Raw genomic sequence first — 115,343 nt, forward strand, 5'->3', positions numbered from 1 at the left:
TAACTGTAGTTGCCGTAAACCACACTTAGGCATGGTTAAAGAATACTTGCAATCAGGTCGTATTGATCACGCAAATTCTTATGTTATTGGTGATCGCCAAACAGATATTGGTTTAGCTGAAAACATGGGTATTACTGGTATTCTTTACAATAAAGAAACACTCGGTTGGAAACAAATCGTTAAGCAATTAACCACTAAAGGCCGTACGGCTTCTGTTACTCGTACCACTAAAGAAACCGACATCAATGTGTTTGTTGATTTAGATACAACGGGTGAAAATAAAATTGAGACGGGCATGGGTTTCTTTGACCACATGTTAGATCAAATCGCAACTCATGGCGGTTTCCAAATGAACGTTAACGTCAAAGGCGATCTACATATTGATGACCACCACAGCGTTGAAGATACTGCATTAGCACTAGGCGAAGCTTTAGATAAAGCACTAGGTGACAAACGCGGAATTGGTCGTTTTGGTTTTGTATTACCAATGGATGAAACAAAAGCAAGTTGTACCTTAGATTTATCGGGCCGCCCTTACCTTAAATTTAAAGCAGATTTTCCACGTGAATTAGTCGGCACCATGTCAACAGAAATGGTTGAGCACTTCTTTTACTCATTAGCACAAGCGATGCGTGCAACCATTCATTTAGAAGTTGAAAATGGTAATGCTCACCACATGGTTGAAGGTTTGTTTAAAACATTTGGTCGTACATTACGCCAAAGCATTCAAATCATCGGTACAGACTTACCATCAAGTAAAGGTGTTTTATGATCGTAATAATTGATACTGGTTGCGCTAATTTATCATCAGTTCGATTTTCTATTGAGCGTTTAGGTTATGACGTAGTGGTTAGTAAAGATCCTGCTATTTTACATCAAGCAGATAAATTGTTTCTACCAGGTGTAGGTACAGCTAAAGAAGCGATGGCAAATCTGATTGAGCGCAATCTGGTTGAAGAGATTAAAAAACTAACACAACCTGTTCTTGGCATCTGTTTAGGCATGCAAATGTTAGCAGAAGGCAGTGAAGAAGGTTTTGCCGAACAAACAACCATTAACACACTTGGTTTAGTTGATGGTTTTGTTGAAAAAATGGATGTTGCACCGTTACGCTCGCCACACATGGGATGGAACCAAATAACTCCTAAGTTAGATGAAGCGTTATTCAAAGACATCCCTTCAGGCAGTTACTTTTACTTTGTTCATAGTTACGCATTACCAGTAAATGACAACACAATAGCAAGTTGCGAATACGGCACACCATTTACAGCAGCAGTGAACAAAGACAATTTTTATGGGGTGCAATTTCACCCAGAGCGTTCAGGCAAAGCAGGCGCGCAATTAATTAAAAACTTTTTGGAGCTTTAATATGATTATCCCAGCACTTGATCTGATTGATGGTAAAGTTGTTCGTTTATACCAAGGCGATTACGCTCAAAAAACCGTTTATAGCGATGACCCACAAAGCTTATACACTATCTACAACCAACAAGGCGCAGACTGGTTACACCTTGTTGATTTAGATGGTGCAAAAGATATTACTAAACGTCAACTAGGTGTGATCGAAGGTCTTATCAAAAACACCCCTGCTAAAGTTCAAGTCGGTGGCGGCGTGCGTACAGAAGCAGACGTTAAAGGTTTGTTAGATACAGGAGCTCATCGTGTTGTTATCGGTTCAACAGCCGTTAAAGAGCCTGAAATGGTTGCAGGTTGGATGGAAAAATACGGCCCTGAGCATATCGTTTTAGCACTAGATATTAATATCGACGCAGATGGTAACAAGATTGTAGCTGTATCAGGTTGGCAAGAAGATAGCGGCCAAACCATTGAATCGTTATTAGAAATCTACATGAAAGTTGGTTTAAAACATGTGTTATGTACTGATATTTCTAAAGACGGCACATTAACAGGCTCAAACGTTGATCTATACAAGGAGATGGTTGAAACTTTCCCAAGTGTTGCTTGGCAAGCATCAGGTGGTATCGGCTCTCTAGACGATATCGCAGATGTTGCACGCTCAGGCGCACAAGGCATGATCGTTGGACGCGCTTTGTTAGAAGGCAAGTTCACCGTTGAACAAGCAATTAGCTGTTGGAATAACGCTAAAGCTTAATCAAATTATTGGGGCGCAGGATTGATCCTGCCTTTCTTTAATGTGGCTTAAAAGCCTCGCCCCAATTTATTTTATTAGCACTTCCTATATGGCATAAAATATAAATTTATAAATGTGTCAGTTCTTTAATTAACTGACTCTTGATAATAAAAAAGCACATCAGATAAAGCTAATCTTTACCCATCACTTGATCCATCAACAACATAGTTTCTTCAAAATAAGGGTTATAAGTTAACCTTGCATGTATACGAGCATCCTTTTCAAATCCCCATGCTGAAAACCAAACTTCTTCGCCCGCTTCGCAGGCTTGTTTAGATGCTGACGGTTGGCCGTTATCGCAAATAAGTTGACTACCCTTTTCACCGTAATGGCTGTTCTCTGGCGAAAATAGAATCCCCATGTGTGAGCTATTAGAGATACGTTTTTCTGGCAAATCCATAGAAAACATACTTACATTATTCACTTTTGGAAGAACTTCACCAAGCCAGACTAAGTGGTTATTTGGGTGCTTCATTCTTGTATTAAAAACTGCAAGCGCATAATCAGTATCAATCACTTGATCACCTTCACCCATCATCATAAACACAGGTTTGTTATAAGTTTTTCCTTTTAAGTCCTCTTGAACGTTTTTTACAGTTTGATAATAAACATTAGCGGCATTCATTGGTAATGAACTGTAACGTAATGGGTTGTCTTCAGGATCGCGATCAGCCCATGTTACAAAATGTCTTGCTAAACCAGCCCAACGTGCCGCAGAAGATCGAGGCTGAAACGCAGGTGAAAACAGTAACACGCCTTCTATTTGATCATCCTGTAAGGCTTTGCTCATCACTAAATTTGCGCCAGTTGAATAACCACCTAACCAAATGTGCTTACTTTGTTGTTTAAGTAAATCAATATGGTGATCAATCACGCCTTGCCAATCAGCCAAAGAGGGTAATATTAAATCACCTACTTTACTGGCGTGGCCGGGTAATAAAATAGTGCGGACTAAATATCCCTGCTCTGCAAGATGAGAAGCAACATCCGTGAAAGTGTAAGGTGTATCACCTAAACCATGAACTAATAACACCGCTTTTCCATTCGCTTTAACTGGCTGATATTCTTTAGGTAAAACTAATGACAATTCTTGTTCGTGGTTTTCTGTCATGAAATAACGGTATTTAACTAACCACGCTTTAGTCTGCTGTTGATACTCTGAAAATGTTGGCTGATTAAAGCGAGGTAACGATTCAGCATGCTGGTAACTCGGTTCTAATTCTCGTTGGCTGCAACCAGTATTAAAAAAGGCAAACAGCAACAATAAAAACAAAACAACAAGTGAAGATTGTCGAAAAAAAGAAAGCATAATAATAGAGCCTTAATCGTTGCTAACACGTAATGTTTTTTTTAATGTAGAAATGTAAAAAACCTATATCAACAGTAAAAGATATAGGTTTCTATTAATCAACGGAAGGACTATGCTCCCAACTGTCAAACTATTTTCTAGCCACTAAATGTACTGCACTGGTAGAGCGTTCTAAAAATGCGCCTTCACAATAAGCGAAGTAGTATAACCATAAACGTTTAAACTCTTCGTCATAACCAAATTGTGTTAATTCCGTCCAAGATGCTAAGAAGTTGCTGCGCCAATCCGCTAATGTTTTAGCATAATCTAAGCCGATGTCGTCCAAGCTTTCCATCACCAGTTGTGTATCTTCTTTTAAGTGTTTAGACAACACATTAACAGAAGGTAGGAACCCTCCGGGGAAAATATAACGCTGGATAAAATCGACATTATTTTTATAGTGGTCAAAACGTTGATCAGCAATGGTAATTGATTGAATTAATAATTTTCCACCCACTTTTAAACGGTCGTTACATTGTTTAAAGAAGCTTGGTAAAAAGTCAAAACCAACGGCTTCAATCATTTCTATTGAAACGACTTTATCAAAGGTGCCGGTTAAATCTCGATAATCTTCTTTTAATAAAGTGATCTGGTCTTCAAGCCCTAATGATTTCACGCGCTCTTGTGTATAAGCAAACTGAGCATCAGAAATGGTAGTTGTTGTCACTTTACAGCCATAACGCTGGGCAGCAAAAATTGCTAAACCGCCCCAACCCGTGCCGATTTCTAATAAATGGTCATCTTTAGAAAGTGATAACCTTTCACAAATAGTTTGTAATTTATAAAGCTGTGCATACTCTAAGGTTGTTGTCTCTGATGGGTAAATAGCTGAAGAATATTGCATCTGAGGGTCTAGAAAACGTGTGTATAATTCATTGCCTAAATCATAATGGGCTAAGATATTTCGCTTAGACCCTGATTGTGTATTTTTATTCTGCCAGTGGTTAAATGCATTTTTGATTTTATTTAATAATGATTTATTTGCATCCAAGGTATCTGTTTGTTGCTGTGCTTTTGCAAAAATACGAATAACATTGGTTAAGTTAGGGCTACTCCATTTACCAGCAATAAATGCTTCAGCAACACCAATACTGCCACCTTTTACAAAATCACGGTAAACACTCATATCATGGATATGAATCTTGCCTTTGATATCAGTATCATTTGTCTGCATGGGAAAAACAATATGCTCTGAGCCTTCAACTACTTCTAGTTGACCATAACTAAGTTTTAAAAATACAGAGTGAACTAAGGCGCGGCAACGTTTATCAAACCAATTGACTGAAGTCGATGCAGAGCTATTTTGTATTTCTTCCATTGAATACTCCTAAAATATTAAAAATGTCACTAACTTGCTTTTTGATACCCAATAAAAGGCACTTTTTTAATAAACAGTTTTAATGCTTGCCAATAAATACAAATCACAATTTTACCCGTCATAATGGGGATTTGAGCCCAAATACGGAATAGATTACGTTTGCTAAATGCCTGTTTCTTTAAAATCAAACTGGCTTCAAATAGTTTTTTTACCTCGCCTGAATATTGATCAGTACGCATGTTTTCTATTTTCACCAGCAATTTTTCGCTGTTATCTTGTGGCGGTTTAACATGCCAGTGATAACTCATATCTAAATTCATAAATGGCGATACTTGAAATACTTTTTTACTGATTTTTGCTTGTTCACTTTCTAACAAATCAACTAAATAATAATGTCGTTCATTCCAAGGCGTATTGCTCACTTCTGCTAGCATCTGTGTGCATTGATTATCTTTGTTATAACAAAAATAAAAATTAACTGGACTAAAATAGATCCCAAAACATCGTACTTGAGCCAACATAATAATTCGTTGTATATCAGTAGAGCCTTTTAAAGCACCGACTTTATCTTTAATACGTTGAGACAATAAATTAGGTTCACTTTTTATGAGATCTTTTTCAATTAAACTATTTTTTCGTAAATAATCTTGTTCAACAAACCGCAATGGGTGATACCAAGCAAAACCAAATACACCATGATGTGATTTCGCTTGTTCAACTTCTGTGACATCTAACGCCAACATAAATAACGTGGAGTTAAAGCTGTGTTTTTTCGGATAAAAACGTTTATGCACCACGCTACCGACATAAATAGCACTATCACTGAATGGCATGCTCACTCCTTTATCTATTTTGCAAAAGCATCAAGGTAACAGTCGAAACGCTCAGCTACTTCGACTGCACTTCTTACTCCATCTTCATGAAAACCATTGTGCCAATAAGCACCTGCAAAGTGGGTATGATTCAAACCACAAATAAGGTGTCGTTTCTTTTGTGCTTTAATCGAATCAGAAGAGAAAATAGGATGGTGATAAGTGAATTCTCTTAATATTTTTTCTGCGGCGATGGCCTCTTTTTGATTTAGGGTGACACAAAATGTATGTTCCGTTGTTAACCCCTGTAAGATATTCATATTGTAAGTAACACTGGCGGCTTTTGATCTATCTGAACTAAGTTGATAATTCCAACTTGCCCATGCGCTTTTACGATCAGGTAATAGACTGGTATCCGTATGCAATACCACTGAGTTTTCACTGTATGGCATAGCCGATAAAACAGCCCTCTCATCTTGAGTGGCGTCACTAAGCAATGAGAGAGCTTGATCTGAATGACTTGCGATCACAACTTCATCAAATATTTGATCATCTTTGTCTTCAAAGCTTAACGTCACTTTCCCGTGCGCCCGCGCAATACTTTTCAATTTTGTATTCAAATGAATACGTTCTTTAAATGGTCCACATAAAGGAGTTAAATAACTTCGTGACCCCTTTGGGATAACATACCATTGCGGTCGATCTGCAATATTTAATAAACCATGGTTATGGAAGAACTGCACAAAGAATCTAAACTCAAAACCTTCCATTTGTGTTAATGAACTTGACCAAATAGCAGCGCCCATTGGTAGAATGTAGTGCTCTGCAAAAAAAGCATTAAAGTTATTTTCACTGAGAAAATCACCCAAGGTTAAACTATCTTTATAATTACCTTGTTCAAATATTGATTTACATAATTTATTAAAACGTAAAATCTCTTTTACTAACATCCAAAAGCGAGGTTTAAATAAGTTACTTCTTTGTGCAAATAACGTATTCAGGTTATGACCGTTATACTCCAACCCTGTTTGGCAATTATGTACAGCAAAACTCATTTCAGTAGCTTGTTTACCAATGCCAATTTCGTTTAACAAAGCTAAATAATTTGGGTAGGTTTTATCATTAAAAACAATAAAACCAGTATCAATTGCAAAAGATTCTCCAGCTTTTTCAATATCAACAGTAGCCGTGTGACCGCCGATATAATCATTTTTTTCGAAGACGGTAACTTTATGTTTTTTGGACAACAAGTACGCAGCAGTTAATCCAGAAACACCTGAGCCTATGATTGCAATATTTTTCATTATTTATTGTCCTTTAAAATAATTTTTTGCCACCAAGCATTTGGCAGAAGTGATAATAATTTAAGTAGGTAAGTTAATCGTTTAGGGAAATGCGCATAAGCTTTTCGTTGTTTTATGGCAGAGATAATACGTGTTGCAGCTTCTTGGCTTGATAGTAAAAATGGCATATCAAAATCATTTTTGTCAGTCAGTGGGGTTTTAATAAAACCAGGATGGATCAAAGTGACAGCAATATTTTCTTTTACTAGATCTAATCGCAAGCTATTAGCTAAATAGTCCATGCCCGCTTTAGAGGCCCCATAAGCTTCACTTCTTGTAAAAGGAATAATCGTTGCACTTGAACTCACGAACACAACTTGTCCGCCAGATTTCACTTTAGGAAGTAAATATTGTAATAACCAACCTAATGAAACTAAATTAGTTTGGATAACATCTGCGAATAGTGCGCCATCAAAGTGTTTGGCATTATCAATGTAACGACAATTTCCTGCGTTTAAGACCAATATATCTAATGATGTTAGCGGTTCTGTAGCTGCTTCTATTTGCGCTTTATCTGTCATATCAAACAAACAGGTTTTAAACGCTATATCAGCAAAGGCATCGAGCTGTTTTTTATTGCGACCACAGGCAATAACCTGATCGCCAGCTTTAGTATATTGCTCAAACAATGCATGTCCGATACCCGATGTCGCACCAGTAATTAAGATCGTTTTAGCCATTATTTAACCGCCCTATTTTTAACCCACTTAATTAATTGACCTAATAGTGGGATTTGTTCATAAAGCATTGAACCTAAATCTAGAAAATCTCGATGATAAATTACTTTGTCATCTTGCTCTAGCAGACGAGAGTTACCATAAACCGTGACCACTTTTCCCTTATTTAATTTCGGGTGCTGATAAGTCATTTGCCAATAGATTGCCGCGCTATTACCTTGTTCGATAACATGTTCAATCACAAAATCACAGCTGGTTAGGTTCTGATATAAACCTTCAAAGTAACAATGTAAGGCAATTAATCCTTTTACTTCATGCATTGGGTCAGCGAATACAACATCTTGATGATAGATAACATTCAATAAGTGCAAGTTATCCGTTGAAAGTTGTTGATAGATTGAGACAAACTCACTTAACCACTTACTATTTGTGTCATTCAAAGGATGTGAATTGTTATTGTCTAATTCAATATTCATCGTCTCTACCATCGTATTTATTAAGAATAATATTATTTGTAAAACGCTAAAGCATTTAACCTGGCTTGTTTGTGATCAACAATGGCTGACCAATAGATGGATAATCGATTTTCCTTAATGTATTTATGAGGAAAATGAATTTGCTTATCCGGTATTCTTTTTAGCTCTGGTATATATTTACGTATGAAGTCGCCATTTGGATCAAATCTTTCACTCTGTCTAATAGGATTAAATATTCTAAAGTAAGGTTGTGCGTCACAACCTGTGCTTGAAGCCCACTGCCAACCACCATTGTTAGAAGCTAAATCTCCATCAATTAAATGCTGCATGAAATACCTTTCTCCTAAACGCCAATCAATTAATAAATGTTTGGTTAAAAAGCTAGCAACAACCATTCTTAAACGATTATGCATCCAACCTGTTTGATTTAATTGTCGCATTGCCGCATCAACGATTGGATAACCTGTCTTGCCTTCACACCAGGCTGTAAACAATTGATGATCATAAGGCCATGAAACCTCATGATATTTGTCGTTAAAACATTGATGTTTACATAAACGTGGTTGGTCAAACATTAGGTGACGATAAAATTCACGCCAAATAACCTCATTTAGCCAACAAAATTCATCACTATCACTGGCGATTAAAATATCGGGAAAACGATTTAACAATGATTGAAATATATAACGAGGACTTAAAACACCTGCCGCTAAATAAGGAGAGACCCCACTGGTTCCTTTTATTGAAGGAATATCACGTTGCCCTTGGTATTGAGTTATTTTTTGACGATAAAAAAGAGGTAATGCTTTGGCTTTGTATTGTGTGACTAACGGCCATTTAGCGGAAAGTGAATTAGTTTGCTTCGAACGTTCAAGGATATTTCCCTGCTGTTGTTCAATATCACTTAAATACTCAAATCCATGCTCTCGAACGTAAGTGAGCCAAGCTTTTTTAAAAGGAGTGAATACTTTATACATTGCACCTGTTTTAGTAACGATCTTACCTTTAGGTACAATCACATCGGCTTCAAATAAGGTTAATGGAATACCGTTTTCACGACAGGCGTTATCTCTATCACACTCATTCACTTCCAATTCGCTATTCGCAATGACTTGCTTAACATCATGCTCAGTACAATAGTTTTTTAAATAATGAATTTGATCTGAAAAATGTGATGCAACAACAAGCGACAATTGCACGTTTGATAAGGCCAGTTCTTGCACTAATGCATTTGCATGGCGTTTTATAAAATCGATTTTAATCGCTGACCAATCATGTTTTAACCATTGTGCTTCAGAAATAAAGAAAATGGCTTGACGTTTTGTTTCAGGAGAAGTTTGTTTTAGAAAATAATGTAACGCAGGATTATCATTGGTTCTTAGATCGTTACGGAACCACAATAAATGTTGATGGTTTGACAAAATAACTCCTTAAAAAGTAATGAATAGCTAAAGAGAATTAAAACTGTGCATTGCTTAATGAGCTTAACCATTTGGAGATATAATTTATAAAGATTAAGCTCAGTAAAATTAGTAGGCATACCTCAATCTTAAACTATCAGGATAAGGAGAGAGATAAGACTGACCTTTCAAATAGTCTTTTGGATACTGTAATAAATAATGATTTATCAAGGTTAAAGGCGCAATTAAAGGTAATAACCCTAAACGATAGCCGTCAATTTGTTCACACAACTCTTTACGTTGTGCAGCCGCTAAGTGCTTAGAAAAATACCCTTGAATATGCGTCAGCGTATTCACATGGTTTTTACGCGTAGCAGGAATTTTCAGTGCCGCCATTAAACCAGAAATGTATTGCGATGCTTTTTCTTCTAATGGTAAATCCACATCTGCGAGCAGTTTCCCCAGCTTTTTATAAGCCACTAAATTATGACTCATCACAGTATATTTATAATGACTATGAAAGGTCGTTAATTTATGTTTTGTTAAACCTGATTCACTTACCATTTGCCAATGTTTGTAAGCATAAATTCGCGCGACAAAGTTCTCTCTGATATGCATATCATTTAAACGCCCATTTTCTTCACAAGGTAATAATGGATTACCAGCCATAATTTCCTCAGCAAAAGCACCGATACCATTTGATTCGAGTGAATGCCCTTCCGGTGTGTACACTTTTAATCGTTCCATGCCACAGCTTGGACTTTTAGCACAAAAAACATAGCCACTTAAATGCTTGGTCATTTCAGATACTTTTTTACCATAAGCATGCAAGGCTTCTGTAACATCGCCGCTACCATCCGGTCTTGCAACCTGGATAACATCATCTTTTTTTATTTGACGTATAGTTGGTCTCGGGATCGGCAAACCAATTGCAACTTCAGGACAAAATGTTTCGTATTGAACATGCTCACCTAACTCTTCGATACAAAATTTAGAGGGTTTATTACTTGCGTCGAAACGGACTTTTTGACCAACTAAACATGCACTAATGCCAATTTGAATATCTTCTTTCTTCACTGAATAAATCATTTTGATACCCACTAATAAATAAAGTTGCCAATAGGATTAAGTAACTTGTTAATACCTTGCGTAAAATGTAAAGCATCGTTAGCGACTGTGTAACATAAACAGCCTTTTTCTGAGATAGGTTGATGTGTAAATGTACCATCTAACATGATGAAGTCACCTTTGGTGTATTCACCTTTATGGTCTGTGAATGAACCGTCTAATAACACAGTTAACTCAAAGCCTTTATGTGTATGCTCTGGCACCCCACCACCTGGGTTAAAATGTAATAAGTTGGTATGAATTTCTTCTTCATCTAATTGCAATCTTGCTCTTGAAAGCTTGCCAATATTAGCTGTTTTACCCACACTGACATTGTTTAATGCTTTAGGTAATGGATAGGCTTTATTTTTAAAGTTAATCGTTTTATTGATTTCTACAGATACATCATCAATATCATCAGACTCTGTGATATCTGAGATTATGGATTCAAAATCAAATATATCATTATCATTAACAGCGAAACTATTTTCGCTCTCAAACGCGTTATCTGCTACTTGCTCGGTTAACTGAGCTATTTGTTTTTGGCACTGAGAGCACATTTCTGCATGAAGTTTAATACCGATAGATAATGAAGCAGGTAAATCGCCATTAACAAAAGACTGGATTAACTCAAATGTAGGATGATGCTTAATCATGGTCTTCTCCTAGTTGCACTTTTAATTTAGATAACGCCAAGCGTAATCTAGATTTTATAGTGCCTAACGGTAAGTTGAGGTGTGTAGCAAGTTGTTCTTGCGACATTTCCATTAAATAGAAACCTTTAACAACTTGTTGTTGCGCCTCAGGTAATGATTCGATGCCATGTAAAAGTTTTTTGTTTTCTAAGTGATCTTCATAAATATCATCATCAGAAACAGTACTTTCTGCAATCGGCCAAATGTCATCACTTAAGTTATCTTCTCTATTACTTTTCATCTTACGTAACAGATCAAAAATAACATTTCGCATAACTGTATAGACCCAAGTAGTGGCAGCTCCTTTATCAGCATCAAATAAGTGAGCTTTGCGCCATACATTACTCATGGTTTCTTGCACAGCCTCATGAGCCTGAGCTTCATTTGTAAACTTACTACGAGCAATTCGTTGTATTTTAGGTGCAAAAAACTTAAACAAATGTGTAAATGCAATTTTACATCGCGAGTTTGCTACCGCTTTCAGCCATCCATTTAATTCTTGTACTTCAGTATTATTTATCATGCGTTTAGATTTAGCATGACCAATACTGATTGGCAATTCCGTTTGTACAACTATCATATTCACGTCTCAAATTTGGCACTGTATTTAGTTATACGTAGGGTAAGAAAATAAGATCACTAATTTTTAAAAATAATTAATTTAATGAATATCTTTAAAAATAATGGAGTTCACCAATGTTTTGGCCTCATGATAATTATGCTTAAATATAAATGATTTTTTAATTTCAAAGGGAATGGGTAATAACTCTAGCCAACGGGCAACAACCCAATGTGAATTATTAACTACTTTATTATTATATAAATGTTGTAATAAAAGTTGACCGTTAAATAAAGTTTGTAATGATCTTAATAATTGATTTGCAGATTCCGTAGGATTATCTTGAGCCCAGTGAGTGATAGCTTTAACATTTACAAACTGTAAAGGTGCTTGATTTGAGTTTATTTGTTGATGCTGGCTATCATCTATATCAATTATTTCAACTAAAGATCGGCATTTTACATCTATTTCTAAAATACCATCTTTGCCTTGATCAAAATTGATAATATCAACCCAGCTACCCCATTTTTTTTCTCTTATTGCATTACCATCATTATGACTACTAGCATTATTTGAGGTAATAATAAAACCACTTGTTATTGCTAGACTGACCAACTTTAAATAACGGGCTTCAAAAATTCTTAAACGAGTGACTCCATCAGGCAATAAGAATATATCTAGGGGAAATAGAGGAAGCTTGATTATGCTTTTATTCATTATTTTTCCTCTTTATTTACTTGGCAGTATTGAATTGGTAACTGTTTATCAAAGAACAAAGTGACATTAGCGACATTAATGCCAAATTTAGAGATAACGGTTTTATTCATTACTCGATATTGATCAAGTTGATACATCCAATCATTCATATTAACTTCATAAGTTGTATCATCAACCGGTAACAACAAAGTGTACTGTAATTGAAAAGCAAAACCTTTGTGTTTACCAATAGCGCTACCAATAACATCTTCAGCAGTACCTATATAGGTTCCATCTTTATTTTTTGTAAGCAGCCATGTTCTATAGCTTATTTCACCGTCATCAAAATAAAACTTTTCAGCTAATACACCTTTGTTATCTGTCCATACCCCTGTTAACTCAACACAAAATCGACGAGTCACTTTATCACTACTATCCTGAATCGTTCCCCAAGCAATGACATCACCATTAAAATATTCTTTTAAATCAAAATTATTAGTTTGATCCTGGTATTTACTTAACTGAGTTGAACAACTTGTTACTAAAAAACATGCTGCAACAGCCAGTACAAATGTTCGACACAAAATTTTATATTTTAAATTAGCCATTTTTATTTATTCCTAATAACTCTTCACGTAGCTTGGGTTCGCTGGTGTTTTCAGATAACCAAATATCTAGAAATAATGGCCCAAACTCTGGTTTATCAATCACACCAACCATGTCACTGTTGTAATAAAAAGCACTACTGGATTTATTCATAACTAAGGTTAACCGGTCGCCTGCTTTAATATTTGGCCAAATGGAAGCTAACCTTGGTAAATAATGTTCATATTCACTTCTGTTAATATCTAAGTGTTGCCATTGTTTAACGGTATGGTTAACTAAATCTTTTGATGAAACGTCTTTTAAATATTCAATTTCATAAAGTAACTTTGCATCTTCTGACTGCATTGGATAAGCACCAGATGTGGTTAATAATTTACTATTGTATAAGTCCCAAATAAAAATAGAGTAAGTCGTGCTTCCTACGTTTTTAAAATTAGTTTCTTGTTCAAAATTTAATTGTTTATGCCATTCTGCATGAGCAGTTGAAGCAACAGAAATAATGGTGATAAATAATATTAAAGGTAGATATAACATTCGTTTACGCATACTTAGTCTCCTCTATAATCAAAATAGATTTTAAATAAAAAAAGAACAGAAATAAGCAAGTCCAAATTAAACCAAGCAGGATATACGTAGAGATAAATGGATATCCAAATACCACCGCATTCAATCTTTCACCCGCAAAATAACTAAGTGGCGCCATTATGCTTCCAGCAGTAATTTGTAAAAATTTAAAACGAGCGAGGAAAGCTAAACTATGACAAATAGTGGCCGCGAAACATGCCCAAAGGGTCATTAACCAAAATGGAATATGGGTGGAATGAGGGAAAATAAAAATTCTATTAAACTGTAATAATGAGTCAACAATAATGCCCACACTCATGATGCTAATAATTAAAAACAATTCATTATTAACGTCAGAGATACAAAAAAGATGTATAGCCAGCATAACAAGGGCAATAGGGATAAAAATATTTCCCCAATAAATTAACCCAAACCAAACAAAATTAAATCCAACTATATTAACCAACATATAAACCTCCGTATAACTAATGGTTTAATACGTTTGGGTGCAGTATTTAGATCTCTTAATTTAATAAAATATATCTAGCTTGGTGAATCCGCAGTTAATAGCTCCTCTAAAGAAAGAATAAAAGAACTTTATTAACTGACAATGTAAATCGTAGAAACAATAAAAAAGCTTTTTATAGGATTAAACTCTACAAACCGAGGCTGAATAAATATATAATGCCTGAATATTTAATCAATATTATTTACAGTAACTTATGCTTTATTAATAGAGCATAAATCAACCATTTTAAGGCCTTCAAAAGATGCTTAAAAATTCAATATTTCATTCGAGTGAGGCTTTATGTTAGCAAAACGTATTATTCCTTGTTTAGATGTTAAAGATGGACAAGTTGTTAAAGGTGTTCAATTCCGTAATCATGAAATTGTTGGTGATATTGTACCGCTAGCGAAGCGTTATGCAGAAGAAGGTGCTGACGAATTAGTCTTTTATGATATTACAGCCAGTTCAGATGCACGTGTTGTCGATAAAAGCTGGGTTAGTCGTGTTGCTGAAGTAATTGATATTCCATTTTGTGTAGCAGGCGGAATTAAAACCGAAGAAGATGCTCGACGCATTCTTGAATTTGGCGCAGATAAAGTGTCAATCAACAGCCCTGCTTTAGCTGACCCAAGCTTAATCAACCGTTTAGCTGAAAAATTTGGCACACAATGTATTGTAATCGGTATTGATTCATACTTTGATGAAGCAACGGGTGAATACCAAGTAAAACAATTTACAGGCAATGAAAAAGCAACGGTTACCACTAAATGGAATACCTTTGATTGGATAAAAGAAGTTCAATCTCGTGGCGCTGGTGAAATTGTATTAAATGTAATGAATCAAGATGGTGTCCGTTGCGGTTATGACATTGACCAACTAAGCCAAGCACGTGCAATCTGTCATGTTCCATTAATTGCTTCTGGTGGTGCCGGTGAAATGATTCATTTTGCTGATGTATTTAATAAAGCAGATGTAGATGGTGCATTAGCAGCAAGTGTATTCCACAAACAAATAATTAATATTGGTGAGTTAAAATCTTACCTTAAAACAGAAAAGGTAGAGATCCGCTTATGAGCTTAATGAAACAAGAACAATTACAATCACTAGATTGGGCAAAAGTAGATAACTTAATGCCAGTTGTTGTACAAAACCGCACTTCAGGCAAAGTTTTAATGCTAGGTTATGTAAACCAAGAATCTCTAGCAGCAACTCTTGAGTCAGGAAAAATGACTTTCTTTAGCCGCACTAAACAACGACTTTGGTGTAAAGGTGAAGAATCAGGTAACTTCTTAAACGTAGTTGAAATCAGTTCTGATTGTGATAATGACACTTTATTAGCCATTGTTGAACCTGTTGGTCCAACTTGTCACCTTGGTACTGAAACATGTTTTAAAGGTGAGCAACAACCTGCATTATCTTTCATTGCTGATTTAGAGCAAGTGATTAAAAGCCGTAAAGGTGCAGATCCTGAAAGCAGCTATACAGCAAGTTTATATGCACGTGGCACAAAACGTATTTCACAGAAAGTTGGTGAAGAAGGCGTTGAAGTTGCTTTAGCAGCAATGGCTCAAGATATGGATGAGCTGACTTGTGAGAGTGCAGATTTGTTATATCATTTAACGGTTTTATTACAGAATGAAGGGTTAACCTTAGCTGATATTGCCGCTAAATTAAAAGAGCGTCATACTAAATAATCAATCATACAAATTATTCAGTTAAAAAAATGCCACTTTATTAGTATTAATAAAGTGGCATTTTTATATCTGGGACTAGGTTAACTAACTTTCGTTAATGTATTCTCATCACTATGATCAAATGTACGACCATAAATATCTAGCAACATATTTTGCTTATATGACAAAGTATCTCCAGAAATGATCATTTGCTGTGTGTAGGTTTTCATTTTTGCTTTCTTTTGTAAAAAAGCAGTTTGAGCAATTGGCCAGTCCTGGCTATCAACGTCAGCAACAACATCTAATACGGTATCAACCGATTGACTTGCTTTACCGCCCGCTAAAACACAAATACCTCGAGGAATAGTCATTGAATGAATCACATTATCTGTTCCCTGCTCCCACATCCAATATCCCGTTTCTTGGTGAATAACTTTATCATTAGTGATGCGCTGTACTTTTTGAATGTAATGTAATGCACTAATATTTTCTTCTTCTGCATTAGCAACATCATGAGCTTCAGTAAAAATGATAGTTTCGTAATAATCATTATATTCAGTACCATCTGGTTCAGGAGCAAGATCTTTGCCTTTATTACCTGTCCAAGTACCTATCAATCCAGTCAATGGACCATAATCGATTAAATTGTTATCTTGCATTTTAAAACCCTTTATTGATCATTATTAATAAGATGATTGTTCATCTTTTAAATTCTTTAGCTTTTAAGCAAAGTTTAAATATAACTGCTTTAAATTTATTAAGACTGTTTAAGTGCTCTTTTTACAAAGGCTCTTGTTCTGTGGTGCTCTGGCTGTTCAAATATTTGCTGCGGAGTCCCCTCTTCAACAATATATCCGTCTTCCATAAAAATAACACGGTCAGCGACTTCTTTGGCAAATTGCATTTCATGAGTAACAACAATCATAGTTTGTCTTTCAACAGCTAATTGTTTCATTACAGCTAATACTTCATCAACCCATTCTGGGTCTAATGCAGATGTTGGTTCATCAAATAAAATGACTTCCCCTTTAGCGGCCATTGCTCGAGCAATACCTATTCGTTGTTGCTGACCGCCAGAAAGTTGTGAAGGATAAGCATGTAATTTATCCGTTAAGCCTACTTTAATTAAAATAGATTCAGCTGTAGCCAGTGCTTCGCTTTTAGGTGTTTTCCAAACAGTAATTAAACTTTCTGCAACATTTTGTAATGCGGTTTTATTTGCAAACAGAGAATAGTTTTGAAAAACGAAGCTACTTTGTTTACGTAAAGCAGTCACTTCTTTTGCTTTATGCGAAACAGCATCAATGGTGACATCACCAATATGAATTTGCCCTGTTGTAGGTGTTTCTAGGTAATTTAAGCACCGTAATAATGTTGATTTACCAGTACCTGAAGGACCAATAATAACAACAATATCCCCTTTATCTACAACAAAGTTAATGTCTTTTAACACTGCTAGATCAGCAAACTTTTTACTTAAGTTGGATACTTTGATCATAATTAATAAGCCTTATTAAGTCTGTTTTCTAGTAGGTATTGAATACGTGTGAAGAACAATACAACAACCCAATAAATTAATGCAACAGCAAAGAAACTTTCGAAAAACTTGAAGCTAGATGACGCTTCCATTTGCGCCTTAGCCATGATTTCTGCAACACCTAAGGTAAATGCAAGAGATGTACTTTTAATCATATCGATAAAGTAATTCATCAATGATGGTGTCGCTACACGTGAAGCTTGCGGTAAAATGACTCGTTTCATCGCTTGTAAACGTGTCATTCCTAAACTTAAACATGCTTCCATTTGAGATTTATCGATACCGATAATAGAAGCTCGAATACTTTCCGCCATATAAGCAGAAAAATGTAATGAGAGACCAACAACGGCAGCTGTAAATGCATCCATACCAATGAATATTGGCATAAACTGTGGGAGTCCGTAGTACAATAAAAATAGCTGAACAAGTAACGGCGTGCCACGGAAAAAGGAGATATATAATGAGGCAATGTATTGTACAAAAGGAATTTTAAAAACTCGCACCAAAGCTAAACCTAGTGCGAGTATTAATGCAAACAAAAATCCCCAAAGCGCCATTTCCATTGTCACCCCAAGATATTTAAATAAAATGGGCATTAATTCAATTATATATTGAAGGTCAAATGAACTTTGCATAAAAACGACTCTTTAAGGATTAATATTTATTCTGTGATGTTTGAATCAAACCACTTATCAGAAATTTTCGCTAATGTACCATCAGCACGCATTTCAGCAAGGGCTTTGTTTACTTGGTCACGAATAGCAATTTGTGAAGGTTTGTTTAAAAATGGCATTGCATTCTCAATTTTCTCAAAAGGTTGGCCAGCTAATTGTAGTGGTAGTCCTGCTTTTTTGATTAATTGAACAGATGATACACGATCCATGATAAAAGCATCAGCACGGCCTAATGCAACATCTTGCTCTAAACCTGAATCATAAGTAATAATATTGATTTCATTTTTAGTATCGTATTTACGTAAAACTTGCTCAAAGTTACTACCTAAATTAACAGCAACTTTTTTGCCTTTTAAGTCTTCGATTGTTTTAATATCGTCACGACCTTTACGAACTGTAATTTGTACACCATCAACAACATACGGGTCACTCATTGCGTATTTTGCTTTACGCTCATCAGTGATAGTGATTTGGTTAGCGATTGTATCAATGTGTCCTGCTTCTAACATGCCAAATAGGCCAGAAAATGTTGATGTAACATATTCAACTTTGTAATCAGAACGTTTTGCGATTTCATTCCACACATCAACTTCAAAGCCTTGCAATACATCTTTCTGTGAAAAAGTGAATGGAAAATAACGGCCAGACATACCAACTTTTACAGTTTGTTGAGCAAAAGCAGGCACGGTTAATAAACTACTAACTGCAACTAATGCAATTAATGTTCTTTTAAAAAAAGTGTTCATAATATTCCTTTAATGAAGTGTTAAGTATGACGTTACAAGATAACTCGAGCAGTATATATCATGCTTGGCCGCTCGTTTTAGTTGTTTAAGATAATTAGATATTTTTAATGCTACCATTAGAACTATGATCTTAAACTGATTAAAATATTAGATGTTATTACTTTTTAATATAAAGCTAGCATTATTGCTTAATAATACCCCACAAAAACCACTAAGTGACACCATAAACCTCTAATTAATATGCTTGTTTTAAATTTATTTTTCAGCAAAATTTAGATCACATACTTAATGTCATTGGTACAAAATTTTTTTGTGACTTAATATTAGCAATCCAATTTAATATGTATGGATACTCATTTAAGTTAAAACCACCTTCATCGGCAACATGTGTATAGGCAAATAAACAAATATCAGCGATGCTTATTGAATCCCCTAACAAATAGTTTGTTTTTTGCAATTGAGTTTCGATAATAGATAGCGCTTTATTACCCCCCTCTTGTTTTGCATTAAATTCAGCTAATCTACTTTCAGGTTTGCCTAAGTATTTATTAATAAAACGTGCCACGGCAATATAAGGTTCATGACTATATTGCTCGAAGAACATCCACTGTAGGCATAATGTCTGTTGGTATACTTGTGCAGGGAAAAAGGCACTTTGTTGCGACAAATAAAATAATATGGCATTAGATTCAGAAACAACTTGTTGATCTTCCGTTACTAATACTGGAATTTTAGCATTAGGGTTCAATGCTAAAAATTCACTGGTCTGTGTTTCTCCAGCTAAAATATCAATGTCTATCCATTCATAGTCTATTTGTAAAAGTGAACATAATAATTTCACTTTATAACAATTACCCGACAAACTATCTCCATAAATCGTGATCGACATACCTCTCTCCTTAAGGTACGGCTAAAACCGCACAATTACACAAATCATCACTTTCAAAACTAGTCACATCACCAGCTTGTAAACCAGGAACAGGAAAAACTCTAACAGTTAATGGTTTATTCAGTCTAAATGCCATGGTGCCAGTATCGCGCATTAATGCAGTGATTTTATTAATAGGCGTATCTCCAGGAATAGGCACTGTATCTAAACCAATACCGCATACAGAGCTATAGGTTAATAAAGCTCTTATATCAAACTGTTCCAATTGAGTTCCTTTGGCAAGCCCCCTATCTTCTGTTAAAGCCAACATTAATCCAGAAAAACCTACTAATGGCATACCAGTTACGGATTTAAAAACTTTAGTTAATAACGAAGAGGCTTCAACGGTTCCCGCAGCACCAAAGTACTCTACACCTAATAATTCATAGACATCGGTCATGCTAGAGCAGTTTTTTGATGGCGCAGCTGAACTATCTAACCCCGCAAAATGAAAACCTTTATTTAAATGTTGAGAATCAATAATATTTTTTAATTGATCAACATGAAACTGCAACTGATTTTTTAATGACTGATAATAACCATCAAGTGCCTGTTGATGGTCTAATATAGGATTGGTTTTATGAAATGCTTGTAGCGTTGCAACCAACAAGTCTGGAGTTTCCAAACCAATCACAAATGAATTCGCTGTTGAATGATCAAAATAACTGGCAGGGAAATAAGGAATAAGCGGCTTACAATTAAAGTTAACAGTAAAGTTAAAGTTACCTTCTCCACGAGGTGTGATTTGGCTAATTCGATTAACCGCTTTAGTCGCCTCTTCTAATAATTGATTATCTAATACACCATTTTCATCCATTGCGATGTTAACGCAGACATTACATAAATCACCAAACTCTTGGATTAACTCTGGTACTAAACTTAATTGATGCGCCGTAGAGGCTTCACCAATTGCAAACCGAAGTCTTAACCCTGACTGCTGACCATTATTCAATAGGGTCTTTAAAGTTCTCATGTCATTTTGTGCAGTTTGTAAATTGCTTGTGTCAATATATTCAGCAAAAGGATTGGTCACAAGTCGAACGGATTGTACCGTATAACCGTGTTGTTTAAGGTCTTGAGCCAGAGATTGACAAAAGTCATTCGCTTTACGTATCAATTTAGGCCATTGGCTTTGATCAAAATCTAAACGTAAGAAAGTAGTAATCGTTCTCACTTTACACAGATCTTTTTCCGCTAAAATGTCTGGTAACTGCATATAAACACCTATCAAAGTAAACAAGTGATCAACATAACATAGCAATAATCTGTTTACATCGAGTTTTTATCAATCCATATAAAGCATTTTTTATAAATCGTTTCATCAAACATGTGAGCTATCTAGCAAGCAAGCTAATACAAAATAGTAAAAACGAAAATTTGACCAATACTCAAATGATCAACTAATAAAGGAAGTCTATAGTGCGTTTGATAACAGTCAGTCTCAGTCGACCGGTGACATTAATCTGGTTGTTCTTATATTGTTTAACCTTAGTTTTCAGTGCTCATTGGTTATGGTTATTCAGCTATCAGCAATTGCAAACCTCCAATCAACAACAACTTGACCGCTTTGGTTATCACTTAGATAGTCAGCTTGGGCAGTTTTCCTATATTCCTCAATTATTATCCGGACAAAGTATCATCATAAAAGCACTTTTAACACCACATAATAGTGCTCAACTTGATTTAACAAACCGCCATTTAGAAACGATAAATCAAATTATCGGAGCTTCTGATACTTATCTATTAGATAACATTGGCACAACAATAGCGGCAAGTAATTGGTCTAAAAAAAGTACTTTTATTGGTAATAATTTTGCTTTTCGTCCTTATTTTCAAACCGCTAAAGCAGGATCTAGCGGTCGCCATTTTGCACTTGGTTCAACATCAGGAAAACGAGGATATTATTTTTCATTTCCTATTAAATACGCAGCAGAAGTTATTGGTGTTATTGTGGTAAAAATGGATTTATCCTTGATAGAAAAAGATTGGGCAGCCAAAAAACAACGCTTTTTAGTCACAGATCCTAATAACATCATCTTTATTAGTTCTGATCCGGATTGGCTTTTTAAAAGCCTTTCTCCTTTGACTTCACAGACCCACCAGCAAGTATTAAATAGTCGTCGTTATCTTGATCTCGACATAAAATCCTTAGCAATCACTGGTGATATAAATAAAGCATCCACACTATTAAAAGTGGCGAATAAATATTATTTATCACTGATAAAGACAGGCAATGACAAACAATGGAAAATCCGAGTGTTTGTGCCTATCACTTCAATTCTTTTTAATATTTCAATGCTCATATTATTCATTACATTATTCTATATGTTGCTGTATTTAGTTGCGGTTATCGTTAAACAACATAAGCACAGGCGAGAAGAGCAAATATTAGCAACAGCTAAAGCAAAACAGCAGCTTGAATTCACCGTAATGCAGAGGACATCCGCATTACAAGCAGAAATATTAGAAAGAGAAAAAGCAGAGTCAGCACTTCGAGCAACACAAAAGGAATTGATTCAATCAGCGAAACTCGCTGTATTAGGGCAACTTTCCGCAAGCATTAGCCATGAGTTAAATAACCCATTATCCGCTATTCGTAGTTATGCTGAAAATGCAGTGTTATTTTTAAACAAAAATAAATTGAATGACGTTGAAAATAACCTGATAAGAATTACTTCTTTAACGGTGCGAATGGCAAAAATTAGCGCTCAACTTAAATCATTTGCTCGTAAATCAGATGGTGAATTACAGATAGTATCATTACAACCTATTATCTTAGCGGCACATGAATTACTTAAACCACAATTAAAAGCAAACCAGACAGATTTACTATTACACCTCCCAAACAAGCCAATCAAAGTAAAAGCAGATGCGATACAGTTAGAGCAAATCATCGTCAACTTACTCTCAAACGCTCTACAATCAATGCAAAACAGTCAACATAAGTTAATAGAAATAAAACTAAGCATCGAATCGAAACATGCATTTATAAAAGTATTAGATAGCGGAACAGGCATTCAAGAAAAGTATTTAAGTATGCTATTTGAACCTTTCTTTACTACCAAAGAAACGGGATTAGGTTTAGGTCTTTCTATCTCACAACAAATAATACAAAACATGCAAGGCACACTATCAGCAACTAATCGACAAAGTGGAGGAGCAGAGTTCACTATTAGCCTTCCATTACTTCCTATCACGGACAACGAGAATAATAGAGGCAATCAATGAGTACAGTATTTTTTATTGATGATGAAATAGACATGTGCATCGCTAATCAGCAAACCTTTGCATTAGCAGATATTGACGCGCAGTTTTTTACCGATGCTGAATCTGCTTTAATCGCAATGAAGGATGATCTCCCCCTTGTTATTATTTCTGATATTAGATTACCCGGCATCTCAGGTGAACAATTATTAAACTCATTACAAAAGCAAGATGCAGATTTACCTGTAATACTGATCACTGGACACGGTGATATTTCAATGGCAGTACAAGCAATTAGAAATGGTGCCTATGATTTTATAGAAAAGCCCTTTTCTTCCGAACGACTGATTGAAATTACGCGTAAAGCACTTGAAAAACATAAACTCACTCTAGAAAACCGAGCGCTTAAAAAAGCATTACAAAGCAAAGAGATACTCGGGCCACGAATTATAGGTAATACTCCGAGTATAGTGATGTTAAAGCAGATGATTAGTCGTGTTGCAGATAGCCATGCAGATATTTTGTTATTCGGAGAAACTGGCACAGGTAAGGAGCTTGTAGCAAGATCATTACATGAACAAAGCCAACGCAGGTCAAATAATTTTGTCGCTGTGAATTGTGGTGCTGTACCAGAAAACTTAATCGAAAGTGAGTTATATGGTCATGAAAAAGGTGCATTTACTGGTGCTGATTCACAACGCATAGGTAAGTTTGAATATGCACAAGGAGGCACTTTATTTCTTGATGAAATTGAGTCCATGCCAATGCAGGCTCAAGTACGCTTATTAAGAGTATTACAAGAGCGTAATTTAGAACGTGTTGGTTCAAACAAAGTCATTAATTTAGATATACGGATTATCGCTGCAACTAAAATTGATTTAAAAGAAGCGCCTAATTTTAGACAAGATTTATACTACCGATTAAACATGCTCACATTAGACTTACCTCCTTTGCGACAACGTAAAGAAGATATTGCTTTGTTATTCCACCATTTTTTACTGGTGACCGCATCTCGTTATGGGAAAGCAGCACCAGCATTACCGGCAACTTCATTACAAGCCTTATTAACACATGACTGGCCTGGTAATGTCCGAGAACTGAGAAATGCTGCAGAGCGTTTTATTTTGTTAGGGTCATTATCCGATCTTAATGATGTAAACCAAGAACGTAATATGGGATTAAGCTTATCGCAGCAAGTTGAAGCATTTGAAAAAACCTTAATAGAGCAAGCATTAACAACAAATAGCGGATGCATTAAAGATACAATGCAAGCCCTTAATTTACCGCGTAAAACGCTATACGATAAAATGCAAAAATATGGCATAGATAAACAAAACTTTAAAATAGATGAAAGCTAATACTCAGAAACAAAAATGCCGACTTTTACATCGGCATTGTATTTTCAGTGAACATTTATTTTGTAATCATTTCAGGCCCCATCATGAGCGTTGGTAACCAAGTTGATACCCAAGGTACATAAGTAACAATAATCAAAAATAGGAACATCACCCCTACTAAAGGTAATGATGCTTTCACCACTTTCATCATGGATAACTTAGCAACACCAGCAGTAACAAATAAGTTTAATCCAACGGGCGGAGTGATCATGCCTATTTCCATGTTCACCACCATCATGATACCAAGATGAATGGGATCAATACCTAATGCAATAGCAATCGGGAAAACTAATGGCGCAACAATAATCAACAGACCGGAAGGTTCCATAAACTGCCCCCCGATAAGAAGCAACACATTAACAATAATAAGGAACTCTATTGGACCTAGACCAGCAGACAACATCGATTCTGTGATCATTTGTGGAATACGTTCTTCCGTCAATACATGTTTTAGAATTAATGCATTAGCAACAATAAACATTAACATGATAGTTAACTTACCCGCTTCAAACAGCGTTTTACGTGTATCTTCATGGCAAAACACATGCATGGCTTTATACCAATAAGCTTTAGCTTTTTTCTCTGCAGGCTCTTTATCTGCAAGTGGTCCCATATCTTTATAAACAAAATTTGATATAACAAAAGCATAAACCGCCGCAACAGCTGCTGCTTCCGTTGGCGTAAACACACCACCGTAAATACCACCAAGAATGATCACAATAAGCAATAATCCCCAACCTGCATCTTTAGCTGAATTAAATACCTCCCCCCAACCAACAAAAGGTTGTGCAGGAATATTTTTGTAACGTGCATAAATATAAATAGCAATCATCAGCATTAAACCAGCTAACAACCCTGGTATGACACCACCTAAAAACATGCGCCCTACTGATACATCGGTTGCAGCAGCATACACAACCATAACAATTGAAGGTGGAATAAGAATGCCTAATGTACCTGCGTTACAAATAACACCAGCAGCAAATTCTTTGGTATAACCATTTTTAACCATACCGGCAATCACGATACCACCTATGGCAACCACAGTAGCGGGCGATGATCCGGATAATGCAGCAAACATCATACAAGCAACAACCGACGCCATTGCTAAACCACCACGTAATGAACCAACCAGCGCAATAGCAAAACGTATGATTCGTTTAGCCACTCCACCTGTTGCCATAAAACTAGAGGCTAATATAAAGAATGGGATCGCTAATAAGGTATAGTGACCCGTGAAAGAATTAAGTAATGTCTGTGCAATAGACGCTAAGGAAGCATCAGAATGCATTAATAGGAATGCAATACTTGATACACCTAGTGAAACTGCAATTGGAACACCGATTGTCATCAGAGCCACAACCATTACAAACAGCAATAACATAGCCATTAGTTAGTCTCCTTTTTTACGCTTGATAGCTGCTCACTTTGTTTATCTATTTGCTCTTTAGCAGAATCCTCAACATCGTGTAATTCATCTAACTGTTCTTCAGCTTCATGACTAGCAATCATACGGTCTAACTTATTGGTCGCAATTAACCAAGCTATCTGAATAAACCTCAATGTTAATAAAGCCATACCTAAAGGAAGTGCAAAATAAGGGATAAAACGAGGAAGCCTTTCGTATCGTTCACCTTCATTAAACCAAGTTGAAAGAAACTGTAATATATCTGGCATAGGGATATCTTCTGTTTCATACCAAGCACGATCAGTAATAAAAGGAAGCCAATAATTCCAAGAGCCAATTAATAAAGAGATAGAAAAAAATAAACAGCAAGCAACAGCCAACAATGCAAAGGTTTTTTTAAGACCAACAGGCGCAATGTTAATGACCACATCTACACCGATATGGAAATGTTTTTTTACACCATAGGATGCACCAACCAATACCATCCACGCAAACATAAACACAGTTAACTCAACGGCCCATAATATATTGTCGTTAAAAACATAACGAACGATTACGTTACCAAAAGTCAGTAATGTCATTAGCCCTAAAAAAGCGGCGATGAGTGTTTCTTCAGCATAATCAGTAAATTTACCTATACGCGTAAAAGACCTTGCTATCATTCCTTTTTCCATCAGCTTTGTGCTCCTATATATAACGTAAAGATAAAGAACCACTGCATAACACAGTGGTTCATAACTGAAATCTATGGATTATTAGCAGCTTGAGCTGCTTCAATTAGATCACTACCTATATCTTTTTCAAACTTTTTCCAAACAGGTTTAAGTGCAGTAACCCAAGCTTGGCGCTGCTCTGGCGTTAACGTGCGCACTATACCGCCTGCTTTGATGATATTTTGTTTGTTCTCTTCATTCACTTTAGTTGATTCGGCATTTCGTGTTTCAGTGACTTCTTTTAAAATGCCAGCTAATTGAGTACGCACATCATCAGGCAACCCTTTCCACCATTCACCTGACGTCACCACTAAATAATCCAAAATACCGTGATTGGTTTCTGTTACACCATCCTGTACTTCAAAGAATTTCTTACCGTAAGTATTTGACCAAGTGTTTTCTTGACCATCGATAACTTTAGTTTGTAGTCCGCCATATACTTCTTTAAATGACATTTTTTGAGGATTTGCACCAAGTTGTTCAAACTGAGCAACTAATACATCAGATGCTTGCACACGGAATTTCAAACCTTTTGCATCAGTTGGTAATAACAAAGGTTTATTCGCAGACATCTGTTTCATACCGTTATGCCAAAATTCTAATCCTTGTAATCCTCGACGATTCATCGCATTTTTTAGCTTGTCACCCGATTCAGAGTTTTGGAATCGATCCACTGCTGCAACATCATTGAATAAAAATGGCAGATCAAAAATACGGTATTTTTTGGTTATTTTTTCAAACTTCGATAATGAAGGAGCCGCTAGTTGAACATCCCCATTTAATAATGCTTCTAACACTTGGTTATCATCGTATAGTGTTGAATTAGGGAAAACTTGCATACAGGCTTTACCGTTCATTTCCGTATTAACTCGTTGCTCTAATAATGAAGCTGCAATACCTTTGGGATGCTTATCAGCATTGGTTACATGACTAAATTTGATCACTATTTCACCAGGATCACAGTTAGCATAAGCATTAACACTAGTAAAAGCAGCGGCTGTACATAAAGAAAGAAAAGTTAGTTTTTTTAACATTTTAAGCTCCTATATCCATATTGGTACGCAAGATATGCGCATATTTAACTTTGTTTTTTTTCATTAACCACAACAGTAAATTTCGCAGTCGACGCTTTATTATTGCAAGCGCTGAGCCAACAAATACAAAGCATTTAAAATCAAGTAGTTAAATAAAAATAGTGCAAGCAAAGGGAGTTAATAATGAGGTTGTGGGGGGAAATCCCCCCAAAGAAAATGAATCAATGAGTCAATAATGACCATTATATGTAAGAAGATAATAAGCAATAAATGAATACCAACAACGACAGAGAAGCAATAATATATTTCTACTGTGAATACAAACGTTTAGCTTTCAATAATGCACCAAATACGATGGAGCTGAAGGCATCTGCTACATCAATTTTTATCATAGGGTAGCGATCTTTAAGTGCTTTTTGTACTAATGGAGATAAACCCATCCCCCCCGTTAAATAAATAACCTCAGGCATACGCTTAGCTTGTGTAGTCGCTTCATCAATCATAACAAACATTTTATCAAGCCAATTTGCCATGGTTTCGGCTACTTGCTTACGCTGAATATCCAGACTTAATGTGTTTTCAATAAATGGCATCGCTAATTGGGTCTGTAATTGATCACTTAAGTTGATCTTTGCCAGTTCAATCGCATGCATTAATTGATGTGTTAATCTTTGCTTCTGAACTCGTTGTAAGCGCATCAAAGCTAACGGATCTTCACTTTCAAAAATATACTCAGTTATTGCTTTATGACGAGCAGGAGAATAAAAATCACTCATTAGTGGAATATTATCAATATCATAAACCCCGGAAAACAACATATTAGGGATAGCACGACCTTTTTCCGTACGTCCTCCTCGTCCAAACAAAGGTGATACAAGTGCACTTGCTAATAATTTGTCACACACTATTCCACCTTGCCTAATACCTTTTGTTGCATAAATATCAGACGTACGTTCTAACTTTTCAGCATTTTCTTGGCTTAATGAACAAAAAGTAACATCTGATGTGCCGCCACCTAAATCCACCACCATGGCATCTGTTGCTTTTTCAATACCTTGTTCAAAGTGATACGCGGCAGCAAGAGGTTCATGGATAAACTCAACCTCGGTAAAACCAACTTTATGAGCAGCACGTAACATCAATGCTTCTGCTTGCTTATTACCTAGCTCACCCATAGTCGAATGGTAATTAACTGGACGAGCGATAACAGCTTTAGTAATAGTGACTTGTAATTGCTTCTCAGCACATTGTTTAAGATAAGATAAAAACCTCACCACTAGAATTTCAAAACTATCTAACAAGCGTTTAGGTATTTTTGCACCTAAAAAGTTTTTCGGACTATTAACATAGCGTCCTTCATGGGGTGTTAACAGAAAAGCATTAAACCCTTTTTCTCCAAATAAGATTTCTCCTGCAGCGAGCATCTCATTTAATGTTTGTTCATTTGCAGTTGCATCATGACTATCAGCACCTGATTCATCGTGGGCTAAATAGATAGCTGAACGAATTTTATAAGGGTTGTCACTATTTTCATCTACAACAATTAAGGTGGGTTGGTTATTCACTAATGCAGCAACAGCACAATTACTTGTACCAAAATCAATACCAATAAAATCAGTCGGCATGAAACGTCCTAGTCAGGCAAAAAATAAAGGACGGCATCCTACCTTATATCAGCAGTAAATTATAGCTTGAATAACACTTAGCCAAACACAGAGGATCAATCAAAAATACTTTAATAATAAATATTTATTTACAGCCCCCTTTAAAGATGTAAAATAAATGCATCTTTTAAATTAATGGTGTTGATATGCATATTACTCGTTACACAGATTACTCGTTACGTATTCTGATTTATTTAGCAATTAATAAACAGCAACTCACTACGATCAACGACATTGCAGTCAGTTACAACATATCAAAAAACCATTTAATGAAAATTGTGCAGCAACTAAATCAACAAGGTTACATTATTGCAACACGTGGTAAGAATGGTGGCATCAGATTAAACCACCCTACTAATGAAATAAATATTGGTGAGTTAGTCAGACAAGTAGAAGATAAAAACAAACTGGTTGAATGTTTTGGTGAAGATAATCAATGTGTGATCACCCCAAGTTGTCAGCTAAAAAATATATTTGCACAAGCCCAAGAAAGTTTCTTTAAAACTTTAGATTCATACACACTACAAGACCTATTAGGTCAAGAACAACAAAATACATTAACTGACTTACTTGCAATTAAAGTCTTATAAAAATAGAGAAATGGTGAAACATGCTTAATATTTCAGATCCAAATCAAAGCACGACAGAGAAAAAGCCACTGGCATTTTTAGACTTCGCTTTCCGCCCTTTCTTTTTATTTGCTGCAATATTCAGTATTTTCAGCTTATTAATTTGGGATGGCATTTTAACAGGTAATGTCACTATGAATTTATATGGTGGCAGTATGTGGTGGCATATTCACGAAATGCTATTTGCTTTTGCAGCGACTATCATTGTTGGATTTTTACTCACTGCCGTACAAAACTGGAGTGGTATCCGCAGCTTACATGGCGCAGGCTTAGGCGCTTTAGTTATAATATGGTTACTCGCTCGTATTGCTTTTTTCTTCCCTGAGCAATTACCACGCACATTAATTGCTGCATTAGATATCTCTTTTTTGCCATTAGCAGCTATTGCATTAGCTATCCCTATTATCAAAGCAAAATTATGGCGTAATTTAATGTTCCTTCCCATTCTATTAATAATGGCGATTACAAATGCAGTTATGCATTGTAGTGCTGCAACTTATAACATGTTGTTAATGTTACAAGGTGCGACCTTTATGGTGTTATTAATTACACTTGTTATGTGCATTATGGGTGGACGTGTATTCCCAATGTTTACAGCGAATGGAACAAAAACCCCTCGAGTGGTTGCCAACCCATTATTAGAAAAATTATCATTGATCAGCATTATTCTTGCTGTCATTGCTGGCGCAAAATTTGTAGAAATCCCATCAGCTGTTACAGCAACTTTATTTATAACAGCAAGTATTATTCATGCTATTAGAGTTTTCCGTTGGAAGTTTTCTGTCACGCTAAAAACACCACTAGTTTGGTCTTTACATATTAGTTACTGGTGTATTGCGGTTGGTTTATTAATGTTTGGATTATCTGAAATTACCAATGTAGTTAGCCAATCACAAGCTATTCACAGTCTAACTGTTGGTGCGATGGGAACCATGATCCTAAGTATGATTGCTCGTGTTTCTTTAGGGCATACAGGACGAATGATTGTAGTTGGCAAAACCATGACAATTGCTTTTGCAGCAATAATCTTAGCCTTTGTTGTACGTGTATTTGGTATCTATTTTATTGATACATATAGCTATGTGTTAACAACTTCCGTTGTGCTTTGGATCATTGGCTTTGCTAGCTTTATTATTATTTATGTACCTATTTTGTTTAAACCTAGAATCAATTAAAAACAATCTAAAATTATAAAGGTTAAAAATACACCTTAAGTGTTTTACTTACTTAATATTAACTAAATTTGGAGAAGTATATGAGTTGTTGTGGTGGATGTGGCGGTACTGGTCACGATGAAGAGAAAAAGAAAGTAGACGAAGAACAGAAAAAGAATAAATAAACTTTTTGTTTAAATCAAAAACCAGTCCTTATTGAAGTGACTGGTTTTTTATATATTTAACAAAGACATTGATTAATGCCCTTCTGCAGTGCAACTTGCTTATTATTATCCTGACTTGGTGCAATATTTTTACCTTAACTTTATTAATGCATGACAACAAATTACATAAGCCACTGATTTAAATGAAATTTTAAAAGTTGGCATCGCTTGTGCTATAACATTGATGAATAATGGATTAAGTTAAGGCTCAAAGGAATGACAATTAGCGTGAGATCATCAAATAAAAAAATAGAAATGCATAACACATTGTCTATCTTGCTTATTGAAGATCAGCAACTAAATAACTCAATATTAAAATCAGCTTTAATCACTGAGCATCATCATATTCTCAATGATAATGATAGTTCATTAACATTAGCTGAAAAATGCATGCAATATCATCCTGACATCTTAATCATTAACACAAATATTCCTACTCAAGATACATTAAAAGAACTGGCAATCATTGATCAACTCGCACCTTTGCCAGTGCTTATTTATGCAAAACAAGAAACACAATCATTAATTAAATTATCAATTAAAGCGGGAGTCAGTGCTTATATTGTGAATAAGGATCACAGCGAACGATTAGTAAATTTAATCACACTTGCTTGTGAAAGATTTAAACAACGACAATCACTTCGTGATGAACTTAATCAAACAAAAACACAATTGGCAAATAGAAAGATCGTTGAACGAGCTAAAGGTTACATCATGCAACATAAAAGCTTAAGCGAACAAGAAGCATTCAACCTACTAAGGCAAGCTGCAATGAATAAGGGTCAGACATTAGCGATTGTTTCTAAAAATATTGCTGATACTTATGATTTATTAAATTGATGAGTAAAAAGTTTATTACCAAGTACCACTAACCCAAATAGAACATTATCTTTCATCAACGGCGATGCAAAGATAACACTAAAATTCAAGCAACGACGCTTGATATTTTAATAGAGCAACGACGCTCATTACGCTTCTTATTTAAAGAAACGTAATGAGCGTTTTTTTTTGAAAAATTTTTATCTCGTTATTTTTAATACTAAAAAGGAACCTAGTAATGAATTGGATCACCCCCTTCAAAACAGCAACAAAAAATGTTGCCATTAGTATCGCAATATCAGCAAGCATGCTCTCTTTTACACAGGCCGAAAAGCTAGGAGAACCAGAAAAAGAAGAATTAAAATTTGGATTTATTAAATTAACCGATATGGCTCCCATTGCCATTGCCTACGAGAATGGCTATTTCGAAGATGAAGGCTTATATGTCACAGTTGAAGCGCAAGCAAACTGGAAAGTTCTACTTGATGGTCTAATTGATGGACGTTTAGACGGTGCACATATGTTAGCGGGTCAACCCATTGCAGCAACCATGGGTTTTGGTACAAAAGCACATATCATTACGCCTTTTTCCATGGACTTAAATGGTAATGCAATAACCGTTTCTAATGAAATTTGGAAACAAATGAAACCAAATATCCCTAAACAAGCTGATGGCTGGCCTGTACATCCAATTAAAGCAGATGCACTAAAACCGGTTGTTGAATCTTACAAAAAACAGGGAAAACCATTTAATATGGGAATGGTATTCCCTGTATCAACACATAACTATGAATTAAGATATTGGTTAGCTGCTGGTGGTATCCACCCAGGATTTTATGCACCTCATAAAGGAGATACTAGTGGTCACCTTGATGCCGATGCAATTTTATCTGTAACACCTCCTCCACAAATGCCTTCAACATTAGAAGCAGGTACTATTTATGGTTACAGCGTAGGTGAACCATGGAATCAACAAGCAGTATTTAAAGGCATTGGTGTACCTGTTGTAACCGATTATGAGATTTGGAAAAATAACCCAGAGAAAGTATTTGGTTTAACTGCTGAGTTTGCAGAAAAATATCCAAATACAACAATTCGTTTAACACGTGCATTGATCCGAGCAGCAATGTGGTTAGATGAAAACGATAATAAAAACCGTCCTGCCGCAGTAAAAATTCTATCCCAATCAAACTATGTAGGTGCTGATTACGAAGTAATTGCAAATAGTATGACCGGGACTTTTGAATATGAAAAAGGTGATAAACGTTCTGTTCCTGATTTCAATGTGTTTTTCCGATACAACGCAACCTACCCGTACTACTCAGATGCAATTTGGTATTTAACACAAATGCGTCGTTGGGGACAAATTTCAGAAGAAAAATCAGATGATTGGTACAAAGACTTAGCTAAAAAAGTATATCGTCCTGATATCTACCAACAAGCAGCACAATCTTTGATCGATGAGAAGCTAGCCGATGCCAAAGACTTCCCTGACTTTGCAACCGAAAAAGGTTTTAGAGCCCCACAAACACACTTTATCGATGACTTAGTCTATGACGGTAATACACCTAATGCTTATATCAACTCCTTCAAAATTGGTCTTAAAAAAGATGAAAAACTGTAAATATAAAGTAATCAATTATAGTAACCCGGCAGTTTAACGTTAAACCACCTAGTGCCTAATGATATTAGTTAGGCACTAAAAAAATAGTGTTCAACAAGGATCAGTTCTAATGACAATATCTACATTAACGAATAAATTCACACTATCAGAAACTTCATTTTCTAGTGTTTTAGAAATGCTAAAAAGTCTCATAAAATCAGCATGTAAGGTACTCGTATTACCTTTTCTCGGTATTATGTTGTTTTTATTACTTTGGAATATTGCAGCTAAAAACATACAAACCTCATTAGGAGAATTCCCTGGGCCAAGTGCCGTTTATGAACAATTTGAAACACTTTATGATGAGCATATTGTTGAAAGAGAAAAAGCAGAAAAATTTTATCAAAGACAAGAAGTCAGAAACGCTAAGCGCTTAGCACAAGATCCTACTTATGATGCAAAAATTAGAGATTACACTGGTAAAGCAACTTTCTTTGATCAAATTTTAACCAGTTTAATCACAGTGACTTGTGGTTTTTTATTAGCTGCTATCATCGCCATTCCATTAGGCATTGCAATGGGATTAAGTAAAAACTTAAATTCGGCTATCAATCCTATCATACAAATCTTCAAACCGGTTTCTCCGCTTGCCTGGTTACCCTTAGTTACCATAGTCGTTAGTGCATTATATGTTTCTGATGATCCATTGGTCTCAAAATCATTTATCAACTCATTACTGACGGTGACTTTATGTAGTTTATGGCCAATGGTGATCAATACATCAATTGGTGTGTCATCACTAGAGCAAGACTTAAAAAATGTAAGCCGCGTTTTACGCTTACCCGTTCACAAACACATTCAAAAAATTGTTTTACCTGCTTCTGTACCGATGATCTTTACTGGCATGCGCTTATCATTTGGTGTCGCATGGATGGTATTAATTGCAGCTGAAATGCTTGCACAAAACCCTGGTCTTGGAAAATTTGTTTGGGATGAATTTCAAAACGGAAGTTCAGACTCTTTAGCACGCATTATGGCAGCCGTTTTAGTTATTGGTTTTATTGGTTTCTTACTTGATAGAGGCATGTTGCAACTACAGCGCATTGCATCTTGGGATAAGTCAGCAACAACGGTTTAAGCATTATAAATTTAATAAAATTGAGGATACTAACATGAGCACATTACTTGATATTAGCCATATTGATATGGTTTTCCCAACCCCTTCTGGTGATTTCACCGCATTAAAAGGTGTTGATTTACAAATTAAAAAAGGTGAATTTGTATCATTAATCGGACATTCTGGTTGTGGTAAATCAACTGTATTAAATGTTGTTGCTGGTCTTTATAAAGCAAGTCGAGGAGGCGTTATTTTAAGCGGTAAAGAAGTCTCTGAACCAGGCCCTGAACGTGCAGTTGTTTTTCAAAATCATTCATTACTTCCTTGGTTAACTGCTTATCAGAATGTAGAACTCGCTGTTGAACAAGTCTTTGGTAAAAAAATGAGTAAAGCAGAAAAAAAAGACTGGATAGAACATAACTTAAAATTAGTACATATGGATCATGCAATGCATAAACGTCCAAATGAAATTTCAGGCGGAATGAAACAGCGTGTAGGTATTGCACGAGCATTAGCAATGCAACCAGAAGTGCTATTAATGGATGAACCTTTTGGGGCATTAGATGCATTAACACGAGCACATATGCAAGATTCATTAATGGAAATTCAAAACGAACTAAACAATACCGTTATTATGATCACACATGATGTAGATGAAGCTGTATTGTTATCAGATAGAATTGTCATGATGACAAATGGTCCTAGTGCAACCATAGGTGAAATATTAGAAGTTAATTTAGAACGTCCTCGTGATCGATTAAGTTTATCAAAAGACGCAAACTACAATCGTTTGCGTTCTGATGTATTAACATTTTTATATGAGAAACAAAGAAAAGTGGAAAACATTGCTAATAAAACAGTGGCAAAAGAGTCAAATGTTAAAACAGCTTAAACAATCAAAAAAGTACAGTGGCACCACGACATCTCGCATCAAGATGCCTATTATTGGGGGCTTTTGCTCCCAATAACGAATTTAACGAACATAAAATGCAATTGAAATAAAGTGACTTAATGACCCCATTAAAACAAACAAATGCCATATACCATGAGCATGTTTTAACTTATTAAAATCATCTAGAATATAAAAAATGATCCCTACCGTATAAGCAATACCACCAATCGTTAACCAAGTAATACCAGCACCAGGAATAGCAATTTGCAATGCAGAATATTTAAAAATACATATCCAGCCCATGGCTAAATAGATAATAATTTGCAACCATTCAATACGTTTAGTGACCAGTACGTCGATAATCAGGCCAATAACAGCTAACCCCCATACCAAGGCTAACATCATCATGCCGCCGTTATCTTTTAAAGAGAGCAGCATATAAGGTGTATAAGTACCTGCTATTAAGAGGTAAATAGACACATGATCTAATTCTTGGAATACTTTTTTCAAATGAGGTAATTGAAAACTATGGTAAAGCACAGACATGGTGTACAAGGTAATTAAGGTTATTCCAAACACACTAAAACCAACAATAATGCGCCAATGATATTCTTGAAAAGCAATAGTTAATAACACACCAAATCCAATGAGTGCCAACACTGCTCCAACTAAATGCGTGATGCTGTTAAATTTCTCACCATAATACATAATATTTCTTAAATTTTTACTAAGGTACATACAGAGTAAGGTTATACATGGCACACTACAACTTATTAAAATAAAAACAGTTGAGGGCAAGCATGCAAAAAAATACATTTTATCCAATCGGATTATTTGGTGTTCCGTGGCAAGAAGCTGAAAAACAGCAATGGTTAGATGGCGCTGTTAAAGCACGTTATTATCAAGATGATGTTGTCACTCAATTAAAAGATCTTGCTGAACGTTTTGATCTTATTCAATATGGTGCACTCACCATTGACCCTAGTAGTTATCCTTTATACGCATTAAAAAGTAAATCATGGGACATTAACAAACCCATCGTTTTAATCACAGGTGGTGTACATGGCTATGAAACAAGTGGAGTACATGGTGCACTGCAATTTATGCATGAAGTAGCAGAAGATTATACAAATCATTTTAATATTGTTGCACTACCTTGCGTAAGCCCTTGGGGTTATGAACATATCGTTCGTTGGAACCCTTATGCTGTTGATCCTAATCGCTCATTTGTAGAAGCAAGTCCAAGTCAAGAAGCAGCTAATGCGATGTGTTTTGTTGCTGAACTTGAAGGAGAAGTGATCTTACATATCGACTTGCACGAAACAACCGACTCTGATGAAAGCGAATTTAGACCCGCATTAGCTGCTCGTAATGGTGAAGACTTCATTGCAGATAGTATTCCAGATGGGTTCTATCTAGTAGGAGATTCTGAGAATAAACAAGCCGCTTTTCAAGCTTCTATAATTGATTCCGTTAAACAGGTGACTCATATCGCCCCAGCAGATAACAATGGCGACATTATAGGCTCTAAAGTGGAAGGTGAAGGAATTATATATTACCCAGTAAAAGAGCTAGGTTTATGTGCAGGCATGACCAACGCAGCATACACCACTACAACAGAGGTTTACCCAGATAGTAAGCAAGTTAATGATCAAGATTGTAATCGTGCGCAGGTCGCAGCAATTAAAGCAGCAATCGACTTTATATTGTTACAAAGCAATGATTAAAGTTCATTTATAAAAGCTATTGATTTCCAGTGGCGTTAGATAACGCCACTTTCCAGCTGCAACATCTAATTTAACATCACCAATTTGTTCTCTATGTAATTTTACAACACGGTTTCCAACAGCGGAAAACATACGTTTAACTTGATGAAACTTCCCTTCGGTTAATGTTAGCAACACTTCTTTTGAATTAATAACCTCGATAAAAGCCGGCAAGGTTAAATTCGCTTCACCTTGTAATTGAATGCCTTCAGCAAAGCGTTTAACAATATCCTGCGTAATAACTTTTGATAAATTAACACGATATATTTTCGAACAATTATTTGTTGGCAACGTAATGTTAAATGTCCATCTACCATCATCGGTGATTAAAATTAATCCTGTTGTATCAACATCCAAGCGACCTGCTATATGTAATTCAGAAACATGTTCTATATCATTATTAAGCTTTAAAAGGTTGAGTGCTGAAGGATAAACTTCATCAATATTAGAACAAATGGTGTGTGCAGGTTTATGCATTAACAAATATCGAAATGGTCTTGTCTTCAACAAACGTCCTTCTAAAGTCACATGGTTATTCTCATGAACTTGAAAGGCACAATCAGTGATCAATATGTTATTGACTAAGATTTTTTCTGCTTGAATAACAACAATTACTTGTTGCTTGTTTAGCGTTGTACTTTTAGCAATAAATTTATCTAAACGCATCGGCTTTTACACAACCTATAAACCTGTAACATTTAACTTGCCTTGTAAATAAAACACAGCAAAACCAGAAACTAATATTCGCTCCCCTAATACCTCACAATATAACTTTCCGGCACGTTTTGATGCTTGCAAAGCGATTAGTTTTTCTTTACCTAGAATACTTGCCCAATAAGGTGTTAACCCCGCATGAATAGAGCCTGTAACGGGATCTTCCCCACCACCATTTGTAGGCCAAAAGTAACGAGAAACAAAATCATGCAAACCATCACCACCTCTTGCTGTCACCACTAAGTCATATGGAGCTAGCTGTTTAAGTTTTGCACTGTCATATTCGATGGCTAATACTTCATCTTGCGATTCTAATACAGCAAAATAAGCTTGCCGATTTTTTAATATTTGTTGTGGTTTAATGGATAATCCGTCAATCAGGGCTTGCGGACATTGCTCAATTAATTCAGGCTGTTGATTTGGAAAACTCATTTGAATACGACCATCAGATAACTGCACAGCACTTACATTCCCAACGGCTAAAGTAACAAATTCAATTTCATTTTTAACATCAAAATAGTTAAATAAAACAAATGAACTGGCTAAGGTTGCATGACCACAAAAGTCAATTTCAGTTAACGGTGAAAACCATCTTATTTCATATTTATTATCACTACGTGGTTTAATAAAAGCCGTTTCAGATAGGTTATTCTCAGCCGCAATATGTTGCATTAATTGATCAGGGATCCATTCTTTTAAAGGGATCACAGCAGCAGAGTTACCTTTAAATTGTGATTCAGTAAAAGCATCAACAACAAATATAGTTAATTCCACAACGTGCCCCTCTATTTAAATGGTTAATTAATTAGTTAACAACTGAGCGTATTAACCACGATAATAACTTTGCGCAACAAAAGGCATTTTTTCTACTGTCATGGCTAGTTTTTTACCACGTACTTCAGCAAATATCTCAGTACCAATAACGGCATTAACAGTAGTAACATAAGCCATTGCAACAGGAATACCAATTGATGGTCCAAAAGTCCCACTTGTTACAATACCAACTTCATTATCATTAGCATCAAACAATTTAACCCCTTGTCGAACAGGTGCTTTAGTTTTACCAATTAAACCAACTCGTTTACGAGAAATGTTTTTTGTCGCTATTTGCTCAAGAATTAAATTACTTCCCGGAAATCCACCAGCACGTACTCCATCTGCACGACGAGCTTTACTAATGCCCCATAATAAACTGGCTTCAACGGGTGTTGTTGTTTCGTCTAAGTCATGCCCATATAAACATAAACCACACTCTAAACGTAAAGAGTCACGCGCGCCTAGTCCAATCCACTCAACTTCATCGGCAGACAATAGTTCACGTGCTAATTGCTCTGCTTGTGCTGCAGGTACGGAAATTTCAAAACCATCTTCACCCGTATAACCAGAACGGCTCACATAACATTCAACACCTACCAGTTGCATTTTTTCTGCATCCATAAAGACCATATTATTAACACTTGGATTAAGTGCCGCTAATACAGAAACAGCTTTAGGGCCTTGTATTGCTAATAAAGCTCTGTCTTCAATAAGTTCTAATTCAATATCTGCAGGTAAATTTGCAGTTAAATGTGCAATATCTTGTGCTTTACAAGCAGCATTCACGACAACAAATAAATGATCACCAAAATTAGTCACCATCAGGTCATCACTAATACCACCTTGTTCATTGGTAAAAAATGCATAACGTTGCTTACCATTAGGCAAGTCCAGAATATCAACAGGCACTAACGCTTCTAATGCTTGGGCTGCATTTTCTCCTTTTAAGCGTAATTGCCCCATATGAGAAACATCAAACAATCCTGCTGACTGACGACAATGTAAATGTTCCTTTTTTACACCCAATGCATATTGCACAGGCATATCATATCCAGCAAAAGGTACCATTTTCCCACCCATTTCAATATGTAATGCATGTAGTGGTGTAACATGTAATTGTTCTGACATCTGTGTTTACTCCATAAACTAAGTGACAAACGCATTGCTACGTTTATTAAAATTTTTAAAAATGGTTATGATGCTGTTACCCATATAATGGTTGCATCTTGTTCACTAACGGAAACTAACATGTGTCCCATGTTCGCATCGTAATATACTGAGTCGCCTTCTTGTAAATTCACAGGCTCATAATATTCAGAGAAAAATGTTATTTCACCACTAAGGACTAATAAAAACTCTTCCCCGTCATGACGGATCCAGTCTGCATAAGCATCAAAATCACGCGCACGAATTGTTGATTTAAATGGCATCATCTTTTTATTAACTAGTTGTGTTGCTAATAATTCATGTTCATAAGTAGAGGTGGGATGCACTTTACCCATTTCATTGCGCGTAATATCTCGGCGCCCTGTTGTATTCACTTGTTTAGGAGCTGCAAATAACTGTGGTATATCTATCTGTAGTCCATTTGTTAGTTTTTGCATTGCCTGAAACGTAGGTGATATCTGCTCATTTTCAATTTTTGATAACGTTGAGCGTGCAAGCCCTGTTTTTTGACTCGCTTCTTCTAACGTTAATCCAAGCGTTTTTCGGATCTCTTTTAAACGCTCACCTAATTTAATTGGCTCTATTTTTTGTGCATGCTGATCTGTTGAAATCGTCATTGAAGGGTAAATATCTTGTTGATGCTGATCAGTCATTGCTGCTCTCCTATTAATAATGACTATATTAACCTGCCAAAATAAAAGCGCACATTAAAATAACGATCTAGATCACACTGCGAAAATAAAGTTTCCTTTTGGAAACTTTTGTTCACTTTTGGGTAAAGAACTCCTTATAATGTGAAAACTTGTTATTGATTTAGAGATTATTAACTGCTTTCATCTAACAAACGAGTACAAGCATGTGAGTTATGCAATTTTTCAATAGTAAAAATCTATTATTGGAAACATAACTCATGAAATAGTAAATAATAGAATAAATAAGTATTAAGCCATCTTGGGTTATTACTAACATCGTCAGCATTGATTAGTTAAGGAATTATTATGGAAAGCGCATTAAAGTTCACAGAGACACATGAATGGGTATTAGATAATGGTGACGGTACCATCACTATGGGAATCTCAAACCAAGCACAACAGTTATTAGGTGACGTAGTTTTTGTTGATTTACCAGATGTGGGTGATGAAACTGAAGCAGGAGAAGCATTCTCTTTAGTTGAATCTGTAAAAGCAGCATCAGATTTGTATGCGCCAGTTACAGGTGAAGTGGTTGAAATTAATGATGAATTAGAAGGTAGCCCAGAGCTAATCAACGAATCACCTTACTCTGCTGGCTGGATTGTTAAAATTAAACTAACCGATGCTAGTGAGTTAGATAATTTAACATCAAGTGAAGATTATCACGCGGCAAATGAAGAATAAGCGTTCATTTAGTGATGTTTAAACTAACAAAGAATACTTAAGGCGATTTCATAGGAACTCGCCTTTCTTTTATCAACTGTAGAATAGCTGTTTATTAAAAGAAACATGATGCAAACACAATTGATTTAATTACCTTTTTGTAACCTGTTACTGTTTAGGAAAAATATGACAACTCATACATTGCTCGATTTATTAAGTGACCAACAAGAATTTGCAACACGTCACAATGGTCCCAACCAAGCTCAACAACAAATCATGTTAGACACAATTGGGGTCACTAGTTTAGATCAACTGATCAATCAAACAGTCCCAGCTGCTATTCGTCTCCCTCACAAAATGACACTCGCTGAGCCACAAAGTGAATCTGATATGTTGGCTTCATTAAAAGAGATTGCAGAAAAAAATGTGGTGAACCGTAGTTTTATTGGTCAAGGTTATTACAACACACTTACCCCTAACGTAGTGTTACGAAACGTGTTAGAAAATCCAGGTTGGTACACTGCTTACACTCCATATCAACCAGAGATCTCACAAGGTCGTTTAGAATCATTATTAAACTACCAACAAATGATCATGGATTTAACGGCTATGGAATTAGCAAATGCTTCTTTATTAGATGAAGCAACCGCAGCCGCAGAATCAATGACATTATGTAAGCGCGCGAGTAAAAGCAAAAGTAATGCCTTTTTTGTTAGCGACCAATTACACCCACAAACCATTGACGTTATACGCACACGTGCTGAATACATTGGTTATGACATTATCACTGGTAATATTGACGAGTTAGATCAGCACGATGTGTTTGCTGCCATTTTACAATACCCAAGTACAACAGGTCATGTTGAAGACTTAACAGAAATAATTGCACAAGCTCACGCTAAAAAAACACTAGTAACAGTCGCATGTGATTTATTAGCATTAACTGTCTTAAAAGCACCAGGTGAAATGGGCGCTGATGTTGTAATCGGTAGTGCACAACGTTTTGGTGTTCCAATGGGATTTGGTGGACCACATGCAGGTTTCATGGCAACACGTGATAAATTTAAACGTACTATGCCTGGTCGTGTTATCGGCGTTTCGAAAGACAGTAAAGGTAAACAAGCTTTACGTATGGCTATGCAAACTCGCGAGCAACATATTCGTCGTGAAAAAGCGACATCTAACATTTGTACCGCACAAGCATTGTTAGCGAATATGTCAGCATTTTATGCCTTATATCACGGACCAGAAGGATTACGTAAAATTGGTCGTCGTGTACATCATTTTACAGCCATCCTAGCTGCCGGTTTACAAAGTGAAGGTATTGAATTAGATAACAGCGCTTTCTTTGATACGTTAACGCTTAACACAAACGAACACAGCAAAGCGATTTACCATCGTGCATTAGCTGAAGGTATGAATCTCCGCAAGTTCCCAACTGCTGACAATATTCCAGTTCAGCTAGGTGTTAGTTTAGATGAAACAACCACAGCTAAAGATGTGGAAGATCTATTATTAGCGATCACAGGTAAAGCTTTAACTGTTGCTGAACTTAGTGAGCAAATTGCTAAAGATGAATTTGCAGCCATTCCTGAAACTTGTCGTCGTACTTCTAGCTATTTAACTCATCCAGTATTTAATGAACATCATAGTGAAACGCAGATGATGCGTTACATGAAAAAACTAGAAAACAAAGATTATTCATTAACCCACGGTATGATCCCACTAGGTAGTTGTACTATGAAGTTAAATGCGGCCGCTGAAATGTTACCAGTGACCTGGCCTGAATTTGGTCAAATGCACCCTTTTGCACCTACTGAGCAAAGTTTTGGTTACCAAGAATTAGCTGAAAAACTAACCAGTATGTTATGTGAAATCACTGGATATGATGGGTTTTCATTGCAACCTAATTCTGGTGCGCAAGGTGAATATGCAGGTTTAATCGCCATTCAGCGTTATCATCAACATAATGGAGAAGGACATCGGAATGTATGTTTGATCCCAAGCTCTGCACACGGAACCAACCCAGCATCAGCTTCGATGGTTTCTATGAAAGTCGTCGTCGTGGGTTGTGATGCTTTAGGTAATATCGATCATGCAGATCTAAAAGAAAAAATCGAAAAACATAGAGAGAACCTGTCTTGTATCATGATCACTTACCCTTCTACACACGGGGTATATGAAGAAGCAATCCAAGAAGTATGTCAATGGGTACATGAAGCTGGTGGTCAAGTATATCTAGATGGCGCTAACATGAATGCACAAGTAGGATTAACTAGCCCAGGGTTTATTGGCTCCGATGTTTCACACCTTAACTTACATAAAACCTTCTGTATTCCACATGGTGGTGGCGGTCCGGGTATGGGGCCAATTGGTGTTAAATCACACCTGATCCCATTCTTACCAGGACATATTGAAGTGACTGAATCAGCAGATAATAAACATTATGCTGTTTCAGCAGCCGAGCTAGGATCAGCTTCTATCTTACCTATTTCATATGCTTACATTGCAATGATGGGTGAGCAAGGTTTAACTGAAGCAACTAAATTAGCTATTTTAAACGCTAACTATGTAATGGAACGTTTACGACCTCACTATCCTGTTTTATATATTGGGAAAGAGGGTCGTGTAGCTCATGAATGTATTATTGATATTCGTCCACTTGAAGCAACCTCAGGTATCTCTGGTGAAGATATTGCGAAGCGTTTAATGGACTATGGTTTCCATGCGCCAACAATGTCATTTCCTGTGGCAGGTACATTAATGATTGAACCGACTGAGTCTGAAGATATTGGTGAATTAGATCGTTTCTGTGATGCGATGATTGCAATTCGTCATGAAGTTAAAAAAGTTGAATCGGGCGAATGGACATTACAAGATAACCCATTGGTCAATGCTCCACATACGCAAGTAGACTTAATGGAAACAGAATGGACACATGCTTATTCTCGTGAACTAGCCTGCTTCCCTACTGAATTCAGTAAAGGTGCTAAATACTGGCCAACTGTGAATCGTGTAGATAACGTATTTGGGGATCGTAATTTAGTTTGTTCATGCCCAAGTATTGAAAACTATATAGAAGATTAAATAAAAGATTAATGTATAAAAAACAAAAGAGACAAACCTTGGTTTGTCTCTTTTTTATTAAATAGATTTTAGTCTTTAGCAATCATACATTAAGAGTAGTTTTTGAAGCAAAGTAAGCTCGCCAACCACCGAAATGGGTGATATCAGTAGCAGAGTCAATTGCGTAACCTTCACAAATAAAACTAGTTACCCAACTACTATCATCTAATTCTACTTTACCAAGCCCTAATGGTTGCCCTATTCCCTGTAAAAAACTCCCTACAGTACTAACCGGTATACGCCACACTTCAACTTCAATTGCGGCTCCATCTTCAGCGACTCGAATTAAACCCGGGCGGAAAGGAGGGCCACCTGCTAATGCGTAAAAACGATAATCTGCAGAGGTATTACAGCTTTTCACTAAATAACCACCTCGTTCTGTTAATTGGTGATTAAGTGGAAAACCAGTTAAATGTGCACCACAAACAGCGATATCAATTTGCTCATCACTTGCTTTATCACTTACATCATTTAAAGCTTGCTCAGTCGCCCCTAAGGTAAAATTATTAAGCTGTTGTATTTTAGCGCCAGCGCTCAACAGTAAACGGTCGCTAAACGCAGGACCAAATAAAGTAATACCATACGGTAAGCCTGATGCTAAAAAGCCAGCAGGCACTGCAATCGCAGCATAATCCAATAAATTCATAAAGTTGGTGTAATAACCTAAGTTAGAATTTAATTGAATAGGATCAGCTTCAACATCAGCAATCGTGTAAGTAGTACCCGTTGTTGGTGTTACGACACAATCTAATGTTTCAAGAATGGCATCACATTTCACTTTAAATGCCTGTAGCTTATACATTGCTTTAAAAGCACTCACTGCAGAATGGCTAGTTGCGCCACCAATGATGGTTTCAATGACAGGTAAACATTGCTTAGAGTCGTTAACAAAAAACTCTTCAATGGCTGCATAACGCTCTGCAACCCAAGGACCTTCATATAACAGTTTCGCAGCATCTAAAAACGGTTGAAAGTTAATCGTAACCACTTCTGCACCAGCTTGTTTTAATTGTTCAACACTATTAGCAAATAAGGCTTGTGCACTTTCATCACCAAAAAAAGCAAGTTGCTCTTGTTCTGGTACACCAATTTTTAATGATCTAAGACCAGACTCAGGTTGATAAACATCATCAGCGCCTAGATTGAGTCGAGAGTAGCAGTCATTCATATCTTGTTTTGCAGCAATAGTTAATAGTTCATTTAACTCATCAACCGTATTAGCAAAAAAGGTAACGCAATCTAAACTTTTACAAGCGGGTACCACACCCGTACAACTCAACAAACCTTTTGTCGCTTTTAAACCCACAATGTTATTAAGCGCTGCTGGTACACGGCCTGAGCCTGCAGTATCTGTACCGAGTGAAAAACTTACGTTCCCATTAGCAACGGCAACGGCACTGCCCGAGCTTGAACCACCTGAAATATATTCAGGGTTAAAGCTGTTTTTAACACCGCCCCACGGGCTTCGAACACCAACAAGCCCAGTAGCAAACTGGTCTAAATTAGTTTTACCTAATGGAATAGCACCCGCTGCCATTAACAATTGCACAACTTGCGCAGATTGCTCAGGCTGATAACGATACGCTTCACAGCCCGCAGTAGTCGGCAAAATGTTTAAATCAATATTATCTTTAATTGCAAAAGGTACACCGTATAAAGGTAAATCCTCGATCGACTTTTCGCTCAATGCTGCCAACATTTCAGTTAACTGCTGATCTGAAACAGTCGCTAACCAAACATTATTTTGATCATCTTTAGCTTGTTGTAACTTTGCAGCCAAAAAACTTGCAACGTTTAATTCACCACTGCGGTAAGCATCTTGTAAAGCGCTAATGGTCATATTTTGTGTTGTTATGCTTTTAATATCTGTCATTAGCTTTTCTCCAAAATCAATAAACGTTGCCCTGCGTGTACCTGTGCACCTTCTTTTTGTACTAAGGTTTCAACAGTACCTGCAGCAGGTGCCACCACTTCAATTTCCATTTTCATGGCTTCTAAAATTAATAGCGGTTGACCTGCCGTCACTTGCTCACCCGGTTTGACTAATATTTTCCAAATATTACCCGCTACATGACTATCAACAGCACGTTGTTCAGCAGTTAAGCTTACTACATCGGTTTCTACTTGCGTCATTTCATCGGCAACAAAATTAGCCTGCCCTGTTTCCTGCCAGCGTTGACGTTCTGCTTCAAATGCTTTTTGTTGTTTATCTTTAAAGGAAACAATCGACTCTTGAGCATCAACCAAAGTTTGTTGGTATTCAGCTAAGCTAAAGGTTGTTTCTTCAATTTTTAATGGGTAATCACCACGAGGGAAATCATGACGAATTTGTGTTAATTCTTCACTGCTTACAGGGTAAAATTTAATTTGATCGAAGAAACGTAATAACCACGGTTTTTGAAATTCTGCTGTTTTACGGTAACGATTCCACATTTGTAAAGTACGACCAACAAACTGATAACCTCCAGGTCCTTCCATACCGTAAACACATAAATAAGCACCACCAATACCCACTGCATTTTCAGGTGTCCATGTACGTGCAGGGTTGTATTTAGTGGTAACTAAACGATGACGAGGATCAAGCGGTGTTGCCACTGGCGCACCTAAATAAACATCACCTAGTCCCATCACTAAGTAGCTAGCGTTGAAAACAATTTTTTTTACTTCTTCAACCGAATCTAAACCATTAATGCGACGGATAAATTCAATATTATCAGGGCACCAAGGTGCGTCTTTACGCACTAATTCATCGTATTTTTTAATCGCTAATCGGGTTGCATAATCATCCCAAGATAAAGGAATATGCACGATACGTGATGGTACTGTTAATTGGCTTACATCCCCTAATTCCTGCTCGGCTTTAGCTAATAAGTCGAGTAACGTAGCTTGTGATAGTAATAAATTATCATAATGTATTTGTAGAGAACGAATACCCGGCGTTAATTCTTCTATGCCAGCAATTTTCATATCCTGTAGTTGTAACATCAAGGCATGTACACGGAAACGTAAAGCAACATCCAATACTTGTTGACCATATTCAACTAACAAGTAATCTTCACCACTAGCACGGTAAACCACTTGTTCGTTTAACTCTGATTTATCAATTGTTTTGATAATCGCACTTTCAGGTAGTTCTGTTGGTGCTTTTTGTTCAATAAACCGAGCTGATTGTAGTTGTTCAATTTGCTGTGTTTCTAACTGTTGGGCATCAAGAATAGACACAGGTTGAAAACGAATGCTCGCACCCGCTTTTAATTGGCCTACTTTCCATAAATCTGCCTTTATAATGGTAACCGGACATACAAAACCACCTAAACTTGGACCATCAGGTCCTAAGATAACTGGCATATCACCAGTGAAATCAATGGTACCAACAGCATATGCATTGTCATGAATATTTGATGGATGTAAACCTGCTTCACCACCGTCATTACGTGCCCATTTTGGTTTTGGTCCCATTAAACGCACACCAGTACGGCTTGAGTTAAAGTGTACTTTCCATGTTGCATCAAAGAAGGCATCAATATCTTCAGGACAGAAGAAGTCCGGTGCTCCATGTGGACCGTAGATAACACGAATAGTCCATTCATCAGTAATTTCAGGCAATAATGCAGATGCTTCAGGTTCAGTCTCTGCAAATGTGCTACCAACTAATTCTGCAATGCTTAATACATCACCGGTACGTAATGCACGTCCCGCATGACCACCAAATTGACCTAGCGTAAAAGTTGATTTACTACCTAAATAATCAGGGCATTGAATCCCCCCCTGCACTGCCAAATATGCACGTGAGCCAGCACCTTTAATGTTACCCAGTGTTAAGGTTTGCCCTGCTTCTACATTAATTACAACGCCATTACTTACAGCAATACTACCTAATTCAGCGTTAATTGTTGCACCGGCTAAAACGATACGAGTTGCACTGTTAAAACGTAATGTTGGACCGCTTACAGTGATCTCTAAACCTGCAGCATCATCTGAATTACCTAATAAAGTATTAGCTAAACGGAAACTAACACTATCCATTGGACCTGAAGGTGGTACACCTATATCCCAGTAACCTTTACGGCCAGGGTAATCTTGAATAGTGGTTTGTGTTCCACCTGTTAATACATCAATTGAACAAGGCGTGTAAACAAAGCTATTTAATGTTTGTGTTAACAACTCTGCATCTTCTACCACTTTACTACTTAATAACTGATGTAAATAATCTTTGTTAGTTTCTATACCGTAAATTTCACTACTAATAAGAGCCTGTTTTAAACCTGTTAATGCTTTTTCTCGACTATCACTATGACAAATCACTTTTGCTAACATAGGATCAAAAAATGGTGAGATCTCAGTGCCACTTTCTAACCAGTGATCAATACGTAATGTACCTTGGTCAATTTCTGTTGCCCATTTAACATGACTGATTAAACCTGCACTTGGTTGGAATGATTTGTTAGCATCTTCTGCATACATACGAACTTGAATTGCATGACCTTTTGCTACTAAGTTTTTTTCAAGCTCTGCTAATGGAGCTAGCTCTTTAGCGCCTAAACTAACCATCCAGTTAACTAGGTCAACGTTATACACTAACTCGGTCACACCGTGTTCAACTTGCAAACGTGTGTTTACTTCTAAGAAATAGAATTTTTGATCTTTTTGGTCAAAAACAAACTCTACAGTACCTGCATTACGGTAATTTACTGAAGCCGCTAAACGTGTCGCAGTACTGTGTAGCTGTTGACGAACATCATCTGCTAAATTAGGTGCAGGACACTCTTCGATGACTTTTTGGTTACGGCGTTGTGCTGAACAATCACGTTCACCTAGTGCAATAGCATGGCCTTCACCATCACCAAAAATTTGCACTTCAATATGACGCGCTTGTACGATAAATTTTTCTAAAAATAATGCGCTGTTGCTAAAGTTATTTTCACTTAATCTTTTTACTGAATCATAAGCTTGGCTTAATTCTTCGGCGCTATTACAACGCTGCATACCGATACCGCCGCCACCAGCCGTACTTTTAAGCATGACAGGGTAACCAATTTTATCAGCACAAGTTAATGCCTCATTTAAATCTTCAAGTAGATCACTACCAGGTAACAAAGGTACGTTAGCTTGTTCTGCAATTTCACGCGCTCTATGTTTAAGCCCAAATTCCAGCATTTGTTCTGGCGTTGGTCCTAAAAAGACTAAATCATTTTCTTCACATGCTCTAACAAATTCAACGTTTTCACTTAGGAATCCATAACCCGGGTGAATAGCTTGTGCACCGCATTTTTTAGCGATAGCGATAACTTTGTCGATATCAAGGTAAGTTTGTTTAGCGCCGCCTTCACCTAAAGAATAAGCTTCGTCAGCTTGAGAAACATGCAGGCTATCTGCATCGGCGAGGCTATAAATGGAAACACTTTGAATATCCATATTTGATAAGGTGCGAATAATGCGACAAGCAATGGCACCACGATTGGCAATTAATACTTTGGTAAACATAATAATGACCTTCTAAAAGGTCGGGTCGTCCCGAAAATAGTCTTGAGCACTTGATAACAAGGTCGTCCTTGTTAGCTCGTAATGGCTGTTAAATAGCTTATTTAAAGCAAATTATCTATTGATTAATCCCAAACCAACATTTCTACAGCAGTTGGGTTGTAAGCATTACAAGGGTTATTCAACTGAGGACAATTTGATAATAAAACAATTACATCCATTGCAGCTGTCATTTCTACATATTTACCCGCACCACTGATACCATCAGCAAAACTTAATCCACCATCACTACTTACTGGTACATTCATGAAGAAGTTAATGTTATGAGTAATATCGCGTTTGCTTAAACCATATTGTGGATTTTCAGCTACCGCTAATAACCAACTATCACGACAGGCATGCATACATTTTTTTTCAATTGCGTAACGCACGGTATTACTTTCAGTTGCACAAGCTCCACCTAATGTATCGTGACGACCACAAGTATCGGCAGTAATTTCTAACATCACATTGCCATCATTAGACAATAACTTAGTGCCAGTTGTTAAGTACACATTACCTTGCTCGCGAATAGTATCCATAGCGCTATAACGTTCACTTGGATCGTTAGCGTTATAAAATAAAGTATCGGCTGCTTGGTTACCTTCTAGATCTAAAATACGTAATGTTTGTCCAGCTTTCACAACTTGCATGTAATAATCACCTGCAAGTACTGTGTCACGGCGAGTCGCTTGTTCTGCTTTAAATTGACTTGAAGTGATCATGATTATGCTCCTTGGTTTTCAGTGTGATGTGCATGTGAACAGCGATGGTGCAAATTACGTTGTAAATTATAACGACGATTATTTTCAAAACCACGGCCATTTTCATCACTTGAATTTAAACATTTATCATCACTTGTCATTTTAGGCGCATCGCTTAATGCAATACTCACTGAGCGATTAGGGTATTCACTTGCTGGATTCATTGGATGTGGACAGGTAGAAAATACAACTAGCGTTTCCATTTCAAAACGTAATTCAACGGTATCACCGGCTTTACTATGAGCAGTAACAAACTCTAAGTTACCTTCATCATCGGTTTTAACTTTGCTAAAAATATTAATGTTTGCCGCTAAGTCTCGCTTGCCTAAACCATATTTAGCCACTTCAACTAACAAACTGTCGTGTCCATTTTGCAACCAAGCATTACGGTCGCTTTGATAGTTTCTAATGCCCCATTTATCCGCTACTTTTTGTTTATTCGCCACGCCGCCTACACTATCAATCCAGTTTGTATCATCACGAACAATAGAGCAGAAAATACGGCCCATATCTGAATACAGACAATGGCCATCTGTTAACTTAAAGGTATGCTGACATTTTAAAGTGTCAGGTGCGTTGTAACGCTCTAACAAGTTACGTGGGTTATAAAATAACATTGAAACATTGGCACCACCTTCAATATCGGTAACTGCTAAAATTTTTCCTGCTGGAATAACCATCGACCAATGGCTTGCACCAGGGATAGTATCTTGATAAATCACATCTTGTGATAGTTGGTCATTACTCATGAGTATTCTCCTGAACAGTATTTTTAACTGCTGCTTCTTTTTCTATTAAAGTCTGTATGGATGATGGGATAATTTGTGTCGAATTAAGGGCTATATCGTAAACAACTTGTGCTCCATAGCGTTCCGGTTGTTGTGGATCAATTCTAGGTTTATCTAATACCCAAACGCGAGATCCTAGGCTGAATCCTTCTGACAAATCATGGGTTATCATGAAAATAGTTAAACCACGCTTTTGCCATAATTCACGCACCAGCTTGTGCATGTCTTTGCGAATACCAGGATCAAGTGCGCCAAAAGGTTCATCAAGTAATAAAATACGAGGTTCTTTTATCAACGCTTGAGCAATCGCTAAACGTTGTTGCATACCGCCTGATAGTTCACTTGGGTAACGCTTTGCGGCATGCCCTAACCCCACTGCGGTTAACATATCTAACGCTTTTTCTTTGATTGCTTTACGTTGTTGACCAAATACTTTGCCCAACAAAGGCGCTTTGGCAAACTCAGCACCTAACATCACGTTTTCTAATGCATTAAGGTGAGGAAAAGCTGAATATTTTTGAAAAACAATACCACGTGTTGCATTTGGCTCTGTTGGCATAGGTTTACCATCAAGTAATATTTCACCTCGGCTATGTGCTTCAGTGCCTAATAGCATATTTAGCAAAGTTGTTTTACCACAACCAGAAGCACCAACGATGCTAATAAACTCACCTGCTTGTACATTTAAGTTCAGTTTTTCTAATACAATATGATCACCGTATTCTTTCCAAACTTTTTTAATCTCAATAATTGGTTTGACTGCATTTTTAATAATCGACTCTGTCATTACTCTTCCCCTCTTTTACCGTGGAACCAAGGAAAAGCACGTTTAGAAATAAGTCGTAAAATGGTATCCATTAAAAATGCCAATATAGTAATCCAAACTACATAAGGTAAAATCACATCCATCGCTAAGTAACGACGAATTAAAAAGATGCGATATCCTAAACCTTCTGTTGCAGCAATCGCTTCACCGGCAATCAAGAATAACCATGCACTACCTAAGGTTAAACGTACGGCATTTAATAATGCAGGCAATACTTGTGGTAACACAACTCTGATCATTATTTGCCATGTATTCGCGCCTAACGTCTGCGCTTTTAATAATTGTTCAACTGGCAAGGATTGTGTACGTAACTGTAAATCACGAATTAAAATGGGACAGATACCAATAATAATCAGCATCACTTTAGATAATTCACCTAAACCAAATACAATAAACAGTATCGGTAATATCGCCATTGGCGGAATTAAAGAAATAGCCGTAACAAGTGGAGATAAAGTCGCACGATATAAAGGTAATAAACCATTTACAACACCAATAACTAAACCAATTAAGGCGCTAATACCAACCCCAAGTAACAGGCGCTGTAAACTAGCAGCAGTATCTACCCATAATAAGTATTCACCTGTTCGTCGACTAGGTTCAAATGCCATACGCTGTATTGCATCAGAAAAACTTGACCATGCAGGTAATAATTTATCACTTGGGTTATCTAATAAACGAGCATCAGATGCTAGTGTATAGATAACCACTAAAATGATAAAAGGTAACAAGCCTAAAACAATTCGCATAGAACGGCTTGGCTTACTATTCATCAGGCGCATAAGCTTAACCTTATAGTTTGTTGTCGACAGCCATTTGCATATATAAAGGACTAAAACGAAGTTTTATATTTTGCTTATTACCGTAAATGCCACTTGGTGTTTCAACACCAATAAACTTGGCATCACTTGCGCCTTCACCTAAAAGACCATGTTCAAATGAGAATTCTGCTACTTTACCCATGGTATTCTTTAGCTCTGCACTATTATTGAAAGCAACAGCATCTTGTGGCTTGAAAAACATTTTTGTAGAAGCAAGCTGAGCATCGTAACCAGCTAAATCAGTACCAGAAGCTTCAGCCATCATAGTACGAGCATCAATCGCTTTTTTATCATTGCCTTGCATGGTTTCCATAATTTCATACCAAGCGCCTGTTAAAGCTTTTGCAAGTTTAGGGTTATCGTTTAATGTTTCAGTGTTAATGACTAATAGGTCAATAATTTCACCGGGGATCATAGAAGAGTCAAAAACTTTGCTCGTATTTGGCATAGCCGTTATTTCACTTAATAGTGGATTCCATGTTGTTACAGAAGTCACATCATTTGTTGTGAAGGCACCAACAAGATCGGCATCAGAAGTATTTACAACACGTACATCACGTTCAGTTAATGACACACTTTCTAGTGCACGAGCTAATAAATAATGTGAAACACTTAACTCAACTAAGTTGACATTTTGCCCTTTAATATCAGCTAATGTTTTTTTACCTTTAAGGACAACACCATCATTACCATTTGAGAAATCACCGATAATCACAGCGGTAGAATCAACACCACTAGCAGCAGGAATAGTTAACGCATCCATGTTAGTCATCACAGTTGCATCAAAACCACCAGCAGTGTATTGATTAATTGATTCGACATAATCATTTACTTGTACAATTTCAATATCAATATCGTATTTGTCAGCCCATTTTTTGATAATGCCAGATGCATTACCGTAATCCCACGGCATCCAGCCAACATAAATAGTCCAAGCTAAACGAAATTTTGATTTACTTTCTGCGAGCGCAGTAGATGGGGTAAGAATAATCACGCATAAAAGAGTACTAATCGTGATTAATTTTGTGACTGAGTGACTCAAATATTTAGTAAGTTTCATATATTTATCCTTAAATTACACTGAAAAAAGTATGAGAGACATTGCTCTTATCTTCTCCCGGGCTTTTATCCCTCCGTGTAACCTTCAAATAAAAGGTCGACAACTCTCGGTCCAGTCGCTAAAAAGCCGGAACCCTAGATGTCTATTACCAAATTGTGACAATGGTTTAAAAATCCCAATATCCTCATACGAGTATTTTAAGAGAAGCAAATCTGATGCCAATTTGTTATTGCTAACAAATACAACAACATAAGTTAAAATTATATTTTTAGCCTTTTTATTCGCGCACCATAAAAGTTCATTAAATTAAAAAAAGATCCAACTTAGTGCTTATCGGCATTGCATTAAATATGAATTTGTGCAGAAAATTAGGAGGGTATTTTTAAAAGCCCTTTGAATAATGTTGTATTAATTCAACTTAACCATAATCTCAACATCTTCAAAATCTTGCTCAACAGTAAAACCAAGCTGAATATATAGTTTTTTAGCTTTGTGATTACTTTTTTCAACCTCAAGTCGTAAAGGCTTATGCGACATTGATGCTTGTGTAATCAAGGAATTAAGTATTGAGCTACCAATACCTACATTTTGATAACGAGCTAAAAGTTGTATGCCACCAATAAATAACTCATCATTTTTTTTAAGCAAACGTAACCTGCCTATTCTTTTTCTTTCATACTCAATTACATAAGTTACGCTATCAAGTATTTGCCCTCTTATTTCAGCTAAAACTTTTTTTTTACAATTATTTAGCTCTGTATCTTCAACATTTATATTTTCAGGAGCAGAAGAAACAAGTACAGAGGTTAAAAATTCAACATCTTTCTCAGTCGCCACTTTTAAAGAAAAGTCATTCATTTATTTTATATCCGTATTAGCGAACCTAGTTAATGCATCTTCATTAAGCATTTAAGAAATGCTCATGGTAATAAACGATAATAACGTTTGTAGTAATATTTTGACTCACAATCTTCAGAAACAGCAGCAGTTAAAAAAACAGCTTCAAGAGTAGAATAGGAGTTGGTGAATAAACCAACTCAATTGATACATATTCCACTTGTTATTGCGAGGAATGTAAGCCAAACATATTACCTTCTGAATCGATGGCTAAAGAGATAAAACCATATTCACCAATAGACATTTTTGGTTTTTGAATTTGACCACCAGCTTCTTTGACTCTTGCTTCTTCTACTGCACAGTTTTCACATGAAAAATAGATCAAAGTACTATTACCACCCGCAGATAATCCGTCCATTTTAACTAATGCCCCCGTCGCACCATATTTTTCCATGTTAGAAGGGAAAGCAAACATTTCAATAGTTGAATCATTAGGATCTCCTAGTGCCTGCAATTCAACCTTCAGTACTGATTCATAAAACTCTTTCGCTCTAGACATATCATTTACATATATTTCGAACCAAGCAACTGGATTACTATTCATAATATGACCTCATTAATTGTTATATTTAGCATTTAAAATGACACATTTAATGTGAATAAAACGCCTAGGAACATAATAACTCATCCTGCCAGCTGTATTGCTACTGGCATAAAAATATTTCCTTGGTGAATAATAAAATCTTACAGCGAATAACTTATAGACTAAGTTTCTTCGCACTTTGAGTATATAACCTTCTAATGGACTTAATATCTATCAAACAACACTTCATTAATTTAAATCACTCAATCATCTATAAATAAGCTAAAATAACGCCCTATTATCTAACATTTGAGTTTTTTATATTAATGAGCATTGCGACAACAAACCAGCCAACACCAAACAACTTTACTGAACTTGGTCTAATTCAACCCCTGTTAGCACGACTAACTGAGATGAAATACCAACAGCCAACTCCCATTCAAGCACAAGCTATTCCAAGTGTTTTAGCAAGACGAGATTTAATTGCTGGTGCAAATACAGGCTCAGGTAAAACAGCTGCGTTTGCTCTTCCGCTATTACAGTATCTACATAAAATAAAAACAACAAAGCATAACAATAATGATGGTAATTATGTAACAGGCTTAGTGTTAGTCCCTACTCGTGAACTTGCAAAACAAGTGGCAGATAGTATCAAGTCTTATGCTGTGCATTTTAACGGTGCAATTAAAACTGTTGCTGTATTTGGCGGTGTTTCAGCTAATACTCAAATGTTAGCTTTACGTGGAGGTACTGATATTTTAGTGGCAACACCAGGTCGCTTATTAGATTTAATCTCAAGTAATGCCATTAAGTTAGATAACGTCAAAACATTGATACTAGATGAAGCTGACCGCATGTTAAGCCTTGGTTTTACCGAAGAGCTTGCTTCATTATTAGCATTAATGCCAAAACAAAAACAAACATTACTTTTCTCTGCAACGTTTCCTGAACAAGTAAAAGCATTAACATTGGACTTACTTAATGATCCTGTGGAAATTCAGTTACAAAGTGCTGATTCAAGCACATTAGTTCAACGTGTATTCACTGTTAATAAAGGACAAAAAACCGCCCTGTTAGCACATTTGATTAAGCAACATAAATGGCAACAATCACTTATTTTTGTGAACGCTAAAAATGCTTGTAATCACTTAGCAGATAAATTGTCTAAACGCGGTATTACTGCGGAAGTATTCCACGGAGATAAAGGACAAGGTGCGCGTACTCGTGTGCTTGATGCGTTTAAAGCGGGTGAAATTCAAGTATTAATCGCAACCGATATTGCCGCTCGTGGTTTAGATATTGAAAAACTGCCCGTGGTGATCAACTTTGACTTACCAAGAAGCCCAGCTGATTATATGCACCGAATTGGTCGAAGTGGTCGTGCGGGTGAAGTTGGTTTAGCATTGTCAATTATCGATCATGAAGATTATCATCACTTCAATGTTATCGAGAAGAAAAACAAACTACGCCTAGAACGAGAACAAGTGGCAGGGTTTGAAACCATTGAATTTGAGAAAGATGTTTTTTCTTCTACAAATAAGCCCGTAGCAAAACCAGAAGGCAGTGGTAAGAAAAAACGTAAAAATAAACAACAAGTGAATGCAGATATTTGGCTAGGTAATGTTTAATCTACATAATAAACCTCTAAGCAAACTGATAGCATCATACGATGCTGCTTTATTAATAGCTGAGGTTGATAAATAACATCATGGAGTAAATATGATCAAATTTGAGCAATCTATAACAAAATCGACAACAGCCAGTTTTGATGTCGACCCTCAATGTGGCTTTACTCCATTGTGTCCAAATGAATTACCCATTGAACAAGGGCATTTAATTGCCCATGAACTGAATACACAAGCACAGTTTGCTTCTTACCGAATAGTCAGTAAAGATTGCCACCCTGCTCAAGCCCCTTGGATTGCCAACTCCCTCGATGAAATTATGACTCCCGTTATAGGTGATTATCCTAATTTAGATATCAAATGGCCCGCTCATTGTATCGTTGGTACAAAAGGTAATGCTTTGATCCCAGGCTTACCTGATGAAAATGACTATGATTTTGTCGTTGAAAAAGGAATGGATCCTCTTAAACATCCCTATGGCGCTTGTTACCATGATCTAGCAGAAAATGACAGCACAGGGATTATTACATGGCTGCTTTCAAAAAAGATTAAAACCATTATCGTCGGTGGATTAGCAACTGATTTTTGCGTGAAAACGACGGTATTACAGCTTTGCCGAGCAGGCTTTCAAGTCATTGTAAATCTAGCAGCTTGTCGCGGTGTTGCTGAAGAATCAACACAACTTGCTTGCCAAGAAATGCAACAAGCAGGTGCAATCGTGATCACAGACAGTAAAGCATTGGAGCTGTAATGAATAATCAAAAAGCAGATCGTTATTTAATTAACAGTTTAATGGATATCGATTTTTATAAAATAACCATGCTACAAGCTTTTTATCATGCTACTGAATTCCGACTGGTAAATGTACAATGGAAATTTACTTGTCGTAATAAAGAAGATATTGATTTAACCAACTTAATCCCCGAAATTCAGCGCCAACTCGAACATCTATGTACCCTCTCTTTCAGTGATCAAGAACTTATTTATCTATCTCAATATTCATATATTAAACCTGACTTTATTGAGTTTTTGCGCATCTTCAAACTAAACATGAAATTTGTACAGTTACATTCAGATGGTCACAATATTAGTTTACGTTTTGACGGCCCACTATTACATGTGAGTTTATTAGAAATTTATGCTTTATCTATCATCAGTGAATTACATACTTACCAAAATTGTAATGGTTTTAACCTGTTTATTGCCAGAGAAAAATTAGCCTTAAAAATGAAACTACTTGAAGCAGAAAAAGAGTTACAAAATTTTAACTTTATCGATTTTGGTACTCGTCGTCGTGCAAGTAAAGAATGGCAAAAAGAGGTATTACAAACCTTAAAAAAACAATTACCTAATACTTTTTTAGGCACCAGTAACTTACACTTTGCACGAACATTAAACTTACCCGTTGTTGGAACAATGGCACATGAGTGGTTTCAAAGCTGGCAAGCTGTAACACGTTTAGCTGATGCTCAAAAAGCGGCATTAGAGGGCTGGGTTAGAGAATATCGAGGTGAATTGGGTATTGCATTAACTGATTGTTATTCCATGGATTCCTTTATCCAAGATTTTTCTGATCCTTATTTTGGCAAGCTTTATGATGGGTTACGTCATGATAGTGGATGCCCCTATATTTGGGGTGAAAAAGCAATTCGTTTATATCAAGATATGGGCATTGACCCCATGAATAAAACCTTAGTATTTAGCGACTCATTAGATTTCCCATTGATGATAGAAATTTGGAAACGTTTCAGAGGCCGCATTAAGGTTTCTTTTGGGATTGGTACTAATTTAATGAATGATGTAGGTAATGTACCACTAAATATCGTTATTAAAATGGTAACAGTAAATAACAAACCTGTAGCCAAAATATCAGATGAGCCGGGTAAAAGCATGTGTGAAGACATTGGTTATTTACAATACTTAGCCACTCAATATGGCATAGATCCAAGCACTGTTAAAACATCAAAATAGTTTTATTATTTTCATCCTTAAAATCCATAAACATTAACATTAACATTAACATTAACACCTATTTTAGGATGAATTTTATATTGCACTCAACTAATACTTTTTTATCAATAGCTTAAAACATGTATTACACAATACTATTAGTGTGATTAGTATTGATCCCACCTTCCGTTAATTTAGCTGGATCAAGTAGCACAGTTAACTCTTCCCGTGATAAATCTGTGTGTTCAACAGCTACATCGATAATCGCTCGGCCTTCAGCATAGGCAATCTTGGCAATTTTTGCTGCCTTTTCATAACCTATAACAGGATTTAATGCGGTAACCAAAATTGGGTTTCTTGTTAGTGCATGTTTTAAATTTTCTTCATTTACTGTAAAGGTTTTAATCGCCTTATCCGCTAGTAACACACTCACATTCGCTAAGATATCAATGCTAAACAATAAATTATGCGCAACTAAAGGTAACATCACATTTAATTCGAAATTACCTGACTGCCCTGCAATAGTAATGGCAGCATCGTTACCGATAACTTGTGCTCCCACCATAGCGGCAGACTCTGCAATCACAGGGTTCACTTTACCAGGCATAATAGAAGATCCAGGCTGCAATGCTTGTAACTGTATCTCCCCTAAACCTGCTAATGGGCCTGAATTCATCCAACGTAAGTCATTCGCAATTTTGATGATCGAAACCGCCGTTGCTTTTAATTGTCCAGATAGTGAAACAACAATGTCTTGGGTGGCTATATGTGTGAAAAAGTTTTCGGCAGGTGTAAATTGTAATCCTGTCATGTCAGAAAGCATTCCATTAAATATTTTTGCAAATCGAGGATCTGCATTAATACCTGTACCTACCGCCGTACCACCTTGTGCCAAACTTTGTATGCTTACTTGTAAGGATTGTAAATGTTGAATATTTTGTTGTATTTGAGAAGCCCAAGCATTTAAGCTTTGACTTAAACGAACAGGCATTGCATCCATTAAATGAGTTCGCCCCGTTTTTATATGCTGATCAACACTATTTGCTTTATCGTGTGTTGTCACAACAAGTTTTTGTAATGCAGGAAGTAAGTTGTTGTGTAAAGTAAGGGATGCACTAACATGAATAGCCGTTGGAATAACATCATTACTGCTTTGACTACAATTGATATGATCATTTGCGCAAACATTTTCACCATACAATTGACTGCTGATCCTCGCTAATACTTCATTAGCATTCATATTTGTACTCGTAGCAGATCCTGTTTGAAAAATATCGATAGGGAAATGACTCATCAATTCAGGATCAGCTAACAACTGAGTAACTGCTTGATTAATCGCAGCTCCCATTTTTTCAGGGATCTGCTGTAACTCAACATTGCTTTTAGCTGCCGCAGCTTTAATTAATAATAATGAACGAATAAAAGATTCAGGTAATGGTTTGCCGCTGACAGGGAAGTTATTAATAGCACGTTGTGTTTGTGCTCCATAGAGTGCTTCTTTGGCGACTTCAATTTTTCCCATGCTATCTTGTTCTGTACGAGTGTTTTTCATGTTAAATCCTCAATCATTAAAGTAGATGAATCGATTTAAATGGAAGTAATCACATAATACTAGCAGGTCGTAGAGCGTAAGTTGTAAAAGTAAACGAGAAAAGTGAATATATAGATATTCACTTTTTTATTGGAATTGATAGTGTGTCTTATTGTTCGAATAACTACGCTTATGAAATTACGCTTGTAAAGCCATTGCCGCCATTTTCATCGTACTTGCAAATGATTCAGAACCCGCAATGAATAAACCATTATGGCAGAACATTGCATCTTCAATCCCCGTCACTTCTTGTAATGCTTTGTCATTCAAACCAGCCCACGCTGCTGGCAATGATTTTCTATCTTCAAACGACCCAGGCTCTACTGGTACGGTTTGAATTCTCCACTGACCTGTTTGTGATGGATACACCATGTATAAAGCGGTAGAAGATAATGCATGAACGGTTCTTTTCCATGGAATATATTTTTCTAATACTATCACTCTTGGATCTTCAGCATCTTCTATTGCTTTAGCTACAATCGCTTTTGCATTAATGCCACCACTTGCAGAGGCAATAAAACGCAATAAAACAGATGATGCAAATTCAACGGCTTGTTCAAAACTTCCATCAAAATCAGCATCTTCTTGCCAAGTTGGATTAAACATTGAAATAGTTTGACTCAAACTAATACCTGTTGATACTCCTTCTACATGACCACAATCTATTGCATCGATATTAGAAACAAGTCCCGCATCAACTGAATTAGCAACCTCTTGATCACCTTGGCAAAGTGTTAAACCATATTTTTGCCAAATCAAACCAAATGAAGAATAAGGAATACCATTTTCTCGTTCCCCTGCTCCACCACGTTGATGATGATCAAAACGTCCTGCATCAGCATCATAAACACCACCAACATCCAGAACGATGTCAGCTTTATTAATAAGCTCTAAATCGCGAGTACGGATGAGTTCATAAGAAGGAAAGATATTTTTTAGTGTTGCAACACTAAAAACATCATCAGCGTGAAAGTTACCGTTATGCGTTGCTATTGTTATATTATTCATATGTATTGCTTATTTATTAAGTGTCTTTTTGCAAAGAAAAAGAGATGATCAGCTACTTTTTAATAACACTTTATTTTATGTTATCAATCAGCGAGAAATATAACCGACTACTATAGCAAGCTCATTACAAATAAACGATGTTAAATACCTATATCAGCATTCATTATTGTTGATAGTGATAGATTATTTACAACAACAAAGTAAATCATGTAGTGATAAACGACAAATTGTAAAAAGCTTTTATCACAAAAAAAGCATAACTGAAGAAAATACTGATTTTATCCTATTCAATCAGTATTTTTGCGGGCTGACGCTTTGTTTCTTTCTATACTCATTCACTAAAGCTAGGTAAGATAGCGACCTAAATTTTATCAAGGAGTAACTAAATGATTGTGCTGGATGAGATAGTAAAAATCCTAACATTTTATCATGGGGAAAATAACTTCAATATGAATCCCCTTGTACCACGTGAAATCGAGCATTATGCACGTGCGGTTTTAGATATCCCTGATGATGAATATGTTTTGGCGGCGATGCGTACCTCTTTTACAAAGTTTCATCGAGGGATCGTAATAGGACGTGATGGTATTTATTGGCAAAATGACATTAAAGTTGAAACCTCAGTCAATTTCTTAACATGGCGTCAAATGAGTGAGCAGAAGAGTTCATTTAGAGCCCGTAGAACAACTGTTGAACTAGGTAATGGTGCAGTATTTGATAATACAGGTTCACTCAATAAAACCAGTGTGATGATCAATATCCTTGATTTGTTAATCGACAAATATGAAGAACAAGAAACAGACCGAGATGGTTTTGTTTTCGATGGTCTAGATTTAAGCGAACTTATGCGTTCAGTGCCAGAAAATAAAGCAGAACTTAAAGCTGAAAGTGCAGAAAGTGCAGCCGCCGCTTCAACTGTTAGTTTCTTTTCAATTATTGTTAGCTTATTTAATGGTAGTTTATTCAGAAAATCAGAAACTAAATAAACCAAGCACAAATGAGAAAGCAATAAAAAACTCAGCTAATTAGCTGAGTTTTTTATACACCAAAGAAAATAACAGGTACTTATATAATAGCTTAAATAGCTGTACTCTCAGTTAATGACACTTCATCTAACTGCACATGTGAACTGACTAACGCCCCAAAAAGTGCAATACAACTTGCCACCATCATCACAAGCACCATTGGCCACATTGAATCGGTTATTAATATGGCAGCAATAGCACTTACTACAGCTGCGGTAACATACTGAGTAGCCCCTAAAACAGCAGCCGCTACTCCTGCATTTTTTCCAAAATAAAACATAAAACAAGCACTCGAATTAGGCATAATACCACCCATTGCTGCAATAATAGTCACAAAACCAAATACGCTTACCCATAAATGTTCTGAGAAAAATGCAGTTGCACTAACTAATATCAGCACTCCCGTAAATTGCATGCTTAGAAATATTTTTAATAAAGAGCTTGGTTCATGTTTATGCAATAGGAAATTATTCAATCTATTGATGACCACCACACCTGCAACATTCAAAAATAATAAAATAGAGAATACCGTTTCAGAAACACCAAAATGTTCGATATAAGCAAAAGGAACATTTGTTAAAAATGTCATCAATACCGATAATGCAAAAGCTTGTGCTAATAAATACCCTAAAGCTTGACGCTCTCTGAACACACTTAAATATCCCATTCTCTTGATACTGTGCTGCACTCTATTTTGTTTTGGCATAATAAAAATAACGCATAAAGTCACTAAACTGCCCATCAAACCTAATGAAGTAAAAATCCACTCCCAATTTAATGTTTTTAATATAAGCGTACCCACTGAAGGTGCAATTGAAGGCGCTAACATGGTGATCAACATGATCAAAGAAAATAAACGAGCCGAGTCTTTACCGACAGTATTATCACGAATGATTGCTGGCACTCCCACAACAGCGATACCGCCACCAATAGCTTGAAACAAACGTAATGCCCAAAGTAAATGCAATGACGTGGCATAAGGGATTAAAAAACTACCAAGAGAAAACAATACCAAGCCAAGTACGATAATAGGTTTACGACCAAATTTATCAGATAACGGCCCGCCGATTATTTGTCCAATAGCCAAGCCTAAAATATACAAACTAACGGTGATCGCAATTAATGAAATATCGGCATTTAAATCCGTAGCCATTATTGGAATTGCCGATAAATAACCATCGGTCGCAAAAGGTGTTAATGCAGAAATGCCTGCCAATAGCAGTAATAATGGCATAGCGATATGTTTACTCATAAAACCTCAGTTTTTATTTATCTTTCCAGAAAGAAAAGATGTTAACTGGATATTACCTTTCTAGCAAGGTATATTGCCATTATCTGGGAGAGTCAAAATGATCGATAAACAAACACCTGTCACTAATATACTTAAACTAACCAAAGAAAACTGGCCACAATCCTATCAAGGGTTATCACCTGAAATATTACGTATTTATCGAGTTCATGATCATTTGTATCAGCATCTCAATCAGGTATTAACTGCATATAATCTCCAAGCTGCAGACTTTGGTGCTTTAGAAACCCTAAGAAAGCAAGCCGTGCCTTATTCATTATCGCCTACTGAATTATCAACGGCGATGTTGTTTACATCAGGCGGTTTAACAAAAGTGTTAAAGCGCATAACAGATGCAGGGTTAGTTCAGCGCATTAATAATCCAAATGATAAAAGAGGAAAGTTAGTACAATTAACTGAAGCGGGAGAACAGTTAATTAACCGAATTATTGTTGACTTACATACACAGGAACAGAAAAAACTAGCTATCCTATCTAAGGATGAAAAACACACTTTAAATAAGCTACTTAATAAAATGTTAGGTATCTGGGAATAATAATCACATTAGCTAAACAGTATTTTCAATAAAAAATTCATATAAAGGGAAGTTTATGAAAAAATTTAATTTAAGTAATAGCGCATTGATTGTGGCATTAATTTGTATCACCGGCGCTGCACTCATGGTCTTTGGGTCATCACTGGGATTATGGGAACCTATCGTTGGATTTGCCGCAAGCCGCAATTACAACAATGTATTAGGTTATTGTACTATTATCATTGCCGTCATTGCTTTGTTTCTTGCTTTAAAAAACAAACAATCAAAAAACACCGTAAAATCACTTATTGCATTAGTTTTGGGTTTAATAATTTTAGCCCCCACTATGTTAAGTTTAATAACAACGCCGGTACGCTACCCACCTATTCACGATATAACCAGTGACACACAAAACCCACCACAATTTACTTTCTTAACAGACAGTCGAGCTGGCGCTAAAAATACTTTAGTGTATGCAGGTCAAGAGATTGCAGTACAACAGTTAAAAGCTTTTCCTGATATTCAGCCAATTATTTCAGAATTAGCACCAGATCAGGCTTATCTTAAAGCAATAAAAATAGCTGAAAATATGGACTGGTTAATCGTCAATCAAGATTTAAACTTACTTAAATTCGAGGCAACAGCCAGAACACCTTTCTTTAATTTTGCAGATGATGTGGTTGTTAAAATAACCACTCAACAAAATAATAGTCGTATTGATATCCGCAGTGTTTCACGTATTGGACGCGGTGATAGAGGTGTCAACGCAAAACGCATCAAAGAATTTACTGAACAGTTTAATCGTTAAAGCAAGATAAATAACTAATATCCATGTTCACCATCATTGCTGTTCATGGATATTATTAACATCTATCATTGCTACTTTACTATAAAGTTTCAGCACAACATCGCGACAAAACTACATAGCAATACCATACAGTTACAAATCATTATTAATTTTATTGCCCTACCTAATCATCTGAAAATTAACAAAAAGAATGCGTGCGACTCTGAAATTGCACCAATACTGTGCATTCTGATAAGTGCAAATAAATAGAAATTTACAATTAAATTAAATATTCCTTACCTATCAATATGTTAAAGGTAATTTAGAAAGTTGGAACGGATGTTGCAGATTTGTTAACCACGTAACAACTAATTAAATTATTAATATGAAAAAGGAATTTTTATGTCTTATTTAGTCCCTTCAGAATTTGTAACCAAAATGGTAGATGCAGGTGAATCAAAAATCTTTATGTCTACGCGTGATACATTGATCCGTGCTTTCATGGCCGGAGCCATACTCGCACTAGCAGCTGTGTTTGCCATTTCAATTGCCGTGCAAACAGGATCATTTTTAGCAGGAGCTATGTTATTCCCTGTTGGTTTTTGTATGTTATACCTAATGGGATTTGACCTTTTAACAGGTGTATTTGTATTAGCACCATTAGCATTACTTGATAAACGCCCGGGTGTAACACTTGCTGGTGTACTAAGAAACTGGGGACTTGTTTTTGTTGGTAACTTCGCAGGTGCATTACTTGTTGCTGGCATGATGGCGTTTATCTTCACTTATGGTTTTGAAATTGAACCTGGTGCCGTAGGTCAAAAAATAGCAACAATTGGTGAGTCTCGTACATTAGGTTACGCAGAATACGGTCTTGCGGGTTGGTTTACTATCTTCATTCGCGGTATGTTATGTAACTGGATGGTATCAATGGGTGTTGTTGGTGCAATGATTTCTACTACGGTTAGCGGTAAAGTCATTGCAATGTGGATGCCTATCATGGTGTTCTTCTACATGGGCTTTGAGCATTCAGTGGTAAACATGTTCTTATTCCCATCAGGCATTATCATGGGTGGTAACTTCTCTATGATGGATTACCTAATTTGGAACGAAATCCCAACTGTATTAGGTAACTTAGTTGGTGGTTTAGCATTCACAGGTTTAACGCTTTACACAACACACGTTAAAACAGGTGCTAAAAGAGCAGTACTTAAAAAAGTAGCTTAATATTTTGTATAGAAATAAGCAGCCTCGCACATGCGAGGCTTTTTTGATAGGAGCAAAGCATGGCGTCTCAACTACAAATTTCAAGTGGGCAATATTCAGATAAAGGTGTTAAAGCAGTCAACCAAGACAGCCATGGGATCCACATTCCCAATGAACCACTTTTAACGTCTAAAGGTATTGCTATCGCTGTGGCTGATGGAATTAGTAGTAGTGACGTAAGCCAAATTGCTAGTGAAGCAAGTGTGCGCTCCTTTTTAGAGGATTATTTTTGTACTTCTGAAACTTGGTCGGTTAACAAGTCTGCACAGCAAGTCTTAATTGCCAATAACTCTTGGTTACATTCCCAAACGCAAAAAAGTGAACAACGTTTCGATAAAGATAAAGGTTACATCTGTACCTTTAGTGCCATCATTATTAAATCCACCACTGCTCACGTATTTCATATCGGTGATTCGCGTATTTATCTGTTACGTGACAATGAATTAAAACTGATGACAGAAGATCATCGCCATTGGGTATCTGAAGATAAACATTACCTTAGTCGCGGCATGGGGTTTAGTGCACAGCTTGAAATTGATTACCAAACATTACAATTACAACAAGACGATATTTTTATTCTCGCAACAGATGGTATTTATGATTTCAATGATCCTAACTTTATCATTGAACAAATTAATGAAAACATAGCCAATTTGCAGCTTGCAAGTGAAAACATTGCAGAAAATGCACTTAAGCAAGGTAGTGATGACAACCTCACCATACAAATCATAAAAGTAGATGACCTACCAGAATTAAGCGTTGATGAAGTTTATTTACGTTTAACTGAGCTTCCTTTCCCGCCTATTTTAGAACCGAGAATGGAATTTGATGGCTATCAAATAATAGAATCACTGCATGACAGTAGTCGTAGTCATATTTATTTAGCCATCGACATTGACACTCAAAAGCAAGTTGTTTTAAAAACACCATCCATTGATTTAGCTTCAGACGCTGCTTATTTAGAACGATTCTTAATGGAAGAATGGGTAGCACGTCGTATTAATAATGCACATGTATTAAAACCATGTGTACAAACACGTAAACGCAATTACATTTATGTGGTAACAGAATTTATTCAAGGACAAACCTTAACACAGTGGATGATCGATAACCCTAAACCTGATTTAGAAACGGTCAGAGGAATTGTTGAACAAATCAGTAAAGGTTTATTAGCATTTCATCGTCAAGAAATGATCCATCAAGACCTCCGTCCAGAAAACATCATGATTGATCATAATGGCATAGTGAAAATTATAGATTTTGGATCCACTAAAGTAGCTGGCTTAATGGAAATTAGCTCACCTATTATTCAGCAAGAAAATTTAGGAACCGCACAATATACAGCTCCCGAATATTTTTTAGGTGAACAAGGTGCCAGTAATGCAGATATTTTTTCATTAGGTGTTATTACTTATCAAATGCTAACCGGACAACTGCCCTTTGGTGCCGAAGTAGCAAAAAGCAAAACAAAAGCCGCACAAAAACGTTTACGTTACCGTTCTGTTTTAGATGAAGAACGTGAAATTCCTGCTTGGTTAGATGACACATTATGGAAAGCATTAAATCCAAATCCGGAACATCGTTATCATGAACTATCTGAGTTTTTGTATGAATTACGACATCCTAGCAAAGAGTTTTTAAATGATATTCGACCTCCATTATTAAAACGGGATCCCGTGTTATTTTGGAAAAGCCTTTCAGGTATATTAACGACTATTATTATTTTATTGCTTTACAAAATAGTCGCTTAATAAATAATACCGATCACATGAAATAGATAAACGATTTACAGTTTTTGGTATAATTAACTACCATTTTTTTGATGGGTATTGAGTTGATTGGGTTGGTTTTTTTGTTCTTCTAAAATACTTTCGTCAGCATCAGCACACATATAAGCACGACTTGATAAAAAAGGTGTTAATGGCAACGCAGAACTTAAATTAACATCTTCTTCTTGCTCTTCTACTTTTGCTTCATTGCCTAAATTTACCAGTACACGTCTTGCCCAAAAATAAGCAATCAAACCAAACATGACAGAGCCAACCGCTTGCCCTGCCACTACACCTATTGCACCAAACCACTGACCACCAAAATAGACCAAAGGAATAGTGCCAACAGTTGCTTTACCAATATTCATCACAGTTGATGTGGTCGGGTAACCTAGATTATTAAAAGTTGCATTAGATATAAATAATAATCCATTGAAAATAAAGGCAATACATAACCAAGTACAATAGAAACTGATCATAGTCGCAGCATCACCTTCTGCACCAAATAAGAAAATAATTTGATCTTGTAGTAAATAAATCAGTAGCGCTAAAACAGTCACATAAAAGGTAGTAAATTGCACCGCTCGTTTACTTGCTAGCCTGACTCTATCAAATAATAATGCCCCGAAGTTTTGCCCCATGATCGGTCCAACAGCGCCTGAAATAGCAAAAATCATCCCAAAAGCCACAGGCAATAAACGCCCTATAACCGCCCAACCCGCAACATAACTATCACCAAAAGACGCAATCATCATAGTCACATAAGCATTACCAACAGGTGTTGCAATATTGGTACTCATGGCAGGGAAAGCAACTTTAAATATCTCTTTTTGATCCGCTAACCAAGCTTGGTAATTAAACATACCCAATAATTTATGAGTATGAGAAACACCATATAAGGCAACCCAAGCCACAACAAAACGAGCAATGACAGATGCAATAGCGGCACCGTGCAAACCTAGGCCTAATGCAAAAATAAAAATAGGATCTAAAGCTGCATTCACCCCGCCTCCCGCTAAGGTGGAATACATAGCACGTTTAGCATCACCAACGGAGCGCAGTGCAGCACCAGCACTCATTGCAATACACAATATTGGCATTGAAGGTAGCAATATACGTAGATAACCTACCGCTAAATCATGAGTTTCGCCTTGAGCACCAATTAAACTAACGAGTTCAGGACTAAAATACCAAGCTAAAGCTGCAACAAATGAAGCGATAATAAAGCCTGTTACTAGGATATTAATCACCAATCGTCGTGCTTTTTCACGGTTCTGTTCACCAATCGCTTTTGACACTAATGCCGTCATCGCGATCGATAAACCAATGCTGATTGACGTTGTAAAAAAGGCAATAGTACCGGCATAACCAACTGCAGCGGCTAATTCTGCTTCACCCAATAAACTAATAAAAAATAGATCGGCAAGATCAACTAAAAACAATGCCGTTAAACCAACCGCATTTGTTGATGACATCACCATAATATGTTTAAAGATGTTGCCGCTTACAAACTTCCCTTTGGCCATTAACTGATTTCCATTGAAGACTGAATGATGAATTAAAATTTTAAAAAAAGAATGTAACAACTATGTAGGATATAGCAATGATAATAAATAGATTATAGCAATCACATTATGCTGATTACATTAAATATGTTATCTAAATTTTGTATTGAAAAAATAGTTCAATTCAAGAGGGAAATTGACCTAATAGCTGCTCCAGTTACTCAATTGGCAGGGTCAACAAGTAAAATAATTGAAGCGACTTATTTTATTTTACTAAGTAGGTAATAAGAAAGTCATAAAAAGTAAAAAGCCAGCAGAAGCTGGCTTTAATAAATCACGTTAGCGAATGAAGATTATTTCATTGGAGCATCGTGAGTTGCAGTAACTTTGTAGAATGTAGCTTGTACATAGTCATCTGGGTTACCAGTGTTGTTCTGGTTGTAAGCACCCCATTTGAAGTACATGTATTTACCACCTTTGTCGTATCCACTCTCGCTCATGTCAACAACTTTAACAACGTCAGGCTTACCTTCACGAGAAACAGTAACAGTTAACTCGTTAGCAACAACTTTGATTTGGTAAGAGAAAACTTCACCTAATGCAATACCGTCATCAGTAATACCGTCTAAACCACCAATTAAATCATGGTAATCATCAGTACCTTCTAAAGTATTTTCATGTGCGAAGTAAACTGTACCTGTATCGCGGCTAGGAAGTTTACGGTAGTACAGACGAATTGGCTCATCATCTTGGTCATGGATTTGACCGATAATGAAACGACCCGCTTGGTGTACAACACCAGTCGTTGTAGTGTGGTCTACTTTCATTGTTACGTTAAGAACACCATCTACACCACCAGCAGCTTTTTTGTCTGCATCAGGTGCGCTACCGAATACCCAGTTGTTTTTATTAACACCTTTAGTTGCGTAAGCTTTGTTACCTTTACGTAACATTTCACGCATTTCTGTACGAGTGTATTTAGTATTAGTAGAAGTACGAACACCTTTGATGTACGAACGAATAACTAAACCGCCATCTTCAGCTGTGTAGAACAGTTCTGGATGCTCGTAACCCGCTAGTAGATCCCATTCTTGAACGTTATCAGCTCGTTTGTTTCCATCAGCATCAGTTGCGATAGATAGGTACCAGCTAGTTAGGTCAATGTTTTGGTACGGTTTGTTACCAGGTTTTGGCATCGCTGGAATTTTCGGCGATGTTAGAGCAACGTTAGTTGTACACTTCATTGAGTCACAAGGTAGTGGTAAGAACTCAATTTTAGGTGCAGTTGGAACATGGCTTATGTGGATTTTCTTGAACGTTGCATCAAATGCGCCACCACCAGCTTTATAAACTTGTGGGTATAGACCCGCTTTGAAGTAGAATGTTTCTTTCTTCCAAGCATTATCTAACTCTTCACCAAATTTAAGTTTCTTAGTAACACCACCAGCAGATAGTTCAATACCATCATCAGTCATTTTGATGATGTAAACCCATGGTTGGCTTGGATCTGCAATTTTACCTAACTTAACAGAGAACGCACTTTTTTCAGTCGTTTTGTTTAAGATAACGCGAACAGGTTTATTAGCACCTTCCCACATTAATTTAGCAGTTGCAGCATTGATACCATGTGCATGGATTTGACCTAAAACAACTTTAGGATCAGATTTTGATTTACCATCTTTTTTCAATGGTGCTTCAGGGATTTCATTTAGCTGTAATGTAGCAGCTAATGTATGTGTACCGCCGTAAGCCCAGTTTGCTAAAGGTGTTGCATCACACGCTTTCCAACCAGTTGTTAACTCACGTAATTCAGTACGAATGTAAGTAGAGTTTGGAGTACTTGTACCGCCATCTAGTGGAGTACGGAAATGCCAACCAGCTTTATCTACTTTGAAGTAATCATTGCTAGTTGCATCAGAAAGTGAAGAACCATCTAAGCTACAGCCTCGAGGTAAAATTTCGCCAGCAGAAGTCGCTTTAGTACCTTGCAATTTATAGTATGCAGCAGCGTCTTTTGCTTTAGCACCGTATAAGCCTTCGTTTGTTACTGGAACAGTTAATTTCCAGTTATTAAGAGAAGTTGCAGGGTTATCGTTACGTTCTAATTCAACTGTTGGAGCAGCAGCTTTAAGCGCAGCTAAAGAATCACTATTAATAAACTCAAGAGCACTACATGTGTTGATCTTACAGTTTACAGCGTTAAATTCAGTAACACTGTTCCATGAGTTTTTACTGTTACCTTGGCCAACGTATTTAACGTAACGCGCTTTAACAGGAGCTGTAAATGGGAAACGTTCAATAGTGTTTGTTCTGCCAGAAGATTTTTGACCAGATAAAACTTGAGTCCAAGTTTGTCCATCTTCACTTACTTCGATATCAAAGTTAGTAGAACGCTCATCACCTTTACTGAATGCAATACGCACAGCATCAAATTCAGATACTAGGCCGTAATCTAAAGTAGCAGTCTCACCTGGGCCATTTGCAGACCAACGTGTTTGAATGTCACCATCAATTAGACGATCTGGACCATTACCATCGTTTGAACTTGCTACCACTTTAACTGGTACAAGGTACGGTTCAGAGCCTTTTTCATTGATAGGTCCTGTTGGACCGCTAGTAGTAACACATCCAGCTAATGCCACAGCAATAGACGAGGTTAAAAATAGACTTAATTTTCCATGTTTCATTGGAGTCCCTATTTATATTATTTTGTGATTTAAAGTTGCGAATTAGAGCGTAACTATCAAGCTGATAAATACTTTAATCCTACAAATAGATTACATGAACTTTTTCCCTCCTGTCAGTGGGTTTATCAGGAAGTCTTAACTAGATCTCAATTTCATAACCTAAATTCCTCAAAAAGTAGATCTGTAAATGCAAAACAGATGTTTTATGCCCAATTATTAGGCGTTACAGACGGTTTCAAATGGGTTAAAACAAAAGGAAAAGCAAACAATAAACAACAAAAACGAAGTAATTAACCTTAAATAATTGCTAACAAACGAGTATGAAAAACCATAAATTTACGTAAGGAAGGCATTATTTTTTGACAAAAAAAACAGTGGATTAAAATAGGAAATAAAAAAATAAGTGATTAAATTGTATTACAAAAAGAGTACTTAAAATGAACTCATTGCTACTGCTCAGAGTAACAATGAGTTCAAAGAGAGCTATTTAACGGCAGAGTCAATGGCTGCTGGAGTATCTCCATTAATTAACTCAGAAGCTAAACAGGTATTTACCTTACAATTAACAGCATTGAACTCAGTAATACTATTCCATTGATTATGTGTATTGCCGTAACCAACGTATTTAATAAATTGAGCTTTAACAGTGACAAATGGGAAACGTTCAAAATCAGATGTTTTTCCTGAAGACTCACCCGCTGTCACAACTTTAGTCCAGCCTTTACCGTCTTCACTCACTTCAATGTCAAAACGACTAATACGTTCACTACCATTATGGAAAGCTAAACGTACAGCATTAAATTCAACACTTTTTCCATAGTTTAAAACGACCCAAGCTTTATTACCTTTAGAAGACCAACGAGTATTTAGATCGCCATCAAATAATGCATCAGGTTTATGCCCATCATGTTGACTAGAAAAAATGCCAACTGGTTTAAGGATATCTTCAGTGCCTTTCTCATTACTTGGACCGTAAGCTTTAACATAACCATTTGGAGTGATCAGTACAGGTCCGCTTTTTTTAGCCTTGGGAGGAGTAGCTGTTGCAGCGCAACCAGCTAATGCTATAGCAACTGAAGTCGTAATTAACAGACTTAATTTTCCATGTTTCATTGGAGTCCTTAATAATATTATTTTATGTTGAATGTCTTAATGCAGATTAAAAACGGAGTATCGAAATTAGATTCATATCCAGTAAATCATATCATGGTAATTTATTTTAACCCTCGCTTGCTTACCTTACCTTACCTTACCTTGAAGAGTAAATAATGGTGATTTTTCAGATATTCTAAACTAGATCTCAGTTTGATGCATATAAAAACCTGTTGAATATAAAATTGTGATCTTTTGCGAATAACACTAATCCATCATTACACACAAACGTTCACATTTCATACAAAACAACCACATAAACCCTAAAGAGATCACTAAACCAACAATAAGAACGTAAATAATAGGACAGGAAGATAGTTGTTAATTACACTAATAAATTAAGGTTTTCATTTTTGACACAATAGATGTTTGAAAATTTTTGTTCTATTTTCTAAGTACAAAATAATATCAATAAAAGGCGTTAACATGAGAAACAAAGCCCTGTTTATTATCCTCTCAATATTATTTTGGGGACTTGCTGCAATGACAATTTGGGGTGCAAGAGAACATTTTATTGAACATGAAACAGAACATGAAAAAGCTCGTACTGCTAAAGAATTAGATATTATCCGCTTTAGCCTAGAGTCCGCTGTGTTAACGGAAACCTATATCTCTGATAGTTTGGCAACCATAGTGAGTTTAGATCCTCAATATGCAATTGATAATTGGACTGAATTAGGAAAAAAATTACTAGATAAAACCAAATATATTCGTAACATCGGTCTCGCAACTGATAACGTGATCACTGAGGTATATCCATTAAAAGGAAATGAATCAACGATTGGTTTTGATTACAGAACACGTCCCGCACAATTAAAAACCGTACTCTATGCTAAACAACAAAAATCAGTTTATCTTGCCGGCCCTTTAACTCTTTTTCAAGGTGGAACGGGCCTTATTGCTCGCTTCCCTATTTTTTCAAATTTTGTCGATAATAACGATTATTGGGGAGTCCTTAGTGTTGTTATAGACTTTGACTTACTAATTTCTGAAACAGGTTTAAATGATTTTAAGAATGCTGACATCGCGCTAATGAAACATAATATTGATGACAATAGTACTCATGTTTTCTATGGCGATAAAAGTGTTTTTGAACAACCTGATATAGAGTACCCAATTCAACTGCCATCGGGCCAATGGACAATGGCTGCCAAAATAAAGGTTAGTAATCTGCAAGAGATCCACTCAATCAATAATATACTTTTAACCATCTCTTTTATTGTGGTGTTGCTTTTATATATTTTACTGCTGTTGCTATACCGAGATTATAAATACAAAGTGATGCTCACACTGCAAGACGAACTCACTAAAATACCTAATCGTCGTCATATCATGCAATTACTTAAAAAATTAACGGCAGATAGTAACGCTTCTTTTGCCCTATTAAACATTGATATCAATGGGTTCAAAAAAATAAACGATAAACTAGGACATGAAGCTGGCGACCAATTTATTAAATACGTTGCAAATTTATTAACCTCAGAAACAAAAGATCATGGCACCGCTGCACGTTATGGTGGTGATGAGTTTTTAATTGTACTTGAGAATGTAGAAAATAATGCACAGGTTGAAACCTTCATCAATCAGATCCGAGAAGCAACTAAATCCACACAGTTTTTTTGGCATGACCATGAGATCCCACTTTCATTAAGTATTGGTTCAGCTATTTTTGAAGGTGAAATAGATACAATAGAAAAATTATTATCAAGTGCTGACAAAACAATGTATGCACAAAAAAACCAGGGGCGTCGTAAAACAGATAGGGTCAAGCCTGAAGAAAGTAAATTATAACTTGTAGACAGAACTGACTTTAAAATATTCAGCAATTAAAGTCAGTTTTGATAATTTCAAAGCAAAAGACGCACACCTTTAAGCTTTCATTAAGAAGCAACCTCTTCTCGTTTTTGTTCACATTGTTTCACTAAAAGCGAAGCCGTTTCATATTGAGCATGCACAAAAGAACTAATAGCGAGATCAGATAACACCTCTTTTTCTTCCAGGGTATTCACTTTTACAATCAGGTTTGCTTGAGGGTAATACTCTAATACCGATTCACAAATAATTTGAATATTACGAATTGAGTTCACCGTTAAAATAATTCCTGTTGAGGCTTCAACTTTTAATGACTCTAAAACAGGTTGTTTATCTAAGTGACCAAAATAAGCGCTGTAACCTCTTCTTCTCGCCAATTGCACGTGTTGCAAGTTATCAGAAATAATTAAGAACTTTTTATTTTTACTTTGTAACTCTTTGGCCACAATTCTACCTAAAGTATCAAAGCCACAAATAATAATATGTTGCTCAATTTTCACCGGCGTAATTTTATCAGCTTCAAAGAATTCAGTGACAAATAACGCCGCCAATTTATAAATATTGTTAACCATAAATGGTGTAATAATCATTGATAACACAGTCACCAAAATAAGAAATCCACCTAACTCCTGAGAGATAATATTTTGGCTTGTAGCTAATGCAAAAATAGCAAAGGAAAACTCCCCCACCTGACACAAAGCTAATGCTGCTTTAAGTGCATCACTTTTGTTAGACTCTCTTCTAATTAAACAATAAACAACAACAGCTTTAATCAACATAGTAGCAACCAAAACAGCCGCAACAAAATGCAAATGGCTCAAGAAATACAGCACATCTATTTTAGTACCGATAGAAAAGAAAAAGGCGCCTAATAACAGGTCTTTATAAGAAGCAATATCAGACTCAACCTTCACGTGAAACTGGCTTTCAGCAATGATCATCCCCGCAATAAATGCACCTAAAGAATAAGTAAATCCCATCTCATGTGCGAGTAAAGAAGCACATAAAACAATGGCTAATACAGAGCCTAAGAACATCTCCTCCATTCTTGCGCGACTTGAAAAGTGTAATAACCATTCAATGATTTTTTTACCCAAGGTAAACATAAACACAATCACTAAACAGGCATAAATAGAGGTTTTAAGTAAAACATCCCCAACTGACAACCCTTCTTTAGCTAAAAAACCAATCAATAACAAAATCGGAATAACCGCAAGATCTTGAAAGATGAGAATCGCCACTGATTTTTCACCATAGGGTGTCACAATATCTTTAGATTTTTTAAGGTAAGTCACCACAATTGCCGTAGAAGAAAGACTGAAAGCCAATGCAATAATAATTGCAGAAGTCATATCCAATTTAATCGCATAAAAGGTAATTAAAAATATCAGTATGGAGCTAACCACAACCTGAATAAAACCATTAATGAAAATGATCTTTCTTAACCTTTTTAATTTATTAAAAGACATCTCCAAACCAATGGTAAACATCAAAAAGACAATGCCAAATTCACCAATGAGCTCTAGAGACGTAAGATCGGAATGACCATTAAAATCGAAGATATTACTAATAATGGTGCCAGTAATAATGTAACCGACAATATGAGAAATAGAGAATTTTGTAAGCACTATGTTGATAATGCTCGCGATAGCTAATGAGATAGCAATAATGATAAGTATCGAGTCCATTATGATCCTTATAATGAGTAGCTTGTGACAGCCAATATATAACGTAGGTCACATTTCTTACACTCTTTTTTTAAAAAAAGAATGAAAAAACAACTTCATAATCTAGTAAGTTGGGGGAAGATCATACAGATCGCAGCATCGCAATCCTATGTTACAAATGAGGCCATCTTACTTTAAAAACTTTTTTGGAGACTGTAATAAAACTGTGTAACTGCTTATTTATAATCCTACTATTTGGAAAAGGATAAGCAGTTATGGATCAAAAGCAATTAGAAGTGTTTGCTCGTGAAGCCGCTAAAACATTAAAAACAGAAAAAGACCTCACTAACTTTAGCCAGATGCTAACCAAGATAACCGTTGAAGCTGCCTTAAATGCAGAGTTAGACGACCATCTTCTACTCTAAGCACCGTAAATCATCTTCTACTAACAGTCGTAACGGCACATCAACCAAAACTATTATCACTGATGATGGGGCGTTTGAACTTGACCAGAATATTTTATTTGGTAGCAGTAAATTGAGACATATTTTTTACACCACTGACGAATAGTTTCATAGCTAACACCAACCTCACTAGCTGAAAGTAACTATTAATATAACGAAAACTGAGCGTTCTCAATGGAGTAATTCAACTCGCCACTTTTTCTTATCATTGCAGTTAAAGATAACTCACGACTGTGTAACTTAGGTCACACAGTTGAGTAATGAAGCGATATACGAGGGACTTAAGCAATTGATTCTTAAATCAATAATATTGTTATGATCACACATGTTTAGATATAGATTTAGTACTAGAACACCAAAAAGAATTATTTATTTTCTAAACGGGCTCAAATTTTATGATTCAATATTTATATTGAATCATTAACTGACAACCGCTTTTAATCTCGCTAACGGTTTCATCTCTTCACTTGCAATAATAGCTTGATAATCGCTATTTTTAGCGATCAACTGATAACGTCCATCGTTTAATTTTTTGACATCACGTAATAGATACTGATCATCGCCCGTCATTTCATGATTCTCAATGACTATGGTTTGTCCTTGCAAAGAGCCTGCGCTATCCGGTGTAATGAGCTCTAATAAAAGCAAGTCACCATCTTGTATTGGATGTTTACCACCGTTCATAGAATGACCTGTTGCGTACGCTAAAAAATGTCTCTTGGGATCTAAATGTCCATGTCCTTCTGGCGCGATCTTATATTCAACTTGTGAAGAATCTCCAGTTTTAAAGTGACCACATGCTATTTTTATATCAGGATAGAAGCCGAGTTGTATTACATTATTTTCGACATAGCTTTCGACATAGCTATTTGCTTCAATAAGCGTTTCAGATAAGTCTTCAATTGCCGTTTTAACAGTATCTCGATGTCTATATGCTAATAGTCTAAAATCCAGTAATTCCTGCACCCAATGTTCAAAGTAGTCTTTATCATTTTCAGCAATGTGAATATTAGCCACAAATTTATTATCGATAATGGAAAACCATGTTTTTGTGTTTTTATTGGCTGTTGCATAGGCTTTTATTGGATTACGTTTCCAGTAGCTAAGCCATACTTTACTATTCGCTTCACTCTGACGCTCTTTACTTGGTAACTCTGTTTCGAACAAATGAGGATAGCGTTTTAATACTCGATAGCTTTCAGCACTTAACGCTTCAAGTGAAGGTGGTTTTGCAAATCCATCTAATCGTAAAAATGCTTTCAACAAGATAGCTTTAAAGGATTTGGACATACTGGTTGTTTGTACTACAGAGGTGATAAACGCTACATGATTATCTGATAGTTGATGAGTCATATTATGTTTTTCAACTTCAATAATAAGCTCAACCCAGCTACCATATTGCTTGTTTACTTTCTTTAAATCACTATACGCTAAGAAGAACTCTGATGCTGTTGGCCTATGTCCAAGTTGTTCATAAAGTGTCTGATAATCTTCTAGAGCATTTGTACGTTGTTGTTTAGCTAACACTTCCCAAAATTCAGTTATTTCAAGGTCATAATTAATATAACAACCTTCACTCAAAGTAGGATCTTTGTATTTAGCTAAGGTTTCTTGTACTGACCCACTCCCCAATAAAGCAGCAGGCTTATTTAAAAATGAATGATGATTTCCGATGAAGTCTAAAACTACAAGGTGTGATTTATTTTCAAATAACCGAAGACCACGCCCTAATTGCTGTAAAAATAAAATTTTAGAATCACTAGGACGTAACATTAGAATCGTATCGATAGCAGGTAAGTCGGTTCCTTCATTAAACAGATCAACAGAAAAGAGAATTTCTAGTTCTCCACTCGCTAGTTGATTAAGGGCATCATTACGGCGAACGGTAGATTGACTATGTACCGATGCAGCTTTGATCCCTTTTTTTATAAAACTATCCGCCATAAAGTCAGCATGCTTTGTTGATATACAAAAAGCGAGAGTCGTTGCTTGCTTATGCTTTTCCCAATGATGGAGAATATGCAAAAACCTTTTTTGAGTCGCAAATTGGTGTTCGAGGTGATCGGGATCGAATCGGCCATTACGCCATGGAATAGCCGTATAATCGACACTACCATCCCAAATACCGTAATAATGGAAAGGCACTAATATTTGGTCATCAATCCCTTGCGTTAAATTACGCTCGTAGACTAAATTATTTTCACATAAACCCAATATATCTGCTTGATCCGTTCTTTCAGGTGTTGCCGTTAATCCGAGTAAAAATTTTGGCTCAAAATAGGTAAGTAAATTTTGATAAATCGATGCACTGGCATGGTGAAATTCATCGACAATGACATAATCAAAATGATTTTTTGTAAACTGATTTAAATGTGTATTTTTGCCAATTGTCTGTACAGAAGCAAAAAGCAATTCAGCTTCTTGATCTTTAACATTGGCCTTATAAAACCCAGTTTTTTTAGTTGGTAATAATTGTGCAAACGTTCTTTGAGCTTGTATTAAAATCTCTTCTCGGTGAGCAACAAATAAAACTCTTTTTGCATTCACCTGTTTTACATCAAAAGCAGACAACCATGTTTTACCCATGCCTGTTGCTAAAACAACTAAACCTCTGAGGTAGCCTTCTTCACGTGTTATCTGTAAAGCCTGTAACGCCTCTAATTGAATGTTACTAGGCGTTGCGCGTTCGGTAGGCTCTAGTTGAACACTTGGAGCATTGATATTAACAAATTTCATCACCCGTCTACGTTGCAAGTAATCGGAGATCCATTCATTAGTCAAAGTCTTTACTTTAGAATGGGAGAAAATAGCAGAAAATGCCTCTCGAATAGCATTAAAAGTGATTGCCTCTTTAGAGTCTATAGGTAAGTTAAAATCATGACGATAGCACCATTCATGAGCGTTAGTTAATGCACTTTTACTAATATTGTTTGAACCAATAAAAGCACAACCCTCAGTCACTTCCGCAGTCGATGAACTCACTTTAGTCTTTACAAAAATATAAGACTTCATGTGGAAACTTTGTTGATTATCGCTTTGATATATACGAATATCAGCCCCTCTATCAACAAGTGGCATGAGTTCTCTTAGAGCGATAGGATCTGTAATATCAAGATAATCAGAGGTTAATATTTTTAGCTGACAATTATTAACGAGAGCATCTTTTAAAGACTCAAATAATAAAGTTAAACCACTTCTTTGAATGAAAGAAACAGTTATTTCAATTTCGTCTGCACGATTGATAGCGTGTATTAATTTAGGTAATAGTGGGTCTTCATCACCCGTTGTCAGTTGTGAATCCCCGAGTAGTAGGCTTGATGAAAGAATTTTATTCATTTATAACGTCCTTGCGTAAAATCACATTCAACCATTGTTCGGATTCACGCCCTTCTCGCAGATCTCCCGTTCTCCATTGTTTAACAATGGCAATAGGTTTCCCCGTAATATACTGCCCAAAACTGACTTCATCTACATTGGTAAATACCCTACCATTTCGAATAACTTCTTCTCGTCCTAATTTAAAAGAGCAATAAAAAACGCCTGACTCTTTTAATAGTGAAACAAATTTCGATATTACATTGGATAACTCATCTTCTGGGACATGTAATAAAGAAGCACAAGCCCAAATCCCATCGAATTTAATGCTACTTTCAAAGGTTTGAAATAAGGCTTGTTGCACTGGTTGCTTTATTAATTTGGAAGCTAAAGATGCTAACTCTTTACTTGCATCAAATGCACATATTTCATATCCATGTTCAATGAAGAATTTACTATCTCGACCAGCACCACATCCAGCGTCCAGTATTAAACCGTTATTTTTAATTAAAGGTAAAAATTCATCATATAAAGCAGTCATATCAATATCGACAGTTGCGTCATAAAATGATTTTGCATTCGAGGAATAATATTGAGCGTTGAGAGTTTTCATAAATTCTTAATTCAGTTTATTTTTTAAATAATATTACTTAGCTATGACACGATTAGAAAATTAAAAGTACATTCAAAAAATTTAAAAATATTAATTATTTTTAGTCTGTGCTTAAATTTAAAACATATTATATTAAATTGATATTTTAAAACCTACTCACAAACCATATAAAACTGTTGATGGTCGCAATTTGGTCACAAATTGGTCACAAAAGTTAAAAACTCAATTTTAGTCCTTAAATACTTAGCGATAATACAGTAAGTATTCCTGAGGGAATGGACGTATGAAACGAAGAAATTTGTAAATTTTAAACAAAAAAAAACCGCTTTTGCGTTTAAGCATAAAGCGGTTTTCTTAATGTGGTCGGTGATAGAGGATTCGAACCTCTGACCCTCTGGTCCCAAACCAGATGCGCTACCAAGCTGCGCTAATCACCGAGATATTTTAATTCGTATTTTAAAATCAAGGGTCAGAACCCTCTGGTCCAACTCTTATCCAAAACACCGGAGATGCGCTACCAAGCTGCGCTAATCACCGAAATTGTTAATATCTTTATTAGTCTTGGGTTGAAAATAACTAATTGATATTGTTGTTTAAATGGTGCGGAAAGAGAGACTTGAACTCTCACACCTTGCGATACTAGAACCTAAATCTAGCGCGTCTACCAATTCCGCCACTTCCGCATCTATTTAAACTTTTACTCATTTTACTTTTAAAAAATGGGGCGAATGACGGGGTTTGAACCCGCGACAACCGGAATCACAATCCGGGGCTCTACCAACTGAGCTACATCCGCCACTATACTTTTTAAAAATGGTACGCCCTACAGGATTCGAACCTGTGGCCTACGGCTTAGAAGGCCGTTGCTCTATCCAGCTGAGCTAAGGGCGCAAAAGCAGGACTTATTACTTACAATGACAAATCACTGTTTTTAAATGTGGTCGGTGATAGAGGATTCGAACCTCTGACCCTCTGGTCCCAAACCAGATGCGCTACCAAGCTGCGCTAATCACCGAGTATTTTTTGTGCTTTGTAATAACGGGTCAAACCCTCTGGTTCAACTCTTTCACAAAGCATTGGATATGCACTATCAAACTGTACTTCACCAAGTTATGTTTAATAAAAAGTAAAACTTATTATTAAACCGCTGAAACATTAATGCTTATCAACGGAGCGAGATATTACTGAGTTGCTCGGAGATCGTCAAACTTTATTTGTAGATATTGTGTTGCTTGCTGAATAATTAAACGGTTTGTCTTAATATCGATCTATTTTATTCAATAAATCTTATGAACCTAGAATATATATCAGGCAGGTTTAACATTTGGTAATATTAAATCTTGCCCTAGAACTCTTATTTTAGGTTATTAAATTAAATATTAAGGTGATGAGTTTGTATGAATTAACACTGACACTTATTCGTGGTTTACCAGGAAGCGGGAAAAGTACATTAGCGAGAAGTTTGCTAAATAATTATCTAAATGAATGTGCTCATCTTGAAGCAGATATGTTTTTTGTTAATAAACAGGGGGAATATGAATTTGCTCCTAATAAGCTTAAACAAGCCCATCAATGGTGTGAACAACAATGTGAATTATATTTGCAGCAAAATATAAATGTTATCGTTTCGAATACCTTCGTAAAACAATGGGAGCTCAAATATTATCGTTTGCTTGCTAAAAAATATAATGCAAAATTAATTATCCAAACCTGTCACGGAAAATACAAAAATATACATCAAGTACCAGAAGCGACAATTAAAAAGATGAAACGCCAATGGGAAGTATAATTTTCAAATAAATGATTTAGATTAATCCGTATTCTTGAACATAGTGAAGTCCCCCTTTGAGAACTATTCCAAGCGACAGCACACCTATCTTCTGGATCTTAATAACTGCTACAAGCGTTATTGCTCATTTTTATTAAATTGGGGTGAATAAGGGATTAACACATATTTTAGCCAATCACTTTTTTACCTATTCAATATACATTTATTAGTTGAATCGAAGCTTCTATTAATTATTAATGCTAATCATAACTGCATCTGTTCGCCAATATTCAAATTCACAATCAATGATGTCATTGTGTTGGTTATAATTAACACGGCATATTTTTAATACTTGTTGCCCAGTACGTATGTTTAATGCTTGTGCAACATGTTCTGGTGCAGCAGTAGGGATAAATTCAAAATTAGAGCGATTCGTTTTGAATCCGTACTTTGTTGCATAAAGTATGGTCAGGGATTGCGCTAAATCTTCCGATAAAATATCCGGAAAGCAATGACTAATAAGGCAGTTTTCAACAAACAATACCGCACGACCATCAATATAGCGTAATCGCTCAATAACATGAATGGGTGTCAACTCTGACAATGCTAAAAGTGTAGCAATAATGCTAGGTGCCATCATGCTTTTTACTCCCAATAACTGAGTTTTAGCGGTACGTTGTTGATCCCTTATCATTTGATGAAAATGACAGCGTGATAAGGGGTTATATTTAATTCTAGGTGGAGAAACAAACCATCCTCTTCGATCTTCTCGATAAATTAAACCTTCCACCTCCAATGAATCCAATGCACTTTTTACACTAATTCTAGTGATTGAAAAAAGCTCACTTAATTCACGCTCAGAAGGAATTTTTTGTAAAGGTAATAATAACTTCCCACTAATTTGATCTCTTAAAACTGCTTTGATGTCTTTCGAAACGTCCTTTGCCACGCCCATATGGTCTAGTCCAATTAAATTGCATTCACTTTCTATATTTAAACTTCAAAACTGAAAATAAGCAATCCATTCACCTGTTAAATATTAAGCATTCAATTTATTGGTCATAAAAACGACTTATTTCCGTAAGTAAATTGTAATACTTCTCAGATAGCATAAAAAAATAACTGCTGGACTAGTCCAAAAACCAACCATGAAGGATGAAAATATAATGAAAGTATTTACAACAACGAGCACCTTACTTGCACTATCACTCACCCATAATGTCTATGCGACAGAATCAATGGAATCACTGATTAAAGCGGCTCAAAAAGAGGGGCAAGTCTACAGTGTCGGTATGCCAGACAGTTGGGCAAATTGGAAAGACACATGGGTTGACCTTAAAGAAAAATATAATATTAGCCACCAAGATACTGATATGAGCTCTGCGCAAGAAATTGCAAAATTTGAAGCTGAAAAGAATAATGCGACGGCAGATATTGGTGATGTCGGTTTTGCATTTGCACGCGTCGCAACCAGCAAGGGTGTGACACAACCTTATAAGCCGACTACGTGGAACGATGTTCCTGATTGGGCAAAAGATAAAGATGGTCATTGGGCTTTAGCTTATACTGGAACTATCTCTTTTATTTCTAATAACAACCTCGTAAAAAATGCACCAAAAACATGGGCTGATTTACTTGAGGGTGATTACAAAGTCACCATTGGTGATGTCGGTGTTGCTTCTCAAGCCAATAATGCCGTATTAGCAGCCGCTTTTGCTAATGGCGGCGATGAGTCAAATTTAAAACCTGCGATTCAATTTTTTGAAAAATTATCTAAACAAGGCCGCCTTTCTTACGCGGATCCAAGTTTAGCTAATTTAGAAAAAGGTGAAGTAGAAGTTGCGGTGATGTGGGACTTTAATGCGCTTAATTACCGAGACAAAATCGACCGCACTCGCTTTACGGTTGGTATTCCACAAGATGGTTCAGTTACTTCAGGTTACACCACTATTATTAACAAATACGCCAAAAATCCTAATGCAGCAAAGCTTGCGCGTGAATATATTTTCAGTGATTCAGGACAAATTAATTTAGCAAACGGCTATGCACGCCCGATTCGTACCAACGTAACGTTACCGGTTGAAACACAAGCAAAACTGATCCCAAATGATCAATATAAAGCCACTCACCCAATCACAGATTTTAAGGCATGGGAAAAATCTGCGCGCAGACTACCACGAGCATGGCAAGAAAACGTGTTAATCCACCAACAATAATTGAGATTTAATATGAATAATAAGGTGATCCTTGTTGTTCTTGATGGTTTAAATCTAACAGTAGCCCAACACTGTATGGGCTACTTAACTGGATTAATAGAGCACAAGAAAGCAAGTCAATACGCTTTACAGAGTGAATTACCGTCACTATCTCGCCCTTTATACGAATGTATATTAACCGGCAACTCTCCGGTAAATAGTGGCATTGTCCACAATCATGTCACACGTAATTCGCATTTAGAATCTGTTTTTAGTTTGGCAAATAAACAGGGTAAAACTACAGCGGCAGCTGCCTACCACTGGGTGAGTGAGCTCTATAATATTTCACCTTACAATGCACAAAGAGACCGCCATACCCACAATGAGAAGCTGAATATTCAACATGGCGTATTTTATCATTGGGATCATTACCCTGATGAGGCATTATTTCTTGATGGTGAACACCTACGTCATCAATATGATCCCGACTTCCTATTGATCCATCCGATGAATATTGATGATACAGGACACAAGCACGGATTAGATTCAGCTGAATATCGTAACTCAGTGCGTCAAGCCGATATTATTTTATCGGAATTTCTACCGCAGTGGATAAGTGCTGGCTACCAAATAGTGATCACCAGCGATCATGGTATGAATAACGATAAATCCCACGGTGGCACACTCAAAGAAGAGCGTGAAGTTCCACTCTATTTAATTGGTGATCAGTTCACTCATAAAGCAAATGCGATAAAACAAACGGAGCTTTGCGGCATGATCTGTGAGTTACTGGGGTTAGAACATTCGAAACCCTTTATTAAGGAGTGCTTAAAGTGAATACCGACAGGATCGTGCAACAAGATCAGCGTAAGCAAGATATAAAAAAAACGAGAGTTTTTTCAAAATTAGCGAATTATAAGCCCATATTATGGTTTATTCCCTTTGCATTTTTTTTTTACTTGTTCCAAATCGCCCCAATGATATGGGTATTCATTAACAGTTTTGTTTATGAAGGAAAGTGGTCATTGGAAAATTACCACGAGATTTTTAATTCATCTTTCATATTACAAAGCTTTCATAACAGCGTATGGATAAGTTTTTGGTCCAGCTTGATTGGGTTATTAATCGCCGCATTATTAGTTTCATCTCTACGACATCTCAACAGCCGTATCAAAGAAGCGATCATCGCTTTTACTAATATGAGCAGTAACTTTGCAGGGGTGCCCTTAGCCTTTGCTTTTATCATTATCTTGGGCACCAATGGTGCAGTCACTCTGCTATTAAAACAGTGGGGGATCATTGAGGACTTTAACCTTTATAGCCGTTGGGGTTTACTCACACTGTATATCTACTTTCAAATACCCTTGGGTGCATTATTACTTTATCCCGCTTTTGATGCACTTAAAAAAGATGCCTATGAAGCCGCAGCATTGCTCGGTGCTAGTTCATTCAGGTACTGGATAAAAATAGGCTTTCCTATTCTTTCTCCGGCACTACTTGGGACTTTCATTATTTTGTTCGCTAATGCGATTGGTGCTTATGCAAGCGTATACGCACTGACTTCAGGAAATTACAATATGGTGACCATCCGAGTAGCTAGTCTTGTATCTGGCGATCTCTTTTTAGAGCCCAACTTAGCAGCAGCAATCTCCGTAGTTTTGATGCTACTACTTGCCTTTATTACTGCTATTAATCAGTGGTTAATTTCACGGAGTTATTATGGAAAATAGTAAACAGTTTGTTCATAAAGGCGTTGTATACAGCATTACAACACTCTTATTGATACCAATATTAGCAACGTTTATCTATTCGTTATCATCAAGTTGGGGAGCGACTATTCTGCCCGATGGTTTCACCTTTAAATGGTATAGCAGCCTATTAACGGATCCTCGTTTTCTGGATGCATTCGGGCGTTCATTGTTTATCTGTATTGCGTCACTGCTATTAGCGACCCTATTAGTATTGCCGATGATTTTTGTCGTTTTTTATTATTACCCTAAACTCGACAAAGTGATGAATCTGCTGATTTTATTGCCCTTTGCAGTGCCACCAGTGGTCTCTTCAGTGGGGCTATTACAATTATACGCAAACAGTTCTTTTCAACTGGTCGGCACGCCATGGATATTAATTGGTACGTATTTCACCATCGCTCTTCCTTTTATGTACCGTGCGATTGCCAATAGCTTTACTGCAATAAACTTAAAAGACTTAATCGATGCGGCTCACCTGTTAGGGGCAACCACCACAAAAGCATTTTTATTAATCATTTTACCGAACTTAAAAAAAGGGTTACTAGCTTCCCTATTCTTATCATTTTCGTTTCTATTAGGTGAATTTGTTTTTGCCAACATCCTGGTCGGAACACGTTACGAAACCTTACAAATCTATCTTTATAATATGCGCCAAACCAGTGGTCACTTTACATCAGCACTGGTCATGACCTACTTTGCCTTCATCTTCTTATCTACTTGGCTGGCAAGTCGTTTAACCAGAGGAAATAATCAATGAGTTACGTAAAAATAAATAGTCTTAGCAAACGTTTTGGTGATGTCACAGTTTTTGAAGATATCGAATTTAATATTGAGAAAGGTGAATTTGTTACCTTACTTGGCCCAAGTGGTTGCGGAAAATCTACCCTGCTTCGAACACTAGCAGGTCTAGATAAAGCTAATGCAGGACAAATATGCGTTGATGGGGTCGATATCACTAATGTATCGCCTCAACACCGTGAAATCGGCATGGTTTTTCAATCCTATGCCTTATTTCCAAATATGACAGTCGAAGACAATGTGTTTTTTGGATTAAAGATGAAAGGGAGCAGCAAAAAAGAAGCCAAAGTAAACCTACAAAAAATGCTGACACTTGTTGAGCTAAACGGGAAAGAGAAATTTTACCCACACGAACTATCAGGTGGTCAACGTCAGCGTGTTGCACTAGCAAGAGCCTTAATCGTAAAACCAAGAATATTGCTGCTTGATGAACCCCTATCGGCGCTTGATGCCAAAATACGCAAAAATCTGCGACAACAAATTTTGGATATTCAAAAAGAGTTGAACCTTACCACTATCTTTGTGACACATGACCAAGAAGAAGCGATGTTGATGTCCGATAGAATTTTCTTAATGAACAAAGGAGAGATAATACAACAGGGTAATCCAGTAGAAATATATACCAAGCCTGCTAATGAATTTGTCGCTAGCTTTATGGGCAACTATAACCTAATTTCAGGTGAAACTGCGAAACACTGGTTTAACATCAATACTACTAGCCCAAAAGTCGCTATCCGTCCAGAGTCTATTTATATCAAAGAGGCTGGCCGGCACTATGCTGACCATATATCATCGCCAAAATCTGCGAAGATCATCTCTCACCAATTACTTGGTAATATCATTCGCTATAACCTAAAAGTAGAAAATGAAGTCTTAACCGTGGATTTATTAAACCGCTCCTCTGAGCGATTGATGCCAAAAGGCAGCGAGATAGAACTATTATTCAACTTAAACGAAATTCAACCAGTGGGAACTTAACATGCTAAAACCTCTTTACGTATTTGATATGGATGACACCTTAGTCAATGGCGATTGCTCCATGTTATGGAATGTTTTTTTGGTAGAAAAAGGCATTATCAAGGATCCCAATTTTATTGAAAAAGATCGCGCAATGATGCTTGAATATGCACAAGGGGAAATGAATATGGAAGAGTATCTAACCTTCTCCTTAGCACCTATCATGGACGTTTCCGCAACCCAAATTGATGAGTTGGTCGATGAGTTTGTTACAAAATCCATATTACCTAACGTATTTTCTGAAGCAAAAACATTAATTTTTCAGCTAAAAGAAAATGAAGTCCCTTTACTGATTATTTCAGCTACAGTCTCTTTTATCGTTAAAAAGGTGGCAAAGCAACTTGGTATTGAACATGCAATTGGTATCGATCTATTGATGAAAAATAATTGCTATTCAAGCCAAGTTGACGGTGTAGCAAGTTATCGAGAAGGCAAAGTTCAGCGCTTAAAAAAATGGATTGAGATAAATACAATAGAATTTCAAAGCATTCATTTTTACACTGATTCAATCAACGACTTACCATTGTGTCTTTACGCAGATCATACTTATTTAATTAATCCTTGTGAGCAATTAATAGAGCAAAAGAAAAATCATGATCATTGGCAAGTATACAAATGGGGAAAGTAGGAGCTATTTCATACTTTTTAATACCTTGGAGGATATTAGTAAAGCAGACTACGCGACCAATGCAGACTCTGGTTATTAAATCTTTTTAATGAGCCGTAATACAGATATATTGTTAAATGGAAAACTAGTTAGCAGATTCAACCTGAAATACAAAATCACTAAGTAGCTATAGCTATAATATGTTCAGCCATTAAGTTGGCTGGCGCTTTGAAATTAAGCTTCTTTCTTGACCTATCATTTAAGTTAACTATTACACCTTCAACTTCTGTTTGCGATATGTTTTTAAAGCCCGTTAATTTCTGCCAATATTGGCGTAATAGTTCATTAGCGTTTTCATTCAAGCCACGTTGCCATGAGCAATAAGGAGTCGCAAAGTAGCTCCCACACTTTGAATGCTCAGTCATCACTTCATGAAAAGTAAACTCCTTAGCGTTATCTGCTGTGATGGTGAATCCCCCACCTTTAAGTTGAATATCCTGCATTAATACGATTCAATACTTTCTACAAAAAAATACGTTTAATATCCTACTAGCAACTGTAATATATATGTATAAGATTAGCCTAGTAGTTCAATCAGTTAGTTATTATTGATGGAGTAAAATCAACATGGTTCAAGAACATAAAGATCACTCTTCGTGGGTAAGTATTATTTTGCTATTAATCTGTATTGGGGTATTAGGATACAGTGTTTATTATTTTGTTTATTCTAACTCAAATCGCAGTGTTATCGCTCTCATGGAGCCGATTGAGAATATGAGTAAAGATGTAAATGAGCTCTCTAGCATTGTACTTGAAGAAGATTCAGACCTCGTTCCGATAGAAGTGCCCTCTTCAGCTTTACCTATTAAAGCTGAAGTGCCAAAAGCACAAGAAGTAGATGATTCACTCCCTTTATTAGACGAATCTGACCCTATTATTTTAACCACTCTTACAGAAGTAAGTGAACCGGGTTTAGTTGCAGAGAAATTATTAAAACATGACTTGCTTCGTAGCTCAGTTGTTTTTATTGCTAACTTTAGCAACGGTGAGTTTATTTCTAACTTTAGCCCTCTAACAGCCATCAACCAACCTTTTATAATTGAAAGCAGAAACCAAGAGATTTTTGTTGATCCACGTAGTTATGAGCGTTATGACAATTACACCAATTATATTGTTTCTATTGATAGTCACAAAATAGTAGAACACTATAAAAAATTAAAGCCGTTGATTGATGAAGCCTATGCTGAAATTGCTCGTCCTGGAGCAAATTTTGATGACGCGTTAAATGGTGCAATAGAAATGGTATTAAGCGTACCCATTGTTACAGAGCCAATTAAATTGAACTCCCCTTCTGTGATGTACCGTTATAGTAGTCTTGAATTGGAAAATTTAAATGATGCTCAGAAATTAATGTTACGAATGGGGCCTGATAACTTAATGAAAATACAAAATAAATTACAAAGTCTTCAAACTGAATTAGACAAAATGCATCATTAGATTTTGTGTTTATGTTTGGTTGCTAAAGTTTGTTATAGGTTTTGGATAAAGGTTTTAGCAACCATCAAAATTCATCATATAAGTTGGTGGAGTATTAATCGAACTTGCTTGAGTGTATTTAAAATAGCAATCATCATTTCTTACATCATTATCTTTGTTTGTATCAAATCCAATATAGGTATGTTCAATTCCTTCATAAATAATGGAGAAATCATCAGATAGATCAATACGCTTTTCAACATCGGTATTATCAAGATAGAACCATTTTAATCGTGTATCGTACTGCCCATCAGCATTGGTATCAACATCCAGTAGATCATCTCGTCCTACAATGCCTATTTGGGTGGAGTAACTTGGCATGTGTGATTTCATATACATAAAATCATTTGCTGTTTTTGCGCTTAATTGAACTTGCTTGATGGCTGCAATTTTTGCATCTCGGCCTAAGGAAACAAAAGATGAATAAGCAATAGAGGATAAAATACCTATCAGGATAATGACAATAATTAATTCTATTAACGTAAAACCTGATTGTTTATTTTTTGAATCTAGGTTGCCTTTCACATTATTCACACATTCACTTCCATTTAAATGACAGGTTTCGTTCTATTCCTTTATGAGTAGGATTATATGGTAGTGTTTTATCATCATTTAAAATTATTTTGATACTATTTGATTTGGATAACATAAAAACGCAAGTTTACTAATACCAATTGCAATAATGAGTGAATCTATTTTACTGTTCAACATTACCTACTTAATACAATTGGTACCATTATCTTCACGACTAACTTATTCAGTAAACTTACATTTTTGTTAATATATTCGATTTGCTATCCATAACGTTTGGTAAGGTTGCAACACAAAACTTTCTTGTTGCATGGTTAATTCATCTCCTGTAATTAAATCGATCCACTGATCTGTCATTACAAGATTTAAATCATGAATCGCTAACGTGATTTCTTGGTCGGTCACGTTACTAATACAAAATATACTTTGTTTTCTGTCCTTGCTTTGTCGCCAGAATCCAAATAATTGCAGACCAAGATGTAATGTAAATTGAGTTGCATTTGGATGAAAAGCAGGTTGTTTAATACGAATATCTAATAAATTTTTCAAAGAAGAGAGCACAATCGCATGATGATTATGGCTATCCGCTAAGTTCTTTTGTAGTTGTTCGTAATCCCAACGATGACGATTAATCGATCTATTCTGCTGTGTGTTTTCTACTTTTTCATAATCATTTTGCGTGCCTAATAAACTATGAATATAAACACCAGGGATCCCTTCTAAGGCAAACATAATGGCATGAGCACAAATAAAGCGCTGTAATCCAAACTCGTCTGGGCCTTTGGTTGTCCCTTTTAATGCATCATATAAAGCGATATTAATTTCGTACGGTTTTTGATGCCCTGATTCTGTGCTGCGCCAAGAGACTTTCCCACCAAAGGTTTGCATGGTTTCAACTAAAATGTTTAGTTCATCGTCATTTAACAACCCTTCTGCAGGCCTCAATCCAATACCATCATGGGATGCGATGAAGTTAAAATAAGTGGTGCCATCTTGTGAAGGCGGCATACTCATTAACCAACGTTTAAGGTACAAACAATCACCCGTGACTAATGTATTAATTAATAAAGGAGGAAGGGAAAAATTATAGATTGCATGTGCTTCATTAGCATTACCAAAATAGGTTAGGTTTTGTGAATTTGGGATATTTGTTTCTGTAATGATCACCGCATCACTCTGTGCATGCTCAAGTAGTGTTCTTAATAAACGTATTACTTCATGGGTTTCAGGTAGATTGATCGAGCTACTGTTGAGTTTTTTCCACAAAAATGCAACTGCATCAAAACGAAATATTTTAACTCCCATGTCTAAATACAAACGAATAATACTGACAAAGCTTTTTAATACTTCAGGATTTCTAAAATCAAAATCGACTTGGTCATGGCTAAAAGTACACCATACATACTGTGTTCCATTACCTGTTTCAGTTTCTCTTAATAAATCAGATGTTCTAGGGCGAACAACGTCACTTAAATCATCTTCTGGAGAAGCGGTAAAAAAGTAATCATGTCCAATACCTTCACCTTTAATAAAGTTATCAAACCAAGCACTTCTGCTTGAACAATGGTTAATAACTAAATCTGACATCAAGCGGCGATCTTTTGCGATTGCCTGTATTTCTTGCCAACCACCTAAAGATTCATTAACACTTGAATAATCAATGACAGAAAAACCATCATCGGAGCTGTATGGGAAAAATGGCAAGATATGAATACTATTAACACTTTTCTTTAAATATTGATCAATAAAATGCTGTAGCGTGACAAGTGGTTTTTCATCTTCTTTTACTAAAGTATCACCATAAGTGATCATGATGACATCTTGTTGCGACCAATGATTTTGATACGCAACGGGTGTACAGCAGTTTTTTTCAAGACGCATTAATTGTATTAATTCATCACTCAACTGTTCATAACTGGTGGTTAACTCAACTTCATTATAAATAAAACTAAGCTGTTGTATTAATTTGGTTTTTAGTAAATCTAACTCATTATCTATGGAATTAAAGTCCGTCATAGAAACCCCCTTCAATAATAATTATTTCAGCAAACTTAGTTTGTTTATTATTGGCAGCCTTTAGTGACTGCCATCCCCTGTGATTTTATTGCTCACTAAACTCTTGATAATCTAATTCTACAGCTTCTTTAAGTTGCTCTAATACATCTGGCATTGCACTGATCACCCTGCTCCATGAAGGAATAAAAGGTGTATCCATTGGTTTGTCTAAAAAGATTTGTCCCGCTGTCATGACATTTTCAGCAAACATTTCAATGGCCTTTTCTTCATTGTGAATATCTAAACTTAATCCATTCATCAAAGCATCACCTCGATACATTTCTAAGTAATCAAGGGCAATACGGTAATAGGTTGCTTTTAATGTACGGATGCTTTCAGGACTAAATGTTTCACCTTGTGTCGCGAGTTTACGGATAAAGGCTTTAGTAATATCAATAGACATTTTAGATAAGCCACCTTCAACACTATCTAATGAAAGGTCTTGATGTTTATGATCATAAGCGTCAGCAATATCAACCTGACAAGTACGATTACTTGCATAGTTACGATGCATTTCAGATAACACGCCAATCTCTAATCCCCAATCACTTGGAATGCGTAAATCACTTAATACGTCTTTACGGAAAGAGAACTCACCTGCTAATGGATATAAAAAGCTATCAATGAACTCTAAATAGTCATTATGTCCAACCGTTTTCTTTAATGCTTTAACCAATGGTGTCACTAAGAGGCGAGATACACGTCCATTAATTTTTCCATCGGCCACTCGAGCATAATAGCCTTTACAGAATTCATAGTTAAATAATGGATTAGCAACCGGATAGATTAAACGAGCTAATAAAGAACGATCGTAAGTCACAATGTCGCAATCATGCAATGCAACTGATTCAGCTTTCCCTGAAGCTAGCGTGTAACCCATGCAATACCAAACATTACGTCCTTTACCTAGCTCTTTAGGTGCAACCCCTAAGGCTTGTAGTTTTGCATCTAATGCTTGTAAACGAGGACCTTCATTCCATAAAACACGATGATGTTGAGGTAATTTTTTAAAGAATTTAAGTGCATGTCGATATTGCTCTTCATTTGCACGATCTAATCCGATAACGATTTCAGATAAATATGGCACTTCACTTAAATGCTCCACAATATCTGATAATGCATCACCTTCTAATTCAGAATAAAGTGAAGGCAAAATAAGTCCCATCGGACGAGTTGAGGAAAAGCTTTGTAGTTCAGCTTCAAGGTCTTCATTGCTACGCTGTCTAAGGTTATGCATTGTAGTCACAATGCCATTTTGATAAAAGTTTGCCATGTTATTATTCCTTTAATTTCCAATTATTTATAATGATAAAATTTCATTTAAACATTCTGCCCAACCCGCTGGCCCGTATTGCTGACTTTGATAAACATTGTTGGTTCTTTTTAAGTGGGTAAATTCATGTACAGGGGAACGAATTTGTACCGCTATCGTCGCTTGTTCCAGCATTGCGATATCATTTTTACCATCACCTAGTGCGATGCTAATAGCAGGTTCGTTATCAATTAATTGATCTTCATACACTGCGGTTAACCACTGTTGCGCTTGGCCTTTATCACAAGCACCACTGATATGCAGAAAACGCCCTCCTTCTAATACATTCGCCCCTAAGCTTTGCATTAAGCTTATAAATTCTGTTTGTTGTTGTTTGCTGCCAAACCAATCTAAGGGTTCACTATACTGACGCTGTTTTGCCAATGATGCATTATCAATATTCAAGCCAGTTAACCTTGCAACCTGCTGTTCATCCATTTCAGAGAAACCTGTAAACCATGGTTTAAATGACATGGCATTGGTCGCTAATACAGACAACCAATGGTCTTTATCTTGGCAAAATGACTTAACCCAGTAATCACCTTGCAATTGAGTTTCTTCAGGTTGTTTTTTAAAGTAATTGACGGGGATGTAAACGGCGGCGCCATTTTCAATAATGAAAGGGGAATTTAAATCAAGTTGCTTGCGGATAAGTAAAATTTCGGGGAGCGTTTTACTACTGTTAGGGATAATCGCTATGTCATGTTGCTTTAGCTTTTTTATCGTGTCTTCAGCTTCTGTTGTTTGATAAGTGTAATGGTCTAATAATGTGCCATCTAAATCGGTAAAAATTAATGTTTTTTTATGCATCGATATTCCGTTTATTAATAATGATATCCGTTATCTTTCTTTCCTAAATAATATAAATCTAAATAACATAAAAAATCGCTTTATGATGAACAGGCTTGATCTGTCATATTTACTGATAAGCCATTGCTTAATTAATGAGTCTCTTATAAACGCATTAATTTCTCATGAAGATTAAACGGCTTTTATTTCAAACTGTTTAATCTTTACTTAACATTTTTTCGCGTTTCTTATACGTTTACAATACACAAAAAACTAAACAAATCAAACTCATAATAGAAATAGCCATCGCACTCATAAGCTCTTTAATGCTCAAGAATCCAATTGTATCTGTATGTTGAGAGTCTTGATAAATAGATGGCTGTTTCATATTACTCTCCTTAAACTGCGTAGGTTTTTGTTGACATAAGTGATTGACCCAGCGGTTTTATGGATAAATTTTCCACCGATGTGGTTTTTTCATTTCCTTCAATCAACTCTATTTCAGTTGTCTTGTTTGAAGCCCCCTTTTTATTATTTTTCGTTGATTCATTTGGCTCTTTTATCAACTTTGCATTTTCACTTTTAACTTGTGTGTTTTGCTCAAGCTCATTTAAAGTAAGATCTGTATTAACTTCGACTACACCATGCTTATCTGCATGGTTTATCTCATTTAATTGAGCTGTTGAAGTTGCTGTCTGCGCTTCCTTTTTTGCTAGCTGTAATGCTTTTTCTTGTCGCTTCACTCGCGCTTCTATTTTTTCTTCACGCTTTTGAATCGTCATTGCTAATTTATCTAATTCAGGTTGGTACTGTTTTATCTGCACTCTTCTTAGTTGGTGGTTATAAGCTTGATGAATTTGGCTCGACGCCTCATATTCGCCTAAAGTGACCAAACTTAATTGCTCTGCATTCACGCCATGATCAATTAAAAAGGTTGCAACATTTTGAGCACGTTTTTTAGCTAAGCTTAAATTGTAAGTTGCACGGCCCGATCTATCTGTATGACCAATAACCTGCCATTTTTGATCGCTATTTTGTGCTTTTATTTGTTCCGCAACTTCAAGTAGTTGTATCTTATATTCTGGCGCTATCTTGGCTGATGAAAGTTTAAAAAGGACATTATTGCTTTCTATTTTGTCTACACTAGATGCTGAACCGATTGCTTGTTCATTCACAGCAGCAAGTTTATGGCTCTCATGCTGTTCTGTGGTTTGCATCTGTGTATCGTCTACTACTGCATCATCTAATAGATTGTTTTCTGCAATAGCCGCAAGTTGCTGAGCATCGGTTGTTAATAAACTATCATCTTGTTTTTGAGTTAAGTAAGTAACATTTTCATTGGCAGTTTGTTGAGATGTTTCAACTAAAGTATATTCAGTTAATTGATCTGTATATTGTGATGCTGAACGTTCAGTTCGATATTCTTCTAATAAAACTAATCCGCCCGTGATTGCAGAAAGTACTACTACGCTAAGTACTGCTTTGTTAAAGTTTGATAATGATTTTTGTGTGTTTTTTTTCATAATGTTTACCCCTTTAGAATAATAAGTGCAACTCAGTTGCTGTTTTAGTGTCTGTCGTTGTTGATGTCAGTATTAAAACAAATCTAAATGGCAAAATTAGGGGCAGACAATGGCAAAGCAATGATCAATTATGTCCAAAAAATGGCAATTGCTTTATTTCATGTTTTTACACACATTCCAGGTAATAAATTTTGTATACTGCGTTTCTCCACAATACACATTGATTAATAAACAAGGATAGCCACCAGCATGAAACGTATTGCTATAATTGAAGATGACCACGCTATTCGTGAAAATTACATAGACTTAATGCAGCGCCATGGTTATCAAGTAAATGGTTATTCAACACGCGATGAAGCTTATCAAGCATTTTCTATTCGCTTACCTGATTTAGCTATTATCGATGTCGGTTTAGGCAATGAATACGATGGCGGTTTTACTTTATGTCAGCAATTACGTCAGTTATCAGCCACCGTTCCTATTATATTTTTGACTGCTCGTGATAATGATATGGATAGTATTTCAGGTTTACGTTTAGGTGCCGATGACTATTTAAGTAAAGAAATTGGTTATGCACATTTAATGGTGCGTATTAGCGCCTTATTTAGAAGAGTTGAATTAAGCCAATCGATGGTAACTTCTGAATCAGCCGTTCTGCAACGAGGCGCATTAACGATTGATAATGACAAGATGCAAATCAGTTGGGATGGACAGTTATTAGATATCACTATCACAGAGTTTTGGATCATTCATGCGTTAGCTAATAAAGCGAGTGTTGTAAGAAGTCGCCAACAGTTAATGAAAGATGCCAATATGGTGGTAGACGATAATACTATTACTTCACATATTAAGCGGATCCGAAAAAAGTTTTTACAAATTGATCCTGAATTTGATGAAATTAAAGCTATTTATGGCATGGGATATCGTTGGGATATTACTGCAGATAAACCAGAGCTTAAATCATAATGCAATTTAAATGGGGATTACGCAGTAAATTACTGACACTAAGCAGCTTATTATTATTGCTACCTTGGTTTGCTTATCAATTCATTGTACAAATGGAAAACTTTTTACGTGAAGGACAACAACAAACATTACTTGGTACAACCAGTGCTATCGCCATGACTTTACATGAAAGACCTTCATTGTTTAATGAAGATATTAGTTTTTTACCAGATGTAAAAAAAGGTCACGATTTATATGTTTACGATTTAGCCGACCCGATCACGCTTGATGCTAACAATGATGATTGGGGAAACATTAAAAACTTTAAAAATACCTACCCCAGTCATTTAAATACAGACAATCACACAAATAGCGATAAAGTCTATTTTAATCAGTCCATTGGTAAGAAATCTGGTTACCTCTATGCTTATTTTGAAGTGTTTGATTCACATCCGAGTAGGCGTAAAAGTGGTGATCAAAATATGACACATAACGATCATCTAATACTCGCCATGAGTGCCCCAACGGGTGAATTAGAACGCTATATAATTTCCGTTAGCAATGATGGCTGGTTTAATGCTTATCGCTATCCACAACACAGCATATATGCTAAAAATTTAACCCGAGAAAAGTCCATTCAAGGTATTTGGAAATCAACTGAATACGGGTATAACATAGAGCTACGAATGCCTTTAACTTTATTAGGCAATAAATTAGGCTTTCAACTGAATACCGTTTCGGATCCTGACACGGGTAAAATAGATCAAACCATTGGCACATCCAATGTATTAGACATTGATAAATTAGGCAGTGTATTAATTCCCTCACCTGAAATAAAAAACATCTTATTAGCCATGAGCCATACTCGTTCAAGATTATGGGTTGTTGATAGACACCAACGAGTAATTGCAAAAGCCGGTGATATTCATCAAGCCACAGGTGTTTGGCCTGAAGAGCTAGCAACACAAACAAGCGCTTCTTTTTGGTCGAAAATAACAGCTAGCTTATTAACCCCTATCTACGATCTATTATTAGACAAAGCAGATAATAGTTTTATTGATGATATAAAAAACGATACGCAATTAAAAAATTCATTAGTTGAACAAGCGCTATTGGGAAAAGCAGTTACACAATGGCGACTCAGTGCAGATAAAAAAGTCTCTATTTTAAGTGCTGCTCACCCGATATTTATGACACCTAGTGGTCATGTTAAAAGCAATACAGATAACCAAGAAAATAAACAAATTGTAGGTGTTGTTATTGCAGAAGAAACAAATCACGGCATTTTGACGTTACGTAATCAAGCATTACAAAAAATGTTTAATGTATTACTCGCCGTGATATTAATGGCAGGCATATTATTATTTTTATTTATCTCCACCGTAGTAAGCCGTATACGAAAATTACGAGATCAAAGCGAGCAGATACTTGACCAACATGGACGTTTAAATGGTGAGTTTCACGCAAGTCCACAAAGTGATGAAATTGGAGATTTATCACGCAGCATGGCTGATATGGTAAAACGTTTAGGTCAATATCACCATTATGTTGAACAGCTCTCTGCTCGTTTATCACATGAATTACGCACGCCAGTTGCGGTTGTTCGCTCTTCTTTAGAAAACTTAGCCTTGTTACCTGCAGATAATGAACAACAAAAATATATACAACGCTCTCAGCAAGGTATTCAACGTCTTAATAAAATTCTAACAAGCATGAGTGAAGCAAGCCGTATTGAGCAAAGTTTGCAACAAGCTGAAAAAGAAAGTATTAATCTAAGTACTCTAATAAACAGTTGTTTACAGGGATATGAGATGATTTATCCAGATGCTCATTTTGATAAAAAAATCACCGATGAGCAGTTGATGATAAATGCAGATCCCGACTTTTTAGTGCAGATGTTGGACAAGGTTATCCATAATGCGATTGAATTTTCTGTGCATGATAATGCAGTTAAAGTCTCCTTAATAAAACAACAACAGAGTGCTCAATTAAGTATTGAAAATATAGGCCCGTTACTTGTTAATGAAAACAGCCAAGACCTATTTCAATCTATGGTCTCCATTAGACCCACTTCTCAGCAACATGATACTCATTTGGGGCTGGGTTTATACATTGCAAAAATGATTTGTGATCACCACCAAGCAACGTTATCAATTAGCAATAATAGTCACTTGACTGGGGTAACGGTTACTATTACCTTGCCTCTCATTAATCTTTAACCATATTCAAAGGCTGGAAATTTCATGCGCGTATTTGCTACTTCAGAAAAAGCAGAATTTGCTCTACAACAACTGACACAAGTTCAGCATCATTTTGTAACTGCTTTAGCACAACTCTCTACCGGTACTCATTTCAAATCCGTATCATGGTTACGAGATAACGGGAAACACGGTGGAGGTGAACGTTTTCAAGCAAGTGATAATATGGTATTTAATCGAGCATCTGTGAATGTGTCACAAATACACTTTGAAGATGATCCTGATAAAAACTTTTTATCTGCAACAGCCTTATCCACCATTATTCATCCTCAACATCCACTAGCACCGTCAATACATATTCATGTTAGTTGGACTGAATTAAAAAATGGACAACAATATTGGCGTTTAATGGCAGATTTAAACCCAGCGATTGAAGATAAAGCCGATACTTTGTTATTTAATACCATGCTGCAACAAGCAACGGGAGAATATTTTGAAAGTGGTATTCAACAAGGTAATCAATATTTTTATATTCCTGCATTAGAAAAATATCGAGGTATCAGTCATTTCTATTTAGAAGGTTTTACTGGAGATGAAAATACACCAAAGCACTTTGCTATCGATTTTGCTCAACAAGCGATTAACTGTTACATCAGCATATTAAACGATAAATTTAGTCGCTTAGCCCCACCTTCTGATGAGGAGTTACAGCAACAACTCGACTATCACACACTTTATTTTTACCAAGTATTAACCCTTGATAAAGGAACTACAGCCGGGTTGTTAATACATAACCAAAATGATGTAGGGACATTAGGTTCATTACCCGCTTATATTAATCGAGCTTTATTAGCGAGCTGGATAACATCATCATTACCCGCACAACAACCTCTTGTTAAAGTATTAGTTGAATTATTGCCCGAGCAGAAAAGTGTGCATATTACCCCTGAGATAAAAACAAATATTGCAAATGCTATTCGCCAGCATTATTTATAAGAGCTGCTGATTTCCTATAGCATTTTGGCTATCAAGCAAATATGCATGAAAAATGTTTCATTGTATTTATTTGATAGCCAAGCAGTTTCAACTACTGCTTTACTTCACCTTTCTATACTTCTAAAATCATTGCTCTTTATATCAAACGTAATAATTATGTCAGTTTGTGTTATGCGGAATAAGCACAAATTTAATAATGTATTTAATTATATAGATATCTTTGATATTACCCCCCTTTTTATTATGCGGAGCACTTTATGAGCAGCAAATTAACGATCACTCGTCCAGACGATTGGCATGTACATTTACGCGATGGTGAAGTATTAAAAGATACCGTACGTGATACCAGTCGTTATATGGGTAGAGCTATTATTATGCCAAATCTTGTGCCACCAGTAATGACAACTGACAGCGCATTAGCTTATCGTGAACGTATTTTGGCAGCACAGCCAAAAGCGACATTTACTCCTCTTATGGTTATTTACTTAACAGATAAAACAACAGCAGAAGAGATCAAAAAAGCGAAAGCCTCTGGGCATGTATATGCTGCAAAACTTTATCCTGCAGGCGCAACAACAAACTCTGATTCAGGTGTGACTGATTTTAAAAATATCAAAGGTGCACTACAAGCAATGCAAGAAGTAAATATGCCTCTGCTAGTACATGGTGAAGTCACAACTCATGATGTCGATATTTTTGACCGTGAAGCAGTTTTTCTGAAAGAAGTATTAAGCCCAATTGTAGAGGCCTATCCAAACTTAAAAATAGTACTTGAACATATCACTACCGCTAATGCCGTAGAGTTTGTTAATCAAGCAAGTGCTAATGTTGCTGCAACAATCACTGCACATCATTTAATGTTTAACCGTAATCATATGTTAGTTGGTGGTATTAAACCGCACTTTTATTGCTTACCTATTTTAAAGCGTAATACACATCAGTCAGCATTAGTTAAAGCAGCAACTAGTGGCAGTAAAAAATTCTTTTTAGGAACGGATTCTGCGCCACATGCTATTGGTGCAAAAGAGTCAGCATGTGGTTGTGCAGGCTCATACACTGCTTTTGCAGCCTTAGAGTTATACGCAGAAGTATTTGAAGCAGAAAATGCTTTAGATAAATTAGAAGCATTTACTAGTTTTAATGGTCCTGATTTTTATGGGCTACCGCGTAATGAAGATACCGTTACAATAGAAAAAACATCATGGCCTGTTCCTGCAACGTTAACCTTTGGTAATGATGTTGTTGTGCCGATTAAAGCAAATGAAAGCATCACTTGGAAAATAGTGTAAGCTTATAATATATTTAGGGGTTATATTTTTTAAGGTGGTTTAAAAGCCACGCCCCTAACATCAAAATTGCTACTAGGTAGCTTAAAAAGCTACGCCCCTACATCAAGATTGCTATTAGGTAGCTTAAAAGCTACGCCCCTACATCAAGATTGCTACTAGGTAGCTTAAAAGCTACGTCCCTACATCAAGATTGCTATTAGGTAGCTTAAAAGCTACGCCCCTACATCAAGATTGCTATTAGGTAACTTAAAAGCTACGTCCCTACATCAAGATTGCTATTAGGTAGCTTAAAAGCTACGCCCCTACATCAAGATTGCTACTAGGTAGCTTAAAAGCTACGTCCCTACATCAAGATTGCTATTAGGTACCTTAAAAGCTACGCCCCTACATCAAGATTGCTACTAGGTACCTTAAAAGCTGCGCCCTACATTAAGATTCGTATTAGGTAGCTTCAAAGCCACGCACCTAGATCAAAAAAGGCGAATGAAAATTCGCCTTTTAAAAGTTACGGCTAATATTTAGCCTTAATACTTCTTCATTAATGGAATGGGAAGAAGTAAGACATCCATGAAGACATACGTAATAAGACTCTACGCATTATGGCTACATGATGGAACGAATCTGAATAAATAGCTGTTTGACCATAAGCACCACCCGGTAATAAATCTCGATACTCATCAAAACGAGGATCATCAATTTCAATCACAACAGGTACTCGACCCGGCATATCGATCGCATTAAAATTAATCAGTCTTCCTGAGGCTTGCACTTCACCTTCTGCTAAAACTGGTAATACTTGTACCACTTTACCCGTAAACACTTTACCTGGGATGCCATCAAAAGCCATTTCAGCTTCAAAACCCGCTTTTAAACGTAAAGTACTGTTTTGACGATACCAACCGACATATCTAAATGAATCTTCTTGTACAAACACCATGGCAGGACGTAACGGCATAGGTACAACATACAAACCAGGAAATACCATCATTTGAGTAACATAACCATCTGTTTGTGCTCGAACAACGGTATTGTCTAAGTTGTATTTAGCACCCTCTAATTGTGCTTTTAAGTTATTCACTAACGAGGTTTGCGTATCAACACTTTCTTGACTACCTAATCTTTTACGTCTTAGCTCTCTTGCGCGTTGTAAATCCTTTTCAGCTTTGATTAATTGAGCTGATAATGCATCAACTTGAGATTGAAAAGGAACGGGATCAATAGTAAATAATACGTCGCCTTTTTTCATCGGTGTATTTGCTTTAGCTTCTACTGATACCACTGTGCCACGAACAGAAGGCATAATAGGTGTCGTGATAAAATATTCGCGGCTTGCTTCTGAATAAGGATGGTTATAATTCATCAACATAATCAGGGTACCAATTAATGCAATGCCCCCTAATACAGCAGTTGGAACAGTCCATTTATTCAGTGGTATTTTAAATACTTTAAAAATAACCAGACAAACAGCGGAATAGGTTAAAACCAATAATAGATCCATTATTTATCTCCTTGCTGTTCAGCAATAATCGACTCACCTGAAGGCTCAATTGTCTCGCTTGAAGTATATTCTTTAGTTGTTATAACGGCTTGTTGCTGTTTTAAAGCAGCTTCTAATGCTTCAACACGGTTTTGCAATTTAATTAATTGCATGCTGTTATCATTATTATTTTCTTGTGCTTGTTTATCAGAAAAGCCCCAGCCTCTATCTTCTCGATATAACGTCGCCCAGATCCATAAAAATGGCCAAAGTACGTGCAGTGTTAAAAGGCTGATCCAACCCGCGGTATGAATTGCATCTTGTTGGGGGTGATTACGTTTTCTAGCAATATCGTAGGGAATATCATGGATCATGATAATACCGTAGAAAAGTGTTATTGCTGCGAAGATTAATATTCCTAAGGCTATGGTTTCAAGCATAATGATTCCTTTCATTTAAAATTAATTTATTATCACAGAAATAAAAAATCCCACAAAGAGATTTACTTTAAATTTGCAAAGTAATCACAAAATGGGATTAATAAGGTTGTTTATTAACCTATTTATCTTCAAATAAAGGCATTTTTTTAAGGAAAGTTGTCAATAAGACAATACGTGTACCATTAACTCGTCCTTCAATATGCTCAGGATTATCTGTTAACGAGATATTACGTACAGGTGTTCCACGTTTAGCAGTGAAGTTAGCGCCTTTTACTTCTAAATCTTTAATCAAGGTAACATTATCACCAGCGACTAAGATTGCACCATTTGAGTCACGAGTTGGAGCAACAGCTTCAATCTCATCAGCAGCAACGCCATAGTCAGCCCATGCTTTTTGCTCGTCTTCCATATACATCATGTCTAACAAGTCTTGCGCCCAACCTTCACCTGATTTACTCAAACGAGTTAATAAACGAAAAGCGGTAACTTGTACTGCTGGCACTTGACTCCACATACTGTCATTCAGACAACGCCAATGGTTGTTATCCATTTCACTGTTTTTTTCAATTTGTGACAAACAAGTAGCACAAACTAATACAGATTTATCAGAGTTAGGCTCTTTAACAGGTGGAACTTCAAAAATAGAAAGTGCATCTGTTGATGAACATAATTCACAGCATCCATTACTGCGTTCTGTTAAAGCGGCATTGATTGGCATAGTAAGACCTTAATTTTTATGAGTTTAATTTTGGGCGCTATTATGCCCCCTTTTGTGTACAAAAAAAACTACCTAGCCCTTTTTATATTAATCATGGTAGTGAGTTAATAATAGCTAGGGACAAATTGTATTTGGTGTTCCATTTACTTGTGAGTCTATTGTCATTAATAAAGAGTAATCATTAATATGAGCCGGATCTAACAAATCATTTTCTAGTGATATAAGTGCCACACCACCAGCAGAACTTTGTGCATATTGTGTTTTATCTGTTGCTGTCGGAATACCATTATAATAATAGAAAGTACGTGCTGCAGTTCTATCTAAACAAACATCAGAATTTTTATGAGTGAAGATATCTTCAAAAGTTTTAGTCTGGCCATCTGTGCTTACTCCCTGTGCAGGGATCGCAACAACCAGTTTATTTTTAACTATACAACGCTCCTCCTTCCAATAAACCACAGATTCTTTCATATCCTCTAAGTTATCATCACTATCGTTATTTGCTTTTTCAAGCGTTAATATATTGATAAAATCAGCATGCTCTAAGGCATCATCAGAGACCGCATCGGTTAATGAGCTATCATCACCCGCATTGACTACAAAACTTAATAGTTTATTTTCATCATGTACAGTCTCTTCAATCGATTCAATTAACGTTTCAAAATCATCCTCATCAGCAGCACTAGGAAATTGCCAATTAATGTCTATTCCATCAATGGAATAATCATCAAATAAACTTTTAATGGCTCTTTTAAAGGTTAATGTAGCAGACGAGCTGTTAGCAATCGCTTTAAATTCGCTTCCTGAGCTACCAATTGAAAAAAGAACTAATGTACCTGTATTCGCTTGAGTAACCGCGTCCATTAGATCATCTAAGTCATTATCGAGATCACTTGAAATTTCGAGAGTACCATCAGCATTCACAGCAATTTTGTCGTAGATAATATGCGTTAACATTGAAAAGTCGATTTCATCGACAACATCTTCATCAAGATCAGATAAATAAGCAATTTGCTTAAAATCTACTGGCGTAGTATCAGCATCACAAACAACGGGGTCTTTAGTCCAATTATCTCTGATAAAGTCACGCGTCTTACAAGAGATTAATGAGAGCGAAAAAGCACAGATAATAAGGCATTGAATTGATTTTTTATTTGTAAATAACTGCATCACTATAAATTGTATCCATTAGACATTTTTAATATGAGTAATAATATCACTTACCTTAAGGGGGCAAGCAAGTTAAAATGATTAAATAACTCTTCCGCATCTCATCAAATAGGCAAACGCTATGAATGAAGTATTAAATATCGCAGATCAAACCTTAATTTTACATCGCCACCCGCGCAGAAAAAATGAAACATTTCAAGCTTGGGACTCTGCGGATGAATACTTAATTAATCATTTTAACGATAGTGAACTAGGTCAATACATTACCGATGATGGACAACTACTGATCATCAATGATGGTTTTGGTGCTTTAAGTTGTTACTTTAAAGACTTTGAAAGAACAGTTGTATCGGATTCATTTTTATCTGTTGGTTCAATCAAATTGAATATGCAACGTAATCGTTGTGGACCAGAGTCATTATTAATTCAAGATAGCTTACAAAGCCTACCAACGAATGCAAAAGTTGTATTAATCAAAGTGCCTAAAACACTGTCATTTTTAGAGTATCAATTACAGCAGCTAAGTGCGGTTATCAGCGATGATACGATTGTTGTCGCTGCGGGTAAGGTTGATGCGATTCATAAATCTACTTTGGCTTTATTTGAAAAATATATTGGAACAACAAAAACTTCACTTGCAAAGAAAAAGTCTCGTCTAATCTTTAGCTTGGTTGATCAACGTGAAATAGCAGAAACTGAAATAGCAACGACTTGGGATATTGAACGCCAAGGTTGGACTATCCATAACCATGCAAATGTATTTTCACGTAACCATTTAGATATTGGCGGTCGTTATTTAATGGATAACTTGCCTGAAGGCGATTTCACCAAGGTTATCGATTTAGGTTGTGGTAATGGTGTTGTTGGGATGGCAGCCGCAGAAGCTTATCCAAATGCACAAATTACTTTTATTGATGAGTCATACATGGCAGTAGATTCTGCCCGTATCAACATGTTAAAAAACTTCGAAGAAGAACGCTCTGATAATACACGTTTTGTAGTTAATAATGGGTTAGTTGGTTTTAAAGGTCGTAGTTATGATTTAATTCTTTGTAACCCTCCATTCCACCAACAGCATACTATTACGGATCATATTGCATGGAGCATGTTTAACGACGCTCATTTTTGTTTAGCAGTTAATGGTGAATTAGTTATTGTGGGTAATCGTCATTTAGATTATCAAGATAAATTAGAGCGTATTTTTGGTAATTGTGAATTAATTGCTGAAAACAAAAAATTTGTTATTTTACATGCGGTCAAAATGGAATAGTTCAAACTAGGCTATACACAGAAAATAAATATTGATGCCATTCTTTTGAGTGGCATTTTTTATCTCTTTCATTTTTAAGAATAAAGAGGTTTATTTCCCGACACAAAAGCTTCATTAAACTTTCATATAAAATCTACCTAGCATTCATATTCTCCCATTAATCTGTCTTCGATTTATCAACTAATGACAAGGATTGACATGAACAGTAGTAAATTTAAAAACCTTAATAAAACTCACTTTAAACCACTAGCAACCAGTTTAATTGTAAGCACACTATTAATTGCCTGCGCTGCAGATCAAAAAAACAATAGCATCAGCTATACACCTACTATTGAAAATCAAACCGATATAACGCCAGTTTCATTGGATATTAACTTAATTGGACGTGCTGTTTTAGGAGCTCAATCTGCAGAAGGTGCCGCTGAAATTGTGCAATATCATCAAGCGAGCAATAGAGTTTATGCAATCAATAGTTCAGGTCATGAAGCGACAATAGAGATCCTTAATTTATCTGATATTAGTGCCGGTGCTTTAACTAAAAATGACCAAGGTGTTATTAACAATAGCAATCTAATAGTCGAGAAAACTTTAAACTTAAATTTACATACTCCAGGGGATGCAAATAGCATTGCCATTTCAGACAAACTGGATCTTTTAGCCGTTGCTCTTGCTGCTAAAGACGTCAACACAAAAGGTAATATTGCTTTTTATAATATTGCCGGTGCAACGCCTGTCTTCATTAAAAATATTGAAGTAGGTTATTTACCAGATATGGTTACCTTCTCTCCTGACAGCAATAAGGTCATTGTTGCAAATGAGGGAGAACCAAGTGGTGATTATTCATTTGATCCTGAAGGCACTATTTCAATCATTGATATTAACAATGCCGTTATTGCTGATACTGCTACAGAATTAAACTTTAATGCCTTTAATAACAAGCAAGCAGAACTTGAAGCGCAAGGTGTTGTGTTTGCTAATCCAAGTGGTCGTACAATTAAAGGCAATGTAATTAAAACAACCGTTTCTATGGATTTAGAGCCTGAATATGTTGCAGTAACAGAAGATAGTTCAACAGCTTATATCTCTTTACAAGAAAATAATGCAATTGCAGTAGTTGACCTTACTAACAATACACTCGTTGAAATCCTTGGTTTAGGTTTCAAGGATTGGAGTAAGTATAAAATGGATGCTTCAGATAAAGACCAAGGTATTAACTTTCAGCAATATGACAATTTATACGGAATGTATCAGCCCGATACATTAGCAACATATAACGTTAATGGTCATCAATACATTGTCTCTGCAAATGAAGGTGATGGCCGTGAATACTTCTTTGATAGTCCAAATGAAAGCGCTTGTTTAGCTGATGGAGGTCTTGCTTATGATAAAGAAGATGGTTGCTTATCTTACATTGATGAATCTCGAGTAAAAAACTTAACTTTAGATGCCACTAGTTTTGCCAACGTCAATAATGATGACAATGACATAGGACGCTTAATTGTTAGCACAGTTAAAGGTGATACGAATAATGATGGTAAATATGAACAACTTTATACTTATGGAGCTCGCTCATTTAGTATTTGGGATAGCCAAGGTGATGTTGTGTTTGACTCCGGTGATGATATTGGTTTAATAACCGCTAAAATTCACGGTGAAGCATTTAATAACAATGAAGATGAAAACAAAGGTGATACTCGTTCAGACGCTAAAGGTGCTGAACCTGAAGCATTAGCATTAGGCACGATTGATGGTAGAACTTATGCATTTATCGGCTTAGAACGTATGGGCGGCATTATGGTTTACGATATTACCGATCCACTTAATGCAACTTATATTGATTACTTTTATAACCGAGGAACAATAGAAGGCGAAGGTATCACTGGTGATTTAGCTCCTGAAGGCATGGCATTTATTGAAGCCACAGCCAACACCCCTGCTCGTTTAATAGTAGGTAATGAAATTTCAGGCTCTGTTTCAATATGGGAAATTGTGACCAAAAATATCGAATAATAATGTGTCGACTCGTATAACAAAAAGGCTCATTTCACATTGAAATGAGCCTTTTTACATCAAAATAATTAATCAATTTTTATAAATTAGTATCTGAGTTACCGTAAGGATATTTGATATGACCATATCGGATCACTAATATAGCAATCACAATAATCAAAATAGCAGCAGCTAAACCTAACATTCTAACTGTATCTAAATTTTTCATATCTAAAATCATGTAACGAGCTAAAGCAACAACTGCAATATAGAGTGGCATTCGAACAGGTAAACGTCCTGATTTTAAATACAACCCAACCATGGCAACCACTTCTAGGTAGATGAAAAGTAAAAGTAAATCTGCCAAAGTAATGGTTGAATCTTGCACCATATGCCAAATTTCATTAGCCATCGCGACCACAGTTAATATAGCAATGGTAAATAATCCTAGCGCCTCAACCAAAGCGAGGGCTTTATAACCCGACTTTTTAAAATCAACCATAATATATCCTTTTAATATGACTTAATTCCGCTTAATTACGCTCACAATACTGTTAACAAATAATGAGAGAATGACGGATCAATTTTGTTGAGCGTCATTTTGATGAACGAGCATCATATATTTATTTTTTAGTTTTATTTTTTACTACCGTCTGCTTTAACACAGGTATAGATCTGCTTGTTAGATTTAGCTTTCGCCTTAAGACTTGTTTTACTTAAGGTTAGAATTTGAGCTGATTCATTTACTTTTTTAGGAAAAAAGCTTTTTAAATTCAATATCTGATCTAACTCTGGATTGCTGACATTAACAAAAGTCAGCTCCGTAGAAGACATGGTTAGTTGATCCCCTTTTAATTTCCAGGTTGAGCTATCTGTCGCTTTGTATGTAACAACAGGCATACCGGGAATAGTAAATAATGCTGTACCAAAACCTTTAGACTTACCGTTATTAAGAAAATTAACCGTATAATTTACTTTCACTTTTATCTGCGTTTTAGGATCAATCACTTCATCTTTACAGTGCCAGTAACCATAAATGTTATCTTTGTTAATACTTTTGTTTTTCGCAACAGCATTGGCAGAGTTTGGTGTCGTCGCAAATGATGAAAGTGAAAAAGCAAACATTAATAAGGGTAATGTTTTAATGATCTTCATACTTGGATCCTTATGGAAAATGCTAATACCTGTACTTATGTAGAAACCATCAATAAACAATTTTAATAATAAGATTAAGAGCTTATTTGCTGTATTAATAGCACTATTATTGTTGTTAACATAATATAATTTACAATTATGTCGTTCCACTTAAATAGATGGTTAGATGAATTAGAGTTAAGTGGCTTAAAAGCCACTTTCCTAAAATCTTCACTACTTTATACTTCTAGTTTCTAATAGCATTCAGGTTAATTAGATTGTTAGATTAATTAGGATTAGGTGGATTAAGTACTAGGTGGCTTAAAAGCCATGCCCCTTAGCACTAGCCTGTAAGTTTTTTCTATTCCAAAATAAGTAAAAAAAGCCCCGCAAAATAGCGAGGCTCAGAGTCATTACAGCAACTAATTAAAAGTGGTATAAATTACCAACCAGTAATTTCACGTAATGCTTTGCCGATATCGGCTAAAGATTTAGTCGTTTTAACACCTGCATCTTCTAGCGCTTTAAATTTATCTTCAGCTGTTCCTTTACCGCCAGCAATGATTGCACCAGCATGTCCCATACGCTTACCAGCAGGAGCCGTAACACCCGCAATGTAAGAAACAACAGGTTTAGTTACATTTGCTTTAATAAATGCAGCCGCTTCTTCTTCCGCAGTACCACCGATTTCACCAATCATTACGATTGCTTCTGTCTCAGGATCTTCTTGGAATAATTTTAAAATATCAATGAAGCTTGAACCTGGGATTGGATCACCACCGATACCAACACAAGTCGATTGGCCGAAACCTTCATCAGTTGTTTGCTTAACAGCTTCATAAGTTAATGTACCTGAACGCGATACAATACCTACTTTACCTTTCTTATGAATGTGACCTGGCATAATACCAATTTTACATTCATCAGGAGTGATAACACCTGGACAGTTAGGGCCAACCATTACAACACCAGCTTGATCTAATTTAATTTTAACAGTCACTAAATCAAGTGTTGGGATACCTTCTGTAATAGTGACGATGAATTTAATACCTGCATCAATCGCTTCTAAAATAGCATCTTTACAAAATGGTGCTGGTACGTAGATTACTGAAGCCGTTGCGCCAGTTGCTTCTACTGCTTCACGTACTGTATTAAATACAGGAAGACCTAAATGTGTTTGACCGCCTTTACCAGGAGAAACACCACCTACCATTTTTGTACCGTACTCAAGAGCTTGTTCTGAGTGGAAAGTTCCTTGACCACCAGTGAAACCTTGACAAATTACTTTAGTGTCTTTATTAATTAAAATACTCATTATTTGCCACCTACCGCTTTCACAGACTGCTCAGCCGCATCTGTTAATGATGTTGCTGCAATAATATTAAGACCTGACTCAGCTAAGATCTTACGACCTAGCTCAGCATTGTTACCTTCTAAACGAACGATAACTGGAACTGAAACACCTACTTCTGCAACCGCACCAATAACACCATCAGCAATTAGGTCACAACGAACAATACCGCCGAAGATGTTAACTAAAACAGCTTTAACTTTATCGTCAGAAAGAATGATTTTGAATGCTTCTGTTACACGTTCTTTAGTTGCACCGCCACCAACATCAAGGAAGTTAGCTGGGTTACCACCGTGTAAGTGCACGATATCCATTGTACCCATAGCAAGACCAGCACCATTCACCATACAGCCAATGTTTCCGTCTAGTGCTACGTAGTTTAATTCCCACTGTGCAGCGTGCATTTCACGTTCGTCATCTTGCGTTGTATCGTTAATCGCTAAAAGCTCTTTTTGACGGTACATTGCATTTGAATCGATAGAAATTTTACCATCTAAACAAATTAGATCGCCTTCACCTGTTACTACTAATGGGTTGATTTCTAATAAAGATAAGTCTTTCTCTTCAAAAATAGTCGCAAGACCTAAGAAGATTTTAGTAAATTGACCAACTTGCTTACCAGTCAAACCTAATTTGAATGCTAATTCGCGACCTTGGTACGCTTGTGCGCCAACCAATGGGTCAATAGTTGCTGTATGAATTAATTCAGGAGTCTCTTCAGCAACTTTCTCAATCTCAACACCACCTTCAGTTGAAGCCATGAAAGTAACACGTTGTGAAGCACGATCGATAACCGCACCTAAGTAAAGCTCATTTGCAATATCACTACAGCTTTCTAATAATAATTTATTAACTGGTTGACCATTTGCATCTGTTTGATAAGTCACTAAGTTTTGACCTAACCACTTATGTGCAAATTCACGAATTGATTCTTTAGAATCAACTAATTGAACACCACCAGCTTTACCACGACCGCCCGCATGTACCTGACATTTAATTACCCATTTGTCTCCACCTAATTGAGACGCAGCGTTAACCGCTTCTTCAGCGCTATCACAAGCCATACCTTGTGGAACCGGTAAACCGTATTCTTTAAATAGCTGTTTTGCCTGATATTCATGCAAATTCATGTTTCATTTCCATCTGTTTAGTTAAACTTAGTAGCTCGAAAGCCGCGAGTGTAAAAACAATTTTTTGTTTCGCTGCTTAGCTAATAAGCAGCGAATAGATTTATTTAGTACTTATACATCTAATAAAAGACGAGTTGGATCTTCAAGTAACTCTTTAATTGTTACTAAGAAACCAACTGATTCTTTACCATCAATCAAACGGTGATCGTAAGAAAGTGCTAAGTACATCATTGGTAAAATTTCTACTTTGCCATCCACTGCCATTGGGCGATCTTGGATTTTATGCATACCTAAGATAGCTGCTTGTGGTGGATTGATAATAGGTGTTGAAAGTAGTGAACCAAATACACCACCGTTAGTTACCGTAAAGTTACCGCCCATCATCTCGTCAACGGTTAATTTGCCGTCACGACCTTTGATTGCTAACTCACGAATACCTTTTTCAATTTCAGCAACACTTAAAGTATCTGTATCACGTAAAACAGGTGTTACTAAACCACGAGGCGTTGATACAGCAATACTGATATCAAAGAAGTTGTGGTAAACAATGTCAGTACCATCAATCGCAGCATTAACTTCAGGGTAACGTTTCAGTGCTTCAGTAACAGCTTTAATATAGAAAGACATGAAACCTAAACGAATACCGTGTTTTTTCTCAAATACATCTTGGTACTGCTTACGAAGATCCATGATTGGTTTCATGTTAACTTCGTTAAATGTTGTTAGCATTGCTGTTGAATTTTTAGCTTCTAATAGACGCTCTGCAACACGCTTACGTAAACGAGTCATTGGAACACGTTTATCACTACGCGCAGCCACTGCTGCAACAATATCAACTTTAGGTGCCGTTTCATCTTGGTTTTTAGCCTTACGGAAGTTATCAACGTCTTCACGTGTAATAACGCCACCTTTGCCAGAACCTTTAATATCACGAGCATCTATGCCTTCTTCAAGCATTAAACGACGTACTGAAGGACTTGCATCAGCTGTTTTTGCAGGCGCTTCTTCAACAGGAGCAGCTTCTTCTTTAGCAGCTGGTGCATCACCCGCTTCTAATTTAGCTAATAACTGTTTTGATAGAACGGTTGCACCTTCATCTTCAATTATTTCTTTTAAAACTCCTGATGCTGTAGCAGGTACTTCAAGCACAACTTTATCAGTTTCAATTTCCACTAAAACTTCATCACGCTCAACAAAGTCACCAGGTTGTTTGTGCCATGTAGCAACTGTTGCATCTGCAACTGACTCAGGCAATTCCGGAACTAATACTTCAATCATAATTAACACTTCCTACTGTAATAATTTGTGACTCAATAAATTTAAATAGTTTTGATTATTCTTCTTCAAAACCAAGCGCTTCATTTACTAGTGCTTTTTGTTGTTTAACATGCAGTGACATATAACCTACCGCCGTTGATGCTGATGCTGCTCGACCGGCATATTGCAAGCTTGCACCTTCAGGCATCACACCACGG

At 36.3% G+C, this 115,343-nt stretch carries 104 protein-coding genes, 5 tRNA genes, 1 pseudogene and 1 riboswitch (2 of these 111 running past the window's edge); of the genes and pseudogenes, 40 read left to right on the top strand and 70 right to left on the bottom strand.

The genetic code is table 11. The annotated features are described in order from the left end of the window. The 3 genes in view from hisB to hisA are tightly spaced (at most 1 nt apart) and all read left to right on the top strand, a layout consistent with a single transcriptional unit that may run on beyond the window. Nucleotides 1–772: the 3' portion of a bifunctional histidinol-phosphatase/imidazoleglycerol-phosphate dehydratase HisB gene (gene hisB, locus E2R68_RS05710; RefSeq protein WP_134276539.1), read on the top strand. Its footprint begins 299 nt before the window's first position; only the last 772 of its 1,071 coding nucleotides appear in the window; its start codon lies beyond the left edge, outside the window; it ends in the stop codon at nucleotides 770–772. After that, nucleotides 769–1,368, top strand: coding sequence for an imidazole glycerol phosphate synthase subunit HisH (gene hisH / locus E2R68_RS05715; RefSeq protein ID WP_134276540.1), 600 nt, complete (start codon nucleotides 769–771; stop codon nucleotides 1,366–1,368). The genes hisB and hisH overlap by 4 nt, the downstream gene beginning before the upstream one ends. 1 nt (nucleotide 1,369) lies before the next feature. Beyond that, the gene (hisA, locus tag E2R68_RS05720) at nucleotides 1,370–2,113 is read left to right on the top strand and encodes a 1-(5-phosphoribosyl)-5-[(5-phosphoribosylamino)methylideneamino]imidazole-4-carboxamide isomerase (RefSeq protein WP_134276541.1); all 744 of its coding nucleotides are present in this window, start codon (nucleotides 1,370–1,372) and stop codon (nucleotides 2,111–2,113) included. A gap of 169 nt (nucleotides 2,114–2,282) precedes the next feature. Here the strand turns inward: hisA and E2R68_RS05725 are convergent, their stop codons facing one another. The 14 genes from E2R68_RS05725 to E2R68_RS05790 all read right to left on the bottom strand — a co-directional run bounded on the left by E2R68_RS05725 (nucleotide 2,283) and on the right by E2R68_RS05790 (nucleotide 14,222). Then, the gene (locus E2R68_RS05725; RefSeq protein WP_134276542.1) at nucleotides 2,283–3,461 is read right to left on the bottom strand and encodes an alpha/beta hydrolase; all 1,179 of its coding nucleotides are present in this window, start codon (nucleotides 3,459–3,461) and stop codon (nucleotides 2,283–2,285) included. 130 nt (nucleotides 3,462–3,591) lie between these two features. Then, nucleotides 3,592–4,818: an SAM-dependent methyltransferase gene (locus E2R68_RS05730; RefSeq protein ID WP_134276543.1), complete on the bottom strand. Its 1,227-nt coding sequence runs from the start codon at nucleotides 4,816–4,818 to the stop codon at nucleotides 3,592–3,594. A gap of 29 nt (nucleotides 4,819–4,847) precedes the next feature. Next, nucleotides 4,848–5,651, bottom strand: a complete 804-nt coding sequence (locus E2R68_RS05735) for a DUF1365 domain-containing protein (RefSeq protein WP_134276544.1) — start codon at nucleotides 5,649–5,651, stop codon at nucleotides 4,848–4,850. 14 nt (nucleotides 5,652–5,665) lie between these two features. After that, nucleotides 5,666–6,934, bottom strand: coding sequence for an NAD(P)/FAD-dependent oxidoreductase (locus E2R68_RS05740; protein ID WP_134276545.1), 1,269 nt, complete (start codon nucleotides 6,932–6,934; stop codon nucleotides 5,666–5,668). After that, the gene (locus tag E2R68_RS05745; RefSeq protein ID WP_134276546.1) at nucleotides 6,934–7,653 is read right to left on the bottom strand and encodes an SDR family NAD(P)-dependent oxidoreductase; all 720 of its coding nucleotides are present in this window, start codon (nucleotides 7,651–7,653) and stop codon (nucleotides 6,934–6,936) included. The genes E2R68_RS05740 and E2R68_RS05745 overlap by 1 nt, the downstream gene beginning before the upstream one ends. Next, the gene (locus E2R68_RS05750) at nucleotides 7,653–8,126 is read right to left on the bottom strand and encodes a nuclear transport factor 2 family protein (RefSeq protein ID WP_134276547.1); all 474 of its coding nucleotides are present in this window, start codon (nucleotides 8,124–8,126) and stop codon (nucleotides 7,653–7,655) included. Before E2R68_RS05750 ends, E2R68_RS05745 begins: the two co-directional genes overlap by 1 nt. Before the next feature lie 32 nt (nucleotides 8,127–8,158). After that, entirely contained in the window at nucleotides 8,159–9,550 is a 1,392-nt protein-coding gene (gene phrB, locus E2R68_RS05755; RefSeq protein WP_134276548.1) for a deoxyribodipyrimidine photo-lyase, read from the bottom strand. 105 nt (nucleotides 9,551–9,655) lie between these two features. Beyond that, nucleotides 9,656–10,615 carry a YbgA family protein gene (locus tag E2R68_RS05760; protein ID WP_134276549.1) on the bottom strand — a complete coding sequence of 320 codons (960 nt, stop codon included), beginning with the start codon at nucleotides 10,613–10,615 and terminating at the stop codon, nucleotides 9,656–9,658. 11 nt (nucleotides 10,616–10,626) lie between these two features. Further along, nucleotides 10,627–11,289, bottom strand: a complete 663-nt coding sequence (locus tag E2R68_RS05765; protein ID WP_134276550.1) for a ChrR family anti-sigma-E factor — start codon at nucleotides 11,287–11,289, stop codon at nucleotides 10,627–10,629. Beyond that, on the bottom strand, nucleotides 11,282–11,908 hold the full coding sequence (locus E2R68_RS05770; RefSeq protein WP_166738812.1) for a sigma-70 family RNA polymerase sigma factor: 627 nt from the start codon (nucleotides 11,906–11,908) through the stop codon (nucleotides 11,282–11,284). The genes E2R68_RS05765 and E2R68_RS05770 overlap by 8 nt, the downstream gene beginning before the upstream one ends. A gap of 81 nt (nucleotides 11,909–11,989) precedes the next feature. Further along, the gene (locus E2R68_RS05775) at nucleotides 11,990–12,604 is read right to left on the bottom strand and encodes an LON peptidase substrate-binding domain-containing protein (protein WP_134276551.1); all 615 of its coding nucleotides are present in this window, start codon (nucleotides 12,602–12,604) and stop codon (nucleotides 11,990–11,992) included. Beyond that, complete coding sequence (locus E2R68_RS05780) at nucleotides 12,604–13,191, bottom strand: DUF3833 domain-containing protein (RefSeq protein ID WP_134276552.1); 588 nt, start codon at nucleotides 13,189–13,191, stop codon at nucleotides 12,604–12,606. The genes E2R68_RS05775 and E2R68_RS05780 overlap by 1 nt, the downstream gene beginning before the upstream one ends. Continuing rightward, the gene (locus E2R68_RS05785; protein ID WP_134276553.1) at nucleotides 13,184–13,735 is read right to left on the bottom strand and encodes a chalcone isomerase family protein; all 552 of its coding nucleotides are present in this window, start codon (nucleotides 13,733–13,735) and stop codon (nucleotides 13,184–13,186) included. The genes E2R68_RS05780 and E2R68_RS05785 overlap by 8 nt, the downstream gene beginning before the upstream one ends. Then, complete coding sequence (locus E2R68_RS05790) at nucleotides 13,728–14,222, bottom strand: DUF2878 domain-containing protein (protein ID WP_134276554.1); 495 nt, start codon at nucleotides 14,220–14,222, stop codon at nucleotides 13,728–13,730. The genes E2R68_RS05785 and E2R68_RS05790 overlap by 8 nt, the downstream gene beginning before the upstream one ends. Before the next feature lie 339 nt (nucleotides 14,223–14,561). Between E2R68_RS05790 and hisF the strand changes: the two genes are divergently transcribed. Continuing rightward, nucleotides 14,562–15,335 carry an imidazole glycerol phosphate synthase subunit HisF gene (gene hisF / locus E2R68_RS05795; RefSeq protein WP_134276555.1) on the top strand — a complete coding sequence of 258 codons (774 nt, stop codon included), beginning with the start codon at nucleotides 14,562–14,564 and terminating at the stop codon, nucleotides 15,333–15,335. Further along, nucleotides 15,332–15,955: a bifunctional phosphoribosyl-AMP cyclohydrolase/phosphoribosyl-ATP diphosphatase HisIE gene (hisIE, locus tag E2R68_RS05800; RefSeq protein ID WP_134276556.1), complete on the top strand. Its 624-nt coding sequence runs from the start codon at nucleotides 15,332–15,334 to the stop codon at nucleotides 15,953–15,955. Before hisF ends, hisIE begins: the two co-directional genes overlap by 4 nt. A gap of 80 nt (nucleotides 15,956–16,035) precedes the next feature. On the opposite strand, the gene E2R68_RS05805 is transcribed toward hisIE, so the two are convergent. From E2R68_RS05805 to E2R68_RS05830, 6 genes are all read right to left on the bottom strand, one after another. Further along, nucleotides 16,036–16,593 carry a heme-binding beta-barrel domain-containing protein gene (locus E2R68_RS05805; protein WP_134276557.1) on the bottom strand — a complete coding sequence of 186 codons (558 nt, stop codon included), beginning with the start codon at nucleotides 16,591–16,593 and terminating at the stop codon, nucleotides 16,036–16,038. A 98-nt stretch (nucleotides 16,594–16,691) separates the two neighbouring features. After that, the gene (locus tag E2R68_RS05810) at nucleotides 16,692–17,432 is read right to left on the bottom strand and encodes an amino acid ABC transporter ATP-binding protein (RefSeq protein WP_134276558.1); all 741 of its coding nucleotides are present in this window, start codon (nucleotides 17,430–17,432) and stop codon (nucleotides 16,692–16,694) included. A 2-nt stretch (nucleotides 17,433–17,434) separates the two neighbouring features. Continuing rightward, nucleotides 17,435–18,106: an amino acid ABC transporter permease gene (locus E2R68_RS05815; RefSeq protein WP_134276559.1), complete on the bottom strand. Its 672-nt coding sequence runs from the start codon at nucleotides 18,104–18,106 to the stop codon at nucleotides 17,435–17,437. Between the two features lie 26 nt (nucleotides 18,107–18,132). Next, nucleotides 18,133–18,891 carry an amino acid ABC transporter substrate-binding protein gene (locus E2R68_RS05820; protein ID WP_134276560.1) on the bottom strand — a complete coding sequence of 253 codons (759 nt, stop codon included), beginning with the start codon at nucleotides 18,889–18,891 and terminating at the stop codon, nucleotides 18,133–18,135. Nucleotides 18,892–19,168: 277 nt separating this feature from the next. Then, a complete protein-coding gene (locus E2R68_RS05825) occupies nucleotides 19,169–19,774 on the bottom strand; it encodes a glutathione S-transferase family protein (protein WP_134276679.1) in 606 nt (201 codons plus the stop codon). Nucleotides 19,775–19,790: 16 nt separating this feature from the next. Beyond that, on the bottom strand, nucleotides 19,791–21,035 hold the full coding sequence (locus E2R68_RS05830) for a DUF711 family protein (protein WP_134276561.1): 1,245 nt from the start codon (nucleotides 21,033–21,035) through the stop codon (nucleotides 19,791–19,793). A 203-nt stretch (nucleotides 21,036–21,238) separates the two neighbouring features. Between E2R68_RS05830 and E2R68_RS05835 the strand changes: the two genes are divergently transcribed. After that, nucleotides 21,239–23,047: a sensor histidine kinase gene (locus tag E2R68_RS05835; RefSeq protein ID WP_243834614.1), complete on the top strand. Its 1,809-nt coding sequence runs from the start codon at nucleotides 21,239–21,241 to the stop codon at nucleotides 23,045–23,047. Beyond that, entirely contained in the window at nucleotides 23,044–24,381 is a 1,338-nt protein-coding gene (locus E2R68_RS05840) for a sigma-54-dependent transcriptional regulator (protein ID WP_134276562.1), read from the top strand. Before E2R68_RS05835 ends, E2R68_RS05840 begins: the two co-directional genes overlap by 4 nt. 55 nt (nucleotides 24,382–24,436) lie before the next feature. Here the strand turns inward: E2R68_RS05840 and E2R68_RS05845 are convergent, their stop codons facing one another. The 4 genes from E2R68_RS05845 to E2R68_RS05860 form a co-directional block, all read right to left on the bottom strand. Next, complete coding sequence (locus tag E2R68_RS05845; RefSeq protein WP_134276563.1) at nucleotides 24,437–25,810, bottom strand: TRAP transporter large permease; 1,374 nt, start codon at nucleotides 25,808–25,810, stop codon at nucleotides 24,437–24,439. Next, nucleotides 25,810–26,502 carry a TRAP transporter small permease gene (locus E2R68_RS05850; protein WP_208380131.1) on the bottom strand — a complete coding sequence of 231 codons (693 nt, stop codon included), beginning with the start codon at nucleotides 26,500–26,502 and terminating at the stop codon, nucleotides 25,810–25,812. The genes E2R68_RS05845 and E2R68_RS05850 overlap by 1 nt, the downstream gene beginning before the upstream one ends. Before the next feature lie 71 nt (nucleotides 26,503–26,573). Continuing rightward, nucleotides 26,574–27,575 carry a TRAP transporter substrate-binding protein gene (locus E2R68_RS05855; RefSeq protein WP_134276564.1) on the bottom strand — a complete coding sequence of 334 codons (1,002 nt, stop codon included), beginning with the start codon at nucleotides 27,573–27,575 and terminating at the stop codon, nucleotides 26,574–26,576. A 308-nt stretch (nucleotides 27,576–27,883) separates the two neighbouring features. After that, nucleotides 27,884–29,200, bottom strand: a complete 1,317-nt coding sequence (locus E2R68_RS05860; protein WP_134276565.1) for an Hsp70 family protein — start codon at nucleotides 29,198–29,200, stop codon at nucleotides 27,884–27,886. A 185-nt stretch (nucleotides 29,201–29,385) separates the two neighbouring features. Here E2R68_RS05860 and E2R68_RS05865 point away from each other — a divergent pair, with 185 nt between their 5' ends. The 6 genes from E2R68_RS05865 (at nucleotide 29,386) to E2R68_RS05890 (ending at nucleotide 35,677) form a co-directional block, all read left to right on the top strand. Next, nucleotides 29,386–29,829, top strand: a complete 444-nt coding sequence (locus E2R68_RS05865; protein WP_134276566.1) for an RrF2 family transcriptional regulator — start codon at nucleotides 29,386–29,388, stop codon at nucleotides 29,827–29,829. A gap of 20 nt (nucleotides 29,830–29,849) precedes the next feature. Continuing rightward, complete coding sequence (locus E2R68_RS05870) at nucleotides 29,850–31,043, top strand: NnrS family protein (protein WP_134276567.1); 1,194 nt, start codon at nucleotides 29,850–29,852, stop codon at nucleotides 31,041–31,043. Between the two features lie 419 nt (nucleotides 31,044–31,462). Continuing rightward, the gene (locus E2R68_RS05875) at nucleotides 31,463–32,086 is read left to right on the top strand and encodes an ANTAR domain-containing response regulator (protein WP_134276568.1); all 624 of its coding nucleotides are present in this window, start codon (nucleotides 31,463–31,465) and stop codon (nucleotides 32,084–32,086) included. 286 nt (nucleotides 32,087–32,372) lie between these two features. Beyond that, entirely contained in the window at nucleotides 32,373–33,689 is a 1,317-nt protein-coding gene (locus tag E2R68_RS05880; protein ID WP_445177080.1) for a CmpA/NrtA family ABC transporter substrate-binding protein, read from the top strand. 175 nt (nucleotides 33,690–33,864) lie between these two features. Next, nucleotides 33,865–34,806, top strand: coding sequence for an ABC transporter permease (locus E2R68_RS05885; protein WP_134276682.1), 942 nt, complete (start codon nucleotides 33,865–33,867; stop codon nucleotides 34,804–34,806). Nucleotides 34,807–34,840: 34 nt separating this feature from the next. After that, nucleotides 34,841–35,677, top strand: coding sequence for an ABC transporter ATP-binding protein (locus E2R68_RS05890; protein WP_134276570.1), 837 nt, complete (start codon nucleotides 34,841–34,843; stop codon nucleotides 35,675–35,677). Between the two features lie 81 nt (nucleotides 35,678–35,758). Here the strand turns inward: E2R68_RS05890 and trhA are convergent, their stop codons facing one another. Next, a complete protein-coding gene (gene trhA, locus E2R68_RS05895) occupies nucleotides 35,759–36,385 on the bottom strand; it encodes a PAQR family membrane homeostasis protein TrhA (RefSeq protein WP_134276571.1) in 627 nt (208 codons plus the stop codon). Nucleotides 36,386–36,477: 92 nt separating this feature from the next. Between trhA and E2R68_RS05900 the strand changes: the two genes are divergently transcribed. After that, complete coding sequence (locus tag E2R68_RS05900) at nucleotides 36,478–37,404, top strand: M14 family metallopeptidase (protein WP_134276572.1); 927 nt, start codon at nucleotides 36,478–36,480, stop codon at nucleotides 37,402–37,404. Nucleotides 37,405–37,407: 3 nt separating this feature from the next. Here the strand turns inward: E2R68_RS05900 and E2R68_RS05905 are convergent, their stop codons facing one another. From E2R68_RS05905 to E2R68_RS05920, 4 genes are all read right to left on the bottom strand, one after another. Next, entirely contained in the window at nucleotides 37,408–38,109 is a 702-nt protein-coding gene (locus E2R68_RS05905; protein WP_134276573.1) for a pseudouridine synthase, read from the bottom strand. A gap of 15 nt (nucleotides 38,110–38,124) precedes the next feature. Continuing rightward, nucleotides 38,125–38,931: a PhzF family phenazine biosynthesis protein gene (locus E2R68_RS05910; RefSeq protein WP_134276574.1), complete on the bottom strand. Its 807-nt coding sequence runs from the start codon at nucleotides 38,929–38,931 to the stop codon at nucleotides 38,125–38,127. Nucleotides 38,932–38,982: 51 nt separating this feature from the next. Next, nucleotides 38,983–40,101, bottom strand: coding sequence for a glycine cleavage system aminomethyltransferase GcvT (gene gcvT / locus E2R68_RS05915; protein ID WP_134276575.1), 1,119 nt, complete (start codon nucleotides 40,099–40,101; stop codon nucleotides 38,983–38,985). A gap of 65 nt (nucleotides 40,102–40,166) precedes the next feature. Beyond that, nucleotides 40,167–40,793, bottom strand: a complete 627-nt coding sequence (locus tag E2R68_RS05920) for a helix-turn-helix domain-containing protein (protein WP_134276576.1) — start codon at nucleotides 40,791–40,793, stop codon at nucleotides 40,167–40,169. Nucleotides 40,794–41,138: 345 nt separating this feature from the next. Here E2R68_RS05920 and gcvH point away from each other — a divergent pair, with 345 nt between their 5' ends. Next, the gene (gene gcvH / locus E2R68_RS05925) at nucleotides 41,139–41,516 is read left to right on the top strand and encodes a glycine cleavage system protein GcvH (protein WP_134276577.1); all 378 of its coding nucleotides are present in this window, start codon (nucleotides 41,139–41,141) and stop codon (nucleotides 41,514–41,516) included. Between the two features lie 165 nt (nucleotides 41,517–41,681). Further along, entirely contained in the window at nucleotides 41,682–44,582 is a 2,901-nt protein-coding gene (gcvP, locus tag E2R68_RS05930; RefSeq protein ID WP_134276578.1) for an aminomethyl-transferring glycine dehydrogenase, read from the top strand. Between the two features lie 82 nt (nucleotides 44,583–44,664). Here gcvP and atzF read toward each other — a convergent pair whose 3' ends face one another. The 9 genes from atzF to E2R68_RS05975 all read right to left on the bottom strand — a co-directional run bounded on the left by atzF (nucleotide 44,665) and on the right by E2R68_RS05975 (nucleotide 55,841). Beyond that, the gene (gene atzF, locus E2R68_RS05935) at nucleotides 44,665–46,494 is read right to left on the bottom strand and encodes an allophanate hydrolase (RefSeq protein ID WP_134276579.1); all 1,830 of its coding nucleotides are present in this window, start codon (nucleotides 46,492–46,494) and stop codon (nucleotides 44,665–44,667) included. Further along, nucleotides 46,494–50,105 (bottom strand): urea carboxylase, encoded by a 3,612-nt coding sequence (gene uca / locus E2R68_RS05940; RefSeq protein WP_134276580.1) that lies wholly within the window; start codon nucleotides 50,103–50,105, stop codon nucleotides 46,494–46,496. Before uca ends, atzF begins: the two co-directional genes overlap by 1 nt. A gap of 122 nt (nucleotides 50,106–50,227) precedes the next feature. Further along, entirely contained in the window at nucleotides 50,228–50,866 is a 639-nt protein-coding gene (locus E2R68_RS05945) for an urea amidolyase associated protein UAAP2 (protein WP_134276581.1), read from the bottom strand. Nucleotides 50,867–50,868: 2 nt separating this feature from the next. Beyond that, nucleotides 50,869–51,654, bottom strand: coding sequence for an urea amidolyase associated protein UAAP1 (locus E2R68_RS05950; protein WP_134276582.1), 786 nt, complete (start codon nucleotides 51,652–51,654; stop codon nucleotides 50,869–50,871). After that, nucleotides 51,647–52,480, bottom strand: a complete 834-nt coding sequence (locus E2R68_RS05955; protein ID WP_134276583.1) for an ABC transporter ATP-binding protein — start codon at nucleotides 52,478–52,480, stop codon at nucleotides 51,647–51,649. Before E2R68_RS05955 ends, E2R68_RS05950 begins: the two co-directional genes overlap by 8 nt. Beyond that, nucleotides 52,480–53,301, bottom strand: coding sequence for an ABC transporter permease (locus tag E2R68_RS05960; RefSeq protein ID WP_134276584.1), 822 nt, complete (start codon nucleotides 53,299–53,301; stop codon nucleotides 52,480–52,482). Before E2R68_RS05960 ends, E2R68_RS05955 begins: the two co-directional genes overlap by 1 nt. A 10-nt stretch (nucleotides 53,302–53,311) precedes the next feature. After that, on the bottom strand, nucleotides 53,312–54,400 hold the full coding sequence (locus E2R68_RS05965; protein ID WP_134276585.1) for a putative urea ABC transporter substrate-binding protein: 1,089 nt from the start codon (nucleotides 54,398–54,400) through the stop codon (nucleotides 53,312–53,314). A gap of 52 nt (nucleotides 54,401–54,452) precedes the next feature. After that, nucleotides 54,453–54,549: riboswitch (guanidine-I (ykkC/yxkD leader) on the bottom strand. Nucleotides 54,550–54,808: 259 nt separating this feature from the next. Further along, nucleotides 54,809–55,258: a GNAT family N-acetyltransferase gene (locus tag E2R68_RS05970; RefSeq protein WP_134276586.1), complete on the bottom strand. Its 450-nt coding sequence runs from the start codon at nucleotides 55,256–55,258 to the stop codon at nucleotides 54,809–54,811. A gap of 202 nt (nucleotides 55,259–55,460) precedes the next feature. Next, nucleotides 55,461–55,841 carry a VOC family protein gene (locus E2R68_RS05975; protein WP_134276587.1) on the bottom strand — a complete coding sequence of 127 codons (381 nt, stop codon included), beginning with the start codon at nucleotides 55,839–55,841 and terminating at the stop codon, nucleotides 55,461–55,463. A 305-nt stretch (nucleotides 55,842–56,146) separates the two neighbouring features. On the opposite strand from E2R68_RS05975, the gene E2R68_RS05980 reads away from it, so the two are divergent. The 3 genes from E2R68_RS05980 (at nucleotide 56,147) to pncB (ending at nucleotide 59,416) form a co-directional block, all read left to right on the top strand. After that, nucleotides 56,147–57,448 (top strand): DEAD/DEAH box helicase, encoded by a 1,302-nt coding sequence (locus tag E2R68_RS05980; protein ID WP_208380133.1) that lies wholly within the window; start codon nucleotides 56,147–56,149, stop codon nucleotides 57,446–57,448. Nucleotides 57,449–57,539: 91 nt separating this feature from the next. Continuing rightward, nucleotides 57,540–58,196: an isochorismatase family protein gene (locus E2R68_RS05985; RefSeq protein ID WP_134276589.1), complete on the top strand. Its 657-nt coding sequence runs from the start codon at nucleotides 57,540–57,542 to the stop codon at nucleotides 58,194–58,196. Continuing rightward, entirely contained in the window at nucleotides 58,196–59,416 is a 1,221-nt protein-coding gene (gene pncB / locus E2R68_RS05990; RefSeq protein ID WP_134276590.1) for a nicotinate phosphoribosyltransferase, read from the top strand. The genes E2R68_RS05985 and pncB overlap by 1 nt, the downstream gene beginning before the upstream one ends. Nucleotides 59,417–59,540: 124 nt before the next feature. Here the strand turns inward: pncB and E2R68_RS05995 are convergent, their stop codons facing one another. Further along, on the bottom strand, nucleotides 59,541–60,947 hold the full coding sequence (locus E2R68_RS05995; RefSeq protein ID WP_134276591.1) for a class II fumarate hydratase: 1,407 nt from the start codon (nucleotides 60,945–60,947) through the stop codon (nucleotides 59,541–59,543). Between the two features lie 177 nt (nucleotides 60,948–61,124). Then, nucleotides 61,125–61,994, bottom strand: a complete 870-nt coding sequence (locus E2R68_RS06000) for an MYG1 family protein (protein ID WP_134276592.1) — start codon at nucleotides 61,992–61,994, stop codon at nucleotides 61,125–61,127. 386 nt (nucleotides 61,995–62,380) lie between these two features. On the opposite strand from E2R68_RS06000, the gene E2R68_RS06005 reads away from it, so the two are divergent. Beyond that, complete coding sequence (locus E2R68_RS06005) at nucleotides 62,381–62,980, top strand: hypothetical protein (protein WP_134276593.1); 600 nt, start codon at nucleotides 62,381–62,383, stop codon at nucleotides 62,978–62,980. Nucleotides 62,981–63,071: 91 nt separating this feature from the next. Here the strand turns inward: E2R68_RS06005 and E2R68_RS06010 are convergent, their stop codons facing one another. Beyond that, nucleotides 63,072–64,271 (bottom strand): multidrug effflux MFS transporter, encoded by a 1,200-nt coding sequence (locus E2R68_RS06010; RefSeq protein ID WP_134276594.1) that lies wholly within the window; start codon nucleotides 64,269–64,271, stop codon nucleotides 63,072–63,074. A gap of 97 nt (nucleotides 64,272–64,368) precedes the next feature. Between E2R68_RS06010 and E2R68_RS06015 the strand changes: the two genes are divergently transcribed. The 4 genes from E2R68_RS06015 to E2R68_RS06030 all read left to right on the top strand — a co-directional run bounded on the left by E2R68_RS06015 (nucleotide 64,369) and on the right by E2R68_RS06030 (nucleotide 68,646). Continuing rightward, entirely contained in the window at nucleotides 64,369–64,863 is a 495-nt protein-coding gene (locus E2R68_RS06015; protein WP_134276595.1) for a MarR family winged helix-turn-helix transcriptional regulator, read from the top strand. 55 nt (nucleotides 64,864–64,918) lie between these two features. Further along, complete coding sequence (locus E2R68_RS06020) at nucleotides 64,919–65,650, top strand: DUF1499 domain-containing protein (RefSeq protein ID WP_134276596.1); 732 nt, start codon at nucleotides 64,919–64,921, stop codon at nucleotides 65,648–65,650. Between the two features lie 381 nt (nucleotides 65,651–66,031). Further along, on the top strand, nucleotides 66,032–66,856 hold the full coding sequence (locus E2R68_RS06025) for a formate/nitrite transporter family protein (RefSeq protein WP_134276597.1): 825 nt from the start codon (nucleotides 66,032–66,034) through the stop codon (nucleotides 66,854–66,856). Between the two features lie 59 nt (nucleotides 66,857–66,915). Further along, the gene (locus tag E2R68_RS06030; RefSeq protein WP_134276598.1) at nucleotides 66,916–68,646 is read left to right on the top strand and encodes a bifunctional protein-serine/threonine kinase/phosphatase; all 1,731 of its coding nucleotides are present in this window, start codon (nucleotides 66,916–66,918) and stop codon (nucleotides 68,644–68,646) included. Nucleotides 68,647–68,699: 53 nt separating this feature from the next. Here the strand turns inward: E2R68_RS06030 and E2R68_RS06035 are convergent, their stop codons facing one another. The 3 genes from E2R68_RS06035 to E2R68_RS06045 all read right to left on the bottom strand — a co-directional run bounded on the left by E2R68_RS06035 (nucleotide 68,700) and on the right by E2R68_RS06045 (nucleotide 73,969). Next, complete coding sequence (locus E2R68_RS06035) at nucleotides 68,700–70,190, bottom strand: MATE family efflux transporter (protein WP_134276599.1); 1,491 nt, start codon at nucleotides 70,188–70,190, stop codon at nucleotides 68,700–68,702. 332 nt (nucleotides 70,191–70,522) lie between these two features. Continuing rightward, nucleotides 70,523–72,856, bottom strand: a complete 2,334-nt coding sequence (locus E2R68_RS06040; protein WP_134276600.1) for a polysaccharide lyase family 7 protein — start codon at nucleotides 72,854–72,856, stop codon at nucleotides 70,523–70,525. 483 nt (nucleotides 72,857–73,339) lie between these two features. Then, entirely contained in the window at nucleotides 73,340–73,969 is a 630-nt protein-coding gene (locus E2R68_RS06045) for a discoidin domain-containing protein (RefSeq protein ID WP_134276601.1), read from the bottom strand. Between the two features lie 465 nt (nucleotides 73,970–74,434). Here E2R68_RS06045 and E2R68_RS06050 point away from each other — a divergent pair, with 465 nt between their 5' ends. After that, nucleotides 74,435–75,799 carry a diguanylate cyclase domain-containing protein gene (locus E2R68_RS06050; RefSeq protein WP_134276602.1) on the top strand — a complete coding sequence of 455 codons (1,365 nt, stop codon included), beginning with the start codon at nucleotides 74,435–74,437 and terminating at the stop codon, nucleotides 75,797–75,799. An 89-nt stretch (nucleotides 75,800–75,888) separates the two neighbouring features. On the opposite strand, the gene E2R68_RS06055 is transcribed toward E2R68_RS06050, so the two are convergent. Then, entirely contained in the window at nucleotides 75,889–77,508 is a 1,620-nt protein-coding gene (locus E2R68_RS06055; protein WP_134276603.1) for a cation:proton antiporter domain-containing protein, read from the bottom strand. 254 nt (nucleotides 77,509–77,762) lie between these two features. On the opposite strand from E2R68_RS06055, the pseudogene E2R68_RS14255 reads away from it, so the two are divergent. Then, nucleotides 77,763–77,997, top strand: a pseudogene (locus tag E2R68_RS14255) (transposase); the annotation flags it as partial. A gap of 374 nt (nucleotides 77,998–78,371) precedes the next feature. Here the strand turns inward: E2R68_RS14255 and E2R68_RS06060 are convergent. From E2R68_RS06060 to E2R68_RS06090, 7 genes are all read right to left on the bottom strand, one after another. Beyond that, nucleotides 78,372–81,287, bottom strand: a complete 2,916-nt coding sequence (locus tag E2R68_RS06060) for a DEAD/DEAH box helicase family protein (protein ID WP_134276604.1) — start codon at nucleotides 81,285–81,287, stop codon at nucleotides 78,372–78,374. Further along, nucleotides 81,280–81,879 carry a class I SAM-dependent methyltransferase gene (locus tag E2R68_RS06065; RefSeq protein WP_134276605.1) on the bottom strand — a complete coding sequence of 200 codons (600 nt, stop codon included), beginning with the start codon at nucleotides 81,877–81,879 and terminating at the stop codon, nucleotides 81,280–81,282. The genes E2R68_RS06060 and E2R68_RS06065 overlap by 8 nt, the downstream gene beginning before the upstream one ends. A 360-nt stretch (nucleotides 81,880–82,239) precedes the next feature. Next, nucleotides 82,240–82,316, bottom strand: a tRNA-Pro gene (locus E2R68_RS06070). A 161-nt stretch (nucleotides 82,317–82,477) separates the two neighbouring features. Continuing rightward, nucleotides 82,478–82,562: transfer RNA gene (locus E2R68_RS06075), tRNA-Leu, on the bottom strand. A 37-nt stretch (nucleotides 82,563–82,599) separates the two neighbouring features. Then, nucleotides 82,600–82,675, bottom strand: a tRNA-His gene (locus tag E2R68_RS06080). Nucleotides 82,676–82,693: 18 nt separating this feature from the next. Beyond that, nucleotides 82,694–82,770: transfer RNA gene (locus E2R68_RS06085), tRNA-Arg, on the bottom strand. A 47-nt stretch (nucleotides 82,771–82,817) separates the two neighbouring features. Further along, nucleotides 82,818–82,894, bottom strand: a tRNA-Pro gene (locus tag E2R68_RS06090). Nucleotides 82,895–83,266: 372 nt separating this feature from the next. Here E2R68_RS06090 and E2R68_RS06095 point away from each other — a divergent pair. Further along, a complete protein-coding gene (locus tag E2R68_RS06095; RefSeq protein WP_134276606.1) occupies nucleotides 83,267–83,668 on the top strand; it encodes an ATP-binding protein in 402 nt (133 codons plus the stop codon). A gap of 226 nt (nucleotides 83,669–83,894) precedes the next feature. Here E2R68_RS06095 and E2R68_RS06100 read toward each other — a convergent pair whose 3' ends face one another. Next, entirely contained in the window at nucleotides 83,895–84,602 is a 708-nt protein-coding gene (locus E2R68_RS06100; RefSeq protein ID WP_134276607.1) for a UTRA domain-containing protein, read from the bottom strand. Between the two features lie 211 nt (nucleotides 84,603–84,813). Here E2R68_RS06100 and E2R68_RS06105 point away from each other — a divergent pair, with 211 nt between their 5' ends. The 6 genes from E2R68_RS06105 to E2R68_RS06130 all read left to right on the top strand — a co-directional run bounded on the left by E2R68_RS06105 (nucleotide 84,814) and on the right by E2R68_RS06130 (nucleotide 90,036). After that, on the top strand, nucleotides 84,814–85,863 hold the full coding sequence (locus tag E2R68_RS06105) for an ABC transporter substrate-binding protein (RefSeq protein WP_166738814.1): 1,050 nt from the start codon (nucleotides 84,814–84,816) through the stop codon (nucleotides 85,861–85,863). A 12-nt stretch (nucleotides 85,864–85,875) separates the two neighbouring features. Further along, on the top strand, nucleotides 85,876–86,679 hold the full coding sequence (locus tag E2R68_RS06110) for an alkaline phosphatase family protein (RefSeq protein ID WP_134276609.1): 804 nt from the start codon (nucleotides 85,876–85,878) through the stop codon (nucleotides 86,677–86,679). Nucleotides 86,680–86,951: 272 nt separating this feature from the next. After that, the gene (locus E2R68_RS06115) at nucleotides 86,952–87,572 is read left to right on the top strand and encodes an ABC transporter permease (protein ID WP_243834615.1); all 621 of its coding nucleotides are present in this window, start codon (nucleotides 86,952–86,954) and stop codon (nucleotides 87,570–87,572) included. Beyond that, on the top strand, nucleotides 87,562–88,350 hold the full coding sequence (locus tag E2R68_RS06120; protein ID WP_134276610.1) for an ABC transporter permease: 789 nt from the start codon (nucleotides 87,562–87,564) through the stop codon (nucleotides 88,348–88,350). The genes E2R68_RS06115 and E2R68_RS06120 overlap by 11 nt, the downstream gene beginning before the upstream one ends. Next, entirely contained in the window at nucleotides 88,347–89,369 is a 1,023-nt protein-coding gene (locus tag E2R68_RS06125; RefSeq protein ID WP_134276611.1) for an ABC transporter ATP-binding protein, read from the top strand. The genes E2R68_RS06120 and E2R68_RS06125 overlap by 4 nt, the downstream gene beginning before the upstream one ends. A 1-nt stretch (nucleotide 89,370) precedes the next feature. Continuing rightward, nucleotides 89,371–90,036 carry an HAD family hydrolase gene (locus E2R68_RS06130; protein ID WP_134276612.1) on the top strand — a complete coding sequence of 222 codons (666 nt, stop codon included), beginning with the start codon at nucleotides 89,371–89,373 and terminating at the stop codon, nucleotides 90,034–90,036. 158 nt (nucleotides 90,037–90,194) lie between these two features. On the opposite strand, the gene E2R68_RS06135 is transcribed toward E2R68_RS06130, so the two are convergent. Beyond that, on the bottom strand, nucleotides 90,195–90,518 hold the full coding sequence (locus tag E2R68_RS06135; RefSeq protein WP_166738815.1) for an IS30 family transposase: 324 nt from the start codon (nucleotides 90,516–90,518) through the stop codon (nucleotides 90,195–90,197). Nucleotides 90,519–90,642: 124 nt separating this feature from the next. Between E2R68_RS06135 and E2R68_RS06140 the strand changes: the two genes are divergently transcribed. Continuing rightward, complete coding sequence (locus tag E2R68_RS06140) at nucleotides 90,643–91,512, top strand: DUF3014 domain-containing protein (RefSeq protein WP_134276613.1); 870 nt, start codon at nucleotides 90,643–90,645, stop codon at nucleotides 91,510–91,512. 54 nt (nucleotides 91,513–91,566) lie between these two features. On the opposite strand, the gene E2R68_RS06145 is transcribed toward E2R68_RS06140, so the two are convergent. The 6 genes from E2R68_RS06145 to E2R68_RS06165 form a co-directional block, all read right to left on the bottom strand. Further along, on the bottom strand, nucleotides 91,567–92,085 hold the full coding sequence (locus E2R68_RS06145) for a prepilin-type N-terminal cleavage/methylation domain-containing protein (protein ID WP_243834616.1): 519 nt from the start codon (nucleotides 92,083–92,085) through the stop codon (nucleotides 91,567–91,569). A 243-nt stretch (nucleotides 92,086–92,328) separates the two neighbouring features. Then, on the bottom strand, nucleotides 92,329–94,098 hold the full coding sequence (locus E2R68_RS06150; RefSeq protein WP_134276614.1) for a sugar phosphorylase: 1,770 nt from the start codon (nucleotides 94,096–94,098) through the stop codon (nucleotides 92,329–92,331). Nucleotides 94,099–94,183: 85 nt separating this feature from the next. Continuing rightward, a complete protein-coding gene (locus E2R68_RS06155; protein ID WP_134276615.1) occupies nucleotides 94,184–95,410 on the bottom strand; it encodes a glycosyltransferase family protein in 1,227 nt (408 codons plus the stop codon). A 27-nt stretch (nucleotides 95,411–95,437) separates the two neighbouring features. Next, entirely contained in the window at nucleotides 95,438–96,259 is an 822-nt protein-coding gene (locus E2R68_RS06160) for an HAD-IIB family hydrolase (protein ID WP_134276616.1), read from the bottom strand. Between the two features lie 235 nt (nucleotides 96,260–96,494). After that, complete coding sequence (locus tag E2R68_RS14195) at nucleotides 96,495–96,626, bottom strand: hypothetical protein (RefSeq protein ID WP_279587473.1); 132 nt, start codon at nucleotides 96,624–96,626, stop codon at nucleotides 96,495–96,497. A 10-nt stretch (nucleotides 96,627–96,636) separates the two neighbouring features. Beyond that, a complete protein-coding gene (locus tag E2R68_RS06165; protein ID WP_134276617.1) occupies nucleotides 96,637–97,761 on the bottom strand; it encodes an OmpA family protein in 1,125 nt (374 codons plus the stop codon). A gap of 249 nt (nucleotides 97,762–98,010) precedes the next feature. On the opposite strand from E2R68_RS06165, the gene pdsR reads away from it, so the two are divergent. The 4 genes from pdsR (at nucleotide 98,011) to pyrC (ending at nucleotide 103,189) form a co-directional block, all read left to right on the top strand. Then, entirely contained in the window at nucleotides 98,011–98,727 is a 717-nt protein-coding gene (gene pdsR, locus E2R68_RS06170; protein WP_134276618.1) for a proteobacterial dedicated sortase system response regulator, read from the top strand. Next, a complete protein-coding gene (gene pdsS, locus E2R68_RS06175) occupies nucleotides 98,727–100,925 on the top strand; it encodes a proteobacterial dedicated sortase system histidine kinase (RefSeq protein ID WP_243834617.1) in 2,199 nt (732 codons plus the stop codon). The genes pdsR and pdsS overlap by 1 nt, the downstream gene beginning before the upstream one ends. A 24-nt stretch (nucleotides 100,926–100,949) precedes the next feature. Beyond that, nucleotides 100,950–101,900, top strand: a complete 951-nt coding sequence (locus tag E2R68_RS06180) for a coproporphyrinogen III oxidase (protein WP_134276620.1) — start codon at nucleotides 100,950–100,952, stop codon at nucleotides 101,898–101,900. A 257-nt stretch (nucleotides 101,901–102,157) separates the two neighbouring features. Continuing rightward, on the top strand, nucleotides 102,158–103,189 hold the full coding sequence (gene pyrC, locus E2R68_RS06185) for a dihydroorotase (RefSeq protein ID WP_134276621.1): 1,032 nt from the start codon (nucleotides 102,158–102,160) through the stop codon (nucleotides 103,187–103,189). 538 nt (nucleotides 103,190–103,727) lie between these two features. On the opposite strand, the gene E2R68_RS06190 is transcribed toward pyrC, so the two are convergent. The 4 genes from E2R68_RS06190 to E2R68_RS06205 all read right to left on the bottom strand — a co-directional run bounded on the left by E2R68_RS06190 (nucleotide 103,728) and on the right by E2R68_RS06205 (nucleotide 106,994). Further along, entirely contained in the window at nucleotides 103,728–104,687 is a 960-nt protein-coding gene (locus tag E2R68_RS06190) for an HlyD family secretion protein (RefSeq protein WP_134276622.1), read from the bottom strand. Continuing rightward, nucleotides 104,687–105,106 carry a DUF3302 domain-containing protein gene (locus E2R68_RS06195; RefSeq protein ID WP_134276623.1) on the bottom strand — a complete coding sequence of 140 codons (420 nt, stop codon included), beginning with the start codon at nucleotides 105,104–105,106 and terminating at the stop codon, nucleotides 104,687–104,689. The genes E2R68_RS06190 and E2R68_RS06195 overlap by 1 nt, the downstream gene beginning before the upstream one ends. A 118-nt stretch (nucleotides 105,107–105,224) precedes the next feature. Next, entirely contained in the window at nucleotides 105,225–105,824 is a 600-nt protein-coding gene (locus E2R68_RS06200) for a PhnA domain-containing protein (protein WP_134276624.1), read from the bottom strand. Between the two features lie 114 nt (nucleotides 105,825–105,938). Beyond that, nucleotides 105,939–106,994 carry a glycosyl hydrolase family 18 protein gene (locus E2R68_RS06205; RefSeq protein WP_134276625.1) on the bottom strand — a complete coding sequence of 352 codons (1,056 nt, stop codon included), beginning with the start codon at nucleotides 106,992–106,994 and terminating at the stop codon, nucleotides 105,939–105,941. A gap of 121 nt (nucleotides 106,995–107,115) precedes the next feature. Between E2R68_RS06205 and E2R68_RS06210 the strand changes: the two genes are divergently transcribed. Together E2R68_RS06210 and E2R68_RS06215 are read left to right on the top strand one after the other, a co-directional pair. After that, nucleotides 107,116–108,264 (top strand): methyltransferase, encoded by a 1,149-nt coding sequence (locus E2R68_RS06210; RefSeq protein ID WP_134276626.1) that lies wholly within the window; start codon nucleotides 107,116–107,118, stop codon nucleotides 108,262–108,264. A gap of 198 nt (nucleotides 108,265–108,462) precedes the next feature. Next, nucleotides 108,463–110,274, top strand: a complete 1,812-nt coding sequence (locus E2R68_RS06215; RefSeq protein ID WP_134276627.1) for a choice-of-anchor I family protein — start codon at nucleotides 108,463–108,465, stop codon at nucleotides 110,272–110,274. A gap of 79 nt (nucleotides 110,275–110,353) precedes the next feature. On the opposite strand, the gene E2R68_RS06220 is transcribed toward E2R68_RS06215, so the two are convergent. From E2R68_RS06220 to sucA, 6 genes are all read right to left on the bottom strand, one after another. Further along, nucleotides 110,354–110,755, bottom strand: a complete 402-nt coding sequence (locus E2R68_RS06220) for a phosphate-starvation-inducible protein PsiE (protein WP_134276628.1) — start codon at nucleotides 110,753–110,755, stop codon at nucleotides 110,354–110,356. 134 nt (nucleotides 110,756–110,889) lie between these two features. Continuing rightward, nucleotides 110,890–111,408 (bottom strand): hypothetical protein, encoded by a 519-nt coding sequence (locus E2R68_RS06225; RefSeq protein ID WP_134276629.1) that lies wholly within the window; start codon nucleotides 111,406–111,408, stop codon nucleotides 110,890–110,892. Nucleotides 111,409–111,829: 421 nt separating this feature from the next. Beyond that, complete coding sequence (sucD, locus tag E2R68_RS06230) at nucleotides 111,830–112,702, bottom strand: succinate--CoA ligase subunit alpha (protein WP_134276630.1); 873 nt, start codon at nucleotides 112,700–112,702, stop codon at nucleotides 111,830–111,832. Further along, complete coding sequence (gene sucC, locus E2R68_RS06235) at nucleotides 112,702–113,868, bottom strand: ADP-forming succinate--CoA ligase subunit beta (protein ID WP_134276631.1); 1,167 nt, start codon at nucleotides 113,866–113,868, stop codon at nucleotides 112,702–112,704. The genes sucD and sucC overlap by 1 nt, the downstream gene beginning before the upstream one ends. 111 nt (nucleotides 113,869–113,979) lie before the next feature. Continuing rightward, on the bottom strand, nucleotides 113,980–115,146 hold the full coding sequence (gene odhB / locus E2R68_RS06240; RefSeq protein ID WP_208380135.1) for a 2-oxoglutarate dehydrogenase complex dihydrolipoyllysine-residue succinyltransferase: 1,167 nt from the start codon (nucleotides 115,144–115,146) through the stop codon (nucleotides 113,980–113,982). Between the two features lie 55 nt (nucleotides 115,147–115,201). Beyond that, nucleotides 115,202–115,343: the end of a 2-oxoglutarate dehydrogenase E1 component gene (gene sucA / locus E2R68_RS06245; protein WP_134276632.1), read on the bottom strand. The gene runs 2,669 nt beyond the window's last position; the window shows 142 of its 2,811 coding nt (coding positions 2,670–2,811); the start codon falls outside the window, past its right edge; it ends in the stop codon at nucleotides 115,202–115,204.

Origin of the sequence: Psychromonas algarum (assembly GCF_004376845.1) — a bacterium.
Taxonomy (GTDB): domain Bacteria; phylum Pseudomonadota; class Gammaproteobacteria; order Enterobacterales; family Psychromonadaceae; genus Psychromonas.

Excerpts from the sequence above, each read along its gene's own strand:
- E2R68_RS06005 (WP_134276593.1), top strand. The coding sequence starts at position 62,381 with ATGATTGTGCTGGATGAGATAGTAAAAATCCTAACATTTTATCATGGG.
- E2R68_RS05880 (WP_445177080.1), top strand. The coding sequence starts at position 32,373 with ATGCTCTCTTTTACACAGGCCGAAAAGCTAGGAGAACCAGAAAAAGAA.
- E2R68_RS06055 (WP_134276603.1), bottom strand. The coding sequence starts at position 77,508 with ATGGACTCGATACTTATCATTATTGCTATCTCATTAGCTATCGCGAGC.
- E2R68_RS06195 (WP_134276623.1), bottom strand. The coding sequence starts at position 105,106 with ATGCTTGAAACCATAGCCTTAGGAATATTAATCTTCGCAGCAATAACA.
- E2R68_RS05820 (WP_134276560.1), bottom strand. The coding sequence starts at position 18,891 with ATGAACACTTTTTTTAAAAGAACATTAATTGCATTAGTTGCAGTTAGT.
- E2R68_RS05815 (WP_134276559.1), bottom strand. The coding sequence starts at position 18,106 with ATGCAAAGTTCATTTGACCTTCAATATATAATTGAATTAATGCCCATT.
- E2R68_RS06030 (WP_134276598.1), top strand. The coding sequence starts at position 66,916 with ATGGCGTCTCAACTACAAATTTCAAGTGGGCAATATTCAGATAAAGGT.
- E2R68_RS06095 (WP_134276606.1), top strand. The coding sequence starts at position 83,267 with ATGAGTTTGTATGAATTAACACTGACACTTATTCGTGGTTTACCAGGA.
- E2R68_RS05875 (WP_134276568.1), top strand. The coding sequence starts at position 31,463 with ATGACAATTAGCGTGAGATCATCAAATAAAAAAATAGAAATGCATAAC.
- gcvP (WP_134276578.1), top strand. The coding sequence starts at position 41,682 with ATGACAACTCATACATTGCTCGATTTATTAAGTGACCAACAAGAATTT.
- E2R68_RS06100 (WP_134276607.1), bottom strand. The coding sequence starts at position 84,602 with ATGGGCGTGGCAAAGGACGTTTCGAAAGACATCAAAGCAGTTTTAAGA.
- pncB (WP_134276590.1), top strand. The coding sequence starts at position 58,196 with ATGAATAATCAAAAAGCAGATCGTTATTTAATTAACAGTTTAATGGAT.
- hisF (WP_134276555.1), top strand. The coding sequence starts at position 14,562 with ATGTTAGCAAAACGTATTATTCCTTGTTTAGATGTTAAAGATGGACAA.
- sucC (WP_134276631.1), bottom strand. The coding sequence starts at position 113,868 with ATGAATTTGCATGAATATCAGGCAAAACAGCTATTTAAAGAATACGGT.
- E2R68_RS06010 (WP_134276594.1), bottom strand. The coding sequence starts at position 64,271 with ATGAGTAAACATATCGCTATGCCATTATTACTGCTATTGGCAGGCATT.
- E2R68_RS14195 (WP_279587473.1), bottom strand. The coding sequence starts at position 96,626 with ATGAAACAGCCATCTATTTATCAAGACTCTCAACATACAGATACAATT.
- uca (WP_134276580.1), bottom strand. The coding sequence starts at position 50,105 with ATGTTTACCAAAGTATTAATTGCCAATCGTGGTGCCATTGCTTGTCGC.
- E2R68_RS06210 (WP_134276626.1), top strand. The coding sequence starts at position 107,116 with ATGAATGAAGTATTAAATATCGCAGATCAAACCTTAATTTTACATCGC.
- E2R68_RS05730 (WP_134276543.1), bottom strand. The coding sequence starts at position 4,818 with ATGGAAGAAATACAAAATAGCTCTGCATCGACTTCAGTCAATTGGTTT.
- atzF (WP_134276579.1), bottom strand. The coding sequence starts at position 46,494 with ATGACAGATATTAAAAGCATAACAACACAAAATATGACCATTAGCGCT.
- E2R68_RS06045 (WP_134276601.1), bottom strand. The coding sequence starts at position 73,969 with ATGAAACATGGAAAATTAAGTCTGTTAATTACGACTTCAGTTGCTATA.
- E2R68_RS06020 (WP_134276596.1), top strand. The coding sequence starts at position 64,919 with ATGAAAAAATTTAATTTAAGTAATAGCGCATTGATTGTGGCATTAATT.
- E2R68_RS05980 (WP_208380133.1), top strand. The coding sequence starts at position 56,147 with ATGAGCATTGCGACAACAAACCAGCCAACACCAAACAACTTTACTGAA.
- E2R68_RS06125 (WP_134276611.1), top strand. The coding sequence starts at position 88,347 with ATGAGTTACGTAAAAATAAATAGTCTTAGCAAACGTTTTGGTGATGTC.
- pyrC (WP_134276621.1), top strand. The coding sequence starts at position 102,158 with ATGAGCAGCAAATTAACGATCACTCGTCCAGACGATTGGCATGTACAT.
- E2R68_RS05900 (WP_134276572.1), top strand. The coding sequence starts at position 36,478 with ATGCAAAAAAATACATTTTATCCAATCGGATTATTTGGTGTTCCGTGG.
- E2R68_RS05995 (WP_134276591.1), bottom strand. The coding sequence starts at position 60,947 with ATGAAAAACACTCGTACAGAACAAGATAGCATGGGAAAAATTGAAGTC.
- E2R68_RS06025 (WP_134276597.1), top strand. The coding sequence starts at position 66,032 with ATGTCTTATTTAGTCCCTTCAGAATTTGTAACCAAAATGGTAGATGCA.
- E2R68_RS06000 (WP_134276592.1), bottom strand. The coding sequence starts at position 61,994 with ATGAATAATATAACAATAGCAACGCATAACGGTAACTTTCACGCTGAT.
- pdsS (WP_243834617.1), top strand. The coding sequence starts at position 98,727 with ATGCAATTTAAATGGGGATTACGCAGTAAATTACTGACACTAAGCAGC.
- E2R68_RS05840 (WP_134276562.1), top strand. The coding sequence starts at position 23,044 with ATGAGTACAGTATTTTTTATTGATGATGAAATAGACATGTGCATCGCT.
- E2R68_RS05885 (WP_134276682.1), top strand. The coding sequence starts at position 33,865 with ATGCTAAAAAGTCTCATAAAATCAGCATGTAAGGTACTCGTATTACCT.
- pdsR (WP_134276618.1), top strand. The coding sequence starts at position 98,011 with ATGAAACGTATTGCTATAATTGAAGATGACCACGCTATTCGTGAAAAT.
- E2R68_RS05775 (WP_134276551.1), bottom strand. The coding sequence starts at position 12,604 with ATGAATAAAAGCATAATCAAGCTTCCTCTATTTCCCCTAGATATATTC.
- E2R68_RS05890 (WP_134276570.1), top strand. The coding sequence starts at position 34,841 with ATGAGCACATTACTTGATATTAGCCATATTGATATGGTTTTCCCAACC.
- E2R68_RS05750 (WP_134276547.1), bottom strand. The coding sequence starts at position 8,126 with ATGAATATTGAATTAGACAATAACAATTCACATCCTTTGAATGACACA.
- E2R68_RS06225 (WP_134276629.1), bottom strand. The coding sequence starts at position 111,408 with ATGAAGATCATTAAAACATTACCCTTATTAATGTTTGCTTTTTCACTT.
- E2R68_RS05985 (WP_134276589.1), top strand. The coding sequence starts at position 57,540 with ATGATCAAATTTGAGCAATCTATAACAAAATCGACAACAGCCAGTTTT.
- E2R68_RS06050 (WP_134276602.1), top strand. The coding sequence starts at position 74,435 with ATGAGAAACAAAGCCCTGTTTATTATCCTCTCAATATTATTTTGGGGA.
- E2R68_RS06130 (WP_134276612.1), top strand. The coding sequence starts at position 89,371 with ATGCTAAAACCTCTTTACGTATTTGATATGGATGACACCTTAGTCAAT.
- E2R68_RS06205 (WP_134276625.1), bottom strand. The coding sequence starts at position 106,994 with ATGCAGTTATTTACAAATAAAAAATCAATTCAATGCCTTATTATCTGT.
- hisH (WP_134276540.1), top strand. The coding sequence starts at position 769 with ATGATCGTAATAATTGATACTGGTTGCGCTAATTTATCATCAGTTCGA.
- gcvH (WP_134276577.1), top strand. The coding sequence starts at position 41,139 with ATGGAAAGCGCATTAAAGTTCACAGAGACACATGAATGGGTATTAGAT.
- odhB (WP_208380135.1), bottom strand. The coding sequence starts at position 115,146 with ATGATTGAAGTATTAGTTCCGGAATTGCCTGAGTCAGTTGCAGATGCA.
- E2R68_RS06215 (WP_134276627.1), top strand. The coding sequence starts at position 108,463 with ATGAACAGTAGTAAATTTAAAAACCTTAATAAAACTCACTTTAAACCA.
- E2R68_RS06190 (WP_134276622.1), bottom strand. The coding sequence starts at position 104,687 with ATGGATCTATTATTGGTTTTAACCTATTCCGCTGTTTGTCTGGTTATT.
- E2R68_RS05955 (WP_134276583.1), bottom strand. The coding sequence starts at position 52,480 with ATGACAGAGTCGATTATTAAAAATGCAGTCAAACCAATTATTGAGATT.
- E2R68_RS05945 (WP_134276581.1), bottom strand. The coding sequence starts at position 50,866 with ATGATCACTTCAAGTCAATTTAAAGCAGAACAAGCGACTCGCCGTGAC.
- E2R68_RS05830 (WP_134276561.1), bottom strand. The coding sequence starts at position 21,035 with ATGCAGTTACCAGACATTTTAGCGGAAAAAGATCTGTGTAAAGTGAGA.
- E2R68_RS05745 (WP_134276546.1), bottom strand. The coding sequence starts at position 7,653 with ATGGCTAAAACGATCTTAATTACTGGTGCGACATCGGGTATCGGACAT.
- E2R68_RS05920 (WP_134276576.1), bottom strand. The coding sequence starts at position 40,793 with ATGACTGATCAGCATCAACAAGATATTTACCCTTCAATGACGATTTCA.
- E2R68_RS05905 (WP_134276573.1), bottom strand. The coding sequence starts at position 38,109 with ATGCGTTTAGATAAATTTATTGCTAAAAGTACAACGCTAAACAAGCAA.
- E2R68_RS06060 (WP_134276604.1), bottom strand. The coding sequence starts at position 81,287 with ATGAATAAAATTCTTTCATCAAGCCTACTACTCGGGGATTCACAACTG.
- E2R68_RS05735 (WP_134276544.1), bottom strand. The coding sequence starts at position 5,651 with ATGCCATTCAGTGATAGTGCTATTTATGTCGGTAGCGTGGTGCATAAA.
- E2R68_RS05760 (WP_134276549.1), bottom strand. The coding sequence starts at position 10,615 with ATGATTTATTCAGTGAAGAAAGAAGATATTCAAATTGGCATTAGTGCA.
- E2R68_RS06015 (WP_134276595.1), top strand. The coding sequence starts at position 64,369 with ATGATCGATAAACAAACACCTGTCACTAATATACTTAAACTAACCAAA.
- E2R68_RS06140 (WP_134276613.1), top strand. The coding sequence starts at position 90,643 with ATGGTTCAAGAACATAAAGATCACTCTTCGTGGGTAAGTATTATTTTG.
- E2R68_RS05770 (WP_166738812.1), bottom strand. The coding sequence starts at position 11,908 with ATGATAGTTGTACAAACGGAATTGCCAATCAGTATTGGTCATGCTAAA.
- E2R68_RS05870 (WP_134276567.1), top strand. The coding sequence starts at position 29,850 with ATGCTTAATATTTCAGATCCAAATCAAAGCACGACAGAGAAAAAGCCA.
- E2R68_RS05975 (WP_134276587.1), bottom strand. The coding sequence starts at position 55,841 with ATGAATAGTAATCCAGTTGCTTGGTTCGAAATATATGTAAATGATATG.
- E2R68_RS06160 (WP_134276616.1), bottom strand. The coding sequence starts at position 96,259 with ATGCATAAAAAAACATTAATTTTTACCGATTTAGATGGCACATTATTA.
- E2R68_RS05810 (WP_134276558.1), bottom strand. The coding sequence starts at position 17,432 with ATGATCAAAGTATCCAACTTAAGTAAAAAGTTTGCTGATCTAGCAGTG.
- hisA (WP_134276541.1), top strand. The coding sequence starts at position 1,370 with ATGATTATCCCAGCACTTGATCTGATTGATGGTAAAGTTGTTCGTTTA.
- E2R68_RS05805 (WP_134276557.1), bottom strand. The coding sequence starts at position 16,593 with ATGCAAGATAACAATTTAATCGATTATGGTCCATTGACTGGATTGATA.
- sucD (WP_134276630.1), bottom strand. The coding sequence starts at position 112,702 with ATGAGTATTTTAATTAATAAAGACACTAAAGTAATTTGTCAAGGTTTC.
- E2R68_RS06110 (WP_134276609.1), top strand. The coding sequence starts at position 85,876 with ATGAATAATAAGGTGATCCTTGTTGTTCTTGATGGTTTAAATCTAACA.
- E2R68_RS05725 (WP_134276542.1), bottom strand. The coding sequence starts at position 3,461 with ATGCTTTCTTTTTTTCGACAATCTTCACTTGTTGTTTTGTTTTTATTG.
- gcvT (WP_134276575.1), bottom strand. The coding sequence starts at position 40,101 with ATGTCAGAACAATTACATGTTACACCACTACATGCATTACATATTGAA.
- E2R68_RS05970 (WP_134276586.1), bottom strand. The coding sequence starts at position 55,258 with ATGAATGACTTTTCTTTAAAAGTGGCGACTGAGAAAGATGTTGAATTT.
- E2R68_RS06220 (WP_134276628.1), bottom strand. The coding sequence starts at position 110,755 with ATGGTTGATTTTAAAAAGTCGGGTTATAAAGCCCTCGCTTTGGTTGAG.
- trhA (WP_134276571.1), bottom strand. The coding sequence starts at position 36,385 with ATGTATTATGGTGAGAAATTTAACAGCATCACGCATTTAGTTGGAGCA.
- E2R68_RS06200 (WP_134276624.1), bottom strand. The coding sequence starts at position 105,824 with ATGCCAATCAATGCCGCTTTAACAGAACGCAGTAATGGATGCTGTGAA.
- E2R68_RS06065 (WP_134276605.1), bottom strand. The coding sequence starts at position 81,879 with ATGAAAACTCTCAACGCTCAATATTATTCCTCGAATGCAAAATCATTT.
- E2R68_RS06180 (WP_134276620.1), top strand. The coding sequence starts at position 100,950 with ATGCGCGTATTTGCTACTTCAGAAAAAGCAGAATTTGCTCTACAACAA.
- E2R68_RS06035 (WP_134276599.1), bottom strand. The coding sequence starts at position 70,190 with ATGGCCAAAGGGAAGTTTGTAAGCGGCAACATCTTTAAACATATTATG.
- E2R68_RS05960 (WP_134276584.1), bottom strand. The coding sequence starts at position 53,301 with ATGCGCCTGATGAATAGTAAGCCAAGCCGTTCTATGCGAATTGTTTTA.
- E2R68_RS05790 (WP_134276554.1), bottom strand. The coding sequence starts at position 14,222 with ATGTTGGTTAATATAGTTGGATTTAATTTTGTTTGGTTTGGGTTAATT.
- E2R68_RS06040 (WP_134276600.1), bottom strand. The coding sequence starts at position 72,856 with ATGAAACATGGAAAATTAAGTCTATTTTTAACCTCGTCTATTGCTGTG.
- E2R68_RS06150 (WP_134276614.1), bottom strand. The coding sequence starts at position 94,098 with ATGACGGACTTTAATTCCATAGATAATGAGTTAGATTTACTAAAAACC.
- E2R68_RS05865 (WP_134276566.1), top strand. The coding sequence starts at position 29,386 with ATGCATATTACTCGTTACACAGATTACTCGTTACGTATTCTGATTTAT.
- E2R68_RS06135 (WP_166738815.1), bottom strand. The coding sequence starts at position 90,518 with ATGCAGGATATTCAACTTAAAGGTGGGGGATTCACCATCACAGCAGAT.
- E2R68_RS06120 (WP_134276610.1), top strand. The coding sequence starts at position 87,562 with ATGGAAAATAGTAAACAGTTTGTTCATAAAGGCGTTGTATACAGCATT.
- E2R68_RS05855 (WP_134276564.1), bottom strand. The coding sequence starts at position 27,575 with ATGTTAAAAAAACTAACTTTTCTTTCTTTATGTACAGCCGCTGCTTTT.
- hisIE (WP_134276556.1), top strand. The coding sequence starts at position 15,332 with ATGAGCTTAATGAAACAAGAACAATTACAATCACTAGATTGGGCAAAA.
- E2R68_RS05765 (WP_134276550.1), bottom strand. The coding sequence starts at position 11,289 with ATGATTAAGCATCATCCTACATTTGAGTTAATCCAGTCTTTTGTTAAT.
- E2R68_RS05850 (WP_208380131.1), bottom strand. The coding sequence starts at position 26,502 with ATGGAAAAAGGAATGATAGCAAGGTCTTTTACGCGTATAGGTAAATTT.
- E2R68_RS05740 (WP_134276545.1), bottom strand. The coding sequence starts at position 6,934 with ATGAAAAATATTGCAATCATAGGCTCAGGTGTTTCTGGATTAACTGCT.
- E2R68_RS05845 (WP_134276563.1), bottom strand. The coding sequence starts at position 25,810 with ATGGCTATGTTATTGCTGTTTGTAATGGTTGTGGCTCTGATGACAATC.
- E2R68_RS05950 (WP_134276582.1), bottom strand. The coding sequence starts at position 51,654 with ATGAGTAATGACCAACTATCACAAGATGTGATTTATCAAGATACTATC.
- E2R68_RS06105 (WP_166738814.1), top strand. The coding sequence starts at position 84,814 with ATGAAAGTATTTACAACAACGAGCACCTTACTTGCACTATCACTCACC.
- E2R68_RS05780 (WP_134276552.1), bottom strand. The coding sequence starts at position 13,191 with ATGGCTAATTTAAAATATAAAATTTTGTGTCGAACATTTGTACTGGCT.
- E2R68_RS06155 (WP_134276615.1), bottom strand. The coding sequence starts at position 95,410 with ATGGCAAACTTTTATCAAAATGGCATTGTGACTACAATGCATAACCTT.
- E2R68_RS05785 (WP_134276553.1), bottom strand. The coding sequence starts at position 13,735 with ATGCGTAAACGAATGTTATATCTACCTTTAATATTATTTATCACCATT.
- E2R68_RS05860 (WP_134276565.1), bottom strand. The coding sequence starts at position 29,200 with ATGCCGACTGATTTTATTGGTATTGATTTTGGTACAAGTAATTGTGCT.
- E2R68_RS06165 (WP_134276617.1), bottom strand. The coding sequence starts at position 97,761 with ATGAAAAAAAACACACAAAAATCATTATCAAACTTTAACAAAGCAGTA.
- E2R68_RS05965 (WP_134276585.1), bottom strand. The coding sequence starts at position 54,400 with ATGAAACTTACTAAATATTTGAGTCACTCAGTCACAAAATTAATCACG.